We start from the raw sequence: 113,389 nt of genomic DNA, 5'->3' as shown, positions 1-113,389 counted from the left end.
GGCCGCGATAGACGACACGCGCCTTGATCTCGCCATTCGCCGCCGCAATTGGCACGGTCGCGACGAGATCGCGCGGAGTCACCAGATCGACCGAGCGTGCCCAGCCGCCCTGGACCTGCGCCTGCCCCAGGGTAACGCCCTTCTTGGCCAGCGGTTTGGACCGCCAGGCCTTGAAGCCCCAATCCATGAAGCGCACCGATTCCTCGACACGGCCATTGAAGCTGGTGAGGCCCGCGACGACCATCACGAGACGGCGGCCATTCTGCTGGGCCGAGCCGGTGAAGCCGTAGCCTGCCTCCTCGGTATGGCCGGTCTTTAGGCCATCCGCGCCATCCACACGCCCGAGAATCGGGTTGCGATTCGCCTGGCTGATCTCCGATCCGCCCATGGTCTGGCCCCAGGTGAAGGACTTGACCGTGTAGAATTGCTTGTAGAGGTCCGGCGTCTCTTCCAGCGTGTTGCGGGCCAGCGTCGCGAGATCGCGGGCGGTGGTGTAGGTGCGGCCTTCGTCGGGCCAACCGGTGGTGTTCGCAAAATGGCTGTTGGTCATGCCCAGCCGCTTGGCTTCGGCATTCATGAGATCGGTGAAGGCCTCTTCCGAGCCGGCAATGCCCTCGGCCAGCACCACGCAGGCATCATTGCCCGAGAGCGTGACGATGCCGTGCAGCAGGTTCTCGACCGAGACTTCCTCATTGACGGAGAGGAACATGGTCGAGCCCTGGCTGTGCCACTTGCGCCAGGTTTCCGGACGGACGGTGAACTTCTGGTCGAGCCGCAGCTTGCCCTGCTTGATGAGATTGAACGCCACATGCGCGGTCATCATCTTGGCCATGGAGGCCGGCGGCATCCGCCGGTCCGCATCCTTGTCGAACAGCACCCGGCCGGACGACAGATCGACCATATAGGCGACGGAGGCCTCGGAGGTGTAGCTTGGCGTGTTCGCCTGCGCGGCGGACAGGAAGAGCGGCAGAACGAGGGCAATCGGCAGAAGTGCGCGCATGAGAAAATCCGGTCGTTGACAGGTCATCGCGCGCCCTGCGGGCATCGCGGCTTCGCTCCGTCCTTAGCCATCCGCCATGGCTCTGCCTAGCCCCGGATCAGGGCCGGACCGCATCAGCCAGTAGGCCGACGGACAGCGCGTAGAAGTTCGAGCAGTTATAGTCGAGGATCACGCGGTAATTGCCGGTGAGCAGATAGGCCGTCTTGCCCGGGCCATCCGGCTCGATCAGCGTCGCCTGAATGCTGCCATCCGGCCAGGAGCCGCCCTCCGGCATGATTCCGAGCGCCTGCCACTCGCGCATTGAAAGCCAGCGACTGTGGCGACCGAACACGCGCGGGCAGCGAGTGGGATTGAGCGTGCTGGTGATCCGCCCGCGGTCGAACCCGGTCGGCAGCCGCACCGCGACGCCCCATGGCTCACCCTTGCGCCAGCCGGCACGCTGGAAATAATTGGCGATGGAGGCCAGCGCATCGGGCTCGCTCGACCAGATATTGGGCGTTCCGTCACCATCGGCATCCACCGCATCGCGCAGATAGACGCTGGGCAGGAACTGCGGATAGCCGAACGCGCCAGCATAGCTGCCGACCAGCCGCTCACGCGGAACGCCGCGCTGCATCATCGACATCACAGCCAGCAGTTCCGGCTCGAACAGCGCGCGCCGGCGCCCTTCATAAGCCAGCGTCGCCAGCGAGCGCAGCAGGTCGAAATCGCCGCTGATCGTGCCGTAATTCGTCTCATGGCCGTAAATCGCGACCATGATCTCCTCTGGCACGCCCGCATCGCGTTCGATCGCCACCAACAGCGCGCGATTGGCAGTGTAGACCGCGCGGCCGCGGGCAATCTTGCGCGCATCGATGTGGCGCTGGCGATAGGGCTCGAAATCGGGAATCGGGGCATTGTCGGCTGTCGGCAGATTACCGCGATCCAGCGCCGCGACACGCGGATTGAAGCTCAGCCCGGCAATTGCACGGTCGAATGTCGCATCGCTCACGCCTTGCGCCCGCGCCTTGCCCCGCAAGCTCTCCAGGTAGCTTGTAAATCCGGTCGCCGTCTGCGCATCGACCGGATCATTCGACGACGGCAGCGCCTGCGCACTGGCGGAGACTTGCGCCGCGAGGGAAAGACCAAGAGCGAGACCGCATAGCGGCAGGAGCCGACGGCGAAGCGAGTGCGTTGTCATCGGTGCATATTGGCAGAGTTGACGCACGGCGCGCAAGGCAAGCCTCCGCAATTGGACGCATCGCCCCTGCGACGAACCGCCCGCGCAACAATCCCTCGCTCGCGCGGGCTTCCTTTGCTGAACAGTTTCGATTAGGGCGCGGGACAACGGACAGGTGGCCGAGTGGTTTAAGGCAGCGGTCTTGAAAACCGCCGTGGGTGGAAGCTCACCGTGGGTTCGAATCCCACCCTGTCCGCCAAATCTTCTCACGCGGACTTTCTCTTCCGGTCGCTATTCTTTGGCGGCAGCGGATCGTGCGCCACCCCGCTTTCCCACATGTCCAAAAGTTCATGCAGGCGCCATGCTCCGGTTCGGTGCGCGGGGCCATAAGGGGCTTGCGATCCACGAAGGGTCGCTTGTTGAAGGAGATACCCTCATGAACCGTCGCCTGATCATTGCCGGCCTGGCATCCCTCGCAGCCATTGCCACGCCGGTTGTCGCGTCGGCCAAGACGGCACCGGCGAAGGAAAGCCCTCACAAGGTGTCCAAGCCCGCCAAGCCGGCCAAGAGCACGACGACTGCATCGCTCGCTGCCCCGGCCAAGAGCACGACCGACAAGAAGTGACCCCCGTCACCGGAGCCATGCCGTCCCTCCCCTTGCCCGCATGGCTCCGGTCGACTGCTTCATCGAGACAGGCATGATCCTGTCGGCAGCGGAAGCAGACCGAAGGCCGCTCAGCCTCCCAAGCCGATGAGAATTCCAACCGCGAACAGACCATGGCGGCGGGTGAAACGGACCTGACCGCCATGCATGCGCGCCACGGCCGCGACGAGCGATAATCCAAGCCCTGCGCCCGCCTGCCCGCGCGCGGCATCCAGCCGACCGAAGCGCCGCAAAGCCTCTGCTTCCCGATCCGGCGCGATCCCCCGGCCTTCATCGGCAAGACCGATGATCACGTCTGCGCCCTCGCGATCCAGATACAGCGTCATCGCACCCGCGCCGTATTTGAGCGCATTGTCGAGGAGGTTCGCGATCGCCTGCCCTAGCAGTTCGCGATGGACGCTGACCTCGATCGGCCGCTCGATTGCGATGGAAAGGCTGCGGCCTTGCTCCTCGACAAGTGGCGCGTACAAGTCTTCCAGATCGGCGAGCATCTCGCCCAGCAGCGTGGGCCGGAAGCGCTCGCGCCCGATGCCCGCTTCTGCGCGGCTGATCTCCAGCGCGGTGGTGAGCATGGCGAGCAACTGGTCCGCCTCGCGGCTGATGCCCTCGATGGCCGCGCGCATCGCGGCCGGATCGTCCGTCTCCAGCGCCCGGTCGATTCGTGCGCGCAGGCGGGTCAATGGCGAGCGCAGATCGTGCGCCATGCTATCGGTGACCGTGCGCAGTTCGCCGATCAGGCTGCCGATCCTGTCCAGCATCCCATTGATCGCCTCCCCCAACCGGTCGAAGCTGTCCCCGGAACCGTGCAGCGGCACGCGCTGCTCGATATCACCCGCGCTGACGCCCTCTGCCGTCGCGGCGATGTGTCCGATCCGCCGATCGATGATCTGCACCACGAACCAGGCGCCGGCGAGCGCGAGCGGCAAAGCGAGCGCCAGCGCGGTCAGCAGGGCCTCGTGGACGGTCTGGCGGATTTGATCGCTGGCCTCGGCGCGGCGGCCGACGAGCAAGCGGCGCCCATCGCCCAGCCGCGCGGCGGTGATGCCGAAGGGGGCAGGCTCTGCATCTCCCAGCCGATAAAGCTCGGCGCGCGTCCAGCCCGCCTCGGCCGTGACATTGGGCGGCCAGTCCGAGAGGTTTCCCGCCACTTTGCGCCCGTTGCGATCCACGAGCAGAATGAGGGCATCTTCATCTTCCGCCGTTCGCTCGGCGATCGCCCGGTTCAGCGCCTGCGCACCTTCGTCCCGGCCGATCATCAGCAGGCTGTCGCGATCCTCAACGGCGATGCTGCGGTCGGCCGCCGCGAGGTCGGCGCGCACGAACTGCGTGACCGAGGCCAGCAATGCCGCGCCGAAGACCAGCTCCAGCAGCAAGATCCAGCCCATGAAGCGGACATGCGACGAGCGCAGCCAGCGCAGGCCCGCCCCGGATGCGACACCCGGTCGACTCATTCGCCCAGCCGGTAGCCCGCACCGCGCACGGTGTGGATCAGGGGGACATCGCCCTCGCTATCGATCTTCCGCCGCAAGCGGCTGACATGCACGTCGATGACGTTGGTGCCAGGGTCGAAATGATAATCCCACACGCCTTCGAGCAGCATCGTGCGCGTGACGACCTGCCCTGCGTAGCGCATCAGATATTCGAGCAGCCGGAATTCGCGCGGCTGAAGCTCGATGCGTCGGCCGCCGCGCTGAACGGTGCGCTTGAGCAGGTCCATGTGGAGATCGCTGCAGGCAAGCGTGGTCTCCACCGATGTACCATGGCCGCGCTTGCGCATCAGCAGTTCCAGCCGCGCGAGCAGTTCGGCAAAGGCGAAGGGCTTGACCAGATAATCGTCGGCTCCGGCCGTCAGCCCCGTCACGCGGTCATCGACGGAGCCGAGCGCGGTAAGCAGGATCACCGGTGTTTCGATGCCGGCAGCACGCAGCGCACCCAGCACGGCCATGCCATCCATGCCCGGCAGCATCCGGTCGAGAATAATCGCGTCGTAGCCACCATCGGTCGCCATGAAGAGGCCGTCGCGCCCATCCGCGCTGTGATCGCCGACATGGCCATGTTCGGCCAGCCCCTTCAGGATGAACTCGGCTGTCGCGCGATCATCTTCAATCAGGAGTATTTTTCTGCCCATTCCACCGTCCCTGCCGCCATCATTTGCCGCATCGCCGAGCGCGGGCTTCATATCGCACGGCGCCATGCGCCAGCGATAGCGGAATGTCGCAATGGCGGGGATCGTCGATCATGTACCGTGCCACGCCGAGCCTTCGCACCGCATGCCCATCCACAGCGCGCAATTGATCGCCCACTGCGATCGGCCCGCCCCCTGCCTGCCCATCCCGCAGGCTGGTCACGACGATCCGGCCAGCCTTGTCCTCGCCCAGCGTGAACCCGGCATGCGCAGCGTGGCGTGGTGCGGCCGCGGACGGGGGCACGAGATGGGAGGACAGCAAGGGCGGCGCGCCCGCCAGCGGAACGAGAAAGAAATAGAGGAGGCGGTTCGAGAGGCCCATGACATCCCGCCTAGACCATCGGGAATGGCGGGCGGCTGACCGCCACATGACATGAAGTTCATGAAGCGGCCACCGCGTTGACCGGCTGTCGCTGCCAGAGGATAACCCTCGGACGATCATGGACATGAGAGCAGCATGACGAGGCGCGGAGGACGGATGCGGAAGACGACAATCACGCTCGCGGCCCTCACGGCTCTGGTGCTCATGGCGTTCGGCTGGCTGGGCTATCTGGGCAGCGACCCGTTTACGGTCTTGCGGCCCGCCGGCTACCAGCCCCGCGCCGGTGCGCCTGTGGCGGTCATCTTTTCCGGCGACATGGGCTTTCGGGTCGGCATGGGACCCAAGATCGCGCAGCGCGTTGAAGCAGCCGGCATCCCGGTAGTGGGCGTCAACAGCCTCACTTATTATCGCAAGACCCGCACCCCATCGGAGGCTGCTGCGCTCATCACCCAGGCGCTGGCGGAGGCTCGAGCCGTGAACCCGCAGGGGCGCGTGGTGCTGATCGGCCAGTCCTTCGGCGCGGATATGCTCCATGTCGGCCTCGCCAACTTGCCGGGGGCGCAACGCCGCGATATCGCTCTGGCCGCGCTCTTCGTGCCCGGCGCGACGGTCGAGTATCGTGCATCGCCAAGCGAGATGCTGAGCTTCTGGGAGACCGAGCATGACGCCCTGCCTACCGCGCGCACGCTCAGCTGGCTCCCCTTGCTCTGCGTCTACGGCAAGGAAGAACCGCACAGCCTCTGCCCGCGCCTGCACCTGCCTAATCTGCGCAGTCAGGGCCTGCCCGGTGGGCATCAGTTGAACTGGGATGTCGGGGCGGTCACCGGACTATTGTTCGACGCAATGACCTCGGCCGGGATCAATCCTCATGGCTAAGCTGCTCGCGATAGCCGTTGCCGCCATGATCGGCGCCTTCACGCCGGCCCATGCCGCGAACGCCATCGCCGGGCATTGGATCAATCCGCGCGGCACGGTGGTCGTCACCACGGGCGATTGCGATGGCGGCCTGTGCGGCTGGGTGAGCTGGGCGAACGCGACCGCCCTTGCCGATGCCGCAGACGCTGGGGTCTCCAGGCTGATCGGGACCAAACTCCTGCAGGATTATCATGCCAAGTCACCGGGGCATTGGGCGGGCCGCGTTTATGTGCCGGACCTTGGCCGCACCTTCTCGTCCACCATCGAGCAGCTCGACCGGGATCGGGTGAAGATTTCCGGTTGCCTGATCGGCGGCTGGCTGTGCAAAAGCCAGATCTGGGTCCGCCAGGTTCAGGCCGATTAGCGCCCGATGGCCTCCGGGGGCAGATGAAGACCATGACTCAGCGCCATCGCACGATCCTGACCATTGGCGTTGCCTTGCTGTTGGCCGTGCTCGGCTTCGTGGCGCTCAGCCACTTGCTGCGCGAGGTCCATCTGCGCGACGTGCGGGCGGCATTCCACGCCTTGCCTCCCCTCGCCTTTCTGGCTGCCGCGCTCCTCACCGCGTGCAGCTATGCCGCGCTGACGTTGTATGATGTGATGGCTCTGCGCACCATTGGGCGCCCGCTGCCTTACCGCACCGCCGCGATCGCCTCGTTCACCAGCTACACGCTGAGCCATAATCTCGGCCTCTCGCTGCTGACCGGCGGGTCGGCGCGATATCGGGTGTACAGCGCCGCTGGGCTCGGCGCCGGGGATATTGCCCGCGTGATCCTGATCGCCAGCCTCACCTTCTGGAGCGGTGTGTTCGTGCTCTCCGGTGCCATGCTCGCCTGGCGGCCCGAAGCGCTGGCTTTTGACGGGATGGTCATCCCGCCTGGCGTGCTGCGTGCGATCGGGTTCGCCTTGCTGCTGGCGACAGTTGCGGTCCTCTTCTGGTCCGGAAGACAGGGGCGGACGTTGCACGTCCGTCGCTGGTCGCTCCCGTTGCCGCCGGCGAAGCAGATCATCGCGCTCATTGGGATCAGCGCGCTCGATCTTGCAGCGGCCAGCGCGGCCTTGTTCGTGCTCATTCCTGGCATCGAGATCAGCGCCTGGCCGGCCTTCTTCATCGGCTATACCCTGGCAATCGTCGCCGTGCTCATCACCCATGTCCCGGGCGGGATTGGCGTGTTCGAGGCGATCATGCTGATTGCCTTGCCCAATGTGGACCGGCCGGAGCTGGTCGCCGCCCTGCTGGCCTATCGCCTCATCTATTATATCGCGCCGCTGATTGTGGCGGCCGTGCTGATCGTGGTGCAGGAGGGCGCGCGCTGGCATAAGCCCATCGGGCGAACGCTGCGTGGCGCTCAGGTCGTCGCCTCCGGCATGGCGCCGCTGATGATCTCCGCGCTGGTCTTTTTCGGCGGCACGGTGCTGCTGATCTCCGGATCGCTACCGACCATCCCCTGGCGCGCCAACACCGTATCCGACATCGTGCCGCTGCCGTTCGTGGAGCTTTCCCACATGGCCGGGAGCCTGATCGGCGCGGCTCTACTGGTGCTCTCCGCCGGGCTTTACCGTCGCCTTGACGGTGCTTTCTGGCTCACGCGCCTGCTGCTTCTCGCCGGCGCGGTCTTCTCGATCGTGAAGGGGCTGGATTATGAGGAAGCGGGCGTTATGCTGCTCATCGCGGCCGCGCTGCAATGGTCCAAGCCCGCTTTCTACCGGCGCACACGCCTGTTGGCGGAGGCCTTCTCGCCCGGCTGGCTGGCGACGATTGCGGTGGTGGTGGGCCTGTCGATTTGGATCGGGCTGTTCGCCTACCGCCATGTGGACTATCAGAATGATTTATGGTGGCGCTTTGCCGAGCGGGCCGATGCCGCGCGGTTCCTGCGCGCCAGCCTTGCTGTCGCGGTGCTGCTCGTGGGCGTCGGCCTGGCCCGCCTGTTCGAGCCGGCCCGAGCTGAACGCGCCGTAGAAGCTGGGGGCGATGAGCCGTCCCCCGCCGCTCTGGCACTGGCGGATCGGACCGACGCGAATCTCGCTTTCACTGGCGACAAGCGCTTCCTCCATTCGCAAAGCGGCCGCGCTTTTCTGACGTATCAGATCAAGGGCGCCAGTTGGATCGTGATGGGCGATCCTGTCGGCGCGGAGGACGAATGGTCGGACCTGCTCTGGGACCTGCGCGAAAAGGCGGACGCGGCGCAGGGGCGCCTGCTGCTCTACCAGATCAGCCCTGTGGCCCTGCCCATGGCCATCGAACTGGGCTTGCGCATCACCAAATATGGCGAGGAAGCCCATGTTGACCTCGCGACCTTCTCGCTCGATGGCCCCAGCGCCAAGTCGCTGCGCCATGCAGAGCGCCGGGCGACGCGCGAGGGCGCGACGTTCGAGGTGATCCCTGCGACCAACGTGCCCACCCATATGGGCGAACTCGAGCGCGTCTCCGATTTCTGGCTCAAGGCCAAGGGTCAGCGCGAGAAAGGCTTTAGTGTCGGTCGTTTCGATCCGGCCTATCTGGCAAGGTTCGATTGCGCCGTCGTGCGCAGTCAGGGGCAGATCGTCGCCTTCGCCAATATCTGGCCGACACAGACCCGCTCGGAACTCTCCATCGACCTCATGCGCCATGACGACGCCGCACCTTATGGCACCATGGACTTTCTGTTCATCCGCCTGATACAATGGGGGCAGCAGCAAGGCTATCGCTGGTTCAACATCGGCATGGCGCCGCTCTCCGGCCTGGAAGCGCGCCGCCTCGCGCCTTTGTGGTCAAAGCTCGGGGCTTTTCTCTACCAGCATGGCAATGCCTTTTACGGCTTTGAGGGGCTGCGCGCCTATAAGGAGAAATTCTCGCCCGAATGGGAGCCGCGCTACATCGCCGGGCCCCAGGGCATCTCGCTCGCCCGCGCGCTGATCGACCTGCAGAGCCTTATCGGCGGCAGCCCCCAGACCTGATCCATCGTCAGCGCTTCAGGGGCGCTTGCGAGCGAGGATGATCTGCGCCAGCAACGCCGCATTGCTATCGAAATGGTGCCCGCCCGGCACGACATATTGCTGGGCCAGCCCCTGCGGGATCTTGCCGCAGGCACTCTCGTCTTCATCCTGCCCGCGCACGCACTGGACCGCCAGGCCCCGCAACCGCGTAATCGCCGGAATGGTCGGCAGCCCGCCGTTATCGCCCACATCCAGCCAGCTGCTGAGGTGAAACTGGAAATCCGCCGTGCTGCTCAAGCCCAGCAGGGACACGCGCTCGATCTTGCTGCGGACAGCCGACGGCAGAGCATCGACCATGAACGGGAGGGCATCCGCGCCGAAGCTGTAACCGATGAGCAGAACCCGCGGACGCGCCCATCGCTCGCTAAACATGTCGATGAGCGCCGCGAGATCGCGCCCAGTCCCAGCGGGTGTGCGCGCGGTCCAGAAATATTCGAGGCTGTCCACGCCGACCACCGGTATCCCTGCCGCAGCGAGTTGGCTCGCCACCTCGCGGTCGATGCTCGCCCAGCCCCCATCGCCCGAGTAGATGATCGCCATCAGATCGCGGTTCATCGGCGTCGGCGCCGCCTGCACCAATGTGAGCGGCATGGTGAGGTGCGGGAGCGCACCGGCCGTGGGGCGCGGCTGGTCGCGCGGCAGCAGTGCCATCGTCGCATCGCCGATGGCTTGCGACCATGCCTGCGCGGCTGGGGGCAGCGTTCTCTGGTTGGCGCCCGGCACCGCGCGCACGAAGGATTGCGTCCGGCTAACTTGCGCCGCCGTGCCCATGACGAGCCAGGGCACGCCAATTTGCTTGTTCGGTTTCAGCGACCAGCGGCCGGTCTGCCCGACGCGCGCAAAGGACGCGCCGCCGGTCGCGCACCATGGGCTGGCACTGGTCACCTGCGGCGTGAAGCCGATCGAGATCACCCCACGGTAGGGCGCGTTGGGCCATTGCGACAGCGCGGCATAAGCAAGGGCGGCCCCCGCACCCTGGCCGATCAGCACGGGCTTGAGATAGGCCTCAATTCCCGCACGATGCTGGAGATCCTTGGAGAGATCGTTGATCGGCGCATTCAGGTTGAGGCAGCGTTGATGCCAACCCTGAACGGTCTTGAGCAACGTAGCGGCCGAAACCGTCGCGACCAGCAACCCGCGCTCGCTCAAGCCCCGCGCGATCGGGGCGGCCGTCGGCGAATCCGAAAGGAAAATCACGACACCCTGCGGCGCACCGGCCGGCCGGTCGACATGCACGGCGCCAAAGGGCGCAAGCCGATAGGATGCGCCCGGCGCGGCGGAGGGTGTGCGCCCCTGCGCAGTCGCGCTGACCGCACCCAGCAATCCCAACGCCAGAAAGCCGAGCAGTTTCTTGCGCATGTTTCTACCTCGCCTTCGATCCGACCGTCGGCGACCGCGTCGCCCGATGCCTCTAGCGGGCCGGAATACTACAGCGCCCGCTGCTCGGCGAGATGCAAGGTGGGCTCGTCGCAAAAGCGATCACTCACCCCTCTTGACGTGCCCCCTGCCCCGGCCGACTAGAGCGCGGCGAGGATGGAGCAGAGCATGACCGGCAGAGCAGTTCAGATGGCGGGATGGCAGACCGAGCATGTCATCGGATTTCGCCCGACCATGTCCGCCTTCCTGCTCAAATCCTTCAAGGGCTGGCTGACCTTGGCCGGATCGATCCTGCTGCTCGGGATTCCGTTTATTGCCGTGGGCGTGGTCGCGCTGCGCTATCGCATGACATGGTACGAGTTGAGCGGCGAGCGCCTGTTCATTCGGCAGGGCATCCTCGCCCGGACGGAAGAGGAGATCGAACTCTACCGCATCAAGGATGTGCGCGCGGATTTCTCGATCATCCAGCAATTGTTTGACGTCGGCAATCTGCAGATCATTTCCTCGGACCTGACCGGCGAAGGCGTCGATCGGCGCACCGTGCTGCGCATCAGCAACCTGGAAAATGCGCGCCATATCCGCACGGAGCTGCGCAACCGCGTAGAGCGCGCGCGCAGGATTAAGGGCGTGCGCGAAATCGACATGTAAGCGCACCGGGCGCGTAGCCGGACCGGCTAGATTGGCACGCAAAAAAGCCCGGCCGTTTCCAGCCGGGCTTCCTTGAAATCGAGCGTTCGACTCAGGCGAAGCTGACAGTCGTGCGACGACGACGCATCATCGTGCCGGCAATCGCAAACCCGCCGATCAGCATCATCCACGTGGCCGGCTCAGGCACGGGTGCGGCAACCGGCGAAACGCTGCCGGACAGGGCGAAGCGCGTGCCGCCATTCCACTTCACGACGGTCTCGTTCGAGAGCGCCAGCGACGTGCCATCAGCCGTCAGCGGGCTTTCGAAGACCAGCGCGATCGCCGAGATCGGCGAAACGAAGGTAGCGCCCAGACCGAGGGTGGACGACCAGGCGACGCTCGTCGCATCCGCAAGCGTGTAGGTGTCACCCGGGAAATTGCCGAAGAAGCCGTAATTGTTTGCCGTGGTGCTGATCGAGAAATCGAGCAGTGTCGACAGATCGTCGCTGGTGGTGAACGATCCCGTCAGCGCACCACCGCCGATGAAGTTCACGTCATCCAGCGTGAAGGTGATTGCTGCAGAGGCAGGCGCTGCCGCCAGCAGCATCGCACCGAGCGAAGCCGCCGCCAAAAGTGATTTACGCATGATAGTCTCCCACATGTGTCGCTGCGACTCTGCAGCTGACAGCGAGCGACATAGCAGACCTTTAAAATTGATTAACAACGATATTAACCATGGCTGTTCTAAAATGGGCCACTCTTTATCGCTTCGATGGCCCAGCGCGGTAAGGCTACGCCGGGCCCATCAGGCATTCCTGAGAAAGCCCCAGCCTCGTTTGACTTGAATTATCCCGCCACTTATGGACGGCGCCAAAGATCAATTGCTTGGCTGCACCTGCTGCGTCGCGGCCCTTAAAGAGCAGAAGGCTCTATGAGGGCATTCCACCTGGGAGAGATCAAGCGTGACGCGCGCGACCGCCGGACATGGGATCGGGACGAACAGCAAATGGGCCGACATCACAGGCCGCATCAGGAAAGGCAGGACCGCGTGAACGCTCTCGCAACGGACAATCGGCCAGTTGGCGGCGCCAAGCTGATCGACGGCAAGACCGTCGCCCTGAAGATGCGCGACGAGCAGCGCGCACGGGTCGAGGCGCTTCAGGCGCGCGGCGTGACGCCCGGTCTGGCGGTTGTGCTGGTTGGCGAGGACCCCGCATCCGCCATCTATGTCAGCCGCAAGGTGAAGGCCTGCGAGGCGGTCGGCATCAAGTCGATCAGCCATCGTCACCCGGCCACCATCACCAACGAGGAACTGCTGGTACTGATCGGCAAGCTGAATGCCGATCCCAATGTCCACGGCATTCTCGTCCAGCTGCCCCTGCCCAAGCATATCGACATGGAGAAGGTGCTGGAGACCATCGCGCCCGAGAAGGACGTGGATGGCTTCCACCTTTACAATGTCGGCGCGCTGGTGGTGGGGCGCCAGGTCTTCCCGCCCTGCACGCCTTATGGCGTGATGAACCTGCTCAAGCATGAGGGCATCCCCATCGAAGGGCGCAATGTCGTCGTGGTCGGCGCATCCAACATCGTCGGCAAGCCGATGGCGCTGATGCTCATGGCCAATGATGCGACGGTCGCGATCTGCCATGCCAAGACGCGGGATCTCGGCCAGTGGACCATCCTCGCCGATATTCTCGTCGTCGCTGCGGGCGTGCCGAACCTGATCGTGCCGCAGATGGTGAAGACCGGTGTGGTGGTGATCGACGTCGGCATCAATCGCCTGCCCGATGGCCGCGTGGTCGGCGATGTGGATTTCGAGGGCGTTTCCAAAAAGGCGAGCCACATCACGCCCGTGCCGGGCGGCGTCGGCCCGATGACCATCGCAATGCTGCTGGAGAACACCATCCAGTCAGCCGAGCGCATCGCGGCCAATAAGGAAGGCTGATCAGCATTTCAGCGCACTGGCGGATTGCCCGCCGGTGCGCTCCGCATTCATCAATTAGCCGACGCGCCGCGCTTCAATGGCCGCATAACGGTCATCGATCGGGGTGATGCCGGTCATGTCGAGCCCGGTCGCGCTCAACAAGGCGCGATATTCAGCCTCCGTTCGCTCCTTGCCGCCAACGCTCAGCATGATCAGATCGCCCCGGATCACGTCTTCGTCGCCCGGCCCGACACGCTCGGGCACGATCCGCTCGATGATCAGGATGCGCCCGTCCCCAATCGCATCCCGGCAGTTGGACAGGATTGTCCGACACCGCTCGTCGTTCCAATCATGCAGAATGAATTTGAGGAGAAGGAGGTCCGCGCCGGGCGGAATGGCATCGAAAAAGCTGCCGCCGAGATAGGCAATGCGATCTCGAACGGGCTGCCCGTCCTGCCAATTGAGCGCAGCGTCGCCGAGCGTGGCCAGATCAAAAATTTCGCCGCGCAGATGGGGATGGGCTTCGAGCAAGCCGACAAGCAGTGCGCCATAGCCGCCGCCGACGTCCCGCACCGTCTTCACGTCGGAAAAGTCATAAGCCCGCGCGAGAGCCCGCCCGACACGCAGGCTCCCTTCTGCCATGGCGCGGTTGAAGACATCCGCCCGCGCCGGATCAGCCTGCTGCTGGACGAAATGATCAGGGCCGGACGGCACGGAGGGCTCCCCGCTCTTCACGCTGACACCCAGATTGGCGAAGCTGTTCCACATCCGCTCATTCCAATGTCCGCTCATGCCATAAAGCGAATCCGGCGCGTCCTTGCGCAGGCAATCCCCGAGCGGCGTAGGCGAGAAGCGATCCGAGCCCTCATGCGTGACAAGGCCAAGCACCGCCAGTGCGCGCAACAGGCGCATGACCCCGTCCTCACTGGCACCCAGTGATTGAGCGATAGCCGCGCTATCGTGGCGTCCGGCAGCGAGTTCCTCGATGAGGCCCAGCCCAACCGCCTCGCCAATCACCTTGGTCTTCCAGGCCGCCGTGATCATGTCGATAAGCCGATGCCGCTCTTCACGGTCGATTGTGCCGTCCATCCTCTTCCTCCCTTATCGGATGCCATGATGGCAGAGCCGCCACCAGCGCTCAACCGCGCCCATCATCGACGATTGACTTGTGCGGACACGCAGCGTCAAGAGAAGCGCCATGGCTGAACCGACCCGCCCGCCTGAAGCGGCTCCCGTCCTGTTCTTCGATTCCGGCGTGGGGGGGCTGTCTATCCTGCGCCCCGCCATGGCCCTGCTGCCGACGATGCCCATCGTCTATGCCGCCGACAATGCCGGCTTTCCCTATGGCATCAAGAGCGAGGCGGAGATCGCGGCGCGCGTCCCGGCGCTGCTGGGCCGGCTGGTGGAGCGCTACCGCCCCCGCATGGCCGTGATCGCCTGCAACACCGCTTCGACCATCGCCCTCGCCTCGGTTCGCGCGGCGCTCGATATTCCCGTTGTCGGCACGGTGCCGGCGATCAAGCCGGCCGCTCTGGCCTCGAAAACTCGAGTCATCGGCGTGCTCGGTACCGATGCGACGGTGCGACAGCCCTATGTCGATCGGCTCGCCCGCGAGCATGGCGCGGACTGTACGGTCTTGCGGCATGGCAGCGCCGCTTTGGTCGCTTATGCCGAGGCGCGGCTGCGCGGTGCACCGGCCGACCCGGAAATTCCGGCCACCGCCCTCGCCGGTCTGCTCGAGCAGCCGGGCGGAGACCAAATGGACATGGTGGTCCTCGCCTGCACGCACTTCCCGCTGGTGGAAGCCGAACTGGCCGAGGCCGCGCCGCGCCCCATCACCTTCCTCCACGGCGGCGACGGAATCGCGCGGCGGATCGCCTGGCTGAACGGCGAGGTGCCCTGGCCGGCCGAGCCGGCGCCGGGCAAAGCCGTCTTCACCGGTCCCTCGTCGGACATCGAAGCACTCAGCCCCGCGCTACGCACCTACGGCATCACCAAAACCGAACTGCTTTGAGGCAAATCAAAGCGTAGCGGCGCTACATCATTAGAGGCCAATATCGACTTGCAAGCCATTATCAGTGGAATTGCGAGCCATAGACCGCTAGAGGCGCGGTATCGAGACGGGACAAGCTGCCGACCATGAATTATCAGCATGTTTTCACGCAGGCGATCGAGCGCCTGCATGGCGAGGGCCGCTACCGGGTCTTCATCGACATTCTGCGGAACAAGGGCGCCTTCCCCAATGCCCGCTGCTTTGCCGGGCATAACGGTCCGAAGCCGATCACCGTCTGGTGCTCCAACGATTATCTCGCCATGGGCCAGCACCCCAAGGTGATCGCGGCCATGGAAGAGGCGCTGCACGATGTCGGCGCCGGCTCGGGCGGCACGCGCAATATCGGCGGCAACACCCATTATCATGTCGATCTGGAAGCCGAGCTGGCGGACCTGCACGGCAAGGAGAGCGCTCTGCTCTTCACCTCCGGCTATGTCTCGAACGAGGCGACGCTCGCCACACTGGGCAAGCTGCTGCCCGGCTGCATCATATTTTCCGACGCGCTCAACCACGCCTCGATGATTGCGGGCATCCGCAATTCGGGCTGCGAGAAGCGCGTGTTCCGTCACAATGACGTAGCGCATCTGCGCGAACTGCTGGCCGAGGCCGATCCGGATGCGCCCAAGCTGATCGCCTTCGAGAGCGTCTATTCGATGGACGGCGACGTGGCGCCGATCCACGACATCTGCGACCTTGCCGATGAGTTCAACGCCCTCACCTACTGCGATGAAGTGCATGCCGTGGGCATGTATGGCCGGCGCGGGGGTGGCATCACTGAGCGGGACGAGGCGGCGCACCGGATCACGATCCTCGAAGGCACGCTGGGCAAAGCCTTTGGCGTGATGGGCGGCTATATCGCGGCCGACAAGGTGATCATCGATGTAATCCGCAGCTATGCGCCGGGTTTCATCTTCACCACCTCCCTCTCGCCCGTGCTCGTTGCCGGCGTACTGGCGGCCGTCCGGCATCTCAAGCAGAGCCAGGTCGAGCGGGACGCGCAACAGGCCGCAGCGGCGTTCCTCAAGGCCGAAATGGCCAATGCCAATCTGCCGGTCATGCCGTCGGTCACCCATATCGTGCCGCTGATGGTCGGCGATCCGGTAAAGGCCAAGCGGATCAGCGACATTCTGCTCGCCGAATATGGCGTATATGTGCAGCCCATCAACTTCCCCACCGTGCCGCGCGGTACGGAGCGGCTGCGGTTCACGCCCGGCCCGTCCCACAGCGAAGAGATGATGCGTGAGCTTGTGTCCGCACTGGTCGAGATTTGGGATCGGCTGGATTTGGAGTTCCGCAAGGCGGCCTGACCAGCGCCACGGGAAATCGGGCGAGCGGTTCCGATTTTCCACCCATTTTTTGCCAGCTGTGTTACACTTCTCGCGTTGAGGCGGGGAGTTTCGCTGTTTATCATCGAGTCGGCTGTGCATTTCAGCTGACGGTGCGCGGAATTCCGCTTTGCCCCTCGATAGGAGGGACATCCGATGAGAAAATTAACCGACGAATGCACGGACATGGCGAGAGCCATGCTGGATGCCGAATTATACGCAATCGCGCGGCGCGCGGCTGCGCGTGATTCGAATACGCCGCTGCAACAGGCGGTGAACACGGAAATTGCCCGTCGTAATCTGCCCTTTCGGGGTGAACTGCGTTACGGTTGAGCTGGCGGCGCTAGGTGGCGCCGCGCTTACTCGTGCGAACGAGATCGGCGAGCTTGTCGCTGGCAATGGCCGGCGAACGCAGAAAACCCTGATAGCAAGTGCAGCCGGCCCGCGCGAGAAGCGCGAGTTGCTGCTCGGTTTCCACACCCTCGGCGATCACGCCCAGCCCCAGCGAGCGCCCCATATCGATGATCGCCCGGACGATCACACGATCCCGCGCAGTGCCCTCGATATCGCGCGCGATGCTCCGGTCGATCTTGAGATAATCGAGCGGCAGCGCCTTGAGATAGGCAAGGCTGGAATAGCCGGTTCCGAAATCGTCGACCGCGACCTTGAGCCCCGCCTCTCGCAATTGCGTGAGCAGAAGCGAGGCGCCGGCGAGATGCTCGACCAGGCCGCTTTCGGTCAGTTCGACGGTCAGACGCTCGCGCGCGAAGCCCGATGCATCGACGGTCCGGAGGAAGTTCTGCAGGAAATCCGGCTCGGAGATATCGGCCGCGGTCACGTTGATCGCTAACCGCAGATCGCGCAGCTCATCGGGCCATGCCGCCGCCTCCGCCAATGCCCGCGCATGAATATGATCGGAGAGCGGCAGCATGAAATCGGATCGCTCGGCGATGGCAAACAGCGCGCCGGCGCCGATCTCGCCATAATGGGGGTGCTGCCAGCGGGCGAGCGCCTCGACGCCCACGATGCTGTCATCCTCCATGGCATATTGCGGCTGGAACAGGAGCTGGATCTGCTCGGAATCGAGGGCGTGGCGCAGGTCGTTCTGCAAGCGATCGTCATCCACGATGCGGCTGGCTTCATCCGCGACCCGGATGCGGATGCCGCCCTGCGCGCTGCCGCGCCGGGCGTCCGCGAGCGCATTGCTTGCGCGGCGCAGGATCGTCTCGGCCGCATCGCCGGATTGACCGGGCGCAAGGCCGCAGCGCGCCGTCAGGCGAATGAGATAGTCGCCCGCGTTGAAGGGCCGACTGATTTCCGCGACGATTTGCTGCGCAAGCAGCGTTGCCCTCTCGACGGATGGCAGCGCGGTTTCAGGCCCGCCCAGCACGGCGATGACAAACTCTGTGCCGGTGATCCGCGCCACCAGCGAGTCGCGCGGCGCCATGGCATCGACAAGGCGCTGAAGGCGGATCGCCACCCGAGAGAGCATCGCATCGCCGACCAACCGCCCATAAGCGCTGTTCACCCGGTCGAAATCGCCAAGCCCGATCAGCAGTACCGCCGGCAGCCGCCCTTGCGCCAAATGATGGTCGAGCCAGCGGATCGCGCCTTGGCGGCTGGCAAGGCCCGTCATCGGGTCTCGATCCCGCCGGTTGGCGCGATGATGCACATCGAGCTCCTCGACCTCGCCGCTAAAGCCCTGGGCGTCCGGATAGAGATGCTGGACCAGCCGTCGATCCGGCTGGGACGGGACGGCATGGGCAAAGGCGGAGGGCATGAGATCGTCAACGGCGCGGCGGATCGCGGCCACCGCCCCTGCCCGGTCCGCCCGATCGAGCGCGCGGACCAGATCGGCAATGCCCAGCCGGGCATGGTCGGCATCCGGCACCATGATCCGCAGCAGATCGCCCAGCGCCGGGCTGATCGCGAGCGTCCGCTCCGCTCCATTCCAGCGCCAGAACAGGCCATCGCTGCGTGCGACGGCATGGCGGTTGCCCGCCGCGGCAAGACTGCCGATCAAGCGCTCGGCCAGCTTGTCGGCGGTGCGCAGCGCGATGGTGAAGCGGGTCTCGTCGATCTCGCCATCAAGCAGATGGGTGGCGCCGGCGGCGATCAACCCGGGGACGTGCGGCGCGCCGACGTCTTCAACGAGCAGCAGCAAGGCGCCCCCGGAGGCTTCGACTGCGGCCGCCAGGGCTTTCACCATTTCGAGGGCATCATCCGGCGTCACACCCCGCAGATCGATGACTGCGATGCGCGCCAGGCTCCCGAGATAGCGGCTCTCGGCCCGGTCCAACCGCCGCGCCGCGATGGGCTTCCACCCGGCCTGCGCAGCACAGGCGGAAAGCGCGTCACGGTGCGCGGCCGAGAGAATGAAAAGCGGCAGCCCGCCCATGTCCCCGGACAGGCCGGAGGACTGGTCGCCCTCTCCATGGGGCCGGGGTGCGGCAGGCTCACTCACAATGGTCGCGATCCGTTCAAGCTCGTGGATTAGCGGACGGGATCGAGCGCAACCGACGCGCGATGGTTGCGCCTTCCCCCCGCATCGCCTAGCTAATGCGTATGGCGAACGCAATCGACAGCCTCCCTGACGCAGCTCCGGCCATGCGCGACAGTCATGGCCGCCGCATCGACTATCTGCGGATTTCGGTGACGGACCGCTGCGATCTGCGCTGCCGCTACTGCATGAGCGAGACGATGCAGTTCCTCCCCAGGCGGGAAATCCTGACGCTGGAGGAAATTGCGGTCATCGCCGAGCGCTTCATTGCCCGGGGCGTCCGCCGGATTCGCCTGTCCGGCGGCGAGCCGCTGGTGCGCCGCGATTTCGGCGATCTCGCCCGTGCCCTTGGCCGCCATGTGAAGGCCGGCCGGCTGGACGAACTGACGCTGACGACCAATGGCACGCAACTCGCGACCTATGCCGATATGCTGTTCGATGCTGGCATCCGGCGCATCAACGTCAGCCTCGATGCGCTCGATCCGGACATTTTCGCGCATGTGACGCGCGGCGGCGATATCGCCAAGGTGCTCGGCGGTCTTGAGGCCGCGCGGCAGGCGGGCCTCAAGGTCAAGCTCAACACTGTGGCGCTGCGGGATACCAACGAAGGCCAGATGCTGCCGCTGCTCGATTATTGCGCGCAGCAGGGCTTCGACCTCACCCTGATCGAGACGATGCCGCTCGGCGAAGTGGCAGAGGATCGCTCGGATCGCTTCCTGCCGCTGATCGAGGCAATCGCTCCGATTCGCGAGCGGCACGCTCTCATCCCGCTGGATGACCGCACCGGCGGGCCGGCGCGCTATTTTGCCCTCTCCGGCCTCAAGACCCGGCTGGGCCTCATCACGCCGCTCTCCCAGAATTTCTGCGCCGATTGCAACCGGATGCGCCTCACCTGCCAGGGACGCATCTACATGTGCCTGGGGCATGAAGATCATATCGATCTCAAGGCCGCATTCCGCGAACAGGGTGTCGCGGGGATCGACGCCCTGCTCGACCGGGCGCTGGCTGCCAAGCCGCTGGCACATGACTTCAGCGTCGCGGCTGGCGCGCAGCCCGCCACGCGCCGCCACATGAGCGTGACGGGCGGATAACGCCACCTCATGGCTGATCGCAAACTTGCCCTGCTCGCCTCGCCCACGGACGCTGCGCGGGAAGCCGCGCGGCGGCTGCAGGCGGTCATCCCGTTTGTCAGCCTCAACGAGGCCGATATCATCATCGCGTTGGGCGGCGACGGCTTCATGCTGCAGACGCTCCACGCGCTGCTGGAGAGCCATCGCCGGGTGCCCGTGTTCGGCATGAACCTGGGCACCGTCGGCTTCCTGATGAACGAATGGCGGCAGGACGGGCTGGACCAGCGCCTCGACAAGGCCAAGGCGTTCAAGGTGAACCCCTTGCGGATGCACGCCGTGACAGTGAGCGGCGAAACCTTCGCGATGCCCGCGATCAACGAAATCTCCCTGCTGCGCGAGACACGCCAGACCGCCTGGCTCGAAGTTTCCGTCAATGGGCGAGTCGTGATCCAGGAACTGGTCTGCGACGGCGCGCTGGTGGCCACGCCGGCCGGCTCCACGGCCTATAATCTATCGGCACACGGGCCCATTCTCCCGCTCGACTGCGGCCTCGTCGCGCTTACGCCGATCAGCCCCTTCCGTCCGCGCCGCTGGCGGGGCGCGATTCTGCCGGAACGCAGCAAGATTCGGCTGCGCGTGGTCGACCCCGTCAAGCGTCCGGTCTCCGCCGTGGCCGACCAGCGCGAAGTGCGCGATGTCTCGCAGGTCGAGATCGCCGTGGATTTCGCCATGCCGCTCACGCTTTTGTTCGATCCCGAGCACACGCTCGACGATCGGATCGCGGCTGAACAATTTATCTCATGAGTGCTCTTGCGTTTCTTTCAAACCCGCTGCTATAGGCGCGGCCTCGCCGGACGAAAGCCCGGCTGCTCCCCGATAGCTCAGCGGTAGAGCATTCGACTGTTAATCGAATGGCCGTAGGTTCGAATCCTACTCGGGGAGCCACTTTCCACACATTGCCGGACTGCTCGGCCGGACCTGCCGGCCCGTACTGCCGCAAAAAGGGTTAGCCGCGTTGACAGGCTCGCCTCTCCGCTCCCATGAGCGGTCGGCCATGAAACTTGCTTATCTTCTAAACATGTATCCGCTGATCAGCACGACGTTCATCCGTCGCGAGATAGGCGCGATCGAGGCGCTTGGTCAGCCGGTCGAGCGCTTTGCCCTGCGGCACTGGGATGGCGAGCTGGTCGACCCTGAGGATATCGCCGAGCAGGCGCGCACGCACTATATCATCACCGGCAGCAAGGCGGCGCTGCTGTGGGACGTGCTGCTCACCTGCCTGCTGCATCCGGTCAGAACGCTGCGGGTACTGCCGCTCTGGTGGCGGGTGTGGCGCAACGCCGGGCGGAACCTTGTCGCCCATGTCGCCTATCTGCTGGAGGCAATGGCTTTCACCCGCCGCGCCAGTGCGCAAGGGATCGATCACGTCCACACCCACTTCTCGACCAACGCGACCACGGTGGCGATACTGGCGCGGCGGCTAGGCGGGCCATCTTACAGCTTCACGGTCCATGGTCCCGATGAGTTGGTGCCCGGCGAGCCGGCCCGCCTCTCCATCCGCGAGAAGGCACGCGATGCGGCTTTCATCGTCGCCATCACCCGTTACTGCCACGATCGCATCGTGGCGGAGGCCCCAGAGGCGGCCCAGAAGGTCCGCATCGTCCATTGCGGCATCAACCTCGCTGACTTCCCCTATCAGCCTGCCCCGCCTGAGAGCAGCCGTGTGATCTGCATCGGCCGCCTGTGCGCCAACAAGGGCCAGATCCATATTCCGCCCGCCGTCGCTGCTGTGATCGGGGAGTTTCCGGATCTGGTTGTCGAGCTGATCGGCGGCGGGGACGACGAGCACGCGCTACGGGAGGCGATCCGGGCACATGGCGTCGAGGATCATGTCATCCTGCACGGCTGGGGCACCGGTGCCTATGTACGGGAGCAATTGCTGGCCGGTCGCGCCATGCTGCTGCCGAGCTATGCCGAGGGCCTGCCCATCGGGATCATGGAAGCCTTCGCCATCGGCCGACCGGTGCTGAGCACGACGATCGCGGGCATCCCCGAGTTGCTAGACGAGCGCTGTGGCTGGATTTTCGCGCCTGGCGATGAGGACGCCATTGCCGAGGCGTTACGCGGGATCATGCGCGCCACGCCCGAGCAGCGGGCTGCGCTGGGCGCCGAGGCACGGCGCCGCGTGGAAGAGCGGCACGACCTGTTCAAATCGGCCCAGACCTTGCTCGATTATTTCACGCCGGAAGCGGCCTCGGGCCGGCAGCACTAAACCAAATAAAAGGGCGCCGGACCCGATGGTCTGGCGCCCTTTTTTAGAAGGCCGACGGTTAGACGGCCGTCCGATTAGCCGACGATTTCTTCCGGCTTGAAGAAGTAGGCGATCTCGATCGCGGCATTCTCTTCGCTGTCCGACCCGTGAACGCTGTTGGCTTCGATCGACTCGGCCAGTTCCTTGCGGATGGTGCCGGGCTCGGCATTGGCGGGGTTGGTGGCGCCCATGATGTCGCGATTGCGCTTCACGGCGTCTTCGCCTTCCAGAACCTGCACGACGACCGGGCCCGAAATCATGAACTCGACCAGCTCACCGAAGAAGGGACGCTCCTTGTGGACCGCGTAGAAGCCCTCGGCCTGCTCGCGGCTCATGTGGATGCGCTTGGATGCCACGACGCGCAGGCCGGCTTCCTCCAGCATCTTGGTGACAGCACCGGTCAGGTTGCGACGGGTCGCGTCGGGCTTGATGATCGAGAAGGTGCGGGTCGCCGCCATGAGAAATGCTCCGGTAAAGAAAACGAAAGAGTTGAGGTCGCGCGCGCTCTACCCGCGAAGCGACGGCCGATCAAGAGCAGCAGGCGTCCACGGGTTACGATCAATTAAGCGCTTTGAGTTCACATTGTTACGGTTTGCCATGGTTGGGTGCGCAAAGGGGGAATGGGAACATGCAGGGCGCGGAGCCGAAGGAATCCATTTATCGGATCGACAGGCATGATGACGGGTCGCTGCGCTTTCACAGCATTGCGCCGGGGCAGCTGCGCCGCTTTCCGGACGCGGCGACGGTGACGACGCCCTGCCTGACCTTACCAGCAGAGGCGGCGGAGCCGGCACTGGCTCGAGCCGCTGCGCGTAAAAGCTCAACCTGCAACCGGGCTTCCCAATATCCTGCCATTTGCTGGCCGGACCTCGGACCGGGCGAGAGCCTGAATGCCTTTGGCATGTTCTGGAAACGCGAACTGGTGCCCTGGTCCGGACCGCCCCTCCTCCTCGGCCGGCGCACCAAGGGGGCGCCATTGTTCAACTTTGCCCGTCAGGTGGGCCTCTACCTCCTGCAGGATGGCGCGCGGACCGTCTATGTCGGGCGTGCCAGCAATGATCTCTATGCGCGACTCAAGACGCATACGACCGACCGGCTTGCCGGTCGGTGGAATCGCTTCTCCTGGTTCGGCCTGCGAGACGCCAGTCAGCATCTGCCTGTCGCGCAAAGCGCGTGCTGGAGCGAAGCCAATATGCTCAGGACCATGGAAGCGCTGTTGATCGAAACGCTCGAACCGCCGCTCAACCGACGCGGCGGAGACGGGCTGAGCGGCCGTGAATTTCTTCAGGCCAGCGCACCGACGTCCCTCAAGAGTCGTCATGCAGAAGCGCGCGCCGATACCAGCAAGAAGCCGCGTCACATGCGGTGAGCGAATCCGGCGCGCCGGCGGTACCTCAAGGCCCTTGGCGCCACCGCCCGCCATCCTGCTTCCAGAAGCGCGGCGTGATGCCCTCGGATCGACTCAGCGCCTTCCAGGCCAGCCGCGCACCGCCCACCGTCGCATCGTCGAAAAAGTAAAAGACCCGATCGAAGCTCAGCGCTTCATCCCGCCACAGGCCATCGGCCAGCGCGACATGGCGCGCGCCATTGGCTGCATCGCAACTCCGAGCGAGGAGGATCGGCTGGAGCTGCGGCATGGGTGCATCCGCATGATCGTTGGCCAGATAGCTCTCCGGCCCAGCACTCCACAGACCCTCGGAGATACGGTCGAGCTGGTCGCGCTCGGCGGAAACGACCAGCAGCCGCCCGCCGCCATCAAGCACCCTGCGCGCGATGGCGGGTACCGTCGCCTCGACGGGATCCCGGCTGAGCTGATAGAAATCCACCTGCATGTTGCGGCTCTAGCGCGATCCGGCCCGGCTGCGAAGGCGGGGCCGAAATATGCGCAAGACCTCAACCGGCCTGATAATGATCGCGGATCAACTGGTCGAGCAGGCGCACGCCATAGCCGGTGGCGCCCTTCTCCCATGTCGCGCCGGGCTTGTCGGCCCAGACCATGCCGGCAATGTCCAGATGCGCCCATTTGACGCCATCCTGCACATAGCGCTTGATGAACTGCGCCGCAGTGATCGAGCCGGCATAACGCGGCCCGATGTTCTTCATGTCGGCAATGGGGCTGTCGATCAGCTTGTCATAAGCGGGCGACAGCGGGAAGCGCCACAATTTGTCACCGCTCTCGTGACCGGCCGCGAGGAGCTGTTCGGCAAGGTCATCGTCATTGCTGAACAGGCCGCCATGCTCGCTGCCGAGCGAGATCAGCATCGCCCCGGTAAGGGTTGCAAGATCGATCACCGTCTCGGGCTTGTAGGTCTGCTGGGTCCACCAGATCGCATCGCACAGCACCAGACGCCCCTCGGCGTCCGTGTTCAGCACTTCCACGGTCTGACCGGACATGGTTTTGACGATATCGCCGGGACGCTGCGCGCCGCCGTCCGGCATATTCTCGACCAGCCCGCAAATGCCGACGACATGCGTCGGCGCTTTGCGGAGGGCCAGCGCCTTCATCGCGCCGGCAACGGCACCGGCGCCGCCCATATCCCACTTCATGTCTTCCATGCCCGCACCGGGCTTGAGCGAAATGCCGCCGGTATCGAAGGTGACGCCCTTGCCGACCAGCGCCAGCGGCTTGGCCTGCGCGCCATTGGTGCCGTCCCAGCGCATCGAAAGAATGCGCGGCTTGCGCACCGAGCCCTGTGCCACACCCAGCAAGGCACCCATGCCGAGATTGGCCATATCCGTCTCATCAAGCACGCTGATTTCAATGCCGAGATCGACCAGATGCCGACAGCGCTCTACGAAGCTCTCGGGATAGATGATATTGCCTGGCTCGGCGACTAGTTCGCGCGTGAATGCAACACCTTGTGCGACGGCTTTGGCATCCTCCACGAGGGCCGCCAGATCGCCGGACTCATGAACCAGCGTTACGGTTTCGAGCGTCGGCTTGGCCTTCTCCGCCAGCTTCGTGCGATAGGTGTCGATGCGCCATGCCCGCAATTCCACGCCCAGCGCGATCCGGGCGAGCGCGTCGGCGGTAAGCCCCGCGCCGTCGATCGCGACATGCTTGACGCCGGAGGTCTGCAGCCGTGCCGTCACCGCGCCGCCTGCCTTCTCCAGATCGGCCGGCGTGCCCTCGCCCGTCCCGACGAGCAGGACGCGGAGAGTCTTGCCCGCCTCGGCCACGAACAGTTCCACCACGGCGCCTGCCTCGCCGCTAAAGCGCGATGCCGCCGCCGCCTGCGCCGCCAGAGCCTGCGCCTCGATGCCCGGCGACACGGCGGCACCCTTTGCGACCGGGAAAACGAGGCAGTCCATGTCGGCAGGGCGACTGGCGGAAATGGCGATGTGCATGGATACAAGCTCCTGGAAAGGAATTATGTGGCCAGATGACCTGGTGTGAATATGGAAGCGGAATAGCGCCTTGCCAGGGGGTATGCCACGGCAAAGGGACCGTTAAGCGCGATTTCACGCTTGGGAAGGCAATTGCGGAGCGGGCGCTGCAGTGCAATAGGGCAGCGTTGCACACGGCGCGCGCAGACCGCGAGCCGCGCTGGGAGAATGACGATTGGTTGCCACGATGAGCCGTGACACGCGCGAGCGGACCATGATGCGCGTGCGCCTGTGCATCAGCGCGCCAGCTCTGATTCTGGCGATGGTCATGGCCGCGCCGGCCTACGCCCAGGCGCAGGCCGAGCCGCCGGCGCAGGGCGAACCGCCGCTCACCATCGACAATGTGGCGCCGCAGGATATTCCCGCTGGCGCTGAACCCGATTTTCAAGACCGCCCGGCGAAGGCAGAGGCCGAGGCCGTCCCCATGCCGGCAGCGCCGGTCTCCAAGAACGAGATCAATTTCCAGGCCGACCGGATCGATTACGACAGCAATGCCGATATCGTGCGCGCATCCGGCAATGTCCGCGTTGCGCGGCAGGATGCCAATCTGTCCGCCGATCAGGTGGAGTGGGATCGCAAGGCCGGCACCGTCATCGCGCGCGGCGACGTGCTGCTCGTCAATGAGCGTGGCGACCGCGCTTATGCCGACGAGATGGACGTCACCGAAAGCCTGCGGGACGGCGTCATCGAAAATCTGCTGATCGTCACCAACAGCGAGAATCGGCTGGCAGCGGTGAAGGCCCAGCGCACTGACAACATCTACGTGCTGGACAAGGCGGCGTTCACGCCCTGCAAGGTCGAGACGGTCAAGGGCTGCCCCAAGGAACCGACCTGGCAAATCCAGGCCGATCGCGTCATTCTGGACGAGGCTCGCCAGCGGGTGCGCTATGAGAATGCGCGCGTGAGCATGTTCGGCCTGCCCCTGCTTCCCCTGCCGGGCCTGCGCCACAGCATTGGCGATGAAGGCAGCAGCGGGTTGCTGGTGCCGGATATCGGCTATGATCGGCGCAACGGGGTGCAATATGTGCAGCCTTATTACTGGCGGCTTGCGCCAAATCGCGATCTGACGCTCACGCCCTATGTCTACAGCGCGGTGCTGCCGATGCTCGGGGCCAGCTATCGCGCACTCCTGCCCAAGGGCGCCTATCAGATCACCGGCTACGGCACGGTCAGCGCCGTTACGCCGGTCACGGGCGAAACCGATGTCACTAGCGATGAGCGTCTGCGCGGCTACATCGCTGCGAGCGGCAAATTTCAGTTCGATCCGCTCTGGTCGTTGACCGGATCGCTGCGTTACGCATCCGACCGCACCTTTCTCAATCGCTATGACCTGAGCCACGAGGACCGTCTGCGCTCCACGCTCAATCTGGAGCGGATCGGCACGCGCAGCTATCTCTCGATTGCCGGCTGGGCCTTCCAGTCATTGCGCTCGGGGGACCGGGCCGGCCAGGTTCCTATCGCCATTCCCGCCATCGACTACCGCCTGCGCACCACCGATCCGCTATTCGGCGGACGGGTGGAACTGCAGGCCAACAGCCTGTCGATCCTCCGCACAGACGGGCAGGATACCCAGCGCGCGTTCGTGGGCTTCACCTGGAAGCAGAGCCGGCTGACCGGCATGGGACAGGAAGTCTCGCTGACCGCCTATGCGCGGGGCGATGTCTACAACAGCGCGCAGAACGATCTTTCGCCAACGGTGGTCTATCGGGGTGAGGAAGGCTGGCAGACGCGAGGAATCGCCGCCTTGGCGCTGGATGTGCGCTGGCCGTTCATCGGGCAGGCTTTTGGCGGCACCCAGCGCCTGACACCACGCATCCAGCTGGTTGCCGCGCCGCGCCTCGCCAACCTGAATGTACCCAACGAGGATGCCCGCGCGATTGACCTGGAGGATTCCAACCTCTTCGCGCTCAATCGCTTCCCCGGCTATGACCGCTTCGAGGATTCGACCCGCATCACCTACGGGTTCGACTACCGCTTCGACGTGCCGAATTTCTCGTTCGATACCACCGTCGGCCAGAGCTACCGCATCGATGACCGCCCGTCCCTGCTGCCCAATGGCACCGGCCTGTCCGATCGGCTGTCGGACATCGTTGGTCGGTCGGAAATCCGCTACAAGGATTTCCTGTCCTTCACCCACCGCTTCCGGCTCGACAAGGATGGCTTCGCCGTCCGCCGTAACGAGATCGAGGCGACGGTCGGCACGCGCCGCACTTATGCCGAGGTCGGCTATCTCCGTCTGGACCGGAACATCACGTCCGGCGTCGAGGATCTGCGCGATGTCGAGGAAATCCGCCTCGCAGCGCGCGTAGCCTTTGCGCGCTTCTGGTCGGTCTTCGGCTCGACGAACATCGATCTGACCGGTCAGCGGGACGATCCGACGAGTACCCTGTCCGGCTTCGAGCCGGTGCGTCACCGCCTCGGCATCGCCTATGAGGATGACTGCCTGGAACTCGGCTTCACCTGGCGGCGCGATTACCAGACGGTCGGCGACGCCCGTCGCGGCAATTCGTTTCAACTGCGGCTGGTATTTAAGAATCTCGGCCTGTAAAGACTCCAGCTTCGCAAAGGGTGTGAAGGCCGGACGTCATCTGTCGCTCAGGCCCGGTTCAGCCGCCGCGCATTAATCCGCCGGGCAGGTTCGCGGCCTCTTGAGGCCGCCTGCTTCTGAATGGAGAGCAAGTTTGACTGACGTGAACAGCGTGAAAAGGATTTCCTCCCGTTTCACCGCCCGGATTCTTGCAGGCGCCGCAACGGGCCTTTTGGCGTGCTCAGCCATTGCTCAAGCGCCGGAAGGCCAGGCTGAGGACGCCGCCGGGGCGACCGCGTCCGCGCTCGATATTCCCGCCTCGGTGGTGCTCTTCGGCAAGCGCGACCCCAATGTCCGCACCGCAACGGCGCTGGTGAACGGCGAGGTCATTACGCAGACGGATGTGGAGCAGCGGCTCGCGCTGGTAGTTCTCGCCAATGGCGGCAATGTCAGCGCCGAGGAAAAGGACCGCCTGCGCCTGCAGGTGCTGCGCAACCTCATCGACGAGACGCTGCAGATTCAGGAGGCAGCGGCCAAGGACATTCGCGTCCCCGCCGCCGAGCTTGACGAGAACTTCGCGCGCGTCGCCGCGAACTTCCGCTACACGCCGGACAATTTCGCAAAGTATCTTGCCGCGCAGGGCTCGTCCGCACGCAGCATCCGGCGCCAGATCGAAGGCGAGGTCGCTTGGAGCCGCCTGCTGCGGCGTCAGGTCCAGCCTTTCGTGAACGTCTCCGAGGACGAGGTCCGCTCGACCTATGAGCGTCTCCAGGCCGCGAAGGGCAAGGAAGAGTTCCACATCGGCGAGATATATCTCTCCGCCAACCCGTCGAACAGCCAGCAGGTGGCCGAGAACGCCCAGAAGATCATGGCGCAGATTCGCCAGGGTGGCTCGTTCCAGGCCTATGCGCGGCAATATTCGGAAGCATCGACCGCTGCGGTCGGCGGTGATCTGGGCTGGGTGCGCGCCGCGCAACTGCCCGAGCCGCTGGCCGAAGCCGCGCAGCAGCTCCAGGTCGGCCAGATCGCCGGCCCGATCGCCATTCCGGGCGGATTTTCGCTCGTTTATCTGATCGACAAGCGCCAGGTGCTGATGGCCGACGCGCGCGACGCCGTTCTGAGCCTCAAGCAGGTCGCCATCGACTTCCCCGCCGGCACCTCGGCCGCCGAGGCCCAGCGCCGCGCCAACGCTTTCGGGGAAGCGCTCAAGAAGCTTCAGGGCTGTGGATCGGTCGAGGCGATGGCCAAGGGCGTCGGCGCGACGGTCATCGAAAACGATATTCAGGCGCGCAACCTGCCGCCGCAGCTCCAGTCCATCCTGCTCTCGATGCAGGTCGGCGAATCTACGCCGCCCTTCGGCTCGGCAACGGAAGGGGTCCGCGCGCTCGTTTTGTGCGGCCGGGACGATCCGCCAGACGCGAGCGCACCCTCGGTGGAGTCGATTATGGCGCAGATGGAGGAAGACCGCGTGAACAAGCGTGCACGCACATATCTGCGCGACCTCCGTCGCGATGCGGTGATCGACTATAACTGACGTCTTCCGCACGATGTATTCCGCGTCCGCGCTGCCGCGGCCGATCGCGATATCGTTGGGCGATCCCGCAGGGATCGGCCCGGAGGTTACCGCGAAAGCCTGGGAAGCCCGGGACGAGCACACTCTTCCGCCTTTCTTTGCGGTCGGTGACAGCGCCGCCATCGCTACGGTCTGGCAAGGCCCGGTGGCGATGATCGGCGACCCGATCGAAGCCGATGCGGTGTTCGGCAAGGCGCTGCCCTGCCTGCAGGTCGCCGACGCCGGTGAGATCATCCCCGGCCAGCCCTCGATCGATGGCGCGCGCTGCGCGTTTCAGGCGTTGGAAGCGGCCACGGGGCTGGTGCGGGCGGAAAGCGCCAGCGCCTTGGTGACCGCGCCTGTCTCCAAATCCCAGCTGTCCCAAGTCGGCTTCACGCACCCCGGCCAGACCGAGTTCGTGGCCGAGCGCTGCGGTGTTTCGCGCGGTAATGTGGTGATGATGCTCGCCGGACCGTCGCTGCGGGTCGTGCCGCTCACCATCCACATTCCCTATACGGAAGTCCCCGAGGCGCTCACCGCCGCGCTGATCCGCTCCCGCGCGCTGGCCACCGCGCGCGGTCTCAAGCGTCTGTTCGGCATCGAAAACCCGCGCCTCGCCATGGCCGGTCTTAATCCTCATGCCGGCGAAAACGGGATGCTCGGCACGGAAGAAACGACGCTGATTGCTCCGGTGCTCGAGCAATTGCGCGAAGACGGGCTCGACATTTCCGGGCCGCATTCGCCGGATGCCTTGTTCACGCCCCGCGCCCGTGCGCTCTACGACGCGGCCTTGTGCTGCTATCACGATCAGGCGCTGATCCCCATCAAGGCGCTGGACTTTGACGAGGGCGTCAACATCACGCTGGGCCTGCCGATCGTGCGCACATCGCCCGACCATGGCACGGCGTTCGATCTGGCCGGCAAGGATCAGGCGCATCCCGGCGCGATGATTGCTGCCATTCGCATGGCGCAACAGGCCGAGCTCAATCGCCGCGCCTGGGTCGATCCCTGCCAGCCCTCATGACCCCGCTTCCACCGCTGCGCGAGGTCATTGCCACGCATGGCCTGCGGGCCAGCAAGGCGCTGGGCCAGAACTTCCTGCTGGACGAGCAGTTGCTGGATCGCATCGCCGCGATTCCCGGCGATCTGGCCGGCGCACGCGTGTTCGAAGTCGGCCCCGGCCCCGGCGGGCTGACCCGTGCCCTGCTCCGCGCCGGTGCGCAGGTCACCGCCGTAGAGCGCGATGCCCGCTGCATTCCGGCGCTGGCCGAAGTCGCAGCGGCCTTTCCGGGCCAGTTGCGCATTATCGAGGATGATGCTTTGCGGGTCGACCCCGTGGAGGCCTGCGGCGGACCGGCGCATATCGTCGCGAATCTGCCCTATAATATCGGCACCGCCCTGCTCGTCGGCTGGCTGGAGAGCGGGGTGTGGCCGCCCTGGTGGCTTTCCGCCTCGCTCATGTTCCAGGCCGAGGTGGCCGAGCGGATCGTCGCGCAGCCAGGCAGCGATGCCTATGGCCGGCTCGCGGTACTGGCCCAGTGGCGCAGCCGTGCGCGCATCGCGATGAAAGTCCATCGGTCAGCCTTCACGCCGCCGCCCAAGGTCATGTCCGCTGTGGTCCATATCGTCCCGGCCGACGCGCCCGGCGGCGTCGAGGTCGCAACGCTCAGCCGGTTGACGGCCGCCGCCTTCGGTCAGCGGCGCAAGATGCTGCGGCAGAGCCTCAAGGGGCTGCCGGGCGCGCTCGATGCTTTGGCGGAAGCCGGGATCGACCCCAGCCGCCGCGCAGAGACGCTCAGCGTGGACGATTTCGTGATGCTCGCGCGCCTGATGGGGCGCTGAGCAGCTTTATATATTGCGGAATTTACTGCTGCTCGACCTTCGGCGCGTTGGTTACCGCCTCGGCCGTCGTGACCGGCGGCTTGGTCGTAGCGATCGCGGAGGCCAGCTGATCCGCACTGGCACATGGCGTCTTGCAGAGCAGGCGCAGCTTGGCCAGCGTCTCGCGGGCGCTTTCCACCGCGCCCTTGTCCAGCATTGCGAGCCCTTCGCCTTGCAGGGCCGCTTGATTGCCAGGTTCCAGATCCAGCGCGCGACCATAATAGCGGATCGCCTTGCCGGGGAGCTTCTGGGCGCGGGCGATCTTGGCCAGCGACATGAAGATACCGGGCTGGTCGGGCGCCAGAAGAAGCGCGGTTTCATAGGCATCGCGGGCCTTGCTGAGATCACCGGCCTCTGCGGCGGCCTTGCCCTTTGCCATCCACTCGGCTGCGCGCGGGCTGGGCGCGGGCGTCGCGCTCTGCTGGGAAAATCCACTGCTCGCCGACAGGGCAAGCGCACTCGCAAGTAAAATGGAGGCGGGGGTGAACCGCATGATTGTCTCCCAGATCGAGCCCTGCGCAACAGACGCCATGGTCGACGACGCTAGCATGGTTTTTCGAGCACCGCGAAGAAAAAGCCGTCGGTTCCGTCATGTGCGGGCGTGAGTAATGTGCCCTCGCCCCATGAACGACCCGGCGCCTGTTCCGACCCGGCAGAGTGTACCAGCTGCCATAGGGTATCGGTCCTGACGATTTGCTGAATTTGATCGCGCCCTTCCCGGTCGATCAGCGAGCAGACCGCATAGACCAAGCGCCCGCCCGGCTTCACCAGCGGTAGCGCGAGCCGCAGCAGCCGCGCCTGAAGCGCAACCACGCGGTCCAGCCGCGCCGGCGTTAGCCGCCAGCGCGCCTCGGGGTTGCGTCGCCAGGTGCCCGATCCACTGCAGGGCGCATCGATCAAGACGAGGTCGCACTGCCCGACGAGCGGCTTGAGCGCCGCTTCCTCCCGACCAGAATCGAGCAACAGCGGTTCGATCTGTCCGCCATAGCCGGCGCGCTCGGCACGCGGCGTCAACCGCGCGAGGCGGTCACGCACCGCATCGGCCGCGACCAGCCGCCCGGCAAGGGCGCCGTCTTTGACCATGTCCGCCGCCAGGGCGAGCGTCTTGCCCCCTGCCCCGGCGCACAGATCGAGCACGGTCAGGCCGGGCGTGGCGTGACAGGCCTGCGCGATCAGCTGACTCCCGGCATCCTGCACCTCGGCCATGCCATCATCGGGCACGTCCGTCCCGGCCGGCAGCGCATAGCCATATGTCGTTGCCTCGATCGGCCGGGCGTCAGGCCAACGCGCCAAAATATCCGCATCGCTTGCCCTCAGCGGGTTACGCCGAACGTGGAGAGGCGCACGATCGAGCAGTGTTTCCTGCTCGGCCTCATCGACCAGTTCCGCGAAAGTCTCGGCGGTCCAGCCCGGCAGACGCGAGCCATCCGGCCCCCGTTCCGCTTCGCCCAAGGGCGTCGGCGCATGGGCCGAGCCATCGAACAGCGCCGCCAGCGCCGCATCCGCGCGCGCCAGACCGACCATGGCCGCACGGCCGGAGGAGGGCGGATCGCCATAAGCCCGCACCGCGCGATAGACGACATCGCGCACCGCGCGGCGATCCTTCGACCCGGCATAGCGGCGCTCACGAAAATAGCGGGCGATCAACGTATCGGCGGCGGCGCCATCATCGCGCGCACTGGCGATGATGAGATCGAGCAGATCGATTGCGGCCTGGACCCGTGCGGCGGGAGTCATACCGCTGCCCCCAATGCAGGGCTGATATCTTTATCGTGTCGGATAATTCGGCGCTTCACGCGTGATCGTCACGTCATGCACATGGCTCTCGGAGAGACCGGCATTGGTGATCTGCACGAAGCGGGCGCGCTCCTGCAGTTCGCGGATGGTCTTGCTGCCGGTATAACCCATTGCCGCCTTCACACCGCCCACCAGCTGATGGATGACATCGCGCGCCGGCCCCTTATAGGGCACCTGGCCTTCGATCCCCTCCGGCACCAGCTTCATCTGATCCTTGATGTCCTGCTGGAAGTAGCGATCCGCGCTGCCGCGCGCCATCGCGCCGACGGAGCCCATGCCGCGATAGCTCTTATAGGCCCGGCCCTGATAGAGGAACGTCTCGCCCGGTGCTTCCTGCGTGCCGGCCAGCATCGACCCGATCATCACCGCAGCGCCGCCAGCCGCCAGCGCCTTGGCAACGTCGCCCGAGGTGCGAAGGCCGCCATCGGCGATCACCGGAATGCCGCTCTTGAGCGCTTCCTGCGCCGCATCCATGATCGCGGTGAGCTGCGGAACGCCGACACCGGCGACCACGCGCGTGGTGCAGATCGAACCGGGACCAATGCCGACCTTCACGCCGTCAGCGCCGGCGTCGATCAGCGCGCGCGTGGCCTCGGCGGTCGCGACATTGCCGGCCACCAGCTGGATCTCATTGGAGAGCTTGCGAATGCGCGCGACGCTCTCGGCCACCATCTTGGAGTGGCCATGGGCGGTATCGACGACGATCAGGTCGCATTCGGCGTCGATCAGCGCTTCGGTGCGCTCGATACCCTTGTCGCCGACCGTCGTTGCCGCGGCGACGCGCAGGCGGCCGGAAGCGTCCTTGGTGGCCTGCGGATAGGTGACGGCCTTCTCGATGTCCTTGACGGTGATGAGGCCCACGCAGCGGAAGGCATCATCGACCACCAGCAGCTTCTCGATCCGGCGCTGATGCAGCAGGCGGCGGGCCTCGTCCTGCGAAACGCCGGTGCGCACGGTCGCGAGATTCTCATGCGTCATCAGCTCGCGCACCGGCTGGGCCGGGTTTTCGGCAAAGCGCACGTCGCGGTTCGTCAGGATGCCGACCAGCTTGCCGGTCGACTCCACCACGGGAATGCCGCTGATCTTGTGACGCGCCATCAGCGCCTGCGCCTCGGACAAAGGCTGATCCGGCCCGATGGTGATCGGGTTGACGACCATACCGCTCTCGAACCGCTTGACCGCCCGCACCGCCGCGCACTGCTCCTCGATGGAGAGATTGCGGTGCAAGACGCCGATGCCGCCGAGCTGCGCCATCACAATGGCCATGTCTTCCTCAGTCACGGTATCCATGGCCGAGGAGAGAATGGGAATATTCAGCGAAATGTTGCGGCTGACCCGCGTGGACACATCGGCCTGACTCGGCAGCACATCGGACTCGCCCGGCTGAAGAAGCACGTCGTCGAAAGTGAGGCCGAGCCGAATGTCCATATATGTCGCCACCTGATCTGGAGAGACCCCTTGGGGGAATCAGTGGCGGCCCATGTAACCATTTCCCCCGTGCAGGGCTAGGGGGTCGTCAAAGAGAAGGGCGCGAAGGCTGGTTTGCATCTATCCGAGGGCAGGACGGACCACCCCGCGCTCCGCACGACCGCTGGCGATCATCTGCGTCAACGCGAGCAGAAGGGCTGGCAGGGCCAGCGTCCAGACCAGATCGGCCAGCGTATCATCAAGGCGCAGCGACCGATAATAAATGGCCTGCAGGCTCTCGTTCATGAACTCGGCCAGCGCCACCACAGCAAATGGCAACGCCGGATGGCGGCGCGTGAGCGGCCAGGCAGCGACCATAGCATACAGCAGCAAGCCGCCGATCAGATGTGCACGCTCATGCGAAAGGGCGAGAAAGTGCAGGCTCCCCTCCGTCAGGGCGACATAAGCGGCGGGAATATCCATGGCGCGATTCGTAAAGAAAGCAGGTTAGCGATCCGTTACGACGCGATCCAAAGCCTAGCTGCGCAGGTGTTCGGCCCGGTCGATGATGGCCTTGGCTTCCTCGACGTGCATCGCCTCGATCATGCGCCCATCATAGCGCTGGGCGCCACCGGTGAAGGCGTCGACCAATGCGCGGGCCTGTTCTACCGCCGGGCCGCTGGGGGAGAAGGCATCATTGGCGATATCGATATGGCTGGGGTGAATGATGGTCTTGCCATCGAACCCCATCTGCCGCCCCTCGTCGCACTCGGCGGCCAGACCGGCCGGATCTTCCAGGTTATTATAGACGCCATCGAACGCGGCGACACCGGCGGCGCGCGCTGCCAGCACGATCGACTGCAGCGAATAGGAAATCGCGCTACGCGGCGCATCAGGCGGCACAGCGAGGCCACGGCGCAGATCGTTGGTCCCGGCGACCAGCGCCGAGACGCCCGGCTCGCGCGCGATGGACAGGGCGTTGATGATCCCCGCCGGGCTCTCGATCATCGCGATGACCGGCCGTTGCGTCACGCGATTGACGTCGTGAACCTGCCGCGCCTCGATCACCTTGGGCACGATGACATAGGGCACGCCAGCACTGCGCGCCGCGACCATGTCAAGCCCATGCTCGGGCCGCCCCTCGGCATTGATGCGGATGGCGCAGGGGCGCCCGTCGAACCCGGCCTGCACAGCCTCCACGGCGCGCTGCCGGGCCGCGTCGCGGTCTTCGGCGATCACCGAATCCTCAAGGTCCAGAATGATGAAGTCGCAGTCGAGTTGGCGCGCTTTCTCAATCGCGCGCGGGCGCGACGCCGGTACGAACAGCAGCGTCCGTACGAGGCGCAACGGCAAATCAATTCTTTCGACCGGACGACGCTTCTGCATGCCTTTTCAATCCTCTTATCCTACCGATTCCGCTTTCCGGCACTGTTCTGAAGGGCCATAGTAGCGACCGCAAGCGCAGGAGGCTATCGACCATGGATCTGGTCACGTTCGCAATGTTCATCGCCATTCTGGTGATCTTCTATCTGTTTGCCAGCGTGAAGATCGTCCGGCAGGGCCATCGCTACACCATTGAGCGGTTCGGACGGTTCACGGAAGTCGCGTCTCCCGGTTTCAACATCTATCCCGCCTTCTTCTACCGGGTCGGCCGCAAGATCAACATGATGGAGCAGGTGATTGATGTTCCGTCTCAGGAAATCATTACCCGCGATAATGCCATGGTGGCCGTGGATGCGGTGGTGTTCTTCCAGGTGCTGGATGCCGCCAAGGCCGCTTATGAGGTGAGCCACCTCAATACGGCACTGCTCCAGCTCTCGACCACCAATCTGCGCACGGTGATGGGGTCGATGGATCTGGACGAGACCCTCTCCAAGCGGGATGAAATCAACGCCCGGCTGTTGAGCGTGGTCGATCACGCCACCAATGCCTGGGGCGTCAAGATCACCCGCGTCGAGATCAAGGACATCCGCCCGCCGCAGGACATCGTGAACGCGATGGCCCGGCAGATGAAGGCCGAGCGTGAGAAGCGCGCCAACATCCTCGATGCCGAAGGGTTCAAGAGCGCCGAGATCCTGCGGGCCGAAGGCGCCAAGCAGGCGCAGATCCTCGAAGCCGAGGGTCGGCGTGAGGCTGCGTTCCGCGACGCCGAGGCGCGCGAGCGCGAGGCGGAGGCCGAGGCGCGGGCGACGCAGGTCGTGAGCGAGGCCATTGCGGGCGGCAATGCCCAGGCGATCAACTATTTCGTGGCGCAGAAATATGTCGAGGCGGTGGAGAAGTTCGCGACCTCCAGCAACGCCAAGACCATCCTCTTCCCGGTGGAAGCCACCCAGCTCATCGGGACGCTGGGCGGGATCGGGCAGCTCGCCAAGGAAGCGCTGGGAGATCATGGTGCAACGCCGCCTGCACGGCCCGTGTCCGGCACCGGCGTGCCTCACACGCGGACGCCATGACGCCGATGCTGGACGGCATGCATCCTTCCATCCTCTGGGGTGTGTTCGCGGTGATCCTCGCCGGGGCGGAGATCATCGTGCCCGGCGTGTTTCTCATCTGGCTGGGCGTGGCTGCGGCCCTCACGGCCGGACTCAGTCTGGTCCTGCCGATCAATCCGGCGTTCCAACTGCTCGCCTTTGCCATCTTCACCGCGATTTCGGTGAGCGGCGGACGGCTCTGGTATCTCGCCCGCCCGGTCGCCTCGCAAGATCCGATGCTCAATGACCGGGCCGCGCGCCTTGTTGGCCGCGAATTGCTGGTGGTCGAACCGATCAATCACGGCGTCGGCCGGGTGAAGGTCGATGACGGAAGCTGGACGGCGACTGGGCCGGATGCAGATGCCGGCAGCTATGTGCGGGTGACGGGCACCAAGGGCGCGGCGCTGATTGTCGAACCCCTGCCCGTTCCCCTCGCCCCGCCCGACTTGGCCCGTGACGGCAAGGACATGCCGGAGCCGGAATGACCGCTTTCGCCTTTATCGGCGCGGCGCTGGCAGAGATCGCCGGTTGCTTCGCATTCTGGGCATGGCTGCGGCTCGACAAATCACCGCTCTGGCTGCTCCCCGGCCTCGCCTCGCTGGCGGTTTTTGCCTGGCTTCTCACGCTGGTGGAAGCCGATTATGCGGGGCGGACTTACGCCGCTTATGGGGGTGTTTACATCGCCAGCGCCCTCCTCTGGCTCTGGCTTGCAGAGGGCACCAGGCCGGATCGCTGGGATCTGCTGGGCGGCGCAGTCTGTTTGTGCGGCGCCGCGATCATCCTGTTGGGGCCACGCACGGCCTAGCGATCACCCCGCGTTCACGCGTTCGGTGACATCCCGCGCCAGCAGGCCGCGATGGCGGGGCAGCGCCTGAGGCATCTCATCACGGATGAAGGCCAGCACCTTCTCGCGAATCTCACAGCGAAGGTCGAAGGCCTCGCCCGCATCGCGCGCGCTGGCGAGGCCGCGCACCTCGATGGCGTCCGGGCGCACATCCGTCACCTGAAGCACCTTCACCCGCCCATCCCAGAGCGGCGATGCAGCCACGATCGCTTCATAGCGGGCCCGCAACTGATCGATATCGGCCGCTGGGTCGAGGTGGAAGAAAACCGAGCCAAGCAACTGACTTGTCGAGCGAGTCCAGTTCTGGAAACTGTCTTCGAGAAAGCGGGAGATGGGCACGACCAGCCGTCGCTCGTCCCACACCGCCACGACCACATAGGTCATGTAGATCGCCTCGATCTTGCCCCACTCGCCTTCGATGATGACAACGTCATCGATGCGGATTGGCTCGGTGAAGGCAAGCTGGATGCCCGCGATTACGTTTTTGAGCAAGGGCTGCGCAGCCGCGCCGACCGCCAAGGCCGCAAGGCCGGCCGAGGCCATCAGCGTCACACCCACCGCCCGCACCGAGGGGATGCTGAACAGCATGAGGCACAGGGTGATGAAGATCACCAGTACCACGGCGATCCTGCCGAGAATGCCCGTCCGCGTGCGCTTTCGCCGGGCGCGGAGATTGTCGGCTACGCTGATATCCGTTCGCTGTTCGACCACATCCTGCGTGCCCCGAATGAGGGCAACCGCCAGCCAGCCGATCAATCCCGGCACGATCATCGCCGCCGCCTGGCTCCAGATCAGGTGACCGCGCTCTCCCAACGTTAGCGACGGACGGAGGAACGCCAGCGCGAAGGCGACCAGCAGCCAGCGCGACGGCCATTGCGCTCGGCGGAGCAAGGCGAGGCCACCTTCCGAATGCGCATGGGTCAGTAGACGGCGCAGCACCCGCACGCTGATCCAGTGCAGAGCCAGAGCCGCCAGGACGGCGAGAACGCCCAGCATCAGCGATTCCAACAATGGCGGCAGGGTCCAATGGTCGGGAAACATGACCCTTTTACTGCTCAGGCGCGATCCGGTTCCCGCGGCAGGTAGGGAAGCAACGCCGCCAATGCTGGCGTATTCTGGTCTGGCGGCGTGTAGGACAGCCGCGCTTCGACCGAGAAGAGACGCTCGCGCGACCAGAAATTGAGCGGCCAGTCCCGTGCGCTCTGTGCTGAGGTCAGCAGGCTATTGACCTGATCCAGCAGGGCACCGCCTATATGCTCGGCCCGATAAAGCCGCACTCCCCCGAGGAACGCGCGCGTGATCGTTTCATGATAGCCGTGGCGATCATCGTTCGGCACGCCCACGCTGGCATTGTAACGGCGGATGATCGGCGCGATCTCCCGGTCCAGATCGATATCCGGTCGCTCGACCATCAGCCAGAGACAGGCAGCGAGGTGCGCCTCATGCGTCCACCGCTCGCGCGGCAAGGTGCAATCCAGCAGCCCTTCTCCAATTGCGTGGATGGCGGCGGCATCGCTGAACAAGCGATGATTGTTATCTGTCGTCACGACGGCGCCCTAAGCTTGCGCGGCATCATTTGCGACCGACAGGCCATTCCATATGCTCATGCGTACCCCCCGCAGATATGAGAACGGCGGCCACCCTAGCATGGGCAGCCGCCGCTCATAAGCCTCGAAAGGCGTCAGCCGGCGCGGGTTCAGGCCGCGACGGGCGACTTCAGCACGTCGCGGACGGACGCGTCCACGTCGGCCTCGAACTGCGCGAAGTTGGCGACAAACTTGCCGACCAGCTCGGCGGCCGTCTCGTCATAGCGCGCCTTGTCGCTCCACGCGGCGCGCGGATCGAGCATATTGGGGTCGATATCACCAACCGCCACCGGCACCTCGAACCCGAAATTGGGATCGATGCGGAATTCGGCGTTGTTCAGGCTGCCGTCGAGCGCTGCGTTGAGCAGCGCACGCGTCACCTTGATCGGCATACGGCTGATGCCCGGATCGGTTGCCTTGCCGCCGGTCCAGCCGGTGTTGACCAGCCAGCACTTCACGCCGCCCTTGGCGATCCGCTCCTTGAGCAGATTGCCGTAGACGCTCGGGCGACGCGGCATGAACGGCGCGCCGAAGCAGGTCGAGAAGGTCGCCTGCGGCTCGGTCACGCCGATTTCCGTACCCGCGACGCGCGCGGTATAGCCCGAGAGGAAGTGATACATCGCCTGATCGGGCGTGAGACGCGCGATCGGCGGCAGCACGCCATAGGCATCAGCGGTGAGGAAGATGATGTTCTTCGGCACTGGGCCGAGATTGTCGGCTGAGGCATTGGGGATGAAGTCGATCGGGTAGGAGCCGCGGCTGTTCTCGGCCAGCGTCGCATCATCCAGATCGATCTCGCGCGTTTCGGGATCGATCACGACATTTTCCAGCACCGTGCCGAAGCGCTTCGTAACCGCGTAGATTTCTGGCTCGGCTTCGGCCGAGAGGCGGATCATCTTGGCATAGCAGCCACCCTCGAAGTTGAAGACGGCGGTATCCGACCAGCCATGTTCATCGTCTCCGATCAGCGTGCGGCTGGCATCGGCGCTGAGCGTCGTCTTGCCGGTGCCGGACAGGCCGAAGAAGACCGCCGTGTCGCCATTCGGCCCGATATTGGCCGAGCAGTGCATAGGCATGATGCCCTTGGCCGGCAGCAGATAGTTGAGGATGGAGAAGACCGACTTCTTCATCTCACCGGCATAGGCCGTGCCGCCGATCAGGATCAGCTTCTCGGTGAAGTTGACCGCGATGATCGTCTCGCTGCGGCAACCATATTTGGCGGGGTCCGCGCGGAAGGTCGGCAGATCGATGATCGTATATTCGGGCTTGAAGCCGGCCAGCTCATCGCGCTCGGGGCGCACGAGCAGCGTGCGGATGAACAGATTGTGCCAGGCAAACTCGTTGATCACGCGCACGTTGACGCGGTGCTCGGGCTGCGACCCGCCGAACAGGTCGGCGACGTAAAGCTGCTTCTTGTCGCCCAGTGCCGCGAAGAAATCCGCCTTGAGCGTGGCGAACTGCGCCGGCGTCATCGGCACGTTCACATCGCCCCAGGCGACCGTGTCCTCGGTCGTACCATCGCGCACAATGAACTTGTCTTTCGCGCTGCGGCCGGTGTGCTTGCCGGTCTCGACGACCAGCGGCCCATCCTTGGCCAGCACGCCCTCGCCGTTGCGAACCGCTTCTTCCACCAACGGCGCGGTCAGAAGATTCCATTTGACGTCAGCCGACGTCGATATGCCTTGGTCGCCAAGACCAAAGGAAGAGATAACCTGCACACCTGTCTCCTAAGCAAAAACGCAGGGCGGGCTCCTACGGCCGTCCTCCGCGAGAAAACTTCAAATTCAGCCCCGTCCCCGGCGCATAAGGGTTTGATGGCCCAGCGTCAAACGCCACCCGTTGTGCAGTGCCGCGCATCTGTCGCTTTCGTCCGGTGGCGGGACAAAACAGCGGATTCCCTATCGTCCGCCCGGCCCAGGTTGCGCCCGGTCCCGCGTTCGTCTAGGCCGAATGACCAGCAATAGTCAGAGGATCGGCGCAAAGCTCGATGAGCGCTACCATCGCCCTGGTCGACGACGATCGGAACATCCTGTCCTCGCTCAGCATCGCCCTGATCGCGGAAGGGTTCATGACGCGACTCTATCCGGACGGTCAGGCCGCGCTCAAGGCGCTGATCGAGAACCCTCCGGATATCGTGGTGTGCGACATCAAGATGCCCAATCTGGATGGCATCGAGTTGCTCCGCCGGCTGCGGGAGAAGAGCGATCTGCCCTTCATCTTCCTGACCTCCAAGACCGACGAGCTGGACGAAGCCCTTGGCTTTGCGATGGGCGCGGACGATTATATCGCCAAGCCCTTCTCGCAGCGGCTGCTGATTGCGCGGGTGCGGGCGCTGCTCCGCCGCACGGCACTCAGCCAGCCGCGCGATGACAATGGCGGCGAAGGCGAGACCGAAACCATCGCACGCGGCCGGCTGAGCATGGACCCCGCCCGCCACCGGGTGCAATGGGATGGCCGGGACGTCGCGCTGACTGTCACTGAGTTCCTGATTCTCGAAGCGCTGGCCCAGCGGCCCGGCATTGTGAAAACCCGCAATCAACTGATGGATGCCGCCTATCAGGACGACATCTATGTGGACGACCGCACCATCGACAGCCACATCAAGCGCCTGCGCCGGAAATTCCGCGAAGTTGCCCCCGAGTTCAACGCAATCGATACGCTCTATGGCGCCGGATATCGCTTCAACGAGGAATGAGGATCGCCTGGCGAGCGGCGAATGGACGACGCGCATCTCGCTCACCCGGCGGATCCTCGCGGTCAACATCTTCGCGCTTGCCATCCTGGCTGGCGGTTTCTTCTATCTCGATAGCTATCGTGCGCGGCTGATCGATGGCCGGCTGGTGTCGATCAGCAGGGAAACCGCCCTGATCGCCGCTGCGATGGAGACAGCCCCGGCCAGCGATCGCGCCCGGTTGCTGCTGCGCACGGCGCAAACAACGGGCTTGCGGCTGCGCATCTATGATGCGGACGGGACCAAGCTGGCCGATAGCTTTCGGCTGACCCCACCCAGCTACACGCTGCGTGATCCGATGCGCGATCCGCTCCACATCAAGCTGGCGCGCGTGTTGGACCGCGTTGTCGAGACCATCGCCTTGGCCGACCGCCCAGCCTATGTGAAGGAGCCGGCACAGGATCGCCGCGACGCCTGGCCGGAAGCCCGCGAGGCCGCCCGCACTCGCGCGCCCGCTTCGGCCTATCGGTTCGCACCGGACCGCACCCCTTTCCTCAGTGTCGCCCGCCCGCTCGATGAAGCCGGGCGCGGCGATGTATTGCTTGCCACCGCCAACACGCGAGACATCACGGATATCGTCCGTGCCGAGCGCCTGCGCATTGCGCTCGTCTTTGCGGCGGCAATTCTCGTGTCCGTGCTGCTCTCGCTCTTTCTTGCCCGGACCATCGTGCTCCCGCTGCGACGACTGGCGCGGGCTGCGGTGCGCGTGCGCCTGGGGCGCGCGCGGGAAGTCATCGTGCCGCGTCTGCCGGATCGGCGCGACGAAATCGGGATGCTGGCCCGCGCCGTCTCCGACATGAGCCAGGCTTTGCGCCAGCGCATCGATGCGACCGATGCCTTCGCGGCAGATGTCAGTCACGAGCTCAAGAACCCCATCGCGTCGCTGCGCTCGGCCCTCGAGGGCCTGGCCCAGATCAAGGACCCGGCCCTGCAGGCCAAGTTGCTCGCCATCGCGCAGGACGACGTGCGCCGGCTCGACCGGCTGGTCAGCGACATTGCCGAGGCAACCCGCATCGACGCACAGCTCTCGCGCACACCGTTCGAGACCATCGATCTCGGGCGCATGATCGGCCGCATGGTCCGCAATCATGCACCGCGGGAGGATGGCCCCGCCGTTCGCCTGAGCTATGCAGGGCCGGGCCGTGGCGCCGTGTTCGTCTCCGGTGACCCGCAGAAACTGGTCCGCGTGGTGGATAATCTCATCGACAATGCCCGCTCCTTCTCACCCGATGGCGGGCGGATTCGCCTGACGCTGTCAGCCGAAGACAGCAAGGCTATCGTGGCAGTGGAAGACGAGGGACCCGGCGTGCCGGAGCGCGAGCGGGAAGCGATCTTCCGGCGGTTCCACAGCGTGCGTCCGGAGCGGGACGGCTTTGGCAATCACAGCGGCCTGGGTCTTGCCATCGCCCGCACCATTCTGGAGGGCCACCACGGCTCCATCCATGTCGAGGCGCGCCTCGATGGCAAGGCCGGTGCGCGATTTGTCGTGACCCTGCCGCTGGCCGAGCAGGATGTGCCCCCGCCAAACAGCGCTAAGGCGCGCAGCGGCACATGAGCAACGATCCCGCCCATTGCCAAACCATCCACGCTACCAGTGTCGCCATCGGAGGCAAGGGCGTGCTGCTGATCGGCGGAAGCGGGTCCGGCAAGTCGGACCTTGCCCTGCGCCTCATCGATCGCGGCGCGATGCTGATCAGCGACGATTACACCCGCGCCTCAAAGCGGGACGGCAAGCTGATCCTTGACGCGCCGGAAACCATTGCGGGCAAGCTGGAAATTCGCCACCTTGGCATTGTCGAAACGCCCCATGTCGGTGGCGTGATTGCGTGTCTTGCGATCAGACTGGATGAAGCGCCCGTGCGCATGCCTGACATCGGGTCCACATTCTCCCTTCTGGGTGTCGAACTCCCGCTGGTCGTGCTGGCCGGTCTGGAGCCTTCCGCCCCGATCAAGGCCGAATGGGCATTGCTTCGTCTCGATGGGCAGGCGAAGGGGTAGGCATGGACCAGCCCCCTGCCCTGTCACCTGCCCCCCATGCTCCCGGCGCCAAGCGCATCCTGGTGGTCACCGGCCTTTCGGGCGCCGGCAAATCGACCAGCCTGCGCACGCTCGAAGATGCCGGCTGGGAAACGGTCGACAATCTGCCGCTGGTGCTGCTCGACCGGCTGCTGGCTGCCCCGCTGCCGGCCGGTCATGAGCAACAGGCGGGCCGCCCGGTCGCCATCGGCATCGACAGCCGCACGCGCGGCTTTGCGGCGGATACGATCCTCTCTGCAATTGCCGCCCTGCGCGAGCGCACCGGCTATGAGGTCGAGATGCTGTTCCTCGATTGCTCAGGCACGGTGCTTGAGCAGCGTTATGCCGAGACGCGGCGGCGCCACCCTCTCGCCCTTGATCGCCCGGCGGCGGACGGCATTGCCCGCGAGCGCGAGCTGCTGGAACCGCTCCGCCGCGCGGCGGAGCATGTCGTCGATAGCTCGGACCTCACCAGCAACGGCCTGCAGCAGGCGATCCGCCAGCGCTTCGCTGGCAGTTTCGAATCGACCCTGACCTTGCTGTCCTTCGGCTTTGCGCGCGGCGTTCCCCGCAATGCCGACCTGATGTTCGACATGCGGTTCCTGCGCAATCCCTATTGGGACGAGACGCTGCGCCCGCTCACCGGCCTCGATCCCGATGTCCGCGATTATGTGATGGCCGACACGCTGTTCGAGGCGGCCGTCGGCCAGATCGAGAAGCTGCTGGTCACCATCCTTCCTCGCTACAGCGAGGAGGGGAAAGCCTATGTCACCATCGCCTTTGGCTGCACGGGCGGTCGCCACCGCTCGGTGTGCGTGACGGAAGAGATCGCAGAACGCTTGCGCCGGGCGGGCTTTTCGCCCACCATTGCGCACCGCAATCTGGATTCAGTCCAGTTGGACGCCTATGAGAACCGGCGCCAGGGCAAAAAAGAAATCGTACCAACGGAAATCGAAGGGCGGGGCGCACACTCACCATGATTGGACTCGTGCTCGTAACCCATGGCGGGCTCGCGACGGAATTTCGCGTCGCCATGGAACATGTCGTAGGGCCGCAACAGGCCATAGAAACCGTCTGCATCGGCCCCGATGACGATATGGAGGTGCGGCGCGCCGACATCGCCGCCGCCGTGCAGCGCGTCGATGATGGCTCAGGCGTGATCCTGCTGACCGACCTGTTCGGCGGCACCCCCTCCAACCTCGCCATTTCCCTGCTCGACGCCGGGCGCGTGGAAGTGATTGCCGGCGTCAATCTTCCCATGCTGATCCGTCTCGAAAGCGCCCGCCGCAATATGAGCGTCACGCAGGCGGTCGCCGCCGCGCGGGAAGCGGGCCGCAAATATATCAGCGTGGCCTCGGAGCTGCTCGGAGACGCCACTTGAGCGGCGAGACAGCCAGCGCAACAGTGCGCATCGCCAACCGGCGTGGCCTGCACGCGCGGGCAAGCGCCAAGTTCGTCACGCTCGCGAGCAGCCTGCCGGCGACCATCATGGTGCGCAAGGATGGGCAGGAAGTGGTCGGCACATCGATCATGGGCCTGATGATGCTGGGCGCGGCCATGGGCGATGATATCACCGTCTCCGTGAGCGGTGACGATGCCCCGGCGGCGCTGGCTGCCGTCATCGAGCTGGTCGAAAATCGCTTCGGCGAAGACTGATCCTGTGCGGCCCTGCTGACCATGCCCCGCGAAATCACCGGCTTCTCCAACCCGCTCGTCAAGCGCGTGCGCGGCTTGCGGGAAAAGAAGCTGCGCAAGCGCGAAGGCCTGTTTCTGGCCGAGGGCCTGCGTATCCTCACCGAAGCGCGCGAGCGCGGCATTCTGCCCGAGATGCTGTTCATGGCGAGCGATGCCCGCCCGCATCCGCTGGCCGACGAGCTAATCGCGGCGGTCGAGGCGCAAGGCGGCGATGTCATCCTCACCAGCGCGGATATTCTCGGCAAGATCTCCGGCAAGGACAATGCGCAGACGCTCGTCGGCGTCTATCCCGACCGGCTGACACCCCTCTCCGCGCTCGATCGCAGCGCGGCGCCGATCTGGTTCGTCGCGCAGGCCATGCGCGATCCCGGCAATCTGGGCACGCTGCTGCGCATCGGCGATGCGGTCGGCGCCGGCGGCGTGATCCTTGTGGATGACTGTGTCGATCCCTTCTCCGTCGAGACGGTGCGGGCCTCGATGGGCGCCCTCTTCACCCAATCCATCGCACAGGCAAGTTGGGCTGACTTCCTCAGCTGGCTCCGCGGGGGGCCGGGCCAGCTTGTCGGCACCAGCCTCAACACCGAGCACGATTATCAGGCGCCGCGTTACGAGGCCCCGACCTTTCTGGTGATCGGCAATGAGGCGCGAGGCCTGCCCGCCGATTATGAGGCCGCCTGCGACCTGCTGGTCAAAATACCGATGAAGGGCCGTGCGGACAGCCTCAATGCTTCCGTCGCCGGGGCCGTGATGGCCTATGAAGTGCTGAACCAGCAGCGCCGGCGCTGATCCCTCTCCTGTCACCCCCATCCGCGCCATCTAGCGCTGCTGCCCGGAATTGAGCTAGGGCATCGCCGTCATATGTGAGGGGGCCCAACTTTGAACGACGCAGCAACCGCCGGAACGCCGGCGCCCAGCGGCCTGTCCGCTATGGTGAAGCACCGCCGCGTGCTCGTCGCGAGTCTGGCCGGCACCACGGTCGAGTTCTACGATTTCTATATCTATGCGACAGCGGCGAGCCTCGTCTTCGGTCCGCTCTTCTTCCCCGCCACGTCGCCGACAGCGCAGCTGATGGCGGCTTATGCCAGCTTCGCCCTCGCCTTTCTGGCGCGCCCGCTCGGCGCCGCCGTGTTCGGCCATTATGGCGACCGGATCGGCCGCAAATCGACGCTCGTCGCCTCGCTCATGCTCATGGGCGGCTCGACCTTCTTGATCGCCTTCCTGCCGACTTATGCGATGATCGGCTGGGTCGCGCCGCTGCTGCTCTGCATCCTACGCTTTGGCCAGGGCTTCGGTCTTGGCGGCGAATGGGGCGGTGCTGCGCTGCTGGCGGTGGAGAATGCCCCGCCGGGCTGGCGCGCGCGCTTCGGCATGATGCCGCAGCTTGGCGCACCGCTGGGCTTTGTCGCCGCGAATGGCCTGTTCCTGCTACTCGGCCTTTGGCTGAGCGATGCGCAATTCATGGCGTGGGGCTGGCGCCTCCCCTTCCTCGCTAGCGCGCTGCTGGTCATCATCGGCCTGTGGGTGCGCTTGAAGATGGGCGAGACGCCGGAATTCAAGGCGGCGCTGGAGGCCGAGCCACCGGCAGCCATTCCCTTAGCGGAACTGCTCACCCGCCATGTGCGCGCAACCATGGCCGGCACGCTCGCCGTCGTCTGCTGCTTCGCGCTGTTCTACATCTCCACGGCCTTCGCGCTGGGCTATGCCACGGTGAACATCGGCATGGCGCGCAGCGAGGTGCTGACCATACAGCTTGCGGCCATCCTGATGCTCGCGCTGGGGATCATCGTCGCCGGCTGGTGGTCGGACATGCGCTCGGCGAGCCGTGTGCTGATCGCCGGCTGCGCCGCGACGGTACCGCTCGGCATCGTCTTCGGCGCCGGGTTCGACGCCGCCAATCCGCTGGCGCTCTTCCTCATCCTCGCCATGTCGCTGCTGCTGATGGGCTTTACCTACGGCCCGCTCGGCGAATGGTTGACCGCTCTCTTCCCGCCGCGCGTGCGCTATTCCGGCTCGTCCTTCGCCTTCAACGTGGGCGGAATCATCGGCGGGGCTATGGCACCCATTGCCGCGCAATATCTGGTGAGCACGCATGGCGTGGGCGCCGTTGGCCTCTACCTCTCTGGCGCGGCGGTGATCAGCCTCATTGGGCTGGTGTGGCTGGCGCCCAGGGACTCGCAGCCCGACTGACGGCCGCCGGGCGGACGTGACCGGGCTTTCGCCCGGCCATCAGATCTTTGTCAGGATCGTTGTCAGGCGAGCGCGCCGTGACAATGCTTGTACTTCTCGCCGGAACCACAGGGGCACGGCGCGTTGCGGCTGATTTCCTCACCCGCATAGGGATTGCCCTCACCCACCGCCGCAGCCGTTGCGGCGCGCGGAATGGTGGTGGTGATGAACCCGCGCGTGCCGGCATCGATGTCCGCGCTGTTATCCTCACCCGTGAACGGGTCGATATGGCTGGTGAGGAAGTCCGGCAGCTCGGGCAGCGGCGGCGGCACAGGATCCTGCATCTGGAACTGCACATGGCTCACCGTGCGGCTGACATCCTCGCGGATGTTCTCCAGCATCCGCTCGAACAGGGCGAACGCCTCCTGCTTATACTCGTTGATCGGCGTCTTCTGCGCATAAGCGCGCAGGTGGACGACCTGCCGGAGGGCATCAAGCGTCGCCAGATGTTCTTTCCAGTGATGGTCGAGATTCTGCAGCAGGATGCTCTTCTCGATCTGCGCCCAGGTGTCGGGCTTGAGATCATTGACCTTCTCCGCCAGCGCGGCATCGGACAGCGCGATGAGGCGCTCGACGAACAGCTCCGGATCGACCACGTCCTCGGTCAGCCAGCCATCGATGTCCGGCGTCAGACTCATCACCGCCTCAAGGCGCTCCTTGAGCTGCGGAATGTTCCACTGCTCGGGGTAGGTGCCCGGAGGACAGGCGGCGCCGACGATGTCGTTGATCGTCTCATGGCGCATCTCGGTGACGACGTCGCCGACCGTCTCGGCATCCATGATCTCGCTGCGCTGCTCGTAAATGACCTTGCGCTGGTCGTTCATCACGTCGTCATACTCAACGACCTGCTTGCGGATTTCGTAGTTGCGCTGCTCGACCTTCTTCTGCGCGGTCTCGATCGCCTTGCTCATCCACTTGGACGGCGGAAGCGCCTCGCCATCCTCCAGACTTGAGCGCATCATGCGCGCGAACAGGGTATCCGGGCCAAAGATGCGCAGCAGATCATCATCGAGGCTGAGGTAGAAGCGGGACAGACCCGGATCGCCCTGACGACCCGAGCGGCCACGCAGCTGGTTGTCGATACGGCGGCTCTCATGCCGCTCCGTGCCGAGCACGAACAGGCCGCCGGCGGCGAGCACCTGCTGGCGTTCGGCCTCGATTTCCGCTTCGATCCGCGCAATTGCGGCATCGCGCTCCGGGCCTTCCGGCATGTCCTTGAGCTCGTCCTCAACCCGGAATTCCAGGTTGCCGCCCAGCTTGATGTCGGTGCCGCGCCCGGCCATGTTCGTTGCGATGGTCACCGCGCCGAGCCGCCCGGCCTGTGCCACGATGCCGGCTTCCTGCTCGTGGAAGCGCGCGTTCAACACCGAATGCTTCACGCCTTCTTCCTTGAGGAAGCTGGAGAGCAGTTCGGACTTCTCGATGGAGACGGTACCCACCAGCACTGGCTGACCCTTGGCGGCATGTTCGCCAATCGTCCGGGCGATGCCTTTGAACTTGTCCTCAAGGCTCTTGTAGAACAGGTCCTGATCGTCCTGACGCTGCACTGGCAGGTTGGTCGGGATGGTCACCACGTTCATCTTGTAGATGTCGTAGAATTCCGCCGCCTCGGTCGCCGCCGTACCAGTCATGCCCGAGAGCTTGGGATACATGCGGAAATAATTCTGGAAGGTGATCGAAGCCAGCGTCTGGTTCTCCGGCTCGATGTTCACGCCTTCCTTGGCTTCCACGGCCTGGTGCAGACCGTCAGACCAGCGGCGCCCGTCCATCATGCGGCCGGTGAACTCATCGATGATGACGACCTTGCCGTCTTTCACGATATAATCGATGTCGCGCCGGAACATGAAGTTGGCGCGCAGAGCCTGGTTCACATGATGGACGACCTGCGTGTTCTCGAAATCGTAGAGATTGGCGCCCTGGAGCAGCCCGGCATCCTCCAGCATCCGCTCCACCTTCTCGGTGCCGTCCTCGGTCAGCACGATCGAGCGCTGCTTCTCGTCCTTTTCGTAATCCTCGTCCGCAAGGTTCTTCACCAGCGCGTTGACGGACATGTACATCTCGGACTTATCGTCCGTCGGGCCGGAAATGATCAGCGGCGTGCGCGCCTCGTCGATCAGGATCGAGTCCACCTCGTCGACGATCGCGTAATTGAACGGGCGCTGGACCATCTGGTCACGCTCATACTTCATGTTGTCGCGCAGATAATCGAAGCCGAGTTCGTTGTTGGTGGCGTAGGTAATGTCCGCCTCATAAGCCGCGCGACGCTCCGGCTCGGAGAGGTTGGGCACGATCACGCCCGTGGTCAGTCCCAGGAAGTTGTAGAGCTGGCTCATCCATTCGCAGTCGCGCCGGGCGAGATAGTCGTTGACGGTGACGACGTGGACGCCCTTGCCGGGCAGCGCGTTGAGATAGGTCGCGAGCGTCGCGACCAGCGTCTTGCCTTCACCGGTGCGCATCTCGGCGATCTCGCCGCGGTGGAGCACGATGCCGCCGACCATCTGAACGTCATAATGGCGCTGGCCGAGCGCGCGCTTCGCGCCCTCACGCACCGTCGCGAACGCCTCGGGTAAGATCTGGTCGAGCGTCGCGCCGTCGGCGAGCTGGCTGCGGAACTTGGCCGTCTGCGCCTTCAGCTCATCATCGCTCATGGCGACCATCGTCGGCTCGAATGCGGCAATCTGATTGACCGTCTTGCTGAGAGACTTGACGTAACGCTCATTTGAAGAGCCGAAGAAGAATTTGGCAACGCCGCCGAGCATATCGGAAATTCCTGTCTGAAAACGGAAAGGTCGGGCGCCGGTTCACACACCGGCAAGCGAACGCGCCGGGAGCCAGCGCGCGAACAGCAGAATGGCAGACCGGCAACATGGCGGCCTGCGGCGGGCTTAGATCAGCCAGCTCTGCTTCAGGGAAAGATGGGTGCGGCCATTACGGGCAGGCAGCACCAGCGCCGGAGCCTGATCGGCCCGCATAAGGACGGCCTCGGCCCCCGTGTCAGCGCTGGACAAGACCCGTGCGACCGCAATCGCCTGCTCACTGGAGGGAGCCTGCTGCGATTCTGCACTCAGTTCCACCTGCGCAGGCGCCACGCGGCTCTCGCCGACCATCAGGCCGGAGAGCGACGCAAGAAGCGCAGACAGAAGGATCATCAATTGCAAGTCGCAGGCATCCCGGCCGGTAAGACGCACCCACATAGGGTGCGGCAAGCGGTTCGTCTACGCCCTTCACCATGAACGATCCGGAAACGGGCCGTCCATGGCTGGTGCAGAATCAGACGAGTCGGCTCTGCTTGAGCGCCGCGGCAATGAAGCTGGCGAACAGCGGGTGCGGATCGAACGGCTTGGACTTGAGCTCCGGGTGGAACTGCACGCCGATGAACCATGGGTGATCCGGCCGCTCGACGATCTCCGGCAGCGTGCCGTCCGGCGACATGCCCGAGAAGATGAGGCCGCCCTGTTCGAGCGGTTGACGATAGGCCGCGTTCACCTCGTAACGGTGACGATGGCGCTCGCTGATATCCTCGGCACCGTAGATGCTGGAAACGACGCTGTTGCCGCTCAGCTTGGCCGGATAGGCGCCCAGACGCATGGTGCCGCCAAGGTCGGTATCGACATGCCGGGTTTGCAACCCCTCGGCGCTCATCCATTCGGTAATGAGGCCCACGACCGGCTCGCTCGTCTCACCGAACTCGGTGGTCGAGGCGCGCTCGATCCCGGCGGTGTTGCGGGCACCCTCGATACAGGCCATCTGCATCCCGAGGCAGATGCCGAAGAAGGGCACGCCCCGTTCCCGCGCGAACCGCACGGAGGCAATCTTGCCTTCAGAACCGCGAACGCCGAAGCCGCCCGGCACAAGAATGCCATGCATCGGCTCGAGCTGGGCCGCGATGTCGCTGTCTTCGGCCTCGAACAGCTCGGCATCGAGCCACTGGACCTTCACCTTCACGCGGTTGGCCAGCCCGCCATGCACGAGCGCCTCGTGCAGCGACTTGTAGGCATCCGGCAGACCGACATATTTGCCGACGACGCCGATGGTCACTTCACCTTCAGGGTGCACCTGCCGGTCCATGATGTCGAACCAGCGCGTGAGGTCCGGCTCGCGCGCGTCTTCGATGCCGAAGGCGCTCAGCACGGCGCGGTCCAGCCCTTCGCGGTGATACTGCACCGGCACGGCATAGATGCTGCTGGCATCGAGCGCGGGAATCACGGCTTCCGTGCGCACATTGCAGAACAAGGCGATTTTCGCCCGCTCGCTGTCCGGCAGCGGATGCTCAGTGCGGCAGAGCAGAATGTCGGGCTGAATGCCGAGCGAAGTCAACTCGCGCACGCTATGCTGGGTCGGCTTGGTCTTCAACTCGCCGGCCGCCGCAATATAGGGCACCAGCGTCACATGCACGAGCACGGTCTGGCCGTGGCCCAGCTCATTGCGGAGCTGGCGGATGGCCTCCATGAACGGCAGGCTCTCGATGTCGCCCACCGTGCCGCCGATCTCGCACAGCACGAAATCGACATCGTCCGTCTCGGCCAGAGCGAAGCGCTTGATCTCGTCCGTCACGTGCGGGATCACCTGCACGGTGGCGCCCAGATAATCGCCGCGCCGCTCGCGCTGGATGATCGTCTGGTAGATGCGCCCTTGCGTCACATTGTCGGCCTGCCGGCTCGCAACGCCCGTGAAGCGCTCATAATGGCCAAGATCGAGATCGGTCTCCGCCCCGTCGTCCGTCACATAGACTTCGCCATGTTGATAGGGCGACATCGTGCCGGGATCGACATTGAGGTAAGGATCGAACTTACGGGTGCGGACCTTGTAGCCACGCGCTTGAAGGAGCGCCGCAAGCGACGCAGCCATAAGGCCTTTTCCAAGCGAGGAGACCACGCCGCCGGTGATGAATATGAACCGCGCCATGGGAGAGGAGGCTTACGCTGAACTCGAACGGAAGGGCAAGCGAACGAATCCGCTACCGGTGAAAAAAACTGGTGGATCGTTACTGCGCGAGCGGGGCGCCGGCCGCACCATTGGCAGGCGCCGAGGCCGGACCGGCCGGTGCCGCCGCGCTGTTGGCCGCGCCGGAAATGCCATCGCCATCCGCAATCGGCGCGGACATGTCGCTGGTGCCGGACTGGCCGACCAGCGAGGTATCGATCGTCGCGGCCCGGTGCTGCGTGGCGGCAATCACAGCCAGCACGATGCTCATGCCCACGAACAAAGTCGCGAGAATCTTGGTCGCCCGGCTGAGGAAATCCGCCGCGCCACGCGCCGACATCAGGCCGGACGGGCTTCCACCGCCACCCATCCCAAGCCCGCCACCCTCGGACCGCTGCATCAGAATGACAGTGACGAGCGCGAAGGCGATGATCGCCTGGACGACAAGGAGAAAGGTGAACAGCATGAGCGGTTAGGACATCCCGACGGGTTTTGAAGCAGCGCCCTTAGCGCGCATTGCGCCGGGCATCAACCTTTGCTCTTGCTGTCACCGGTCGATGGGCGAACTACCACAAGGCGGGCTTGGCGATCATTAGCCAGAAGGTCGCGATGAGCCCAAGGAAAGCAGGCCAGCCAAGAGCAAACCACAAGCTCATGGCTCGTGCGTACTCCAATCCCAACGGAACGCCGTTCTCACATGCCTCATGGGCCAGTCGCTGCGCCTTGATTTGCAGCCAGACAACCGGCACCCAGCAGCCAAAAGCAACCGCATACAAAACAAACGCCACGAGCAACCATGGTTCGGTGAGAGACCAACCGGCAAGATGGGCGAGCCAGATACCGGTCACCGGTTGGACGATGCCGCTCGTACCCGTAAATATCCAGTCCGCGCGCACCACCATCCGTCCGACGCTGGCAATCGTCGCGGGATCCCGCGTGAGGTGCGCATTCCAAAGATACCAGGCTGTCCCGGCTCCGAAGCCGAACAGAATAGTGCTGCTCAGGACATGCACCCACTTCAGGATCAGATAGATTTCCATCAATGCCGATCCGCGATCGCTCCGTGCATCAACACGGCAAGGAGAATAGGCGCATTCTTAAGAAGCGGCCCGAGAGGATCAATCCAGAGTTCTGGAAGCGCATAACCGATCACCGCAGTATAGCCGATGATAAGCAGGCATTGGCCGAGAGTGGACCATCGGCCGAAACGATCCACAAGCAGCCATCCCGCCATCGCTATGTCCAGTAGGCTCCCAGCGATGCGCAATGGTTCTGCCCAAAGCAAAGGCAATCCGAGTCCACTCGTCACCTCCTCCGTACGGACCTGACCATGAGCGAAACCCAGCCACGCCGACACCAGCCACATGAGCACAAGAACGATCTTGAGTGCCGGCGCCAGAAAATAGAGCCGGGCGTGCCAGCGATCCTGCACCTGCGCAGGACACGCCTGAAGCGCCACATCGAGACTGCGGGGCCGAAAGCCGATGGCCCGCTCGAAAGCGGCACCGTCACCAGCGTTTCCCGCGACCATCTGGTCAAGGCTGGACGAGGACACCGGGCCAGAGCCGAAAAAGTCCCCGGCTTTTCCAAGAACGCGCATGAGGGGCATCGGCACACGCAAGATGGCAGCATCGCCAAAACCCAGCCAGCGGCGATAGCGCACAAGAAGATCGCGCAGTTCCATCGTGTCGGGTCCAACCGGCTCCAGCACCTGTCCCGCGAAAGACTCGTCCTCGCAAACGATGCGGATGGCACGGGCCAAATCTTTCGCGTGGACAGGCGTGAACGGGAAGCGCCCATCACCGGCCACGGGAATCGCCCAAGGCAGTCCCGCCAATCCACGCATCAGGGACGTGCCGCCATAGCTGCCATCCCCGTAAACCAATGACGGCCGCAGAATGGTCCAGTCGACACCCGACTCCCGCAAGGCAACCTCGCCCGCCAACTTGGTGCGGGCATAAGCGGTCTGCACGTCCGGCCGCGCGCTGATCGCCGATAAGAGCAGCACCCGCTGTACGCGGGCGAGTCGAGCGGCTTCGTATAAGGCCGAAGGCATCGTGACATGCACCGAGGTCATCTCTCCTCCGCGCAAAACACCTGCGCAATTGATGATGACATCCACGCCAGCGAGAACCGGCGACCAGTCGGCCACCTGCAACGCGCGGGAAAGGTCTACCCGTATGAAAGATACGGCAGGAAAGCGCGCTTCGAGGCCGTCCAGCGACCGCGCTGTCGCGACGACGTCATGCCCTGATGCGAGAAGTGCCGCCATGACCTCCCGGCCAATGAAGCCGCCCGCGCCCAGCACCAGAACTCGCATGCACACCCCGCCCCCATATTCCCATCAGTTCATAGACGAGAATCAGTCTCAGCCATGGAAATAATCATAGACCGTCTGTGCGACCGCCGATGAAACGCCGGGTGCACGCTGGAGGTCGTCAAGGCTGGCGTTGCGCACGGCGCGGGCGGTACCGAAATGCATGAGCAGCGCTTTTTTACGCGCGGGACCGATGCCGGGCACTTCGTCCAGCGAGCTGACAGTGATCGCCTTGGCCCGCTTCTGCCGGTGTGCGCCGATCGCAAAGCGATGGGCCTCGTCGCGCAGGCGCTGCAGGTAGAACAGCACCGGGTGATTGACCGGGAGCTGGAAATCCCGCCCGTCCAGCAGATGGAAGACCTCCCGCCCCTCGCGGCCATGATGCGGCCCCTTGGCGACGCCGACCATCGGCACATCCTCGATGCCCATCTCTTCCAGCGCCTTGCGGGCTGCGTTGAGCTGGCCCCGGCCGCCATCGATCAGCACCAGGTCCGGCCATTCCCCGGATTCGCGATCGGGATCTTCCTCGGCCGCGCGGCCGAAGCGGCGGCCGAGCACTTCGCGCATCATGCCATAATCGTCGCCCGCGACGGTTTCAGGGCGCTTGATGTTGAACTTGCGATAGCCGCTCTTGCGGAATCCCTCCGGCCCCGCAACCACCATCGCCCCCAGCGCACTGGTGCCCTGAATGTGGCTGTTATCGTAGATCTCGATGCGATTGGGCGGAGCTTCCAGACCCAGTAGTTCGGCCATGTCGGCGAGAATCTTGCCTTGCGCACTGCTTTCGGCCTGACGGCGCTCCAGCGCTTCCTCGGCATTGCGCTGGGCCTGCTTGATGAGCTTCACACGGCTGCCACGCTGTGGCACCTCGATGCGCACCTTGCGCTCCAGCTTCTGGCTCAGCGCCTCGGCGAGCAGCAGCGTCTCGGAGGGCTCGCGATCACAGAGCACCAGCGGCGCGGGCGGCACATCCTCATAAAATTGCGCCATGAACTGCATCAGCACTTCGTCCTCGCCCACCTCGGCGGTGTGGACCGGGAAGAAGCTGCGATGCCCCCAATTCTGCCCGCCGCGAATGAAGAAGGCCTGGATGCACATGCCGCCATTGCGGCTGGCGAGCGCGAAGATATCGGCATCGCCCAACCCCTCGGCGTGGATCGCCTGACTGCCCTGGATGAAGGTCAGCGCCTTGAGCCGGTCCCGGTAGACCGCCGCCATCTCGTAATCGAGCGACTCCGCCGCCGCATTCATCGCCTCACCGAGCCGCGCCTGCACCGCCGTGGACTTGCCGCCGAGAAAGTCCTGCGCGTCCTGGGTCAGGGCCGCATAATCCGCCTCGTTGATCCGCCCGACGCAGGGCGCGGAGCAGCGGCGAATTTGATACAGCAGGCAGGGCCGCGAGCGATTGGCGAAGAAGCTGTCCGTGCAACTGCGCAGCAGGAACAGCTTCTGCAGCGCGTTGAGCGTCTTGCGCACCTGCCCTGCCCCGGCGAACGGCCCGTAATATTGCCCCTTGTAGCGCCGCGCCCCGCGGTGAAGCTGCACGCGCGGAAAGGCGTGATCCTCGCGCAGCAGGATGAATGGGAAGCTTTTGTCATCGCGCAGCAGCACATTATACGGCGGCCGAAAGCGCTTGATGAGCTGCGCCTCCAGCAGCAGCGCCTCGGCCTCGCTCTGGGTGGTGACGATCGTCATCGAGCGGGTCTGCGAGACCATGCGCTGCAGCCGGCGCGGCAGGCGATCGACCTGAGTGTAGTTGGACACCCGATTCTTGAGCGCCCGCGCCTTGCCGACATACAGCACGTCGCCGCGCGCATCCTGCATCCGATACACGCCCGGTCGCGTGCCCAAGGTCTTGAGCGTTTCGCGAATCGCCGCGACGCCAGCGTCCACGTCCGGCAATTCACTGCCACGGATTGTGGAGGTCGCCTTTTCTTCGTTGAAGCGATTGGGGGACGATGGCCGCTCGGTCATCCGCGCCATTTAGGGGCGAGAGGCGGACAGGACAACGGCCTCCTGCCTCAACCGGCCGAACCACGACCCTTCAAAAGCAGAAAGGCCGGACCGATCGCTCGGCCCGGCCTTTCTAAAGCCATCAATCTGCGGGCCGCTCAGTGCGCGAGCTTGCCGATCACTTCGTCGACGAGGCCCTTGTCGGCCGCGGCACTGTGGGTCTCGCGGATCAGCACGCCGGCTGCTGCCGTCGCCGCTGCAGCCGCCTTGGCGCGCACATCAGCAATGGCCGCGCGCTCAGCTGCGGCGATCTTGTCTTCCGCCATCTTCTGGCGACGGACGACCAGCGCTTCAGCTTCCGCCTGGGCTGCGGTGATGAGATCGGCCGCTTCCTGCTCGGCGGCAGCGCGCATCGCGTCGGCTTCCTTGGCGACGGAGGCGATCCGGCCTTCATACTCGGCCTTAAGCGCTTCGGCTTCCTTGCGGAGCCGCGCGGCTTCGTCGAGCTGATTGCGGATCGTCGCGATCTTGGCGTCCAGCGACCGGGCGATGAGCGCTGGCACCTTCTTCCAGATCAACACCGCGATGAAGACCAACATCGAGAGGCTGACCCAGCCCGTAGCGTCCATCCACAGCGCGGTGGGGTCCTGGATGTGCTCCTCAGGCCCGCCGACCGCTTCTGTCGCGGCATGAACGTCGCCGCTCAGGGCCTGGACCTTGTCGGCATTCTCGAGATTGAACTGGACGGCCTGCGATCCATTGTCGCTCGCCGATGCCGCATTGGCGGCCTGTGCCATGTGGGAATTGGCCATATCAGAGTACCGCCTTCACTGCCTTGAGCGCCGCATCCGGCGACACCTGCGTGCCGGCGACCTTCTGCACGATGTCCGCTGCGGCGTCCGCTGCAACGGTTTCGATCTGCGCCAGCGCCTTCACGCGGCCAGCCTCGATCTCGCCCTCCGCTGCGGCCAGCTTTTCGCTGAGCGCCGCGTCGGTCTTGGCCAGCGCAGCCTCGCGATTGCGAGCAGCTTCGGCCTTTGCCTGGGCCAGACGGCCCTGCGCAGCGGCACGCGCTTCATTTTCCTTCGCCCGCCAGTCGGCTTCGAGCGCATCGGCCTTGGCCGAATTCGCACGGGCCGCTTCGAGATCGTCGGCGATCTTCTTGTCGCGCGCGTCCACCGTGGACTGGATCTTCGGCACCATGCCGCGACCGATCACGAAAAACACGAACCCGAATGTCAGCAGAACCCAGAAGATCTGCGACGAGTAGGTTGCGGCGAGCTGGGCTATCTGAGGCATATCACCTGTCCGTTTGCGCGGTCCGGCGGCAGCCCGTCATTGGGCAGCCGCCGGCTCCACATCATCGTCTGTCGTCTTGCGGGCGATCAGGCGACGAAGATCAGGATCATCGCGACGACGAACGCCAGCAGGCCGAGAAGCTCTGCGGCGGCGAAGCCGATGAACAGACGGCCCTGCTGGCCGTCGGCAGCGCCCGGATTGCGCAGCGCGCTCTCAAGGAACGAGCCGAAGACGTTACCCACGCCGAGCGCGGCCACGCCGGCACCGATAGCAGCCAGACCGGCACCGATCAGCTTTGCGGCTTCTGCGTCCATGTTACTTAACTCCTTTTCTGAAACTCGATTTGGTCGTTGGTTGAAACTCAGTGCAGATGCTCGGCGTCGTGGATGTAAAGCGACGTGAGCAGTGCGAAAACATAGGCCTGGATGCCAGCGACCAGGATCTCCAGCGCGGAGATGCCGACCATCAGGGCAAAGCTTGGGATGCCGACGCCAAGGCCGGGCGCCACGCCAGCAGCCGAAGCGTTGATCACGAAGCCGGCAAGCACCTTGAGCAGAATGTGACCGGCGATCATCGCGACGAACAGTCGCAGGCCCAGCGAGAAGGGACGCACCATGAACGAGACGAACTCGATGATGGGGATCAGCCAGATCAGCCACAGCGGCGTGCCATGAGGCACGAACAGCGAGAAGAACTTGAGGCCATGCTTCCAGAAGCCGACGATCAGCACGATCGAGAAGCTCAGGATCGCCAGAACGCCGGTGACCGTGAAGTGGCTCGTGAAGGTGAAGGGATGCAGGCCGAAAATGCCGATGGGCAGCAGGCCAAGCAGGTTGGCGAAGAGGATGAACATGAACAGCGAGAAGATATAGGGCACATATTTGCGCCCCCCCTTGCCGATATTGTCATCGGTCAGCTTCGCGATGAAGCCGGTCATCGACTCTACAGCCGCCTGCCAGCGCCCCGGCACCAGATCGCGCTTCATGCCGAGCAGCATGAAGCCCCACAGAACGACGACCGTGATCACCATCCACAGCGCGCTGTTGGTGAACGCAATGTTGTAACCACCGAGGCTCCACTGTTCGGTACCGAACAGCGGCTCGATGGCGAACTGGTGCATAGGATCGATCTTGCCGGGTTCTGCCACGTCTGATTCCCAAAAAGCCGTCTGCGATTATGACGAAAGCGCCCTTACTTCTCAGGACGCTTCATCGAAATCTTCCAAATATTCCTGAAGGCTACGATGATCCCCAGAAAGAGGAAAACCAGCAGGAGCCAGGGCGATGTGCCGATGAACCGGTCCAGGACCCATCCAATCAGCGCCCCGCCGACAAGACCGCCGATCAGCTCCGCAAGAACCCGGTTGCCGAGGCGATAATTCTTATCGCCGCCAACTTCCCGGTCCGCTCCGGTCCTGACCTTTTCGACTGCCTCGGCACGTCCCAACCGCTCGCTGAGCGACTTGATGCGTTCATCTTCGGCAATCGGGTCTCGCCCAGGTTCGGTCTCTGTCATCGTGCCAACTCCCGTTCACGCCAAGAGACGTAAAAACCAGCGCTGCATGACGTGCCTGAGCCGCCCCCGTCAAGGCGCGGCCCGTGTAGAAAGCGTTGGCGTGCAAGTCAACACTGGTGACCGCGCCGGAGGGATCAGGCGGATTTTCGAGGAAAATTAGGCCCTCAGTGGCGCGAATCGCTCAACGTGTGGCGGTGGCGCAATAATCCGGCAGCGCAATGGGTCCGGCCCCTTTGGTCTGCCATGGACCACTGCCGATCCGGTAGATCTGCCCTTCCGAAACGCGCCCGGCCAGCGTCTGACAACCGGTCACGGCCGCCATGTCCTGTACGGTCACGCCACGCTTGGCCGCCAGATCGGTGTAAGCCGCGCGGCGCTTGATGTTGAGCGCATCCACGGCGGCGCGCACATCGCTGCTCACCGAGCCGTTGACGCCCAGATAGCCATCCGACTGCTCGCCGACCGTGCCGGCCGACTTGGCGGCACTCACCACCGCGTCCTGCGCGATAGCCGGAGCCGCTCCGACGACGCCGAGACCGAAAACTGCCGCAAGCGCTGCGGCGCGAATGCTGTGCATATATGTCATTTCGGGAAAAGCTCCGGATTGTTCTCGATGAGGTCCTTGGCGTCCTGCTGAAGGCGCACCACCACTTCCTGCTGAATCTTCACGTTGAGATTGATCTCGATCGGCTTTTCGGGCGCGCGCACCTGAATGCAGCCGCCTGCCGCTCCGGCAAGCGCCAGCCCCAAGCCAAGTCGCGTTGCGCGCGATATCCATCGTCGGTGCCTCATTTCCTGTCCCCTTCTATCCTCTTGTCGCTGTCCACCGGCTGAACGGCCACCCCGGAGGCCCGCGTGGACGCTACGCCGCCGACGGGTACAAACTGGTCGCCCAGACTGCCATTGATGAGCTTGGTCGGATCGGCAAGTCCGGTCGCGGTGTTGAGCAGCCCTCGGAAGGGCGCCTCGATCCGCACATTGAACAGGAAGGGCAGGCCAAGGAACGGTCGCGCCAGGAAGCTGCGGCGCGTTTCTTCCGTGCCCTGATTGACCCCGTTGATGCTGACCTGCGTGACGAACTCGCCATCGATGGCGCCATCCAGCCGGATTGCGAGGCAGCGATAGCCCAAATTCTTGAGCGCATCGAAGGCCAGCCGCGCCATCGCGTTGAGCTGCGCGTTGGACACCTCACCCACGTAAGAAAGGCGCCCGGCCCGGCGTTCTGGATCGCAAGGGATCGTCAGGCCTTGCGTGCTGGTGAGGTAGCGCGGCTCGTCGCCCTCTTGCCGCGCAACCAGCAGGCCGCCAACGATCCGCCCGCCATCCTTGTCGAACACCATCGGCAGCAGACCATCGAATGTGCCCGTCGCGGAGATGTTCTCCAGCTCCAGCGTGTTGATAAAGGCGCCCGCATCCAGCCCGACGACGCGGAAGGTGAGATTGCGCGGCTGGCGCGAATCCAGCGCGAGGGGCGCTGGCATCAGCTCCAGCATACCGCCAGAGAACGGCCAGCGCCCGCCCTCGATCTCCGCCACCTCGCTGGAGAGCAATTGATAGCGAATGGTGCCGTCGCGCACCTCGATGCCCGGGTTGACGCTTTCCACCGTCACCACCTGGCCGGATTCGGTGCGCAGGCCAAGCAGGTCCGTGAAGCGGATCGTCGTCGACAGGCCGGCGACCGGGCCGAAGGCGGCCGCGAAAGCCATGTTCTCGGTCGAGAATGTCCCGTCGCTGGTCACCTTGTCGCCCGTCCAGCGGATCTGGCCGGCGCCGTTCACCATTCCGACGACATTGGCCACCACGCCCAGCGAGAGCGGCGTGAGATCGTCCGGCTGAAGCGCATTGCCGAAGCGCAAGTCTTTCACCGTCAGATCGGCGCGGCCTGCGCCACGGCTGAGGTCGTGCCGGATTACCACATTGGCGACCTTGGCCTTTCGTTCCGGATGCACGAGCACACCGGTCGCCTCGATGCGATTGTCGGCTAGGGTCAGGTGCACCTGCTCGCCGGCCAGCGGATTGAAGCGCCGATCGGCTTGCGTATCCGCGACGCGCAGATTGCCATCGACCGCCAGACGTCCGTCGGCGAACTGCCATTGCCCTTCCATGGCGGTGAGATCGAGCGGCACAGAGCCGATCCGCCCACGCCCCGCCGAAATCGTCCCGGCGAGGCCACCCGCCGACCCACGTCCGCCCGTCAGGCGATCGGCAGCGAGCCGGACCGGGGCTTCGGCCGCGCCAATGCGCACGTTCGGCTGCTGGATTTCGAAGCGGCCGGTGGTGAGGCCGTAACGCGCTGCGCCGGCATCAAATGCGAAGGGATTGTCGCCCAGCCGGCCGCGCAATGCCACATCGCGGATCGCGGCCGCGCCCTCCCCCAGCCCGCAAACCTGTAACGCCGCAGGATCGAGCACGAGGCCGGACATGCTGAGCGACGCCCAGCGCAATGGCACGCAAGTCCTTGATAGACTAACCGCCCCGCCTGCCCCGATGCGAGCATCCAGCGGCATCTGCAGGCCCTTGACCGCGCCGCCCGGCAAGGGACCGTCCAGCGTCACCTGCGTCTGGAGGCTGCCGCGCCCCGCGCCATCCACGGCAAAGCGCAGCGGGGTGAGCGCGAGCCGCGCCCCGCCGGCATCATAAGGCCTCAATGTGGCGGTGCCGCGCACACCGCCTTGCTCCTGCGTGGCGAACTCGATGCGCCCCTCCGGCAGATCGCCACCGGCGATATCCAGCCGTCCCGATGCGCGCAGGCCGCCGGGCCAGTCGATGCGCACCGCGCTGCCTTCCCAATTCTCGATCCGCGCGCCGCTGGCGGACCGCAGCGCGAACCGGTCGAGCCGTGCATTGCCGTGAGACCCGAGCATATTGACCTGGCCCGCCAGTTCGATGTGATTGCGCCGGCCTATTGCCTCGACTGCGCGCGCCAACTTGTTCGCGATCGGTTCCAGCGGACTGCCATCGGCCGCCGAAACGAGGCGCGCAAGATTGATCCCGCGAGCCGGCCGGGCATTCTCGATGGTCCCGGTGCCTTGCCACGCCAGAGCGCGATTGCGGGAATCGAGCTGCACCGCGAAATTGCCGCCCAGCTTCGCCGCGTCACTTTCAAGGCCGTCGACAAGCGCGCTGACGGCGGCAAGCGAAGCGCTCCCCCGCAGGGTATCGCCTTCGCCTTTAAAGGTAATGAGCCCGGACAGTTCCTTGAACTCGCGCTTGCCCCGCCCGTCCCCTTGCTCGGCCAATGGCGCTGCGAGGCTCACTGCACCGCCCAAGGGTTCCAACGCCAAATTTGTGCGGATGTTGAGATCGAGCGTGGGGGCCGTCAGCCTGAGCTTCGCCGCCTCGCATCCCACGCCGCTGACATGGGCAGGGCCCTTGAGGTGAATTTCGCCATTCTCGGTCGCTACGTCCACCGGTGCCCGTAGCGCCCGCAGCCTGCAATCGCCAAAGGCTAGCGCCGGGCTCGCGAGATTAAGCTGACCATTGAACCCCGACGATAACGGCCCGCTGCCATCCAGCCCCAGCTCGACCGTGCCGTTGTCGGTAACGATCCGCGCCTGTGCATCCTCGATCACCGCCGTCCAGTCGGGCAGCTTGGGATCGCCTGTGCCACCTTCCAGCAGGCGACTGACCTGACCCAAGTCCAGCGCCCCATCTACGATCCGCCCGCGCAGCCGAACGCCGCTGGCCTCGAGCCGATCGATATAAGGCCCGGTCAGGCCCCAGGCGAGTTCGAGCTCGATGAAGCGGACCGTGAGATCGGGCGATTTCGGGTCGCCAATGACGAGATTGTCCAGCCGCTGGTGCTGCGGCCCGATCCGCGTGATCTCATATCGGCCCTGTACGCCCCGCTTGGCCAGTTCCCGCGCGATGAAGCTGTCGGCAATCGGCTCGCGCGCCAGCCAGAGGCCGCCCGCGACCAGCAGCAGCGCCGTCGCGCTCCCGCCGGCAATCCAGCGCACACGTTGACGGCGCCGGTGCAGCCGCTCTGCTGCACCCGCCTCTAGTCCGTCATCCTCTTCGACCCACTCGGTCAGACGTTTATCCCCGTCATTCCCGCTTGCCGCTCTGCCGGCTCGCGCTTAGCTACAATGTTCATGGGCGAAGGGCGATCCCGGGGCAAGAGCGAGACGAGTCATGATGGCGTTGGCCACCGCGCCCGCCTGCGGCAGCGACTCGCGTCCGGACCAGATGGGCTGCTCGACCATGAACTGATCGAATATCTGCTCGCGCTCGCCCTGCCGCGCCGGGATACCAAGCCGCTGGCAAAGGCCCTGATCGCCCGCTTCGGCTCGTTGGGCGCCGTGCTCAGCGCCGATTGGGCCACGCTGATGCAGGTCGACGGCATGGGCGAGACCACGACCGCCGCGCTCAAGGCGACACAGGCCGCCGCCCTGCGGATGCTCCGCAACGAGGTGGCGGAGCGGCCGGTGCTGGCATCATGGCAGGCCCTGCTCGATTATTTGCGCGCCGACATGGCCCATCTCTCGATCGAGCGCGTGCGCGTGCTTCATCTCAACGCCCGCAACATCCTGCTGCGTGACGATCATATGGGGGACGGCTCGGTGGATGAAGCTGCCATCTACGCCCGGCAAGTTGCCCGTCGCGCACTGGAATTCGGCTCGGCCGGCGTCATTCTTGTCCACAATCATCCCAGCGGTTTGCCCGAGCCGAGCCGGCAGGACATCCTCATGACTCGCGACGTCATCGCCGCGCTCAAGCCCCTCGGCGTGACCGTCCACGATCATGTCATTATCGCAACCGAAGGCCACCGTTCGATGCGGGCCATGGGGCTGATCTGAGGTTGCGGCACGCGGACGAGGCTCTGATCAATCGGCCGACGCGCACCCATCTGCGGACGATTCGCTTTATGTCGCCGCGACCACCCACCACGGACAGCATTGGTTTTTATCGCTATATCTCAGTACCTTGAGTCATAGCCACCGCCCTCACCCGCGCGATTTGCCCGTTTCGTCACAGCCTGCTAGGGGCAGCCCGTCTCCAATCTGTCTCATCAGGAACCCGCCTCATGGTGCCTCGTTACGCCCGCCCGCAAATGACCGCGATCTGGGAGCCGGAAGCGCGCTTCCGCATCTGGTTCGAGATCGAGGCTCATGCGACCGAAGCGCTGGCCGAACTGGGCGTGGTGCCCAAGAGCGCCGCCAAGGCGCTGTGGGACTGGTGGGCAACCAATCCCTCTATCGACGTGCCCGCCATCGATGCCATCGAGGCCGTGACCAAGCATGACGTGATCGCCTTCCTGACCTGGGTGGCCGAGCAGGTCGGCGATGAAGCCCGCTTCATGCACCAAGGCATGACCAGCTCGGACGTGCTGGACACCTGCCTCAACGTGCAACTTGCCCGTGCGGCCGATCTGCTAATCGCCGATCTCGATGCGTTGCTGGAGGCGATCAAGCGCCGCGCGTTCGAGCACAAGCTGACGCCGACCATCGGCCGCAGCCACGGCATCCACGCCGAGCCGGTCACCTTCGGTCTCAAGATGGCGGAAGCTTATGCCGAGTTCTCGCGATGCAAGGCGCGCCTGATCGCGGCCCGTGAAGACGTCGCCACCTGCGCGATTTCGGGCGCCGTGGGCACCTTCGCCAATATCGATCCCAAGGTGGAAGAGCATGTCGCGGCCAAGCTCGGCCTCACGGTTGAGCCGGTCAGCACGCAGGTGATCCCGCGTGATCGCCATGCGATGTTCTTCTCGACGCTGGCGGTGATCGCCGGCTCCATCGAGCGGCTCTCGGTCGAAGTGCGCCACCTCCAGCGCACCGAAGTGCTGGAAGCCGAGGAATATTTCTCGCCCGGACAGAAGGGCTCGTCGGCGATGCCGCACAAGCGCAACCCGGTGCTCACCGAGAATCTGACCGGCCTGGCCCGCATGGTGCGCGCTTATGCCCTGCCCGCGCTCGAGAATGTCGCGCTGTGGCATGAGCGGGACATCTCGCACTCTTCGGTCGAACGCTTCATCGGCCCCGACGCCACGATCACGCTCGACTTCGCCCTAGGCCGGCTCACGGGCGTGATCGACAAGCTGCTCGTCTACCCCGAGCGGATGATGAAGAACATGAACCGCATGGGCGGCCTCATCCACTCGCAGCGCGTGCTGCTCGCCCTCACCCAGGCAGGTGTGAGCCGCGAGGACAGCTATGCGATGGTCCAGCGCAACGCCATGCAGGTATGGCAGTCGGATGGTACGCAATCGCTGCTCGATTTACTCAAGGCCGACCCGGCCGTTTCCGCGCACCTCTCCGGTCCGCAGCTCGAGGCACTGTTCGACCTCGACTATCATCTGAAACATGTCGACACGATCTTCACGCGGGTGTTCGGAACCGCTGGCTGACACGCCCGTTCCGGAAGCTCCCATGTCCGCAGAGAGGCGTTGAAACGCGCCCCTAGGCAAGCCGGCACGGCGCGCTTATGGTCAGGCTCTACGGACCAAGCAGAGGAAGACAAGCCATGCAGTTCCTCCGGACAGCCTTCTGGGTCGTACTGGCGATCATCATCGTCATTTTCAGCTTCGCCAACTGGACCCCCGTGATGATTAATCTGTGGGGCGGTCTCCAGCTTGAAACCAAGCTGCCTGTTCTCGTGATCGTCGCGTTTCTCGCCGGTTCGCTGCCGTTCTGGGCGCTGCATAAGGCGACCAAATATCGGATGCGCCGGCGGCTCGACAGCGCCGAGCGCGCCCTCGCGGCTTCCGCACCGGCGGCGACGGCACCGGTGGTTCATACCCAGGACCACCCCACGCCAACCGCCACGCCCGATCACATCACCCCAGCGGGATTCGATCCCGCACAGCCCGTTCGCACGATCGATGTGCGGGTGGACGACGATCTCAAACCGGCAGGCAGAACCGACACTCCATGACCAGCATCATCTATATCGCCATCGACACGCCCTCCCTGCCCCATGCGCAGGAGCTGGTTCAGAAGGTCCGCAACCATGTCGGCGGCATCAAGCTGGGGCTGGAATTTTTCTGCGCCAACGGTCACCATGGCGTGCATGAGATGCGCAAGTTCGGTTTGCCGATCTTTCTCGACCTGAAGCTTCACGACATTCCGAACACGGTCGCCAAGGCGGTTCAGGCCCTGCACGCGCTCGAACCGTCGATCCTCACCGTCCATGCCTCTGGCGGACGGGCGATGCTGGAAGACGCCAAGGCTGCGGCCGGGGTTCACACCAAGGTCGTCGCCGTGACGACGCTCACGAGCCTTGACCAGACCGATCTGGAGGAAACCGGCGTTCACGGCGGGACGCAGGAACAGGTCGAGCGGCTGACGCTGCTTGCCAAGGAGGCTGGTCTCGACGGCATCGTCTGCTCCGGCAATGAGGTCGCCCGCGCGCGCAAGCTCTGGCCTGCCGGCTTCTTTGTCGTACCCGGAGTGCGCCCGAGCGGCGCCAGCAAGGGCGACCAGAAGCGCGCGGTCACGCCGCGTGAAGCAGTGGATGCCGGCGCCTCGCTGCTGGTCATTGGCCGTCCGATCACTCAGGCGCCCGAGCCTGATATGGCGGCGCGCGAAATCGAGGCGACGCTTTAGGCGACTGAGTGCGTACCACCCCTCCTCTGAAAAGCAGGGGCTAAGTCTCGCTTCAAACTTCCCGACCCCACTGCAGGAGTGCCTGAGCAACACGGCGCTCATCGCCCCCGACTCCGGCGTAGATTCGGGCCTTTGCCCGAGCCGCGTCCCACCGCAAATACGCAAAACCTCGTATCAACAGCAGCGAGCCGCAGGCCGATCACTGGCTTCGCGACGAGGTGCTGCACAGGTTGGTGCGAGTCGGGTCAAGGCCCGGTTCGCCCACCATGGCTCCCCTCACGCAAAGGGGTGACATGGGATATAACCACATATGACAGACACTAACGCGCTGCGCATGAGCAAGCGTGATCTGCTGGCGCTCATTGGAACCACGGCGGGCGCATCGGCGATGTACATGGCGATGTCGAGCCTCGGCCAGGCTCAGGCCTCGACGTTCAAGGGACCGATCAAGCTGGAGGGCGGCGCCAAGGGCGCAAGCGTGCTCATTCTGGGCGCCGGCGTCGCGGGGATGACCGCCGCGCTGGAGCTGAGCCGCGCCGGCTACAAGGTTCAGGTGCTGGAGTATAACGACCGCGTGGGCGGGCGCTCCTGGACGCTCAAGGGCGGCGACACCTACACTGAACTCGGCGGCGCGACACAGAAGTGCGACTTCGCGCCCGGCAACTACATCAATCCCGGCCCGTGGCGCATTCCATGGCACCACCATGGCATCATGCATTATTGCCGCGAACTGGGCGTGGCCCTCGAGCCGTTCATGCAGGTCAACTATAACGCCTATGTCCACTCGACCAAGGCGTTCGGCGGCGCCCCGCAGCGCTACCGGCATGTGCAGGCGGACTTCTACGGCCATGTCAGCGAATTGCTCGCCAAGGCCGTCAACAAGAATGCCCTGGCGGATACGCTCAGCAAGGAGGATGGCGACATCCTGCTGGAATCCCTGCGAAGCTGGGGCGCGCTCGACAAGGACATGCGCTATGTGAAGGGCCGCGAGTCCAGCAACCGCCGTGGCTGGGAGAAGCAGCCAGGCGGCGGCCTGACTGCCGAGCCGATCCCCTCCGAGCCGATGACCGCCGAAACGGTGCTCCGTTCACGCCTGTGGCGCTCGATCGGCGGCAACCTCACCTGGGATCACGAGTTTGCGATCTTCCAGCCGGTCGGCGGCATGGAAATGGTCGCCAAGGGCTTTGAGCGGGCGGTCGGCCATCTGGTTCGCCTCAACAGCAAGGTCACGGCGATCAAGCAGGGCGCGAAAGGCGTCACGGTCGATTATGTCGACACCAAGTCCGGTGCCGCCGCGCAGGCCAAGGCTGACTGGTGCATCTGCACCATCCCGCTGCCCATCCTCGCGCAGATCGACATGAATGTCGGCCCCAAGCTGGCAGGGGCAATCCGCGCGGTGCCCTACTCGACCAGCGTCAAGGTCGGGCTGGAGTTCAAGCGGCGCTTCTGGGAGCAGGACGACCAGATCTACGGCGGCATCACCACCACGGATCTGCCGATCTCGCAGATCAGCTACCCCAGCAGCAATTATGGCACCAGCGGCCCGGGCGTGCTTCTGGGCGCTTATACCGGCGGCTCGACCGGCTTCGAACTGACCGCCCTGCCGCCGGAAGAGCGGGTCAAGCGCGCGCTCGAATGGGGCGCGCAGATCCACCCGCAATATAAGGCCGAGTTCATGAACGGCGTAGCCGTCGGCTGGCACCGGGTTCCCTGGGTGCTCGGCTGCTTCGGGCAGTGGACGGAGGAAGCGCGCGCCGAGCACTACCGGAATATGTGCGAATTCGACGGGCGGATCGTCCTGGCGGGCGAGCATACCTCCTATATCGGCGGATGGCAGGAAGGCGGTATCACCTCCGCAATCGATGCGATCACGCGGCTCCATCAACGTGTCACCGCGAGCTAATATCATGAAGATCAGCACATTGGCCTTTGGCCTCGCCGCCGGCATTCTCACCGGCTCGGTCTCCGTCGCACTCGCGCAGGATGCTGCCCAGCCACGTCAGGGCGATCCCGCCGCTCTGGTCGCCCAGCAAGGCGATGCCGACGGGGCATTCGTGATGCCGGGGCGGTTCAGCGAACCCGACGGCGAAAAAATGTACCGGCGGGTTTGTGCCGCCTGCCACATGCCGGACGCAGCCGGCGCGACAGGCGCGGGCAAATATCCCGCGCTCGCCAACAACCCCAATCTCGCCGCCAGTGGCTATCCCATGCTGGTGACGCTCAAGGGCCTGAACGGCATGCCGCCGGTCGGCGAGATGATGACGGACCAGCAGGTCGCCAATGTGGTGAACTATGTCCGCACGCATTTCGGCAATCATTATGAGGACGCGATCACCGCCGAGGACGTCAAGGCGATGCGCTGAGCCGGTGCAGGCCCCGCCCTTAACGGCGGGGCTTGCGCGTCGGCGCATGGAAGTCCGCCGGCTTGCCGGCAACCCAGCGCAGAAAGGCGGCGAGCGCGGGATCGCCGCGCAACGCCGCCTGATCGCGTCCGATCCGCGCCAGCTGGCCATTGCTGAAATGCGCGTGGATCGCGCGATGGCAGATCGGATGCAGCGGCACCGTCTCCTGGCCACCCTTGGCCTTGGGGACGGGATGATGCCACTCGACGCGTGCGCCCAATGGCCGCTCGCAAAGCCAGCATGAATCAGAAGCGCGCTCCAACGCGTAGCTCAGCGCGCCAGCTTTTCCGCTCGCACCCGCCACGCGTCGGCGAGGACGCGGGTCTCAGCCAATTGTGCGACGCCCGCCGGATCGGCCTTATGTCCGCCTGCGATCAGCAGGTTGAACACCCGCGCAATCGGCCAGTCTTCCAAGGGGCGCTCCAGCAGGATCATCGCATCGCCTGCCTTGGCCTCACCCTGCTCGATCACGCGCAGATAGAGACCGCAATGGCCGCTCGCGATGGCCTGACCCAGCACGTCTTTGCGGCCGAAGCGCGCGTTGAGCTTGGCGCAGGGCTGGCGGCCGTGGCTGATCTCCAGCACAGCGCTGCCCAGCGCGAACCGGTCTCCCAGGCACAGATTGGCCTCGGTGGCCCCGCGCGTCGCGAGATTTTCGCCGAACGCCCCCGGCGCGTCGAGCAGCGGATGATCGTCCAGCGCGCCGCGCCACCAGGCATAATGCTCGTGCGGCACGAGATGGACGGCCTTGTCATGACCGCCGTGATGAAGGGGGTCAGCGACACTATCGCCCTCCAGCCCCAGCCAGCCGATCCGGACCGGCCCGCGAACGGGTTGTTTGCCCATGGCACTCATCACGCCGGGCGCCAGCAAGGCGGGCGACCCGACCAGCAGCGCGTCGACGGAAAGGGAAAGGGAAGGCTCGTCCATGTCCTGTCATGGCACGACCCTTGTGAGTCGCGCCAGTGCAACAACGGACGGACAAGTTCCCGCCGATGGTGCAGCAGCACTTTGACCGCACGGCTCGCCTCGCTATAGGGCCCCGATGCTCCCCAGCGACCTCCGCATTGCCCTCTTCAGCGGCAACTATAATTACGTCCGCGATGGTGCCAATCAGGCCCTTAACAATCTGATGGCCTCTGCGCTCGCGAGCGGCGCCAGCGTGCGCGTCTATTCCCCCACCATCGATCCACCGGCGTTCGAACCGGCTGGCGAGCTGGTGTCGGTGCCGAGCTGGTCCATGCCGGGCGGCCGGGGCGAATATCGGCTCGCCAAGGGGCTTTCAGCGCAGACTCGGGCGGACCTTGCGGCTTATGCCCCCAATATTGTCCATGTCTCCGCGCCGGACATTCTAGGGCATCGCGCATCGAGCTGGGCGCGGCGAGAGGGCATTCCCTGCGTCGCCTCCCTGCACACGCGCTTTGAAACCTATCCGCGCTATTATGGCCTTGGCTTCATCGAGCCGCTGCTGGTCCGCTTGCAAACGCGCTTCTACAATCGCGTCGATCAGGTGATGGTGCCGAGCGGCAGCATGGCGACGCTGCTGCGCGAATGGGGCGTAACGACGCCAATCGGCATCTGGTCGCGCGGCATCGATCATGCCCGGTTCAACCCGCAGCGGCGGGACAATGGCTGGCGGCGCTCGCTCGGCATCGCCGATGACGAGATCGCCATCGGGTTCCTGGGGCGGCTTGTTCTGGAAAAGGGCCTGGGCGTCTTTGCCGATGTGATCGCGGCGCTCAAGGCGCGCGGCGTGCGCCACCGGGTGCTGGTGATCGGCGAAGGCCCGGCACGTCAGTGGTTTGCCGAGCGGGTGCCGGAGGCGGTGTTTGCGGGTTTTCAGGGCGGCGATGACCTCGGTCGGGCGGTCGCCTGCATGGATATCTTCTTCATGCCCTCGGTCACCGAGACTTTTGGCAATGTGACGACCGAAGCCATGGCGGCGGGCGTGCCGGTAGTCGCTGCCCGCGCCACAGGCGCGATTGATCTGGTCGCGGATGGCGTGACCGGCTTCCTCGTTCCGCCGCGCGACGTGCAGGCTTATGCCGACGCCATCCAACGTCTCATCCAAGACCCCGCCTTGCGCGCAGCGGCGGGGCAAGCCGGGCATCTGCGGGTGCAGGATTACAAATGGGATCAGGTGAACGCCGCAATGATCGAAACATATTGCGGCTTGGCGAAACGCCGGGCCGGCTGAGCACAGGGCGAAGAAGACTGAGTGTGACGGCCTGCAACCGTTCATCTATCGGCGCGTTATGTGTCCGATGAGACAAAGGCCGCCCCTGCCCCGAATTGCGCCATTCCTTTCGCCGCGGCTCGCAAGATCACGCGTTGTATATTGCCGGCACGCGCTGTAAATTCACGGCAATGTCTTTCGATACTGATCCCGGCGTGGCGGAAATCCCGACAACAGCCGCGGCTCAGCCAGTGGCCTTCCATCAAGTCCTGAAGAAAGAGACGCGTGCCGACCACGACGAAGTCGACAGCCTGTTCAGCCAGTTCGATCTGACGAGCCGCGCGAGTTACGGCCGTTTTCTGTCTGCCCATGCTGCAGCGCTGGTGCCGCTCGAGCGCTGGCTGCGTTCAGCCTCGCCCAATATCGACACATCCGCGCGCGTGCGGGCCCTGACGGCCGACCTCGACGCCTTGGGCCAGGCCGTTCCCGAGGCCGAGCCGCTGACATGGGCCCCGAGCACGGCGGCTCATTGGGGTGCTGCCTATGTGACGGAAGGCTCGCGCCTGGGTGGCGCGATGCTCGCCCGCCGCGTGCCCGACGATCTTCCGCGTGATTATCTGAGCGCCGTGCACCCCCAAGGCGCGTGGCGTGCCTTCATCGCCGCTCTGGAAGATCAGGCCCTGACTCACGGCCCCGTCTGGCAGCGCGAAACCCGCGCGGCAGCGACGCGGACCTTCGCCCTTTACCGAAATTGCGCCATCGCGATGGGAGCCAGACTTGGCCAATGATCCTGCCGGCTTTCGGGTCGACCTCACCAATTGCGACCGCGAACCGATCCATATTCTCGGAACGATCCAGCCGTTCGGTTTCCTGCTGGCGGTCAGTGCCGACTGGATGATCGGGCGCGTCTCGGACAATATCGCCGCGTTCACGGGCAAATCGGCGGATGCGCTGCTCGGTTCCAAGCTCACTGATCTCATCGCGCCCGCTGCCCAGCACGACATCCGCAACCGGATCTCGATGCTGCGCGGCAATGATTCCGTGGAGCGCCTGTTCTCGCAGCCGCTGTTCGACGATGGCAAGCTCTACGATGTCGCCGTACATTTCTCGGGCAACAGCATCGTCATCGAATGCGAGCCCGCGCTCGAAGATCCGGGTGAAGCGGCGACGCTGGTCCGCACGCTCATGTCCCGCCTCGCCCAGGCCGATACGCTCACCTCTTTCATTCGCGAGAGCGCCCGGCAGGTGAAGGCGATCACGGGTTTCGATCGGGTGATGGTCTATCGCTTCGATGCCGAAGGCTCGGGCGAGGTCGTTGCCGAGGCGCTGAGCGCCGGCGTCGACAGCTTCCTCGGCCTACATTACCCCGCATCGGATATTCCGGCACAAGCGCGCCAGCTTTATGTGCGCAACCCCTTCCGCATCATCGCTGACGTGAATGCAGAGCCCGTGCCGATCGTGCCGCAGACCGATCCCAGCGGCGTGGTCCTCGACCAGTCGCTCTGCCTGCTCCGCGCGGTTTCGCCAATCCATGTCGAATATCTGCGCAACATGGGCGTCAGCGCGTCGCTGTCGATCTCGATCATCGTGGAAGGCAAGCTCTGGGGGCTCTTCGCTTGCCACCATTATCAGCCGCGCCTGCCCGGCCTCGCCATGCGTACGGCCGCCGAACTGTTCGGCCAGATCTTCTCGCTGATGCTCGAGAGCCGGGAACGCAGCGAGAATGCCGGCTATGAGTCGCGCGCACGCGGCGCCACCGATCGCTTGATGGCCTCCATCGCGCAGGATGGGAACCTGCTGCGAGACGCGGACTGGCTCGGCGAGGTCGTGTTCGATACCATTCCTGCCGACGGCGTCGGGGCTTATGTCGATGGCTCCGTCTCGCTCAGCGGGCTGACGCCCTCGCGCGAGCAGTTCATAACCCTCGTCTCCATCCTCAATCAGCTCTCGCACGGCGAGGTCTTTGCGACGGACTGCATTTCATCCGTCCTGCCCGAGGCGGCCGCTTATGCGGATGTCGCCGCCGGCCTGATCGCCATCCCGCTCTCCCGAAAGCCGCGGGACTATGTGGTGTTCTTCCGCAGCGAGCAGATGCGCTCGGTGCGCTGGGGCGGCAACCCGGAAAAGCCGGTCGAGCTCGGCCCCAATGGCGACCGACTCACCCCGCGCAAAAGCTTCGAAAGCTGGTCGCAACTGGTGAAGGGCCGCAGCCTGCCATTCACGACGGTCGAACGCCGCGTTGCCGAAGCGCTGCGGGTCGGCATGCTGGAAGTGCTCATCCGCCTGTCCGAGAGCGCAGGCGAGGAGCGGCAGCGCGCGCAGGAGCGGCAGGAGCTGCTGATCGCCGAACTCAATCACCGCGTGCGCAACATCCTCTCGCTCATTCGCGGCCTCGTGTCGCAGACCCGCGACGGGGCGGCCAGCGTCGAGGATTTCACGCGCAATCTGGACGATCGCCTGCAGGCGCTCGCCCGTGCGCACGATCAAGTGACGCGCGATCGCTGGGGTCCGGCACGGTTGCGGGATCTTATCGACATCGAGGCCAATGCCTTCCTGCGCGACAAGCGCACCAATGTGGAAACCAAAGGCGCCAACATCCTGTTGCAGCCGGTCGCCTTCACCGTGCTCTCGCTGGTCTTCCACGAGCTCATGACCAATGCCGCCAAATATGGCGCGCTCTCCGACAGCGGCACAGTGCTGATCAGCTGGCAGCAGGACGAGGATGGCAGCCTGTTGATCGACTGGTCTGAACTCGGCGGGCCGGCGGTCACCCCGCCCTCGCGCCGCGGCTTTGGATCGACGGTGATCGAAAAGACCGTCCCCCACGATCTCGGGGGCGATGCCAAGATTCACTACCGACTGAGCGGTGTGAAAGCGCATTTTTGCATTCCCTCCCGCTTCGTGGCCGGCGTCGCGCCGGAGGACCGGATCGATGCAACGGACGGCGCGTCTGCCGATCTGCGCGAGCCGGCGAAGCTGCCGCTCGCCGGGCAGCGCGTGCTGCTGGTGGAAGACAGCCTCATCATCGCGCTCGACGGGCAGGATGCGTTGATGGAACTCGGCGCCGAAAAGGTCGAGGTCGCCTCCAGCGTCACGGCCGCGCTGCGCGCCTGCGCAACCGTGCCACTCGATGTGGCGATGCTCGACTATAATTTGGGCGCGGAGACGAGCGAGCCGGTCGCCAGGGCACTGGCCGAACGCGGCATCCCGTTCGTCTTTGCGACGGGCTATGGCAGCGGTCTCGATTCCTCGCGCTTCCACGCCGTGCCGATCGTCACCAAGCCTTATGGCACGGCGCAGATCGCAGCCGCTCTTGCAGAACTGAAGACCGAACCGGCGGACTGATCGCGCCGGTTCAAACCCTCACGACCAGGGAAAGCTGAGCGGCGCCTCGCGGAACGCGAAGCGGTCGAGATGGCGGGCGACCGTGCTTTTGAGGCCCTCGAGATGCTCCGGGCTGCTGGCGTCGATGGTCACGTCGAGCGTGTCGGATTGCGCGATCATCGTCACCAGAGCGTCAGCCGGCCAATCGGCGCCGCGCGCATCGCGCGGAAACACGATCGTGCCGCGCTCAGGTGTGAACTCCACCTTGAGGTTGTGCGACCAGTGCTTGCACAGTTGCTGGAGATAGCGGCTGCCGCTCTGCGTAGGCACCTTGGCTGTTGCGCTGTTCATGAGATTGTCTTTCTGTTGGTGGCTCCACCGTCCGGCGGTGGAGCGATTGGAATTTTTGCTGTGCAGTCTTACAACCGCTCGATCTTCCGCGCTGCCTCATCGAGGATCGCCGCAATTTCGTGCGGCAGATCGTCTGTGGTCTCGCCTTCGCGCAGCCGGCCCATCAGAGCCGTCTTGAGATTGCCCATGGCGCGGCGGACCGGGCCACTGTTGGATCGATGCTGCTCGGCGCCAAGGCTGGCGAGCCGGTCCATCAGGCCGCCGATTTCTTCGGCCTTCTCGGCAAGATGAGCCTCGCCTGCGGGGGTAATCGCGTACAGCTTGCGCGCCCCTTCGCTCTCGCTGTCGGCGATGAGGTCCATCTCCGCCAGCAGGGTGAGCGTGGGATAAACGACGCCGGGGCTGGGCGCATAAGCTCTGCCGGTCAGTTCCTCGATCGCACGGATGAGGTCATAGCCGTGGCGCGGCCCCTCGCCGATCAATTTGAGCAACACGAGTCGCAACTCGCCGCCATCGAACAGGCGTCCGCGTCCGCGACGGCCACCGCGCGGACCGCCATGACCGCCCTGCCCGTCCCACTCTGCGCCGCCCCAGCCGCCGCCAAAACGACCGCCCCGGCCCATCATGGCCTTGAGCGCGTGACGGTGCCCATTCGGGCCGCACCGTCCATGTGTGCGTGTGTGAAACATCAAAGATTCAATCCTTCCAAAATTTAGATTGATCTAAGATATATCTTAGACTGATTTCCACAAGGTCCTTTTGCAATTTTTTTGAGCGTGCCCGCGAATGGCCCGCAATGCGATGCAAGCTGCCCCGTGCAACCGGTGACGGGCCGACCTATATGAGTCCGCATGTCTGATCTCTTCGGCGGCCTTGCCGCCGCCTCCAGCCCTGCCGAGCCTCGCGCGGATGCGCCGCTGGCCGATCGTCTGCGCCCGCGCACGCTCGATGACGTGGTCGGGCAAGACCACCTCACCGGTGCTGATGGCGCCATCGGGCGCATGGTGGAGGCGGGACGGCTCTCCTCAATGATCCTGTGGGGACCGCCAGGCACCGGCAAGACCACGCTGGCGCGCCTGCTGGCCGAAGCGGTGGACATGCGCTTTGCGCCGATCTCCGCGGTCTTTTCCGGCGTGGCGGACCTCAAAGCTGCCTTTGCGGCCGCGCGCGATGCCGCCCGCGCCGGGCAACGCACGCTTCTGTTCGTGGATGAAATCCATCGCTTCAATCGCGCACAGCAGGATGGCTTTCTGCCTTATGTCGAGGATGGCACCGTCACGCTGGTCGGCGCCACCACAGAAAATCCGAGCTTCGCTCTCAACGCGGCGCTGCTCAGCCGCGCGCAGGTGCTCATCCTGCGCCGGCTGGACGAAGCCGCGCTCGATACGTTGATCTCGCGCGCGGAAGCGTTGACTGGTGCACCGCTGCCGCTCACCGACGATGCCCGCGCCGCGCTCGTGGCTTCGGCTGACGGTGATGGCCGCTTCCTGCTCAATCAGGTGGAGACGCTGCAGGGTATCGGCCTCACCGAGCCGCTGGACCCGGCGGGTCTCGCCGCCCTGCTCCACCGCCGGATGCCGGTCTATGACAAGGATCGCGACGGGCATTACAATCTGATTTCCGCGCTCCACAAGGCGCTGCGCGGCTCCGATCCGCAGGCCGCGCTCTATTATCTCGCGCGGATGCTGGTTGCCGGAGAGGAACCGCTTTACGTCCTGCGCCGGCTGGTGCGCTTCGCCAGCGAAGATGTCGGCCTGGCCGACCCACAGGCGCTCACCCAATGCCTCGCCGCCAAGGATGCATACGAGTTCCTCGGCTCGCCCGAGGGCGAACTGGCGATCGTGCAAGCCTGCCTGTATCTCGCGACCGCGCCCAAATCCAACGCCGCCTACAAGGCGCAAAAAGCGGCCTTTGCCAGCGCCAAACAAACCGGATCGCTGATGCCGCCCGCGAACATCCTCAATGCGCCGACCAAGCTCATGAAGGAGATCGGCTATGGCAAGGGCTATAGCTACGATCATGATGTGGAAGGCGGCTTCTCAGGCGACAATTACTGGCCCGAGGAGATGGCGCCGCAGACCTTTTACGCGCCCACCGAGCGCGGGTTCGAGAAGCGGATCGCCGAGCGCATCGCCTGGTGGGATGAGCGTCGGCGCGACTTGCGCGGTGACTGATCCCACCCGCCACCCGTGAGCCGCTTCCGCCATTTCGCCGCAATCGACTGGTCGGGCGCACAGGGGCCGCGACAGCCGGGCATTGCCGTCGCCATCTGCGACGCGGATAGCGGCGCTGGCCCGGCGCTGGTCCGCCCCGGCCACATCTGGTCACGCCCCGACGTGCTCGACTGGATGCGCCGCGACATGCCGCGCGAGACGTTGGTCGGCCTTGATCTCGGCCCGTCCCTGCCCTTCGCCGATAAGGGCGCCTTCTTCCCAGGCTGGGACCGTTCCCCGCCCGACGCCCGCCAGCTCTGGGCATTGGTCGAAGACATCTGCGCCGATGAGCCGCATCTGGGGGCCGGCGCCTTTGTCGATCACCCAGAGGCCGCGCGGCATTTCCGGCGCCATGGGGGCCGGGAGGGCGATCTGTTCGGTGGCGGACGCGGGCGTTTGCGCCAGACCGAGTTGGCCCAGCAGGCACAGGGCCTCAATCCCTGCAGCAACCTCAATCTCGTCGGCGCCGCGCAGGTCGGCAAATCCAGCCTGACCGGGATGCGGGTGCTGCACCGTATCCAGGCGGACATGCCGGTCTGGCCGTTCGATGCCGACCCCGGCTCAGGCAGTCTGATCGTGGAAATTTATACGAGCCTTGCCGCGCTCGCCGCCGGCAAGCGCAAGGGCCAGACCAAGGTTCGCGAGGCCGAATTGGATGCCTGCCTTGCGCGGCTCGCCAGCGGGCCGCATGTGCGGTTCACCGGCCGATACAGCGACCATGCCACCGATGCGCTGCTCAGCGCGGCCTGGCTGCGGCTGGTGCATCGCGAGCCGGCCCTGTGGGCACCACAGGCGCTGACGCCGGAACTGGCGCGGACGGAAGGCTGGACCTTCGGCGTGCTTTGACGCGCAGACGACCGCGCGGCCGGCCGAGCTAAACTATCACCCCTGCAAAGATCGCTTGATTGCCGGTGCCGCACCTCCCGGCTTAAACCCCTTTTGTCCGGAATGACGGGCGGCGCTGCCGCCTCCAGCCCGGAACGCGGCTTTTGATGTTTGTCAGCTTGCTCCGCGTCACCAACCGCTAAAGCGCACGAATCCCACGCGACAACGCCGGCTTCGTGCTCCGTACTGGAGAAACGATATGGCTATCCGTTCCATTCCCCGCCGTAACCGTAATCATGCCCAGCGAGCCGGCCGCGCGCTGACGCCCCTTCCGCATCCAAGCTGGCGACTGGCGCCTGCGGCCCCGCACGACTCGCCGCCCCTCGCCAGTGCCAGTGACTTCTGGTCGCGCGTCGGCCTCTGACACTCATTTCGAGAGGCCAATGACGATGACGATGAAGCGCGCGCTTGTGATTCGGCACGTCCCCCATGAGGGCATGGCGGGATATCGGGAGCCGGTGGAAGCGGCCGGCTATGCGATCCACCGGATCGATGTGACCGACCCCGCCTTCGCCACGCTCGACCTGCGAGAACCCGATCTGCTCATCATGATGGGCGGGCCGATGGGGGTGTATGAGCAGGATCGCTATCCGTGGATCGCCTGCCAGCTGCGCCGCCTGGCGCTGCGGCTGGCGGCCGACCGCCCCACGCTCGGCGTGTGCTTCGGCGCGCAGATGATCGCGGCGGCGCTCGGCGCGAAGGTTTATCCCGGCCCGGTCAAGGAGGTCGGCTTTCATTCGGTCAAGGTCAACGATGCCGGCCGCACCGGCCCGCTCTCTCATCTTGTCGACGTGCCGGTTCTGCACTGGCACGGCGACACGTTCACCCTGCCGGAAGGCACCCAACTGCTTGCGTCCAGCGACCGCTACACGCATCAGGCCTTCCGGCGGGGACAACATCTGCTTGCCTTGCAATTCCATGCCGAGATGGTCGAGGATGCGCGCTTCTACCAGTGGATGGAGGAATGGCCGGAGGCTGCGGCGGAATCCGGCAGCTGCAACGACAGCCTGCGCGCCGCCCATGATCGGCTCGGACCTCGGGCCGTCTCCGCCGGGCGCGCCATGCTCGGCGACTGGCTGGCGGGACTGAAAGCGGCCGCGTGATTGCGCCCGCATGGTCGTCACATCACCAGTCTGACCAGCGCGCGGGCCATGCGTGCACACCGCCTTTTGCAAGCCTCTCGCAACAACGCGATCCAGCGGTTTGCGCTTGCCAGCCGCGCAAAAAATAGGCAGTAACACAAACGAATTTCAGCAACGAAAGAAGACTTGGGAGACCCGCGCGCATGAGAGACGCCAAAGCCGATCGGCTGGACGAGATCATCGCGAGCCATAGCCGCCGCGAAGGGCCTCTTCTCCCCATCCTCCATGACGTGCAGGCCGAGTTCGGCTGCGTGGACGAGGCGTCCAAGCGCCAGATCGCCCTCGCGCTCAACCTGAGCCGCGCCGAAGTGCATGGCGTGGTGAGCTTTTATCATGATTTTACCGCCGAGCCCAAGGCGGCGCCGGTGCTCAAGCTGTGCCGTGCGGAATCCTGCAAGGCACGCGGCGTCGAAGCTCTGGTCGATGGCGCGGTTGCCGCGGCCAGCGAGCGCGTGAAGATTGAAACCATTTATTGCCTCGGCCTGTGCAGCGTCGGCCCCAATGCGATGATCGGCAATGCCGTTCACGCCCGGCTGGACGCGCCCAAGCTCGAGAAGCTGATCCGGGAGATTGCCTGACATGGTCATGGTGCGCATTTCCGACGACGCGCTGGCCATCGCCTGCGGTGCCGACGCGGTTGCCGATGCCTTTGCAAGGGCGGGCGCGACCGTCGAGCGGGTTTCGAGCTGGGGAATGCAGTGGCTTGAGCCGCTGGTGGAGATCGACGGTAAGGGCTTCGGCCCGGCAACGGCCGATGATGTTGCGGCGATTCTGGACGGCTCGTCGCCGCTCGGCATCGGCGTGATTGCCGAGCATCCGTTCATTGCCAAGCAGCAGCGGCTGACCTTCGCCCGCGCCGGCAAGACGCGCCCGACCGAGCTTGCGGACTATGAAGCGACCGGCGGCTGGAAAGGCCTCGCCCGCGCCCGCGAGATCGGCGCCGAGGCGACGGTCGAGGAAGTCGTGGCCTCGGGCCTGCGCGGTCGCGGTGGCGCCGGCTTCCCCACCGGCATCAAGTGGCGCACCGTCGCGGCTGCGGTGGCGGACCAGAAATATATCGTCTGCAATGCCGACGAAGGCGACAGCGCGACTTTTGCCGACCGTATGCTGATGGAGGGCGACCCCTATTGCCTGATCGAGGGCATGGCGATTGCCGGCCTCGCGACCGGCGCGACCAAGGGTTATATCTACGTCCGCTCGGAATATCCCCACGCCATCGCCAAGCTGGAAGAAGCGATCCGCCGCAGCGCGCATCTCGTTGCGCCGTTCGTGCTGGAAGTCCGCGTCGGTGCCGGCGCCTATGTGTGCGGTGAGGAAACCTCGCTGCTCAACAGCCTGGAAGGCAAGCGCGGCGAAGTGCGGGCCAAGCCGCCGATCCCGGCGCTGGTCGGCCTGTTCGGCAAGCCCACCATCGTCAACAATGTGCTCAGCCTCGCGGCTGTGCCTTACATTCTGGCCAAGGGCGCCAAGGCCTATGCCGATTATGGCATGGGTCGCTCGCGGGGCACGATGCCGATCCAGCTTGCCGGCAACATCAAGCATGGCGGCCTGTATGAAACGGCGTTCGGCATCACGCTTGGCCAGCTCGTCAACGAGATTGGCGGCGGCACGGACGACGGCTCGCCGGTCAAGGCCGCACAGGTTGGCGGTCCGCTCGGTGCCTATCTGCACCCGGACCAGTTCGACATTCCGTTCGACTATGAGGCTTATGCCGCCGTCGATGCGCTGATCGGCCATGGTGGTATCACCGTGTTCGGCGAGGGCGCGGACATGGCCGGCATGGCGCGCTTCGCCATGGAATTCTGCGCGGCGGAAAGCTGCGGCAAGTGCACGCCCTGCCGCATCGGCTCGGTACGCGGCAAGGAACTGATTGACCGGATCATGGCGCGCGTGCCGCGCCAGCGCGATACGCTCGAGGGTCTTCCGCAGATGCACAACGCCCCCACCGCGCCGCGCAGCCTGGAGGACGAGATCGTCCTGCTGGAAGATCTGTGCGAGACGATGAAGTTCGGTTCGCTCTGCGCTCTAGGCGGCTTTACGCCCTATCCGGTGATGAGCGCGCTCAAGCACTGGCCCGAGGATTTCGGCGCCCGTCAGAGCCTCCCCGAGGCGGCTGAATGAGCTGCTGCGTCGGCCTGCTTCCCCTCGATCGCGCGGCCGTTCTCGGCGCAGTGATCGCTGGCGGCAAGTCGACGCGCTTCGGCAGTGACAAGGCCGTGGCAACCTTTCACGGTCGCGCCCTGATCGATCACGCCATCGACGCCGTGGCCGTGCATGGCGCGCAGACCATCGTGGTCGGTCGCGAGCATGACGGCGCGGCCAGTATCGCCGACCAGCCCGCCGCGCACATGGGGCCGCTGGCCGGACTCGCTGCGGCCTTGCTCGAAGCACAGGCGCGCGGGCTCCCCGCCGTGCTGAGCGTGCCGTGCGATGCCATCGATCTGCCGCAAGACCTCTTGCAGCGCCTGTCGCCATACCCAGCTTATGTCGAGAGCCTGCCGGTGATCGGCCTGTGGCCCGCCTCGGCGGCCGGCGACGCGCTCGACATCCTCAAGAGCGAGGGCGTGCATTCGATGAAGGCCTTCGCGAACCGTATTTCCGCGCGCGCCGTGCAATTGCCGCGCGAACCTGTTAATATCAACACTGCTGCTGACCTGGAGAGAGTTGAACGTCATGGGCTATGAACCTCAGGCCGATTTCGGCACGCCCGCTTCCACATCGGAGAAGATGGTCACGCTGACCATCGACGGTCGCTCCGTCACCGTTCCGGAAGGCACGAGCGTGATGCGCGCGGCTGCCGAATGCGGCGGCGACATTCCCAAACTCTGCGCCACAGACAGCGTGAAGAGCTTCGGCTCCTGCCGCCTCTGCCTGGTCGAGGTCGACGGGATGCGCGGCACCCCCGCTTCCTGCACCACGCCGGCGATGGACGGCATGACCGTTCACACCCAGACCCCGCGCCTGCAGAAGCTGCGCAAGGGCGTGATGGAGCTCTACATCTCCGATCACCCGCTGGACTGCCTGACCTGCTCGGACAATGGCGACTGCGAACTGCAGGACAATGCCGCCGCCGTCGGCCTCCGCGATGTGCGTTATGGCTACACGGGCGACAATCATCTGGGTCTCCAGAAGGACACGTCCAACCCCTATTTCGATTTCGACCCCAGCAAGTGCATCGTCTGCTCGCGCTGCGTGCGCGCCTGTGACGAAGTGCAGGGCACCTTCGCGCTCACGATCGATGGCCGCGGCTTCGGCTCCATGGTGTCTGCGGGTGTCGCGTCCGACGATTTCCTCTCCTCCGAATGCGTGTCATGCGGCGCCTGTGTGCAGGCCTGCCCCACCGCCACGCTTCAGGAAAAGGCGATGGTCGAGATCGGCAAGCCCGAGCGGGCCGTCGTCACCACCTGCGCCTATTGCGGCGTCGGCTGCACCTTCCGCGCGGAAATGCGCGGCGAGCAGCTGGTGCGCATGGTGCCGTGGAAGGACGGCAAGGCCAATCGCGGCCATAGCTGCGTCAAGGGCCGCTTCGCCTGGGGCTATGCCAACCATCAGGACCGCATCACCCAACCGATGATCCGCAAGAGCGTGGATGATCCCTGGCAGGTGGTGAGCTGGGACGAGGCGATTTCCTACGCCGCATCCGAACTCAAGCGCATCAAGGCCGCCCACGGTGCGCGCGCATTGGGCGGCATCACGTCGTCACGCTGCACCAATGAGGAAACCTTCCTGGTGCAGAAGCTGATCCGCGCAGGTTTTGGCTCCAACAATACCGACACCTGCGCCCGCGTCTGTCACTCGCCGACCGGCTATGGCCTGAAGACGACCTTCGGCACCTCCGCCGGCACGCAGGATTTCGACAGCGTGATGGACAGCGACGTCATCCTGATCATCGGCGCCAACCCGACGGACGGCCACCCGGTGTTCGCGAGCCGGATGAAGCGCCGGCTGCGTCAGGGCGCCAAGCTGATCGTCATCGATCCGCGCCGGACGGACATGGTCAAGTCGCCACACATCGCCGCGCAGCACCATCTTGCGCTGCAGCCCGGCACCAACGTCGCCGTGCTCACTGCCATGGCGCATGTGATCGTCACCGAAGGTCTCGCTGACGAGGCGTTCATCCGCGAGCGTTGCGACTGGGACGAGTATCAGGACTGGGCCGCCTTCGTTTCGCAGGAGCGCAACAGCCCTGAGACGTTGGAGCCCGTCACCCGCGTGCCCGCCGAGGAATTGCGCGGCGCGGCCCGCCTGTTCGCGACTGGCGGTAATGGCGCCATCTATTATGGCCTTGGCGTCACCGAGCATAGCCAGGGCAGCTCGACGGTGATGGCCATCGCCAACCTTGCGATGGTAACCGGCAATATCGGGCGCCGCGGCGTAGGCGTGAACCCGCTGCGTGGTCAGAACAACGTGCAGGGCGCTTGCGACATGGGCAGCTTCCCGCACGAATTGCCCGGCTATCGCCACATCAGCGACGATGAAACGCGCGAGCTGTTCGAGGCGGACTGGGGCGTGACCCTGGATGCCGAGCCGGGCCTGCGCATCCCCAATATGCTGGACGCCGCGATCGACGGCACGTTCCGCGCGATCTATATCCAAGGCGAGGACATCCTTCAGTCCGACCCCAATACCGCGCATGTCGCGGCGGGCCTCAAGGCGATGGAGTGCGTCATCGTGCAGGACCTGTTCCTGAACGAAACGGCGAACTACGCGCATATCTTCCTGCCCGGTTCGACCTTCCTTGAAAAGAACGGCACCTTCACCAATGCAGAGCGGCGCATCCAGCCGGTCCGCAAGGTCATGGAGCCCGCCAATGGCTATGCCGACTGGGAGATCACGCAGCTTCTCGCCAATGCCATGGATCTTGGCTGGAACTACGAGCACCCCAGCGAAATCCTCGCCGAAATCGCCCGTTTGACGCCGTCATTCGCAGGCGTATCTTGGGCGCGTCTGGAGCGCGAGGGATCGCTGCAGTGGCCGGTTAAGGACGAGACGCATGAAGGTTCGCCGATCATGCACGTCGAAGGCTTTGTGCGCGGCAAGGGCAAGTTCGTCGTCACGGATTATGTGCCGACCGACGAGAAGACCGGCCCGCGCTTCCCGCTGTTGCTCACCACCGGCCGCATCCTCAGCCAGTATAATGTCGGCGCGCAGACACGGCGCACCGGCAACACGGCCTGGCACCCTGAGGATCTACTGGAAATCCATCCGACCGATGCCGAGAATCGCGGCCTCAAGGATGGCGACTGGGTAAAGCTCTCCAGCCGCACCGGCGAGACGACGCTGCGGGCGACGATCACTGAGCGGGTGGCACCGGGCGTGGTCTACACCACCTTCCACCACCCCGCCACGCAGGCCAATGTCGTGACCACCGAATATTCGGACTGGGCCACCAACTGCCCCGAATACAAGGTGACAGCTGTCCAGATCACGCCCTCCAACGGCCCGACCGATTGGCAGGAGGATTATAACAGCTGGTCCGAGCGCTCGCGGCGGATCGTGGCCAGCCTGACGGCTGAAGCGGCGGAGTAAGCATCATGGAAGCCAGCCGCCTCATCTACATGGCGAACCAGATCGCGCGGAATTTCGAAGCGTTGGGCCACGATCAGGCGGCCCTCGCCACCGCCGACCATATCAAGATGTATTGGGATCCGCGGATGCTCGCGGGCATCAAGGCCGTCGACCCCGCCGACATGTCGCCGCTCGCCGCGCGCGCCATCGCCATGGTGGATGGGCCGGTGCCGCACATGACGCGGGCCACCGAATTCGCGAGCGCGGATGAGAACGATCCTGGCTACAACGACGCCGGCTGACCTCGTCGCCCTTCGACCGGATGGCTCAAGCCGTCCGGTTGCGCGCCCCTTTGCGCCGGAAGTGCCGGTCGCGCTGGAATATAACGGCCTTTCCTATGCTGTGATGATGGCCAGTCCGTTTGATCTGGACGACTTCATCACCGGCTTCGCACTGACTGAAGGTCTGGCTGCGCAACCGGGCGATGTCACTGGCATCGATATCGTCGAGACCGATCTCGGTTGGATCGCGCGTGCGACCATCACCTCACTGGCGCTAGAAAAGCTCGAAGAGCGCGTGCGCACGCGCGTGGCCGAGTCGAGCTGTGGCTTGTGCGGCATCGATAATCTGGAAGCCGTTTCGCGTGCCCTCCCCCCGGTCGCCGCGCATGAGGCGCTCTCACCGGCGGCGATCTTCGCCGCTCTGCAGGGCCTGCGTGCGCATCAGCCCGGCAATCGCGCCACAGGCGGGATGCACGCCGCTGCCTTTGTCGCGCCGGATGGCGCCATCCTGATGGCCCGCGAGGATGTCGGCCGGCACAATGCACTGGACAAGCTCGTCGGCGCCATGGCCCGCGCAGGGCAGACGATGGACACCGGCTTTGTGCTTTCCACGGCGCGCTGCAGCTATGAGATCGTGGAGAAAACGGTCCGCGCCGGCGCCCACACCCTTGTGACCATCTCGGTCCCAACCAGCATGGCGGCAGCGCGGGCCGAGACTGCGGGCCTCTCGCTCTATGCGCTGGCCCGGCCGGACGAAGTGCTCCGCGTCACGGCGGGCTGACCGCCTCGACCCCCTGCCCTCGTCACATCAGTCAGTATCTGACGATCCACCGCCCCGCATAGAGGGGGCGGCGGACCCAGATCTCAGGCCTTGGCCTCGGCTTGAGCAATCGCATCGCCATCGCGCATCGGCAGCAACAGCAGCATGAAGATGGCGCATACCGAGCCAAGGCTCATGATGAGCGATACGGTGAGCAACTCGCCCTTGCCAAGCACGTCGAAGAGCAGCCCGGCGACGATGGGCGAGCCAGCCGCGCCGGCGCGCCCCACGCCGAGGACGAAGCCCGTACCCGTGGCGCGAGCATAAGCCGGGAAGCCCCGCGCGAAGGCGGCATAGAAGCCCACAATGGCCGCGTTGAGGAAGAACATCGACAGGAATGCCGCCACGCGCCATTCACCCAGCTCGCCATGCCCCATGCCGAACCATGCCACCGCAACCACGCCGGCAATCATCATGGCAATCGTCGGCCCCTTGATGTCCCATTTCTTGAGCAGGAAGCCGAACAGACCGCCGCCAATCGCACCGCCGATATTTGCCCATGTGAGCGTGCTGGCGGCATCCGCCTGCGAGAAGCCGGAATCCGCGACGATCTGCACTGCGAACTTGAGGATGTAGTAGAAGGTGAGCGTGTGGAACATGTAGCCGAAGGCCAACAGCCAGGTGACCTTGCGCAGGCCCGGCTTGGACAGGATGTCGGTGACCTTGGGCTGCGGTCCTTCCGTACGCAGCGGCGGCAGTGCCTCGATGGTCCGCTTACGCAGCGCGCGGAGCGAGCGGTTGACCTTCTCGATCACGTTCGCGGGCCGGCGCGCGGCGTAGAATGCAGGCGTCTCCGGCACGAGGAAGAAGACCAGCGGGATCATGATGGCGGTCACCACCGCGCCGAACATGAACACCGCGCGCCAATCATATTCCACCAGCAGCCAGCTTTGCGCGGCAAAGCCGCCCACCACGCCGCCAATCGGGTAGCCGATGACGTAAAGCGCCATGGCGAGGCTGCGCGAGGACTTGCTGGTCGATTCCGCCGTCACGGCGTTGGTCGCCGCCAGCATCCCGCCGATACCGAGGCCGGTGACGAAGCGCCACACTGTCAGGAGCGTCACACCGGTCGCGGCATGGGCCAGATACATGCCGATCGCCATGACGACGAGGCAGATCAGCATCGTGTCCTTGCGGCCGATGCGGTCTGCGACACCACCGAGGATGACCGAGCCGAAGCCCATGCCGACCAGCTCGGCCGAGAGGACGATGCCCAGCGCCGAGCGCGGAATGCCCCATTCCGCCGAAATGCCCGGCGCCGCAAAGGCGCTCGACAGCACGTCGAAACCGTCCAGCGCGTTCAGCAGGATCATCAAGACCACGACAATCCACTGCCGAACGGACATCGGCGACTCATTAATGATCTCAACAGGATCAGACGATGACATGGTTGGGCTTTCCTCTCCAGGCAGTGGACCGCATCGGCGACCTCACAGGCCGAATCTACTCGTGAATACGGCGCAATAACTCGATGAGCAACGTGGCTTCTTTCTTGGTGAAACGGGACTTGAGCCACTGCTCATGCTCGTCGATGCAGCGCCGCGCGTCGCTAAGGGCCGCCTGCCCGTCCGCAGTCAGCGTCAGCGTCTGCCGGCGCCGGTCCAGCGTGGACGCGCCGCGCACCAGCAGGCCGCGCGCTTCCAACCGGTTGATGATCGCCATCGTCGTCGCCCGGTCCATTTGCAGGCGGCGGCCGATATCGGCCTGCGCGATGTGCGGATGGTCGCTGATCAGCCAGAGGACGGAGACCATCTTCTGCGTCAGGCCAAGCTCGGAAAAAGTCTCGGTGAAATGGCGGTAGGCCGCGCCATGGGCAAGGCGGATGTGGAACCCGATAATGTCGTCGATCGCGCCGATATCATCGTCGATCTGCGCGGGCGCAGGCGATGGCGTCGCACTTCCACCACCCTTGGCGGCCACAAGAGGACGTTGACGTGCGCGTGCTTCCAAAATCTTTACCCCCGAGAACCGGAACGGTTCGGCCATTGATTAAGCAATGGGAATTGCCCAATTGGTATGCATAGCATACAAACCTGCGCAAGAGGAGCAAGCTATGGCGCAATTCCCCAATACCCCCGCTTTCACAGGTTTCAACAGCCCGTCTCGCATCGAATGCGACATTCCGAATCTCGTGCATGAGGGCACGATTCCCCCCGAGCTGAATGGCGCCTTCTTCCGCGTGCAGCCGGACCCGCAATTCCCGCCCCGCCTGGGCGATGACATCAGCTTCAACGGCGATGGCATGATCACGCGCTTCCACATTCATGATGGCCAGTGCGACATCAAGCAGCGCTGGGCCAAGACGGCCAAGTGGAAGCTGGAGAACGAGGCCGGCAAGGCGCTCTTCGGTGCCTATCGCAATCCGCTGACGGACGATGAGTCCGTCAAGGGCGAGTATCGCTCGACCGCGAACACCAACGCCTTCGTGTTCGCCGGTAAGCTCTGGGCCATGAAGGAGGACAGCCCGTCCCTCGTCATGGAGCCGGACACGATGGAAACCATCGGCTTCGAGAAGTTCGGCGGTAAGATGACCGGCCAGACCTTCACCGCGCACCCCAAGATCGACCCGCACACGGGCAACATGGTTGCCATCGGTTATGCGGCGAGCGGCCTGTGCTCCGACGATGTGTGTCTGTATGAGGTCAGCGCTGAGGGCGAACTGGTCCGCGAACTGTGGTTCAAGGCACCCTATTACTGCATGATGCACGATTTCGGCGTGACCAAGGATTATCTGGTCCTGCACATCGTGCCCTCGATCGGCAGCTGGGAGCGCCTGGAGAAGGGCCTGCCGCACTTCGGCTTCGACACCACCCTGCCCGTCTACCTCGGCATCATCCCGCGCCGTGACGATGTGAAGCAGGAAGACATCCGCTGGTTCAAGCGCGACAATTGCTTCGCGTCGCATGTGATGAACGCCTATCAGGACGGCACCAAGGTCCATATCGACGTGCCGGAAGCGGCGAACAACATGTTCCCCTTCTTCCCGGACGTGCATGGCGCGCCCTTCAACCCGCAGCAGGCGGCGAGCTACCTCACCCGCTGGACGGTCGACATGGCGTCCAACAGCGACGAGTTCGATAGCGTCACCCGCCTCACGGAGACGTCGGGCGAATTCCCCCGGATCGACGACCGCGTCACCGGCCTGCCCTATCGCTATGGCTGGATGCTGGAGATGGACATGAAGCGTCCCGTCGAGCTCAAGGGCGGCAGCGCCGGCGGCTTCCTGATGAACTGCCTGTTCCTGATCGACCACCAGACCGGCAAGGAGCAGCACTGGTGGTGCGGCCCCACCTCCTCGTTGCAGGAGCCGGCCTTCGTGCCCCGCTCCAAAGACGCGCCCGAAGGCGATGGCTGGATCGTGCAGGTCTGCAATCGCCTGGCCGACCACAAGAGCGACCTGCTGATCTTCGAAGCGCTGGACATCGAGAAGGGACCGGTCGCCACGATCCACATCCCCTTCGCGCTGCGCTTTGGCCTGCACGGCAACTGGGCCAGCGCGGACCAGATCGGCTTGGAACGCGAAGCCGCCTGACACTAGCGATCATCCAGCCACAGCCCCGGCCCGCGCTCATGCGTGCGCGCCGGGGCTGCCGCCTCACACTTCAAGTCTCAAGGAAGCACGTTCATGATTCAGCCCGGCCTGGAATTCGTCTATGAAGCCGGCGGCGATCTCGGCGCGCCGGTGCCGCTCGGCAACACCGTCGATGGCACCCGCCGCATCATCCCCATCTTCGAGGGCGGCCGGGTCGAAGGCCCGCTCATCAAGGGCAAGCTGCTCGGCAATGCCGCCGACTTCCAGCTCACCCGGCCGGACGGCGTCACCGTCGCCGACGCCCTTTACGCGCTGCAGACCGATGACGGCGTCGTCATCCAGATCCGCAATCGTGGCCTGCGCCATGGCCCGCCCGATGTGATGGCGCGACTGGCGGCAGGCGATGAGGTCGATCCGGCGGATTATTATTTCCGCACCGTGCCGGAATTCATCGCGCCGGAAGGCAAATATGACTGGATGAACCGCAGCATCTTCGTCTGCTCGGGCGCGCGCTACAAGGCGGGCATCAAATTGTGGGTCTGGCGCGTCACCTGATCCCCAAGCGCCCCGCCCGCCACCGGTTGCGTAGCGGGGGTGCCGATCCCATCTTGCATCGATGACCAAACTCAGCTTCCTCGACCTCGTCAACGTTGTCGAAGGCGAAAGCGCCGGCGATGCGATCAAGCGCGTCGGCCCGCTCGCCGCCCATGCCGAAGCACTCGGCTATCATCGCTACTGGATCGCCGAACATCACGGCATGGCCGGCGTGGCGGCAGCGGCCACCTCGCTCATCATCGCCGAGGCCGGGCGAGCGACCAAGACCATCCGCGTCGGCTCGGGCGGCATCATGCTGCCCAATCACTCGCCCTATATCATCGCCGAGCAGTTCGGCACGCTGGATGCGCTCTTCCCCGGCCGTGTCGATCTTGGCCTGGGTCGCGCGCCCGGCGCCGATGGCCGGCTGGCCCGCGCCATCCGCCATGACACCCGGCAAGAGGCCGAGGAGTTTCCCCGCAGCGTGGTGGAATTGCGCGCTCACTTTACCGGCGAGCCTGACCTCGGCCTGCTGGCCGTGCCCGGGCGCGGCGCTCAGATCGATATGTGGATTCTGGGCTCCAGCCTGTTCGGCGCGCAACTCGCGGCGGCACTCGGGATGCCCTACGCCTTCGCCTCGCATTTCGCGCCCGATCTGCTGGATGAAGCGCTGACCATCTATCGCCGCGATTTCCGCCCGTCCGCCTCTCTGCGCGAACCCTATGCGGCGGCAGCGATGAGCGTCGTCGTTGCCGACACGGTGGCGGAGGCGGAATATGTCGCCAGCTCGATGATGCAGAACTTTGTCGCGCTGCGCACCGGTCGCCCCGGCAAGTTGCCGCCGCCGGTGGAGAATTATGTCGCGAGCCTCGATCCGTCGCTCAGCGCAATGCTGGGGCATGTCATGCAATGCAGCGCGTTCGGCACGGTCGATGATGTCGCGCGTAGCCTGCGCCAGTTCGTCAAGCGGACGCAGGTGGATGAGGTGATCGTCCACAGCCCCGCCTTCGATCCGCAGGCCCGCACCAAGTCGCTCACGCTGATCGCGCAAGCCTTCCATGAAAAGACCGAAGCCGCCTGACGCGCAGGCGGCTTCGTTTTCCGTTCAGCATTGATGCCGCACGCCGGCCGGTTCAGGCCGGTGCCAGTTCCTTCGCGTCTTCCAGGATCATTTCCGATCCCTTCTCGCCGATCATGATCGTCGCGGCATTGGTGTTGCCGGAGACGATCTTGGGCATGATCGAGGCATCGACCACGCGCAGGCCCTGAACGCCATGGACGCGCAGGCGCGCATCGACCACCGCCTTGGGGTCGCTGCCCATGCGCGCCGTGCCGACCGCATGATACAGCGTGCCGCCGGCGACCTGCGCATAGAAGAACATCTGATCGTCCGTCTCGCCGAACGGATCGGGGCCGGCCAGATATTTGGCGATTGCCGGCTGCTGCCAGATTTCGCGGATGATCTTGAGCTGCGTGACGGCCATCTGCTGGTCGATCGGGTCCTGCAGATAATTGGGCGTGATCTTGGGGGCCTGCGTGCCATCGGGCGAGCGAGCGTGGATGTGCCCGCGCGATTCCGGACGAAGCTGGCAGGGGTTGGAGGCCATGCCCGGCTCCTTCTCCAGCGCGAGCTGCTGCTTGGCGTTCAGCACTTCCAGATCCATGGACGCCGCCATGGTGTGAATCTGGATGTCCGGCGTCTCCAGCCCTTCGCGCGACCGCAGGAAGGTGCAACCATGCGCCACCGCGTAGGAAAGCAGGCCCTTACGGGTCATGCCATATTTGAGCATCTGGCCGATCAGCGGCAGGCCGCTGGCCATGGAATTGACGGACGGCGTGCCCGGCTTCAGCCGCGCCTGGCAGCCGATCATATAGTGGTCCTGCAGGTTCTCGCCGACGCCGGGCAGCTCGTGCACCAGCTTCACGCCCAGCTCCCGGACGACCCCGCCCTGCCCGATGCCGGAGATTTCCAGCAGCTTGGGGCTCTCGACCGCGCCGGCGGCGAGGATCACTTCCTTGCGCACCTTCACGCGGCGCAGGCGACCATGCTGGACGAACTCAACCCCCACCGCGCGCTTGCCCTCGAAGAGGATGCGGGTCGTCATGGCGCGCAGTTCGACCGTGAGATTGACCCGATCCATGACCGGATGGAGGAAGCCCACCGCCGTCGAGCAACGCTTGCCGTTGCGCGCGGTCATCTGGAACCAGCTCGTCCCTTCCTGATCGCCGTCGTTCAGATCATCCTTATAGGCATAGCCAGCCTCGACACAGGCATCGATGACGGCCTTGCTGATCGGGTGATGCTCGGGGAAGTCGGAGACAGCCAGCTCACCGCCCTGCGCATGGCCTTCCATGGCGCCACGGGTCTGGTCCTCGCTCTTCTTGAAATAGGGCAGCACGTCGTCCCATGCCCAGCCCTCATTGCCCATCTGACGCCAGCCATCATAGTCGGCCGACTGGCCGCGCACATAGAGCATGCCGTTAAGCGACGACGAGCCGCCGAGCACCTTGCCCTTGGGCCATTTGTGGGGGCGACCGCCCGAGCCCTCATCGACCTCGGTCTCGTACAACCAGTTGACCTTGGGATCGTTCAGCGTCTTGCCAAAACCGATCGGGATATGGATCATCATGTTGGAGCGGAACTGGCTCAATTCCCGCGTCGGGCGATCATCGCCGCCAGCCTCGAGCAGGACGACTTCCGTGCCCCGATCCGCCGAGAGCCGGTTGGCGAGAACGCATCCCGCGCTGCCCGCTCCGACGATCACGTAATCGACAGTTCTCTCGTCCGTCATGCTCTTGTCATCCTCTCATTGCACCGCGCACGTCCCCCGCGCGGCTCGACTCAGTTCTTATGACACAAAGCGCCATTTCGAACAAAGTCAACAATGAGAGGATGCTGAGCAGGTCAAAGCATCAGACAGGTTCCCCTGCATCCCGGGCGCGGACCAGAATGAGGCTCTCGTCCTTGCGGATGCGGGTGAGGAGAATGACCAGCAGGACGATGATGGGAATCGCCATCCAGTTGACGCTGAGGATCGCGGTGCGCAGATCACCCGTGGCATCCGAGATCATCCCGACCAGATAGGGCCCCATGCCGAGGCCGAAAATGGTGGAGATGATGAGATAGGTGCTTGCGGTGATGCCGCGCATGCGGGGCAGCACAAGTCCATAGATCAGCGAGTAGAGCGGCGGCATCCAGCAGGTCAGGATGACGCTGTAGAGCACGAAGCGGCTGTAGAAGCCGAACGCATCCGGCGCATGATAGGTCCAGACCCCGATGAGTGGCGAGACGCCGAGCGCGAACAGCGTGAGATACACGCGCCCGGTCGCCGGCATGGACTTGTCGAACCAGTCAGCCAGGGGCCCCGAAATCATCGGGCCGATCACGCCGATCACCAGCGAGAGCAGGCCGAAGGTGACGCCCGTCTCAGCGGGCGAAGTACCATAGGTCTGCATGATGAAGGCGGGCGTGAAGCCCATGATGCCGTAATTGATCACCGTCTGCAGCGCGCCGACCGCAATCGCGATCATCAGCGCGGGCGAGCGCACCGTCACCTGATAGGTCGGCGGATCGGCAAGCGCCAGCCGCTGCAACAGGTTGAAGATCACGATGATGCCAAAGCCCATCACACCCCATTGCAGGATGTGAGGATTGAGCGGCACGCCACCGAAACTGAGCGCCGGGCGCGGCGAGAAGGCCGAAGCCAGATGCACGAACAGCGTCATCAGGCCGACCATGAGCACCATGACGCCGATATTGGCGGTCCAGTGGCGGGCACTGGCCTTGCTGGCGGCAAGGCTCAGCAAATTGGTGCCGGGCGTCACCGCACCGAGCAGCGCGAGGCTCGAGCGGAACGGCGCCGGATCGGGCCGGGACGCGATGCCATCCATCGCGCCGCGCTGAGGCTCCTTGAGGTGCCACAGCAGCAGAGCGAGGACGAGGCCCGGAATGGACGCAACCAGAAAGGCGAACTGCCAGCCTGCCAGCCGCAGCGGCGCTTGCCCCGCCGGGTAAAGCGTTTCCCACCATTGCGCCGCGACACCGCCGACGACATTGGACATGCCAAGGCCCACCGCGATGGACGCCGCGATGGTGCCCATCACCAGGCCACGCCGGTGCTTGGGGAAATAATCGAACAGCAAGGATGTGCCGGCGGGGGATGTTGCCCCCTCGCCGATACCCACGCCCAGCCGGGAAATCGCCAGCATCGCAAAGCCGCTCGCAAAGGCCGCGAGGCCGCTCGAGAAGGACCAGAAGGCGATGGCGATGGCCAGGATGCGCGTGCGAATCCAGCCATCCGACAGGCGACCGAGCGGCAGGGAAAACAGCGCGTAGAACAGCGCGAACACCGTTCCGTACAGCAGCCCCAGCTCGGCATCGCCAATCTGCAGGTCCGCCTTGATGCGCGGCGCGAGAATGGCGAGGATGTTGCGATCCAGCAGCGACATGGCGTTGGTGAGAGCCACCAACGCCAGCGCATACCAGGCGGTGCCGGTCACCCGGCCCGACACCGGCGGGGTCGTCACAGGTTGAAGACCCGCTCGGCGTTGGTCTGCATCAGCTTCTTCTTGGCTTCTGCAGAAATGTCGAGATTGTCGTGCGTGCGCACTTCGTCAGCGACATATTCATAGGGATAATCCATCGCGTACATCACCCGGTCCTCGCCGAGCTGATCGATGCACAGCTTGATCGCCAGCGGACAGGCCATGCCGCTCGTCGTCACGCAGACATTGTTGCGCATGTAGTGGAACAGGTCGTGGTTGAGCGGCTTGAGGCGCTCGTAGCGCTTCGAGCGGACGCCAGCCTGATGCATGTAGTTCATGCGGAACAGCCAGTAGGGGATCGCCTCGCCGCCATGGCCGACGCACACGGTCAGGTTGGGATAGCGGTCAAACACACCCGTCGTCAGGATACGCAGCAGATGGTAGCCGGTCTCGACACCGAAGCCGAAGATCGCGCCATCGAGGCCAGCCTCGACCATGCCGGCGATCATCGCATCCGGCGGCGACTGCGGGTGGATGTAAAGCGGCAGATTATTGTCGGCGCAGGCCTTCAGGATGGGGTCGAACTGCTCTTCATCGAGATAGTGACCCTTGGTGTGGCTGTTGACCATCACGCCCTTGAAGCCCAGCTCGTTCTTGCCGCGTGCGATTTCCTCGACGGACCACTGCACGTCCTGCGGGACGATGGAGACCATGCCGACATAGCGCGACGGGTGGCGTTCGCAGGCGGCCTTCAGAACGTCGTTGGCATTGCGGACCAGCGTCTTGGCTTCATCGGTCTCGAATGCCTGTCCACCGGGCGATGTCAGGGAGAGAATGGCGACGTCGATTCCGGTCTCGTCCATCGCCTGAATGCGCAGATCGTCCAGATCGAGTAGTCGATCGCGAATGAACTGGGTCCGCTCGGAAGGCGACGTGCCGTAGAAACCCCAGAGCGACGTGGTAGCCTTGTCGGCCCGGCCCTCTTTGACCAGCTTCAGAAAGGCGTCGAGCTGTTCTGCCGTCGCAAAAGCCTCTTCGGTCGCGATGCGAAGATAGCCGCGATCGCCGCCGGTGTTGAGCGCGTGGGTCATGTTACTCTCCTGAGAAATGGGGAAAGAAAGCCCCGGCGCCTGCACGGGCACCGGGGCTTGTATTCTGGATCAGCCTTCGTGGACGACCTTGGTCACGAGGCAGGCGTGGAGGCCCTCGGGGCCATCCTCATGGCCGTGGCCCGACCACTTGACGCCGCCGAACGGCGAGTCCGCACCGCCGATGGCAACGCTGTTCACGCCGAGCATGCCGGTCTCGACTTCCCGCGCCACGCGGCGCTGCAGCTTGACGTCGTCCGTCCAGCTGTAAGCGGCGAGACCATAAGGCAGCCGATTGGCCTCCGCGATCATGTCGTCGACCTTGCCGAACGGATTGATGAGCGCGACCGGGCCGAACGGCTCCTCGTTCATGATCTCGGCATCGAGCGGAATTTCGCTGAGCACGGACGGGGCATAGAAGAAGCCCTGATTGCCGATGCGCTCGCCACCCGCATTGAGCTTTGCGCCGCTGCTGACCGCGCCACCGATAAGGCGCTCCATGGCATCCGGGCGACGCTCATTGGCCATCGGCCCCATCTGGATGCCATCCTCAAGGCCATTGCCGACCTTGAGCGCCTTGGCGCGGCTCGCGAACCCGTCACGGAACCGCTCGTAGACATTTTCCTGCACGATGAACCGGGTCGGCGAGACGCAGACCTGGCCGGCGTTGCGATATTTGTGGCCGACCATGACATCCAGCACGCGATCCACGTCGACATCATCGAACACCAGCACCGGGCCGTGACCGCCCAGTTCCATCGTGGTGCGCTTCAGGTCTTCGGCAGCCAGCTTGGCGAGGTGCTTGCCGATCACGGTCGAGCCGGTGAAGCTGAGCTTGCGGATGATCGGCGAAGCGAGCAGGTGGCGCGACACCTCATCGGGCACGCCGAACACGGCCTGCGCGACGTCCTTGGGCAGGCCAGCATCGAGCAGGCACTGCAGCACGCCGAGCGCGGACGCCGGGGTCTCTTCGGCAGACTTCATGATCACCGAGCAGCCCGCCGCAATCGGCGCGCCCAGCTTACGACCAGGATTGCCGAGCGGGAAGTTCCAGGGCGAGAAGGCCGCAACCGGGCCGACCGGCTCATAAGTCACCGTCGAGCGCATGCCGGCCGGGCGAACCAGCGCGCGGCCATAGAGGCGCGAAACCTCACCCGCGTAGAAATTGAACAGGCCGGCGACCATCATCACTTCGATGCGGGATTCAGGCAGGGTCTTGCCCTGCTCCATCGTGGCGATGCGAGCCAGCGTCTCCTGCCGCTCCATGAGCAGACGCGCTGCGCCGGAGAGCACGGCAGCGCGCTCCTGCGCCGTCGAGTTGCGCCAGCGATTGAACCCGCGCTGCGCGGTTTCCAGCGCGCGGTCGAGATCCGCGGTGGTGGCCAGCGGCAGCTCGCCAAGGGTCTCGCCTGTCGCAGGATTGACGATGGTCTGCGTTCGGCGATCACCGCCGGTCACGGCCTCGCCATCGATGATCATGTGCAGGGCAGGATAATTGGTCATAGCCATCCTCTCGGGACTCTCAGCGAAACAGAGTGACGCCGGACCAAAGCCCGGCGTCGCGCAATATCCCCTGTGAGAACTCAATGATGAGTCGTCAACTCCCCGCAGGCATTGCTTTGCTCACAGCCGCAGCTTCTGCTGCTTCCAGGCGCTCGATTTCCTCGCGATAGGGCTTGCACGCGCGCCACATGCTGATCGTGGCGAGTGGCAGCAGCACGAGCGCGGTGATGAAGATCGCCTGCCAGAGCCGCGCCTCATCCCGCACGACATATTGCGCCACGACGCCGATCACGAGGCTGCCCATCGCGCCGAAGAAGGTAAACATGAACAGGTACAGCGCGGTCACCTGCCCGCGCATGGCCTGCGGCGCGACCCGCTGCACGGCGGCATTCTGGGCCGGCGCGCCCGCGAGGCCGAAGAGCGTCGCCACGGCCATTGCGCCCATGGCGAGGTGCCCCGTCGGCATCAGCGGCGCGGCCAGCGTGCAGATGGTGACCGCGGTGAAACAGATCGCCGCCGTGCGAACGTTCGCGTCCTTATACTTGCGGCCGAACCACGAGACCATCAGGCCACCGAGCACGAGGCCGGCGAGCTGCGCGACCAGCAGCATGGGCGCGAGCACCGCGCCGATCTGCGCCTCGTCCATGCCATAGGTGCGCACGAGGAAGGGCACGCGCCAGAAACCGATGCCCTGGCTTTCCGTGGCGCTGAGCGCCAGCGCGATGAACAGAGGATAATAGACCATGCCTTTCGCCTGAATGCCGCGAATGGCATCGAAGCCCATGAACGTGGCGATCTTGCGGCCGAAGCTGGCCTTTTGCGGCACTGCGATCGGGTCGGCGACCGCGGCACGGCGCGCAGGCTCCTTCACCAGCAGGAACAGCAGCGCCGCCGGGAAGGACAGCAGGCCGAGGCCGATCAAGATCCACTGCCAGTTGAAGATGCGCAGGCCCCACAAGTAACTGGTATCCCAATGCGATACCGCGCCGATCATCATCCCGCCGAACAGCACGCCAAGCGTGGTGCCGCCGATGAAACCGAACTGCAGCAGCGCGAAGGCAATCGGGATTTTCTTCGGCCGGAACATGTCCACGATGAGAGAATAGGAGCCGGGGCCATGGGCCGATCCGCCCGCGCCCAGCAGCATCCGCGCCGCGATGAACTGGCCGAAGCCCTGCGCCAGACCGCTCAGCATGGTGACACCGCCCGTCACCGCCGCGCTGATCGCGAGGATCATCTTGCGCGGATAGATATCCACGAGCCGGGCCAGCGGAATGCCGACGAACACGTAGAAGATGATGCTCGCCGGGCCGCCCAATATGCCAAGTTGCGTATCGGACAGGCCGAAATCGACCTTGATCCGCTCCGCCAGCATTCCGAACACGGTGGCATCGAAAAAGCTCAGGAAGGTGGCGATGATGATGACAGTCAGCGCGAAATAGGCACGCGGGCTAGAGGGCCATTGCTGCGACGCGGCCCCAGCATCGTCGCCCGGCACGGAGTGTGCCGCCTGAGGTGCCATTGCCATGTCGTGAATTCCTCTCTGCTCGCCCTGGCGCCGCACCGGTTCCATTTCCTGCGGCTCGTTATCCTGCCAGTTTCAACCGCTGAGATTGATTCTGTCCAGCTTTAATTGCGCATGCGAGGCTCCTCGTCTAACCTCTTGCGAGCCTGCGCCATGGCGCAGGCAGAGGAGAGGACATCATTATGCCGAACGAAACCGGACGCCCGACAGCGGCGCAGGAGGATTATGCCGCCGATCGCGCCGCGATCATGCAGCTCGAAGCCGAGTATCTCATGGCGCTCGATTGGGGCGATGCCGAAAGCTACGCCGCCCTGTTCGCGCCCGAAGGCGTGCTGGAATGGGCAGGCGGCACCGCCGTCGGGCCGGAGGAAATCTACAAGGAAATCGGCGTCTACAAGCAAGCCATCAAGCAATATTATGGCGACGATGGCTCAGGCCAGCCTGTCACCCTGCGCCACTTCATCACCAATCAGGCCATCTATGTGCATGGCGATACGGCCAAGGGCGTGATCTACTGGTTCGAGGTAGCCAATAACGGCACCGGGCACACCCCGCATATCGGCAGCTACGGCCATTATGAGGACAGGATGCGCAAGGTGGATGGCGCCTGGAAGTTCGTCAGCCGCAAGATCTTCAACGAGCAATTGCCGGGCCGTCGCGCCGGCGCCGAAAATCCGGGACGCGCCGCGCGCCTTCCCTGAGTTAAGACAGAGAATGGAGGGACAAAGGCTTGTGCTCCTGCGAAGGCAGGAGCCCAGGGCAGCCAAGACCTCTCGCGCCATCAAAGGTCGCGGGGCGCCCATATAAGCGCCCCACTCTATCTCAATTCCGATAGCAGACCTTGCGGGCAGCCTTCACGACCCGCGCCGCATCGATCAGCGCCGCCTTTTCGAGATTGGCCGCATAAGGCAGGGGCACATCCTCATTGGTCACGCGCAGCACCGGCGCATCGAGATCGTCGAAGCCCTGCTCCATGCAGACCGCCGCAATCTCGCTGGCGATGGAGCAGACCGGCCAGCCCTCTTCGACCACCACGAGGCGGTTGGTCTTCTTGAGGCTTTCCAGCACCGTCGCGGTATCGAGCGGGCGTAGCGTGCGCAGGTCGATCACCTCGGCATCGATGCCATCGGCGGCAAGCGTTTCCGCCGCCTCCAGCGCGACGCCAACCCCGATGGAATAGCTCACCAGCGTCACATCCTTACCGGGGCGGACAATGCGTGCCTTGCCGATCGGCAGGACATGATCCTCAAGCTGCGGCACCTCGAAGCTGCGCCCGTAGACCAGCTCGTTCTCGAGGAACACCACCGGGTCTTCACTGCGGATCGCCGCCTTGAGCAGGCCCTTGGCATCCGAGCTGTCATAAGGCGCGATCACGATCAGGCCCGGCACGGCGGCATACCAGGGACCGTAATTCTGGCTGTGTTGCGCGCCAACCCGGCTCGCCGCCCCATTGGGGCCACGGAACACGATCGGGCAGCGCATCTGCCCCCCGGACATGTAGTTGGTCTTGGCGGCCGAGTTGATGATCTGGTCCATCGCCTGCATGGCGAAGTTGAAGGTCATGAACTCGACGATCGGCTTGAGGCCGCCCATGGCAGCGCCCGCGCCGATGCCGGCAAAGCCATGTTCGGTGATCGGCGTGTCGATCACGCGCTTGGGGCCGAACTCGTCGAGCAGGCCCTGGGTGACCTTGTAAGCGCCCTGATATTCGGCGACTTCCTCGCCCATCAGGAACACGCGCGGATCGCGCCGCATTTCCTCGGCCATGGCATCGCGCAGCGCTTCGCGGACAGTCGTCTTGACCATCTGCGTGCCTTCGGGGATCGCCGGGTCCGTCACCGCGCTCGCCTTGCTACCCGAGAGATTGGCGGTGCCGCTCTCGGCCTTCTTGGGCGCCTCAGCCTCGTCCGCAGCCTTGGGCGCGGCCTGCGCTTCGGCCTTGGGAGCTTGCGCAGCCGGTGCGGGCGCTTCTTCGCCTTCGCCGGAGAGCATCGCGATCACGGTGCCGACCTTCACATTGTCGGTGCCCTCGGCGATCAGGATCTTCTCGATGGTGCCTTCATCGACAGCCTCGAACTCCATCGTCGCCTTGTCGGTCTCGATCTCGGCCATGATGTCGCCGGCCTTGACCTCATCGCCTTCCTTGACGAGCCACTTGGCCAGCGTCCCCTCTTCCATCGTCGGCGAGAGGGCCGGCATCTTGATCTCGAGACCCATCAATACTGCTCCACCAGCACATCGGTATAAAGTTCGGCCATTTCAGGCTCGGGCGAGGTTTCCGCGAAGTCCGCCGCCTCGCTCACATCCTTGCGGATCTTCGTATCGATGGCCTTCAAATCCTCTTCCTTCACGCCGGCATCGGCGAGAATCTTCTTGAGGCCCTCGATCGGGTCGGACGTGTCGCGCATGTGCTGCACTTCGTCGCGCGAGCGATATTTCGCCGGATCGGACATCGAGTGACCGCGATAGCGATAGGTCTTCATTTCCAGCAGGATCGGCCCCTTGCCGGAGCGGACATATTCCAGCGCCGCCTCGGTCGCGCCGCGCACGGCCAGCACGTCCATGCCATCGACCTGGATGCCCGGAATGCGGAAGCTCTCGCCGCGACGATAGAGCTGATCCTCGGCCGAGGAGCGCGCCACGGAGGTGCCCATGGCATATTGGTTGTTCTCGATCACATAGATGATCGGGAGCTTCCACAGCTCGGCCATGTTGAAGCTCTCATAGACCTGGCCCTGATTGGCCGCGCCGTCGCCGAAGTACGCGACGCACACGCCGCCATCCTCGTTATATTTGTGACCGAACGCCAGACCGGTGCCGAGGCTGACCTGCGCGCCGACGATGCCATGGCCGCCGAAGAACTTATGCTCGACGCTGAACATGTGCATCGAGCCGCCCTTGCCGCGCGAAATGCCGGCCTCCCGGCCCGTCAGCTCGGCCATGATGATCTTGGGATCGATGCCATAAGCGAGCATGTGGCCATGATCGCGATAACCGGTGATCACGCTGTCCTTGCCGGGCGTCAACGCCGACTGGATGCCGACCGCAACCGCTTCCTGACCGATATAGAGGTGGCAGAAGCCGCCGATCAGGCCGAGACCGTAAAGCTGCCCGGCCCGTTCCTCGAAGCGGCGGATGAGCAGCATCTGACGGTAGAATTCGAGCAGCTCTTCCTGGCTCGCGTCATAGGGATTGGGCTCACCGGGGCGCTCCCGGTTATGGTCCGCAGACGGCGCCGTGGCAGTGGATGCAGGGGCATTTTGCGCGCGTCTGGAAGCTGGCTTCGCCAATGTTTCAGGTCCTTCTCGCGTGGCTGTTACAGCCAGCTATAGGCACGGCACCGGCAGGAGCGCAATGTCCAGATAGGTTAAATGGGTGGCGAAATCTGGTTAGTCGACCGCGCTCATGTTCATTTCATCGGAACGACGACTTCATCGGGGTGCGTGACGCCGAGTTGCTTGCGGACCAGCTCGTCGACCATATCCGGATCAGCATGGCGCGGATCGAGCAGCTTCACTCGATTCTCCAGTGCGGCCTTCTGCTTGTGCAGCGCCGACAACTCGGCCTGCCTCTGCTTGAGCTGCCGGCTGTAATCGGACCATGCGAGAATGCCATTCGGGCCAATGATGGCATAGCCGATGAAGAGCAGGAGCAGGAAAATGGCAATAGCCGGCGTAAACGCCGAACCAAGAAGAAACCTCAATTTTGCCAGATGCGCCATGGGCCCTTGGAATCACGCCGACCGTCGCAATGCAAGCCCAAAATGAACGAATGCGACAAATTGCATTAACTTTGTAGACAAGCCGTCGGCCCGGGGGATGCGCAACGGATCGATCGCCTCCACCCGGACCGTTAAAAACGCCTCAGCGGAAAATCGACGTTCCCGCATAATAAGCGCGGTCGCCCAGCTCTTCCTCGATGCGGATGAGCTGGTTGTACTTGGCGAGCCGGTCGGAGCGCGCCAGCGAGCCGGTCTTGATCTGGCCGCAGTTCGTGGCGACCGCCAGGTCGGCAATGGTCGCGTCCTCAGTCTCACCCGAGCGGTGCGACATCACATTGGTGTAGCGCGCCCGGTGTGCCATATCGACGGCGGCGAGCGTTTCGGTCAGCGAGCCGATCTGGTTGACCTTGACGAGCATGGAGTTGGCCAGCCCCTTCTCGATGCCCATGGCGAGGCGCTTGGGGTTGGTGACGAAAAGATCATCGCCCACCAGCTGGCACTTGTCGCCGATCTTGTCGGTCAGGATCTTCCAGCCCTCGAAATCGTCCTCGCTCATGCCGTCCTCGATCGACTTGATCGGGTAGCGCGCGACGAGGTCCGCGAGATAGTCGGCCATTTCAGCCGGGGAGAGCGTCTTGCCCTCGCCGGAGATCACATAGCTGCCATTCTTGAAAAACTCGGTCGCTGCGCAATCGAGCGCCAGCACGACATTCTCACCCGGCTTGTAACCGGCCTTCTCGATGCTCTGCATGATGAAGTCGAGTGCTTCGACCGTTGAAGCGATGTTGGGCGCAAACCCACCCTCGTCGCCCACGCCGGTCGCAAGACCCTTGTCGTGCAGGCCCTTCTTGAGCGTGTGGAAGATTTCCGAGCCCATCTGCACGGCGTGGGCGATGCTCTCCGCCCCCACCGGCATGATCATGAACTCCTGGAAGTCGATCGGATTGTCGGCATGTTCGCCGCCATTGATGATGTTCATCATCGGCACCGGCAGCACATGGGCGGACACCCCACCGACATAGCGATACAGCGGCAACCCGCGCGCATCGGCAGCCGCTTTGGCCGTCGCGAGGCTCACGCCGAGAATGGCGTTGGCGCCGAGCCGCGCCTTGTTCTCCGTGCCGTCCAGCTCGATCATTGCGGCGTCGACATCGCCCTGATCCTCGGCATCCATGCCGGTGATCGCTTCGGCAATCTCGCCATTGACCGCATCGACGGCCTGGAGAACGCCCTTGCCGAGATAGACGGACTTGTCGCCATCGCGCTTCTCGACCGCTTCATAAGCGCCGGTGGATGCGCCCGAGGGAACGGCGGCGCGGCCGAAGCTGCCGTCTTCCAGCAACACGTCGACTTCCACCGTCGGGTTGCCGCGGCTGTCCAGGATCTGGCGGGCGTGAATGTCGAGAATTGCGGTCATGGCTGTGCCTTCCCCTTCCGTCTGGCAAATTATCGGCGCGGATTAGCGAGCGCACTCCCTCATGGCAATGGCGGGCGGCTCGGCTTATCTTGCTGTTTCTGTGCAATGGCGGGAACATTTGCCGCCGCAGGTCTGTTAAAGAGGGCGAGCCTTGCTATAACAGGCAAGCCTGTTCTGTATCAAAAGAGGAACCCGCCATGGCCGAGACCAATAGCACTGGAACGACCCGCAAGAGCACGTCGAAGGCGACGTCGGCGCGCAAAGCTGCATCGGATGCCACGAGCGCGAAGTCGGCTGCGCTGTCCACGGCAGCAGAGGCGCGGGGCGCGGAGACCGGATCGAGCACCGACTGGCGCGAGCAGGCCGGCGAATTTGCCGAGCAGGCTAAGGCCACCGCACGCGGTGCCGCCACGACGGCCAAGAACACGACGGGCGATGCCCTTCATGGCCTCTCGAAGCTGATCGCCGAGACCGCCGAGACCGTCGATTCCAAGCTCGGCCCGCAATATGGCGATTATGCCCGCAAGGCTGCGGAAACCGTCGCCGGCGCGGCGGACTCGCTGGACGCCAAGGATATCGACCAACTGACCGAGGAAGCACGCAACTTCGTGCGCAAAAGCCCTGCGGTGGCGATCGGTGCGGCGGCTGTGGTTGGCTTTGTGCTCATGCGCATGATGCGGGGCTCGTCGAGTGACAGCTGAGGCTGGAAGGACCGGCCGGCATTGATCGATGAGTGATCCCGACACCATGCACACTGCGGCGGGCACCCCGCCGAACCCTGAAGACGCGCTTGAAAAGGAGACCATTGGCGAGAGCTTTTCGCGACTGATTGCATCGGGCCGCGAACTCGCCGAGGCGGAACTGACGTGGGCGAAGCTCAAAGCGGCATTGATTGCCGCTGCGGCCCGACGCGCGGCGCTGTTCGGCGTCCTCGCCTTTTTGTTCGTCAGCCTGGCGCTTGTTACGCTGGTCGCGGCAGCCGTGATCGCGCTCGCGCCTTCTGTCGGTTGGCTTGGCGCGGCTCTGATCGTAGCGGGAGGCCTCCTGCTGCTCGCTTTACTTTGCGGCCTGATGGTCAAGCGGGCCCTCTCCCCCCTCAGCAAGGCAGACCGGCCATGAGCAGCGCGCCCTCCCCCCTCGAACTGGCCGAGGCCCGCCAGCGCGCGGATGGCGCAAGAGAGCGCTTCCGCTGTGCACTGGACGGGGTTCGCGAGCGGTTGAGCCCGGCGCACTTGAAGGACGACGCCGTGGAGGCGGTTCAGCAGAAAGTTTCGCAGGCCAAACAGGCCGCGCGCGGAACGCTGCGTCGCCATCCCGTCCTGACGACGCTGGGCGCGACCGGTGCGGTCGGCCTTCTCTTCTGGCGCCCTGTGCGATTCATCTTGCTCTACGTGATGCGTGGTGCTTGGCTCGTCTGGTTGAATCGCGCTCTGTGGAGCCAGAAAGAGGACAGTTGATCAGACGATGACCGCCCCGAAGACGAAGAAAGGCCGCTCAACGGCTTCTACGCTTGATCAGGTGAAGGACAAGGTCGGGAGCACGCTTGCCACGGTGCGCGAGCGGGGCGAGGACGTGGTCGCTGACACGCGCGAAAAGGCCTATCGCGCGGCCAATGAAACCAACCGGATGTTTCAGGAGCATCCCATCGCGGCAGTGGCGGCGGCGGCCGCAGCCGGGGCCGTCATCGCCATTTTCCTGCCCAAGCTCGCCATCGGATCAGCTGCGGGCAAGGCCGGACGGGCGGCGCAGCAGGCGGTGCGAAACTCCGGGGCTCGCCAAGCGGCGCAGACCATGTTCGCCAATCTTGCAAAGACGGAAAAGGCCGCGCTTCAAACGGCGGCGGTCGAAGCCGCCCGCCTGATCGGCAAGCGCATCAAGAAGCCGCGTTCGGACAAGAAATCGGACGCCTAGGATCGCAAGGCCAGTATCGCCATTCTTGGCAGAACCGGCCGAGGCTGCTAGCAAATCGACAACGCCCAGGCGCCTCTTGCCGGGCATAAATCCGGAGCACTTTCTTGAGCCTCATGCACCTCGTAATGGGCGGTCGCGTCAAAGACCCGCAGAAACTCGAATTCGAAGATCTGAACGCCATCGACATCGTCGGCATCTTCCCGAACTATGCCAGTGCCGAAGCGGCGTGGCGCGGCGCGGCGCAGCGGACCGTGGATGACGCGGAAATGCGCTATGTGATCGTCCATCTCCATCGCCTGCTCGATCCGAGCGCGGATGATGCCGAGGATCACGCTCACTGACGGACTGGTTCGGGCGACGGTGCTAGATTAACGTTCGCACGCGCCCGTCAGGACGCCCGGAACCGCCGGGCCAGCAACGGGCGCGCGAGCAGCAGACCGGCGATGAAACCGCCGATATGGGCGCCCACGGCGATCCCGCCGAAGAAACTGTCGAACCCGCCGGCTAGGGCTATCAGCAATTGCAGGATGGTCCACGCCGCGCCAAGCCAGACCATGCGCACGATATAGGCCGGCACAGGCCCAATCGCCTTCACACCGCGCTGGCTGTAGATGAACGCATAGGTTCCGAGCACGGCGGAAATCGCGCCGCTTGCGCCGATCATCGGCACCCAGCCCTCCCCTTGCGCATAAAAGAAGCTCGAAAGCCACTGCCCGAGCGCTGCGGCATAGGCGCCAACGACGTAGATCACCACGAGCCGGCCTGGACCGAGCAGATTTTCAACGAAGCGGCCGCAGAAGATCAGCATCAGCACATTGAAGGCCAGATGCATCCATCCTCCATGCAGCAGCGTGGCGGTGAGCGGCGTGATCCACAGCGGCAGCCACGGCACGTTGAAGGTCAGCGCTTCGGACGACGAGAGCAACGTGACGCGCTCTGAAATGAACCCGGCAATCAGCGCCGCGCGCCCCATCTCCCCGGTGAGATACAACGGCAGGAAGACGATGACGATGATCGCCGCGAGAATGTTGGTCGCCGGACCTTTGGGAAGCTGCATCGCGATGTCAGCCGGCTGCGGCGCGAACCGACAGCGTGAACGCTGCCCGTGCGGCAACCAGAAAAGACATAATCATGGCGCGGCTGCGGATCAGATGAATTCGATCTTGTTGACCAGATAGAACTTGTCGCCGGACGGTACCGTCACCTCGACATCCTCGCCGACCTGACGGCCGATGAGGGCGCGACCAAGGGGGCTGTTGTAGCTGATCATGCCCAGCTTCGCGTCCGCCTCGGCCTGACCGACGATCTGGTAGCGCACCGGCTTGTCATCCTCGTCCAGCAAGGTGACCGTGGCGCCGAAGATGATCTTGTCGCCCGACAGCGTGGTGGGATCGATAACCTGCGCGCGCGAGAGCTTGTCTTCCAGATCGGCAATGGTCGCCTCGACCTGGCCCTGACGCTCTTTTGCGGCATGATATTCGGCGTTTTCCGAAAGATCGCCATGGGCGCGTGCCTCCTCGATCGCATCCACGATCTTGGGACGCTCGGCCTTGAGCGCGCGGAGCTGGTCGGTCAGCTTGTCATAACCGACTTGCAGCATCGGCATCTTCTCAACGGTCGCCATCTCGACTCCCTATTTCCAGCGCAACAATGCGCGAACTCCCTAGTCCGCCGGGGATCCGGTCGGCCCGCAACTGATTTCTTGTGTTCTGGAAGATCAGTCGTGCGACGCCTGATAATAGGATTGCAGCGACTTCACTTCAAGAGGACGCGCACGCAAAGCCTCAATTGCGTCCACGGCAGCCAGACTTGCCGCCGCGGTCGTGAAGCTCGGCACCTTGCCGCGCAACGCGCTCGTGCGGATCGCCTTGCTGTCCTTGAGCGACTGCCAGCCTTCCGTGGTGTTGAAGATGAGGTCCACCTCGCCATCCGCAATGCGATCGACAATATGCGGACGGCCCTGCGCGACCTTGTTCACCTTCTCCACCGGCAGGCCGTTCTCTGCGAGGAAATCGGCTGTTCCGCCGGTTGCGACGATCTTGAAGCCAAGATCGGCAATCTTGCGGGCCCCGGGGAGGATCACGCTCTTGTCGCTATCCTTGACGGAGATGAACACCGTGCCCTGCTTGGGCAGCACCGTGCCCGCGCCGATCTGCGCCTTGGCGAAAGCAGTCGCGAAATCTCTGTCGATGCCCATGACCTCGCCCGTCGACTTCATCTCCGGGGAGAGGATTGGATCGACACCGGGGAAGCGATTGAACGGGAACACGGCTTCCTTCACCGCGATGTGGCGGATCGCATTGCGGTCGATCTTCGGCAGGCTCGCGAGCTTCTCGCCCGCCATCACCCGCGCGGCGATCTTGGCGATGGGCGTGCCGATGGCCTTGGCCACGAACGGCACTGTGCGCGAGGCGCGCGGATTGACCTCGATGAGGTAGACCAGCCCATCCTTGACCGCGAACTGAATGTTCATGAGGCCCCGCACGGAGAGCGCGCGGGCCAGCACATCGGCCTGCCGCTCGATCTCGGCGATGAGATAATCCGGCAGGCTGTAGGGCGGCAGCGAGCAGGCGCTGTCACCGGAATGCACGCCGGCTTCCTCAATATGCTGGAGCACGCCGGCGACGACGACATCCTCACCATCGCACAGCGCATCGACATCCACCTCGACAGCGTCGCGCAGATACTGGTCGATCAGCACCGGCGAGTCGCCCGAGACCTGCACCGCCGTGGCGATATATTCCTCAAGCTGCGCCTGGCCGTCGACGATCTCCATCGCACGGCCACCCAGCACATAGCTGGGCCGCATCAGCACCGGGTAGCCGATTCGATTGGCCACCGCGATGGCCTCTTCCCGGCTGCGAGCAATGCCGTTGGCCGGCTGGAGCAGGCCCAATTTCTCGATCAGCGCCGCGAACCGCTCGCGATCTTCCGCAAGGTCGATGGCGTCCGGCGAGGTGCCGAGGATAGGAATGCCGGCCTCTTCCAGCGCCTGCGCCAGCTTGAGCGGGGTTTGCCCGCCGAACTGTACGATCACGCCAACCAGCTCGCCCTTCGACTTCTCGACATGCAGGATCTCCAGCACGTCTTCCGCCGTGAGCGGCTCGAAATACAGGCGGTCGGACGTGTCATAATCGGTGCTCACCGTCTCCGGGTTGCAGTTGATCATGATCGTCTCATAGCCCGCATCTTCCAGCGCGAAGCAGGCGTGGCAGCAGCAATAATCGAACTCGATGCCCTGGCCGATGCGGTTGGGTCCGCCGCCCAGGATCACGACCTTGCGCCGGTCGCTGGGTTGGCTCTCGTCCTCCGGCTCGCCGAAGCTCGGCGCCTCGTAAGTCGAGTACATATAAGGCGTCTTAGCTTCGAACTCGGCCGCGCAGGTGTCGATCCGCTTGAAAACCGGACGCACGCCGAGCTTGTGGCGCAGCGCGCGCACTTCCTTCTCGGTGACGCCGCCAGTCATCGCCACCACGGCATCGCGGACGAGGCCCGAGCCGCGCTTGATCGCGTTGTCCATGCCACCCGGGATGTTGGCCGACTGCAGCGCCAGCCAGGCAAGACGCTTGTCCGAGAAGCCCATGGACTTGAGCTTGCGCATGGCCTCTGCATCGCGCGGCAGGCCATTGGCCAGCACACCCTTCTCGGCCTCGACGATCTCGGCAAGGCGCTGCAGGAACCAGGGGTCGAACTTGGCGACGGCATGGATTTCATCCACGCTCAGCCCCTCACGCAGCGCCTGTGCTGCGATAAGCAGCCGGTCCGGGGTCGGCTGACCCAGCGCTGCAACGATCTGCTCCTTGGGCGCCCCGACCAGATGATCGACCTGATTGAAACCGGCGAGGCCCGTCTCGAGTCCGCGCAGAGCCTTCTGCATGGATTCGTGAATATTGCGGCCAATTGCCATCACTTCGCCGACGGACTTCATGGCGGTTCCGAGCAGCGGCTCGGCGCCCTTGAACTTCTCGAAGGCAAAGCGCGGGATCTTCGTCACGACATAATCGATGGTCGGCTCGAAGCTCGCTGGCGTAACACCGGTGATATCATTGGTGATCTCGTCCAGCGTGTAGCCGACCGCCAGCTTGGCCGCGACCTTGGCGATCGGGAAGCCAGTGGCCTTGGATGCCAGCGCCGAGGAGCGCGACACTCGCGGGTTCATCTCGATGACGATCAGCCGCCCATCCTTGGGATTGACTGCAAACTGTACGTTGGAACCACCTGTTTCCACGCCGATTTCGCGCAGCACCGCAATGCTCGCGTTGCGCATGATCTGATATTCCTTGTCGGTCAGCGTCAGCGCCGGCGCGACAGTGATGGAGTCACCCGTGTGGACGCCCATCGGATCGACATTCTCGATCGAGCAGATGATGATGCAGTTGTCCGCGCGGTCGCGGACGACTTCCATCTCATATTCCTTCCAGCCGAGCAGCGATTCCTCGATCAGCACTTCGGTGGTCGGCGACGCATCGAGACCGGTGGTCACGATGCGCAGGAACTCTTCCTTGTTGTAGGCGACGCCGCCGCCGGTGCCGCCCATGGTGAAGCTGGGGCGGATGATCGCCGGTAGGCCAGTGAACTCCAACGCGGCCATGGCTTCGTCCATGGTGTGCGCGATGCGCGACCGGGCGCTTTCTAGTCCGATCTTGTCCATCGCGTCGCGGAACTTGAGCCGGTCTTCGGCCTTGTCGATCGCCTCGGCATCGGCGCCGATCATCTGCACGCCGTATTTCTCCAGCGTGCCATCGTTGAACAGCGCCAGCGCCGTGTTCAGCGCAGTCTGCCCGCCCATCGTCGGCAGGATCGCGTCAGGGCGCTCCTTCTCGATGATCTTGGCGACGATCTCCGGCGTGATCGGCTCGATATAGGTCGCATCGGCCATTTCCGGATCGGTCATGATCGTCGCGGGGTTGGAGTTGACCAGAATGATCCGGTAGCCCTCTTCCTTCAGCGCCTTACAGGCCTGCGTGCCCGAATAATCGAACTCGCACGCCTGGCCGATGATGATCGGACCAGCGCCGACGATGAGGATCGAGGAGATGTCAGTTCTTTTTGGCATTATTTGTTCCGAGCCTCGTTCCCGGTGGAACCGATTTGAAGATCCTTGCGCGATCGCACCTTGTCGAGCGCGCATTGAAGGGCATTGGTCTCGCTGACCGATGGCAGGGCCTCGCGTCGCAGCATGTCAAAGCTCACCCGATCCGTGCCGTGAGCCACCAGCCGGACGACCTGGTCGGCGCGGCAGGTGGCAACCATATAATCGAGCTGACGCTGCAACTGGCCCTGATCGCCTGCCGCGCCCGCCGCAAGGAGCGCGAGTGCAATCACGCCAGCCCCTCCACGAACCGCTGGAACAGATAGAAGCTGTCCTGCGGCCCCGGCGAGGCCTCGGGGTGATATTGCACGGCGAAGGCCGGCTTGTCCGTGAAGGCGATGCCGCAGTTGGAGCCATCGAACAGGCTCACATGGGTCTCGACGACATTGGCCGGCAGCGTGGCGGTATCAACCGCAAAGCCGTGGTTCATCGAGGTGATTTCCACCACGCCGTCTTCCAACCGCTTGACCGGGTGATTGGCGCCGCGATGGCCCTGATGCATCTTGGTCGTCCTAGCACCGGCGGCCAGCGCGAGCAGCTGATGACCAAGGCAGATGCCGAAGATCGGCACATTCTCGTCGAGCAGCTTGCGGATCACCGGCACGGCATAGTCCGCTGTCGCCGCCGGATCGCCGGGACCATTGGAGAGGAACACACCGGCGGGGTTGAGCGCCTTGATCTGATCGTAGGAGGCCGTGGCGGGAAGCACCGTGACCTTCGCACCGGCCTTAACGAGGTTGCGGAAGATATTGTCTTTCGCGCCGAAATCCATGGCGACGACATGGGGCCGCTCGCCCGCTTCCATCGCCTCATAGCCAAAGCCGAGGCGCCAGGCGCCGCCGGTCCACTCCCGCTCTGCGCCGGTCACCTCGATAGCGAGGTCCATGCCTTCCAGCCCGGGCCAGGCCTTCGCCTTCTCATGCAGCGCCGCGAGATCGAACTGGCCTTGCGGATTATGGGCGATCACCGCATTGGGCGCGCCCTTCTCGCGGATCAGGCGGGTCAGGGCACGCGTATCAACACCGGCGAGACCGATCCGGCCGTTGGCCTTCAGCCAGGCATCGAAGGGCTGGACATTGCGGAAGTTAGACGGCGCCGTCACATCCTCACGCACGATGCACCCCAGCGCCCAGGGCTGCTGGCATTCGACGTCGTCGGCATTGGTGCCAACATTGCCGATATGCGGGAAGGTGAAGGTGATGATCTGCCCGGCAAAGCTCGGGTCAGTCATGATCTCCTGATAGCCGGTCATCGCTGTGTGGAAGCACAGCTCGCCGACCGCGTCTCCCTCGGCACCGAAGCCGCGCGCGAAGACGACGGTGCCATCGGCTAGAACCAATACCCCCGTCGCTCCTTTGGGCACGGTCGGGTATTTGGCGTTCGCCATGGCTGTCTGATCC

At 64.7% G+C, this 113,389-nt stretch carries 111 protein-coding genes and 2 tRNA genes (1 of these 113 only partly in view); 58 read left to right on the top strand and 55 right to left on the bottom strand.

The features are described 5' to 3' along the window. On the bottom strand, positions 1-1,000 hold the 5' portion of the coding sequence (locus tag M2339_RS05005) for a D-alanyl-D-alanine carboxypeptidase family protein (protein WP_181559776.1). It extends 161 nt beyond the left edge of the window; the window shows 1,000 of its 1,161 coding nt (coding positions 1-1,000); it begins with the start codon at positions 998-1,000; its stop codon lies beyond the left edge, outside the window. A gap of 97 nt (positions 1,001-1,097) precedes the next feature. Continuing rightward, positions 1,098-2,180: a lytic transglycosylase domain-containing protein gene (locus M2339_RS05000; protein ID WP_264587293.1), complete on the bottom strand. Its 1,083-nt coding sequence runs from the start codon at positions 2,178-2,180 to the stop codon at positions 1,098-1,100. A gap of 148 nt (positions 2,181-2,328) precedes the next feature. Here M2339_RS05000 and M2339_RS04995 point away from each other — a divergent pair. Both M2339_RS04995 and M2339_RS04990 read left to right on the top strand, forming a co-directional pair. After that, a tRNA-Ser gene (locus M2339_RS04995) sits at positions 2,329-2,418 on the top strand. 177 nt (positions 2,419-2,595) lie between these two features. After that, positions 2,596-2,784 carry a hypothetical protein gene (locus tag M2339_RS04990; protein ID WP_264587294.1) on the top strand — a complete coding sequence of 63 codons (189 nt, stop codon included), beginning with the start codon at positions 2,596-2,598 and terminating at the stop codon, positions 2,782-2,784. Between the two features lie 110 nt (positions 2,785-2,894). Here M2339_RS04990 and M2339_RS04985 read toward each other — a convergent pair whose 3' ends face one another. The 3 genes from M2339_RS04985 to M2339_RS04975 are packed head-to-tail and all read right to left on the bottom strand — an operon-like array spanning position 2,895 to position 5,330. After that, positions 2,895-4,274 carry a sensor histidine kinase gene (locus M2339_RS04985; protein ID WP_264587295.1) on the bottom strand — a complete coding sequence of 460 codons (1,380 nt, stop codon included), beginning with the start codon at positions 4,272-4,274 and terminating at the stop codon, positions 2,895-2,897. Continuing rightward, positions 4,271-4,951 (bottom strand): winged helix-turn-helix domain-containing protein, encoded by a 681-nt coding sequence (locus tag M2339_RS04980; protein ID WP_264588357.1) that lies wholly within the window; start codon positions 4,949-4,951, stop codon positions 4,271-4,273. The genes M2339_RS04985 and M2339_RS04980 overlap by 4 nt, the downstream gene beginning before the upstream one ends. A gap of 19 nt (positions 4,952-4,970) precedes the next feature. After that, positions 4,971-5,330 (bottom strand): PDZ domain-containing protein, encoded by a 360-nt coding sequence (locus tag M2339_RS04975; RefSeq protein WP_264587296.1) that lies wholly within the window; start codon positions 5,328-5,330, stop codon positions 4,971-4,973. Between the two features lie 156 nt (positions 5,331-5,486). Here M2339_RS04975 and M2339_RS04970 point away from each other — a divergent pair, with 156 nt between their 5' ends. From M2339_RS04970 to mprF, 3 genes are read left to right on the top strand one after another with little or no spacing between them, the layout of a single operon-like run. Then, a complete protein-coding gene (locus M2339_RS04970) occupies positions 5,487-6,206 on the top strand; it encodes a virulence factor (RefSeq protein ID WP_264587297.1) in 720 nt (239 codons plus the stop codon). After that, entirely contained in the window at positions 6,199-6,609 is a 411-nt protein-coding gene (locus tag M2339_RS04965; RefSeq protein ID WP_264587298.1) for a DUF2147 domain-containing protein, read from the top strand. The genes M2339_RS04970 and M2339_RS04965 overlap by 8 nt, the downstream gene beginning before the upstream one ends. 23 nt (positions 6,610-6,632) lie before the next feature. Continuing rightward, positions 6,633-9,182: a bifunctional lysylphosphatidylglycerol flippase/synthetase MprF gene (gene mprF, locus M2339_RS04960; RefSeq protein ID WP_264587299.1), complete on the top strand. Its 2,550-nt coding sequence runs from the start codon at positions 6,633-6,635 to the stop codon at positions 9,180-9,182. Between the two features lie 15 nt (positions 9,183-9,197). Here mprF and M2339_RS04955 read toward each other — a convergent pair whose 3' ends face one another. Then, positions 9,198-10,580 (bottom strand): AcvB/VirJ family lysyl-phosphatidylglycerol hydrolase, encoded by a 1,383-nt coding sequence (locus M2339_RS04955; RefSeq protein WP_264587300.1) that lies wholly within the window; start codon positions 10,578-10,580, stop codon positions 9,198-9,200. A 186-nt stretch (positions 10,581-10,766) separates the two neighbouring features. Here M2339_RS04955 and M2339_RS04950 point away from each other — a divergent pair, with 186 nt between their 5' ends. Further along, entirely contained in the window at positions 10,767-11,246 is a 480-nt protein-coding gene (locus tag M2339_RS04950; RefSeq protein ID WP_264585133.1) for a PH domain-containing protein, read from the top strand. Between the two features lie 91 nt (positions 11,247-11,337). Here M2339_RS04950 and M2339_RS04945 read toward each other — a convergent pair whose 3' ends face one another. Then, entirely contained in the window at positions 11,338-11,871 is a 534-nt protein-coding gene (locus M2339_RS04945) for a PEPxxWA-CTERM sorting domain-containing protein (protein ID WP_181559787.1), read from the bottom strand. Positions 11,872-12,273: 402 nt separating this feature from the next. Between M2339_RS04945 and folD the strand changes: the two genes are divergently transcribed. Next, complete coding sequence (folD, locus tag M2339_RS04940; RefSeq protein ID WP_264578979.1) at positions 12,274-13,170, top strand: bifunctional methylenetetrahydrofolate dehydrogenase/methenyltetrahydrofolate cyclohydrolase FolD; 897 nt, start codon at positions 12,274-12,276, stop codon at positions 13,168-13,170. A gap of 54 nt (positions 13,171-13,224) precedes the next feature. Here the strand turns inward: folD and M2339_RS04935 are convergent, their stop codons facing one another. Continuing rightward, positions 13,225-14,238, bottom strand: a complete 1,014-nt coding sequence (locus tag M2339_RS04935; RefSeq protein ID WP_264606180.1) for an acetylserotonin O-methyltransferase — start codon at positions 14,236-14,238, stop codon at positions 13,225-13,227. Between the two features lie 109 nt (positions 14,239-14,347). Between M2339_RS04935 and murI the strand changes: the two genes are divergently transcribed. From murI to M2339_RS04920, 3 genes are all read left to right on the top strand, one after another. Beyond that, positions 14,348-15,163 (top strand): glutamate racemase, encoded by an 816-nt coding sequence (gene murI / locus M2339_RS04930; RefSeq protein WP_264587302.1) that lies wholly within the window; start codon positions 14,348-14,350, stop codon positions 15,161-15,163. A gap of 125 nt (positions 15,164-15,288) precedes the next feature. Continuing rightward, positions 15,289-16,509, top strand: a complete 1,221-nt coding sequence (gene hemA / locus M2339_RS04925; RefSeq protein WP_181559791.1) for a 5-aminolevulinate synthase — start codon at positions 15,289-15,291, stop codon at positions 16,507-16,509. A gap of 174 nt (positions 16,510-16,683) precedes the next feature. Further along, entirely contained in the window at positions 16,684-16,860 is a 177-nt protein-coding gene (locus M2339_RS04920; RefSeq protein WP_264570407.1) for a hypothetical protein, read from the top strand. Positions 16,861-16,870: 10 nt separating this feature from the next. On the opposite strand, the gene M2339_RS04915 is transcribed toward M2339_RS04920, so the two are convergent. Next, entirely contained in the window at positions 16,871-18,991 is a 2,121-nt protein-coding gene (locus M2339_RS04915) for a putative bifunctional diguanylate cyclase/phosphodiesterase (protein ID WP_264606179.1), read from the bottom strand. Positions 18,992-19,134: 143 nt separating this feature from the next. On the opposite strand from M2339_RS04915, the gene moaA reads away from it, so the two are divergent. From moaA to M2339_RS04895, 4 genes are all read left to right on the top strand, one after another. Further along, positions 19,135-20,118: a GTP 3',8-cyclase MoaA gene (gene moaA / locus M2339_RS04910; RefSeq protein WP_264585138.1), complete on the top strand. Its 984-nt coding sequence runs from the start codon at positions 19,135-19,137 to the stop codon at positions 20,116-20,118. A gap of 9 nt (positions 20,119-20,127) precedes the next feature. Next, positions 20,128-20,901 (top strand): NAD kinase, encoded by a 774-nt coding sequence (locus M2339_RS04905; protein WP_264606178.1) that lies wholly within the window; start codon positions 20,128-20,130, stop codon positions 20,899-20,901. Between the two features lie 66 nt (positions 20,902-20,967). Then, a tRNA-Asn gene (locus M2339_RS04900) sits at positions 20,968-21,042 on the top strand. A 109-nt stretch (positions 21,043-21,151) separates the two neighbouring features. Then, positions 21,152-22,369: a glycosyltransferase family 4 protein gene (locus tag M2339_RS04895; protein WP_264587305.1), complete on the top strand. Its 1,218-nt coding sequence runs from the start codon at positions 21,152-21,154 to the stop codon at positions 22,367-22,369. 74 nt (positions 22,370-22,443) lie between these two features. Here the strand turns inward: M2339_RS04895 and ndk are convergent, their stop codons facing one another. Further along, positions 22,444-22,866: a nucleoside-diphosphate kinase gene (gene ndk, locus M2339_RS04890; protein ID WP_181559849.1), complete on the bottom strand. Its 423-nt coding sequence runs from the start codon at positions 22,864-22,866 to the stop codon at positions 22,444-22,446. A 170-nt stretch (positions 22,867-23,036) separates the two neighbouring features. On the opposite strand from ndk, the gene M2339_RS04885 reads away from it, so the two are divergent. Continuing rightward, the gene (locus M2339_RS04885) at positions 23,037-23,777 is read left to right on the top strand and encodes a hypothetical protein (RefSeq protein WP_264587306.1); all 741 of its coding nucleotides are present in this window, start codon (positions 23,037-23,039) and stop codon (positions 23,775-23,777) included. Positions 23,778-23,802: 25 nt separating this feature from the next. Here M2339_RS04885 and M2339_RS04880 read toward each other — a convergent pair whose 3' ends face one another. Together M2339_RS04880 and M2339_RS04875 are read right to left on the bottom strand one after the other, a co-directional pair. After that, entirely contained in the window at positions 23,803-24,240 is a 438-nt protein-coding gene (locus M2339_RS04880) for a DNA polymerase III subunit chi (protein ID WP_264587307.1), read from the bottom strand. Between the two features lie 61 nt (positions 24,241-24,301). Next, complete coding sequence (locus tag M2339_RS04875; protein ID WP_264587308.1) at positions 24,302-25,756, bottom strand: leucyl aminopeptidase; 1,455 nt, start codon at positions 25,754-25,756, stop codon at positions 24,302-24,304. Positions 25,757-25,982: 226 nt separating this feature from the next. Between M2339_RS04875 and M2339_RS04870 the strand changes: the two genes are divergently transcribed. From M2339_RS04870 to rsmA, 4 genes are all read left to right on the top strand, one after another. Continuing rightward, on the top strand, positions 25,983-28,343 hold the full coding sequence (locus tag M2339_RS04870; RefSeq protein WP_264587309.1) for an LPS-assembly protein LptD: 2,361 nt from the start codon (positions 25,983-25,985) through the stop codon (positions 28,341-28,343). A 142-nt stretch (positions 28,344-28,485) separates the two neighbouring features. Next, entirely contained in the window at positions 28,486-29,856 is a 1,371-nt protein-coding gene (locus M2339_RS04865) for a peptidylprolyl isomerase (protein WP_413714889.1), read from the top strand. Between the two features lie 13 nt (positions 29,857-29,869). Continuing rightward, positions 29,870-30,898, top strand: a complete 1,029-nt coding sequence (gene pdxA / locus M2339_RS04860) for a 4-hydroxythreonine-4-phosphate dehydrogenase PdxA (protein WP_264587310.1) — start codon at positions 29,870-29,872, stop codon at positions 30,896-30,898. After that, a complete protein-coding gene (gene rsmA / locus M2339_RS04855; protein WP_264587311.1) occupies positions 30,895-31,716 on the top strand; it encodes a 16S rRNA (adenine(1518)-N(6)/adenine(1519)-N(6))-dimethyltransferase RsmA in 822 nt (273 codons plus the stop codon). The genes pdxA and rsmA overlap by 4 nt, the downstream gene beginning before the upstream one ends. 22 nt (positions 31,717-31,738) lie before the next feature. Here the strand turns inward: rsmA and M2339_RS04850 are convergent, their stop codons facing one another. The 5 genes from M2339_RS04850 to M2339_RS04830 form a co-directional block, all read right to left on the bottom strand. Next, complete coding sequence (locus tag M2339_RS04850; protein WP_264606177.1) at positions 31,739-32,248, bottom strand: tetratricopeptide repeat protein; 510 nt, start codon at positions 32,246-32,248, stop codon at positions 31,739-31,741. 50 nt (positions 32,249-32,298) lie between these two features. Continuing rightward, positions 32,299-33,492 carry an RsmB/NOP family class I SAM-dependent RNA methyltransferase gene (locus M2339_RS04845; RefSeq protein WP_264606176.1) on the bottom strand — a complete coding sequence of 398 codons (1,194 nt, stop codon included), beginning with the start codon at positions 33,490-33,492 and terminating at the stop codon, positions 32,299-32,301. 30 nt (positions 33,493-33,522) lie between these two features. After that, the gene (gene guaB, locus M2339_RS04840; protein WP_181559858.1) at positions 33,523-34,980 is read right to left on the bottom strand and encodes an IMP dehydrogenase; all 1,458 of its coding nucleotides are present in this window, start codon (positions 34,978-34,980) and stop codon (positions 33,523-33,525) included. Between the two features lie 120 nt (positions 34,981-35,100). Further along, positions 35,101-35,442, bottom strand: coding sequence for a hypothetical protein (locus M2339_RS04835; protein WP_264606175.1), 342 nt, complete (start codon positions 35,440-35,442; stop codon positions 35,101-35,103). A 54-nt stretch (positions 35,443-35,496) separates the two neighbouring features. Beyond that, on the bottom strand, positions 35,497-36,345 hold the full coding sequence (locus tag M2339_RS04830; protein ID WP_413714717.1) for an HpcH/HpaI aldolase/citrate lyase family protein: 849 nt from the start codon (positions 36,343-36,345) through the stop codon (positions 35,497-35,499). Between the two features lie 92 nt (positions 36,346-36,437). Between M2339_RS04830 and M2339_RS04825 the strand changes: the two genes are divergently transcribed. From M2339_RS04825 to M2339_RS04815, 3 genes are read left to right on the top strand one after another with little or no spacing between them, the layout of a single operon-like run. Next, positions 36,438-37,412, top strand: a complete 975-nt coding sequence (locus tag M2339_RS04825; RefSeq protein ID WP_181559860.1) for an SPFH domain-containing protein — start codon at positions 36,438-36,440, stop codon at positions 37,410-37,412. Continuing rightward, the gene (locus M2339_RS04820; RefSeq protein ID WP_319801105.1) at positions 37,409-37,915 is read left to right on the top strand and encodes an NfeD family protein; all 507 of its coding nucleotides are present in this window, start codon (positions 37,409-37,411) and stop codon (positions 37,913-37,915) included. Before M2339_RS04825 ends, M2339_RS04820 begins: the two co-directional genes overlap by 4 nt. Then, positions 37,912-38,235: a YnfA family protein gene (locus M2339_RS04815; protein ID WP_264606174.1), complete on the top strand. Its 324-nt coding sequence runs from the start codon at positions 37,912-37,914 to the stop codon at positions 38,233-38,235. The genes M2339_RS04820 and M2339_RS04815 overlap by 4 nt, the downstream gene beginning before the upstream one ends. A gap of 3 nt (positions 38,236-38,238) precedes the next feature. On the opposite strand, the gene M2339_RS04810 is transcribed toward M2339_RS04815, so the two are convergent. The 3 genes from M2339_RS04810 to M2339_RS04800 all read right to left on the bottom strand — a co-directional run bounded on the left by M2339_RS04810 (position 38,239) and on the right by M2339_RS04800 (position 41,578). Beyond that, on the bottom strand, positions 38,239-39,270 hold the full coding sequence (locus M2339_RS04810; RefSeq protein ID WP_264606173.1) for a mechanosensitive ion channel family protein: 1,032 nt from the start codon (positions 39,268-39,270) through the stop codon (positions 38,239-38,241). Positions 39,271-39,329: 59 nt separating this feature from the next. Then, positions 39,330-39,821, bottom strand: coding sequence for a hypothetical protein (locus M2339_RS04805; protein WP_264587315.1), 492 nt, complete (start codon positions 39,819-39,821; stop codon positions 39,330-39,332). Between the two features lie 149 nt (positions 39,822-39,970). Beyond that, positions 39,971-41,578, bottom strand: a complete 1,608-nt coding sequence (locus tag M2339_RS04800; protein WP_264587316.1) for a phosphoenolpyruvate carboxykinase — start codon at positions 41,576-41,578, stop codon at positions 39,971-39,973. 269 nt (positions 41,579-41,847) lie between these two features. On the opposite strand from M2339_RS04800, the gene M2339_RS04795 reads away from it, so the two are divergent. The 8 genes from M2339_RS04795 (at position 41,848) to M2339_RS04760 (ending at position 48,489) form a co-directional block, all read left to right on the top strand. Continuing rightward, on the top strand, positions 41,848-42,555 hold the full coding sequence (locus M2339_RS04795; protein ID WP_264573007.1) for a response regulator transcription factor: 708 nt from the start codon (positions 41,848-41,850) through the stop codon (positions 42,553-42,555). Beyond that, positions 42,524-44,146: a sensor histidine kinase gene (locus M2339_RS04790; protein ID WP_264587317.1), complete on the top strand. Its 1,623-nt coding sequence runs from the start codon at positions 42,524-42,526 to the stop codon at positions 44,144-44,146. The genes M2339_RS04795 and M2339_RS04790 overlap by 32 nt, the downstream gene beginning before the upstream one ends. Beyond that, a complete protein-coding gene (locus M2339_RS04785; RefSeq protein ID WP_264587318.1) occupies positions 44,143-44,589 on the top strand; it encodes an HPr kinase/phosphorylase in 447 nt (148 codons plus the stop codon). Before M2339_RS04790 ends, M2339_RS04785 begins: the two co-directional genes overlap by 4 nt. A 2-nt stretch (positions 44,590-44,591) precedes the next feature. Then, entirely contained in the window at positions 44,592-45,587 is a 996-nt protein-coding gene (rapZ, locus tag M2339_RS04780) for an RNase adapter RapZ (protein ID WP_264587319.1), read from the top strand. Continuing rightward, positions 45,584-45,988: a PTS sugar transporter subunit IIA gene (locus M2339_RS04775; RefSeq protein ID WP_181559869.1), complete on the top strand. Its 405-nt coding sequence runs from the start codon at positions 45,584-45,586 to the stop codon at positions 45,986-45,988. Before rapZ ends, M2339_RS04775 begins: the two co-directional genes overlap by 4 nt. Next, positions 45,985-46,263: an HPr family phosphocarrier protein gene (locus tag M2339_RS04770; RefSeq protein ID WP_181559870.1), complete on the top strand. Its 279-nt coding sequence runs from the start codon at positions 45,985-45,987 to the stop codon at positions 46,261-46,263. Before M2339_RS04775 ends, M2339_RS04770 begins: the two co-directional genes overlap by 4 nt. Positions 46,264-46,284: 21 nt before the next feature. Then, a complete protein-coding gene (locus M2339_RS04765; protein ID WP_264587320.1) occupies positions 46,285-47,088 on the top strand; it encodes a TrmH family RNA methyltransferase in 804 nt (267 codons plus the stop codon). Positions 47,089-47,229: 141 nt separating this feature from the next. Beyond that, on the top strand, positions 47,230-48,489 hold the full coding sequence (locus M2339_RS04760; RefSeq protein WP_264588359.1) for an MFS transporter: 1,260 nt from the start codon (positions 47,230-47,232) through the stop codon (positions 48,487-48,489). Positions 48,490-48,551: 62 nt separating this feature from the next. On the opposite strand, the gene secA is transcribed toward M2339_RS04760, so the two are convergent. The 15 genes from secA to M2339_RS04685 form a co-directional block, all read right to left on the bottom strand. Continuing rightward, complete coding sequence (gene secA / locus M2339_RS04755) at positions 48,552-51,287, bottom strand: preprotein translocase subunit SecA (protein ID WP_264606172.1); 2,736 nt, start codon at positions 51,285-51,287, stop codon at positions 48,552-48,554. 126 nt (positions 51,288-51,413) lie between these two features. After that, the gene (locus tag M2339_RS04750) at positions 51,414-51,677 is read right to left on the bottom strand and encodes a hypothetical protein (RefSeq protein ID WP_264587322.1); all 264 of its coding nucleotides are present in this window, start codon (positions 51,675-51,677) and stop codon (positions 51,414-51,416) included. A 121-nt stretch (positions 51,678-51,798) separates the two neighbouring features. After that, entirely contained in the window at positions 51,799-53,433 is a 1,635-nt protein-coding gene (locus M2339_RS04745; RefSeq protein ID WP_264587323.1) for a CTP synthase, read from the bottom strand. A gap of 79 nt (positions 53,434-53,512) precedes the next feature. Next, positions 53,513-53,914, bottom strand: a complete 402-nt coding sequence (gene secG / locus M2339_RS04740) for a preprotein translocase subunit SecG (RefSeq protein WP_181561429.1) — start codon at positions 53,912-53,914, stop codon at positions 53,513-53,515. Positions 53,915-54,017: 103 nt separating this feature from the next. Then, positions 54,018-54,491: a DUF2269 family protein gene (locus tag M2339_RS04735; protein WP_264587324.1), complete on the bottom strand. Its 474-nt coding sequence runs from the start codon at positions 54,489-54,491 to the stop codon at positions 54,018-54,020. Then, positions 54,491-55,771, bottom strand: coding sequence for an SDR family oxidoreductase (locus M2339_RS04730; protein WP_264587325.1), 1,281 nt, complete (start codon positions 55,769-55,771; stop codon positions 54,491-54,493). Before M2339_RS04730 ends, M2339_RS04735 begins: the two co-directional genes overlap by 1 nt. A gap of 48 nt (positions 55,772-55,819) precedes the next feature. Continuing rightward, entirely contained in the window at positions 55,820-57,742 is a 1,923-nt protein-coding gene (gene uvrC, locus M2339_RS04725; protein ID WP_264587326.1) for an excinuclease ABC subunit UvrC, read from the bottom strand. Positions 57,743-57,879: 137 nt separating this feature from the next. Then, positions 57,880-58,533, bottom strand: coding sequence for a F0F1 ATP synthase subunit B (locus tag M2339_RS04720; RefSeq protein WP_413714716.1), 654 nt, complete (start codon positions 58,531-58,533; stop codon positions 57,880-57,882). A 1-nt stretch (position 58,534) separates the two neighbouring features. After that, positions 58,535-59,020 carry an ATPase gene (locus tag M2339_RS04715; RefSeq protein WP_181559876.1) on the bottom strand — a complete coding sequence of 162 codons (486 nt, stop codon included), beginning with the start codon at positions 59,018-59,020 and terminating at the stop codon, positions 58,535-58,537. 86 nt (positions 59,021-59,106) lie between these two features. After that, the gene (locus M2339_RS04710; RefSeq protein WP_014076610.1) at positions 59,107-59,334 is read right to left on the bottom strand and encodes a F0F1 ATP synthase subunit C; all 228 of its coding nucleotides are present in this window, start codon (positions 59,332-59,334) and stop codon (positions 59,107-59,109) included. 47 nt (positions 59,335-59,381) lie between these two features. Continuing rightward, positions 59,382-60,167: a F0F1 ATP synthase subunit A gene (locus M2339_RS04705; protein ID WP_181559877.1), complete on the bottom strand. Its 786-nt coding sequence runs from the start codon at positions 60,165-60,167 to the stop codon at positions 59,382-59,384. 44 nt (positions 60,168-60,211) lie between these two features. Further along, positions 60,212-60,535, bottom strand: a complete 324-nt coding sequence (locus M2339_RS04700) for an AtpZ/AtpI family protein (protein ID WP_264587327.1) — start codon at positions 60,533-60,535, stop codon at positions 60,212-60,214. Between the two features lie 181 nt (positions 60,536-60,716). Beyond that, entirely contained in the window at positions 60,717-61,112 is a 396-nt protein-coding gene (locus M2339_RS04695; protein ID WP_413714715.1) for a YdbL family protein, read from the bottom strand. 5 nt (positions 61,113-61,117) lie between these two features. Continuing rightward, on the bottom strand, positions 61,118-61,327 hold the full coding sequence (locus tag M2339_RS04690; protein ID WP_264570578.1) for a YnbE family lipoprotein: 210 nt from the start codon (positions 61,325-61,327) through the stop codon (positions 61,118-61,120). Next, positions 61,324-64,494 (bottom strand): YdbH domain-containing protein, encoded by a 3,171-nt coding sequence (locus M2339_RS04685; RefSeq protein WP_264606171.1) that lies wholly within the window; start codon positions 64,492-64,494, stop codon positions 61,324-61,326. Before M2339_RS04685 ends, M2339_RS04690 begins: the two co-directional genes overlap by 4 nt. Before the next feature lie 135 nt (positions 64,495-64,629). On the opposite strand from M2339_RS04685, the gene radC reads away from it, so the two are divergent. The 6 genes from radC (at position 64,630) to M2339_RS04655 (ending at position 70,442) form a co-directional block, all read left to right on the top strand. After that, positions 64,630-65,334 carry a RadC family protein gene (gene radC, locus M2339_RS04680; protein WP_264579061.1) on the top strand — a complete coding sequence of 235 codons (705 nt, stop codon included), beginning with the start codon at positions 64,630-64,632 and terminating at the stop codon, positions 65,332-65,334. 227 nt (positions 65,335-65,561) lie between these two features. Next, positions 65,562-66,881, top strand: a complete 1,320-nt coding sequence (gene purB / locus M2339_RS04675) for an adenylosuccinate lyase (RefSeq protein ID WP_264587330.1) — start codon at positions 65,562-65,564, stop codon at positions 66,879-66,881. Between the two features lie 116 nt (positions 66,882-66,997). Then, positions 66,998-67,408, top strand: a complete 411-nt coding sequence (locus M2339_RS04670) for a hypothetical protein (RefSeq protein ID WP_264587331.1) — start codon at positions 66,998-67,000, stop codon at positions 67,406-67,408. Next, entirely contained in the window at positions 67,405-68,079 is a 675-nt protein-coding gene (gene pyrF, locus M2339_RS04665; RefSeq protein WP_181559885.1) for an orotidine-5'-phosphate decarboxylase, read from the top strand. Before M2339_RS04670 ends, pyrF begins: the two co-directional genes overlap by 4 nt. A 310-nt stretch (positions 68,080-68,389) precedes the next feature. Further along, positions 68,390-69,982, top strand: coding sequence for an NAD(P)/FAD-dependent oxidoreductase (locus tag M2339_RS04660; RefSeq protein WP_264587332.1), 1,593 nt, complete (start codon positions 68,390-68,392; stop codon positions 69,980-69,982). A gap of 4 nt (positions 69,983-69,986) precedes the next feature. Then, positions 69,987-70,442 carry a c-type cytochrome gene (locus M2339_RS04655; protein WP_181559886.1) on the top strand — a complete coding sequence of 152 codons (456 nt, stop codon included), beginning with the start codon at positions 69,987-69,989 and terminating at the stop codon, positions 70,440-70,442. A 19-nt stretch (positions 70,443-70,461) separates the two neighbouring features. On the opposite strand, the gene M2339_RS04650 is transcribed toward M2339_RS04655, so the two are convergent. Next, on the bottom strand, positions 70,462-70,743 hold the full coding sequence (locus M2339_RS04650) for an HNH endonuclease (RefSeq protein ID WP_264587333.1): 282 nt from the start codon (positions 70,741-70,743) through the stop codon (positions 70,462-70,464). 8 nt (positions 70,744-70,751) lie between these two features. Beyond that, positions 70,752-71,411 (bottom strand): MOSC domain-containing protein, encoded by a 660-nt coding sequence (locus M2339_RS04645; RefSeq protein WP_264606170.1) that lies wholly within the window; start codon positions 71,409-71,411, stop codon positions 70,752-70,754. 115 nt (positions 71,412-71,526) lie between these two features. Here M2339_RS04645 and M2339_RS04640 point away from each other — a divergent pair, with 115 nt between their 5' ends. From M2339_RS04640 to M2339_RS04630, 3 genes are all read left to right on the top strand, one after another. Next, positions 71,527-72,678, top strand: a complete 1,152-nt coding sequence (locus M2339_RS04640) for a glycosyltransferase family 4 protein (RefSeq protein WP_264587335.1) — start codon at positions 71,527-71,529, stop codon at positions 72,676-72,678. 95 nt (positions 72,679-72,773) lie between these two features. Beyond that, a complete protein-coding gene (locus M2339_RS04635) occupies positions 72,774-73,445 on the top strand; it encodes a biliverdin-producing heme oxygenase (RefSeq protein ID WP_264606169.1) in 672 nt (223 codons plus the stop codon). Beyond that, the gene (locus M2339_RS04630) at positions 73,435-76,002 is read left to right on the top strand and encodes an HWE histidine kinase domain-containing protein (RefSeq protein WP_264606168.1); all 2,568 of its coding nucleotides are present in this window, start codon (positions 73,435-73,437) and stop codon (positions 76,000-76,002) included. The genes M2339_RS04635 and M2339_RS04630 overlap by 11 nt, the downstream gene beginning before the upstream one ends. Before the next feature lie 18 nt (positions 76,003-76,020). On the opposite strand, the gene M2339_RS04625 is transcribed toward M2339_RS04630, so the two are convergent. Together M2339_RS04625 and M2339_RS04620 are read right to left on the bottom strand one after the other, a co-directional pair. Next, a complete protein-coding gene (locus M2339_RS04625; protein ID WP_264587338.1) occupies positions 76,021-76,332 on the bottom strand; it encodes a DUF2218 domain-containing protein in 312 nt (103 codons plus the stop codon). A gap of 68 nt (positions 76,333-76,400) precedes the next feature. After that, complete coding sequence (locus M2339_RS04620) at positions 76,401-77,021, bottom strand: PadR family transcriptional regulator (protein ID WP_413714714.1); 621 nt, start codon at positions 77,019-77,021, stop codon at positions 76,401-76,403. A 162-nt stretch (positions 77,022-77,183) separates the two neighbouring features. Here M2339_RS04620 and M2339_RS04615 point away from each other — a divergent pair, with 162 nt between their 5' ends. From M2339_RS04615 to fdhD, 10 genes are all read left to right on the top strand, one after another. Beyond that, positions 77,184-78,506 (top strand): replication-associated recombination protein A, encoded by a 1,323-nt coding sequence (locus tag M2339_RS04615; protein WP_264587339.1) that lies wholly within the window; start codon positions 77,184-77,186, stop codon positions 78,504-78,506. 15 nt (positions 78,507-78,521) lie between these two features. Continuing rightward, a complete protein-coding gene (locus M2339_RS04610) occupies positions 78,522-79,391 on the top strand; it encodes a hypothetical protein (RefSeq protein WP_264587340.1) in 870 nt (289 codons plus the stop codon). A 238-nt stretch (positions 79,392-79,629) separates the two neighbouring features. Beyond that, positions 79,630-79,794: a hypothetical protein gene (locus M2339_RS04605; RefSeq protein WP_264587341.1), complete on the top strand. Its 165-nt coding sequence runs from the start codon at positions 79,630-79,632 to the stop codon at positions 79,792-79,794. Positions 79,795-79,825: 31 nt separating this feature from the next. Then, complete coding sequence (locus M2339_RS04600) at positions 79,826-80,533, top strand: glutamine amidotransferase (RefSeq protein ID WP_264588362.1); 708 nt, start codon at positions 79,826-79,828, stop codon at positions 80,531-80,533. Positions 80,534-80,715: 182 nt separating this feature from the next. Next, positions 80,716-81,150: an NAD(P)H-dependent oxidoreductase subunit E gene (locus M2339_RS04595; RefSeq protein WP_264587342.1), complete on the top strand. Its 435-nt coding sequence runs from the start codon at positions 80,716-80,718 to the stop codon at positions 81,148-81,150. A 1-nt stretch (position 81,151) separates the two neighbouring features. Then, a complete protein-coding gene (locus tag M2339_RS04590; protein ID WP_264587343.1) occupies positions 81,152-82,693 on the top strand; it encodes an NADH-ubiquinone oxidoreductase-F iron-sulfur binding region domain-containing protein in 1,542 nt (513 codons plus the stop codon). Positions 82,694-82,743: 50 nt separating this feature from the next. Next, on the top strand, positions 82,744-83,256 hold the full coding sequence (locus tag M2339_RS04585; RefSeq protein WP_264606167.1) for a molybdenum cofactor guanylyltransferase: 513 nt from the start codon (positions 82,744-82,746) through the stop codon (positions 83,254-83,256). Continuing rightward, complete coding sequence (gene fdhF, locus M2339_RS04580; RefSeq protein ID WP_264587345.1) at positions 83,246-86,101, top strand: formate dehydrogenase subunit alpha; 2,856 nt, start codon at positions 83,246-83,248, stop codon at positions 86,099-86,101. Before M2339_RS04585 ends, fdhF begins: the two co-directional genes overlap by 11 nt. Positions 86,102-86,106: 5 nt before the next feature. Continuing rightward, positions 86,107-86,382: a formate dehydrogenase subunit delta gene (locus tag M2339_RS04575; protein WP_264573033.1), complete on the top strand. Its 276-nt coding sequence runs from the start codon at positions 86,107-86,109 to the stop codon at positions 86,380-86,382. Continuing rightward, complete coding sequence (gene fdhD / locus M2339_RS04570; RefSeq protein ID WP_264587346.1) at positions 86,348-87,142, top strand: formate dehydrogenase accessory sulfurtransferase FdhD; 795 nt, start codon at positions 86,348-86,350, stop codon at positions 87,140-87,142. The genes M2339_RS04575 and fdhD overlap by 35 nt, the downstream gene beginning before the upstream one ends. Positions 87,143-87,225: 83 nt before the next feature. On the opposite strand, the gene M2339_RS04565 is transcribed toward fdhD, so the two are convergent. Next, on the bottom strand, positions 87,226-88,527 hold the full coding sequence (locus M2339_RS04565; protein WP_264585222.1) for an MFS transporter: 1,302 nt from the start codon (positions 88,525-88,527) through the stop codon (positions 87,226-87,228). A gap of 97 nt (positions 88,528-88,624) precedes the next feature. After that, positions 88,625-89,167, bottom strand: a complete 543-nt coding sequence (locus tag M2339_RS04560) for a MarR family winged helix-turn-helix transcriptional regulator (RefSeq protein ID WP_264570599.1) — start codon at positions 89,165-89,167, stop codon at positions 88,625-88,627. 67 nt (positions 89,168-89,234) lie between these two features. On the opposite strand from M2339_RS04560, the gene M2339_RS04555 reads away from it, so the two are divergent. The 3 genes from M2339_RS04555 (at position 89,235) to M2339_RS04545 (ending at position 92,328) form a co-directional block, all read left to right on the top strand. Further along, positions 89,235-90,713, top strand: a complete 1,479-nt coding sequence (locus tag M2339_RS04555) for a carotenoid oxygenase family protein (RefSeq protein ID WP_264587347.1) — start codon at positions 89,235-89,237, stop codon at positions 90,711-90,713. Between the two features lie 93 nt (positions 90,714-90,806). Continuing rightward, positions 90,807-91,268: a DUF3237 domain-containing protein gene (locus M2339_RS04550; RefSeq protein WP_181559904.1), complete on the top strand. Its 462-nt coding sequence runs from the start codon at positions 90,807-90,809 to the stop codon at positions 91,266-91,268. Positions 91,269-91,329: 61 nt separating this feature from the next. After that, positions 91,330-92,328, top strand: coding sequence for an LLM class flavin-dependent oxidoreductase (locus M2339_RS04545; protein WP_264587348.1), 999 nt, complete (start codon positions 91,330-91,332; stop codon positions 92,326-92,328). A gap of 52 nt (positions 92,329-92,380) precedes the next feature. Here the strand turns inward: M2339_RS04545 and M2339_RS04540 are convergent, their stop codons facing one another. The 5 genes from M2339_RS04540 to M2339_RS04520 form a co-directional block, all read right to left on the bottom strand. Further along, positions 92,381-94,039, bottom strand: a complete 1,659-nt coding sequence (locus tag M2339_RS04540) for a GMC family oxidoreductase (protein WP_264587349.1) — start codon at positions 94,037-94,039, stop codon at positions 92,381-92,383. A gap of 121 nt (positions 94,040-94,160) precedes the next feature. Next, entirely contained in the window at positions 94,161-95,774 is a 1,614-nt protein-coding gene (locus M2339_RS04535; protein WP_264587350.1) for an MFS transporter, read from the bottom strand. Continuing rightward, the gene (locus M2339_RS04530) at positions 95,771-96,823 is read right to left on the bottom strand and encodes an amidohydrolase family protein (RefSeq protein WP_264570604.1); all 1,053 of its coding nucleotides are present in this window, start codon (positions 96,821-96,823) and stop codon (positions 95,771-95,773) included. The genes M2339_RS04535 and M2339_RS04530 overlap by 4 nt, the downstream gene beginning before the upstream one ends. Positions 96,824-96,892: 69 nt before the next feature. Next, positions 96,893-98,323: an NAD-dependent succinate-semialdehyde dehydrogenase gene (locus M2339_RS04525; protein ID WP_181559908.1), complete on the bottom strand. Its 1,431-nt coding sequence runs from the start codon at positions 98,321-98,323 to the stop codon at positions 96,893-96,895. A gap of 94 nt (positions 98,324-98,417) precedes the next feature. After that, positions 98,418-99,851: an MFS transporter gene (locus M2339_RS04520; RefSeq protein ID WP_264587351.1), complete on the bottom strand. Its 1,434-nt coding sequence runs from the start codon at positions 99,849-99,851 to the stop codon at positions 98,418-98,420. A gap of 179 nt (positions 99,852-100,030) precedes the next feature. Here M2339_RS04520 and M2339_RS04515 point away from each other — a divergent pair, with 179 nt between their 5' ends. Next, on the top strand, positions 100,031-100,549 hold the full coding sequence (locus tag M2339_RS04515) for a nuclear transport factor 2 family protein (RefSeq protein WP_264587352.1): 519 nt from the start codon (positions 100,031-100,033) through the stop codon (positions 100,547-100,549). A 121-nt stretch (positions 100,550-100,670) separates the two neighbouring features. Here the strand turns inward: M2339_RS04515 and M2339_RS04510 are convergent, their stop codons facing one another. The 4 genes from M2339_RS04510 to eno all read right to left on the bottom strand — a co-directional run bounded on the left by M2339_RS04510 (position 100,671) and on the right by eno (position 104,986). Continuing rightward, positions 100,671-102,065 carry a pyruvate dehydrogenase complex E1 component subunit beta gene (locus tag M2339_RS04510; RefSeq protein WP_264587353.1) on the bottom strand — a complete coding sequence of 465 codons (1,395 nt, stop codon included), beginning with the start codon at positions 102,063-102,065 and terminating at the stop codon, positions 100,671-100,673. Beyond that, positions 102,065-103,138 (bottom strand): pyruvate dehydrogenase (acetyl-transferring) E1 component subunit alpha, encoded by a 1,074-nt coding sequence (gene pdhA, locus M2339_RS04505; RefSeq protein ID WP_264570609.1) that lies wholly within the window; start codon positions 103,136-103,138, stop codon positions 102,065-102,067. Before pdhA ends, M2339_RS04510 begins: the two co-directional genes overlap by 1 nt. 119 nt (positions 103,139-103,257) lie before the next feature. Then, positions 103,258-103,569 carry an FtsB family cell division protein gene (locus M2339_RS04500; protein ID WP_181559912.1) on the bottom strand — a complete coding sequence of 104 codons (312 nt, stop codon included), beginning with the start codon at positions 103,567-103,569 and terminating at the stop codon, positions 103,258-103,260. A 142-nt stretch (positions 103,570-103,711) separates the two neighbouring features. Then, positions 103,712-104,986, bottom strand: coding sequence for a phosphopyruvate hydratase (gene eno / locus M2339_RS04495; RefSeq protein WP_264587354.1), 1,275 nt, complete (start codon positions 104,984-104,986; stop codon positions 103,712-103,714). 197 nt (positions 104,987-105,183) lie between these two features. Between eno and M2339_RS04490 the strand changes: the two genes are divergently transcribed. From M2339_RS04490 to M2339_RS04470, 5 genes are all read left to right on the top strand, one after another. Further along, on the top strand, positions 105,184-105,687 hold the full coding sequence (locus M2339_RS04490) for a hypothetical protein (RefSeq protein ID WP_181559914.1): 504 nt from the start codon (positions 105,184-105,186) through the stop codon (positions 105,685-105,687). A 28-nt stretch (positions 105,688-105,715) separates the two neighbouring features. Further along, a complete protein-coding gene (locus M2339_RS04485) occupies positions 105,716-106,105 on the top strand; it encodes a phage holin family protein (RefSeq protein ID WP_264587355.1) in 390 nt (129 codons plus the stop codon). Then, the gene (locus tag M2339_RS04480; RefSeq protein ID WP_264587356.1) at positions 106,102-106,443 is read left to right on the top strand and encodes a hypothetical protein; all 342 of its coding nucleotides are present in this window, start codon (positions 106,102-106,104) and stop codon (positions 106,441-106,443) included. The genes M2339_RS04485 and M2339_RS04480 overlap by 4 nt, the downstream gene beginning before the upstream one ends. Positions 106,444-106,450: 7 nt before the next feature. Further along, positions 106,451-106,897, top strand: coding sequence for a hypothetical protein (locus M2339_RS04475; RefSeq protein WP_264587357.1), 447 nt, complete (start codon positions 106,451-106,453; stop codon positions 106,895-106,897). 104 nt (positions 106,898-107,001) lie between these two features. Next, positions 107,002-107,238, top strand: a complete 237-nt coding sequence (locus M2339_RS04470) for a DUF4170 domain-containing protein (protein WP_181559918.1) — start codon at positions 107,002-107,004, stop codon at positions 107,236-107,238. Between the two features lie 47 nt (positions 107,239-107,285). On the opposite strand, the gene M2339_RS04465 is transcribed toward M2339_RS04470, so the two are convergent. The 5 genes from M2339_RS04465 to carA all read right to left on the bottom strand — a co-directional run bounded on the left by M2339_RS04465 (position 107,286) and on the right by carA (position 113,376). Further along, positions 107,286-107,954 (bottom strand): rhomboid family intramembrane serine protease, encoded by a 669-nt coding sequence (locus M2339_RS04465; protein WP_264579088.1) that lies wholly within the window; start codon positions 107,952-107,954, stop codon positions 107,286-107,288. 90 nt (positions 107,955-108,044) lie between these two features. Beyond that, positions 108,045-108,521: a transcription elongation factor GreA gene (greA, locus tag M2339_RS04460; protein WP_181559920.1), complete on the bottom strand. Its 477-nt coding sequence runs from the start codon at positions 108,519-108,521 to the stop codon at positions 108,045-108,047. A gap of 93 nt (positions 108,522-108,614) precedes the next feature. Then, positions 108,615-111,953 carry a carbamoyl-phosphate synthase large subunit gene (carB, locus tag M2339_RS04455; RefSeq protein ID WP_264606166.1) on the bottom strand — a complete coding sequence of 1,113 codons (3,339 nt, stop codon included), beginning with the start codon at positions 111,951-111,953 and terminating at the stop codon, positions 108,615-108,617. Next, complete coding sequence (locus M2339_RS04450) at positions 111,953-112,222, bottom strand: hypothetical protein (protein WP_264575628.1); 270 nt, start codon at positions 112,220-112,222, stop codon at positions 111,953-111,955. The genes carB and M2339_RS04450 overlap by 1 nt, the downstream gene beginning before the upstream one ends. Next, on the bottom strand, positions 112,219-113,376 hold the full coding sequence (carA, locus tag M2339_RS04445) for a glutamine-hydrolyzing carbamoyl-phosphate synthase small subunit (protein ID WP_264587359.1): 1,158 nt from the start codon (positions 113,374-113,376) through the stop codon (positions 112,219-112,221). The genes M2339_RS04450 and carA overlap by 4 nt, the downstream gene beginning before the upstream one ends. Positions 113,377-113,389 lie beyond the last annotated feature (13 nt).

Origin of the sequence: Sphingobium sp. B2D3C (genome assembly GCF_025961835.1) — a bacterium.
Taxonomy (GTDB): domain Bacteria; phylum Pseudomonadota; class Alphaproteobacteria; order Sphingomonadales; family Sphingomonadaceae; genus Sphingobium.
This window is presented reverse-complemented; position numbering and strand designations above follow the sequence as displayed.

Bases quoted from the DNA above. Each gene is read 5' to 3' on its own strand.
- M2339_RS05000 (WP_264587293.1), bottom strand. From the start codon at position 2,180: ATGACAACGCACTCGCTTCGCCGTCGGCTCCTGCCGCTATGCGGTCTC.
- M2339_RS04990 (WP_264587294.1), top strand. From the start codon at position 2,596: ATGAACCGTCGCCTGATCATTGCCGGCCTGGCATCCCTCGCAGCCATT.
- M2339_RS04985 (WP_264587295.1), bottom strand. From the start codon at position 4,274: ATGAGTCGACCGGGTGTCGCATCCGGGGCGGGCCTGCGCTGGCTGCGC.
- M2339_RS04980 (WP_264588357.1), bottom strand. From the start codon at position 4,951: ATGGGCAGAAAAATACTCCTGATTGAAGATGATCGCGCGACAGCCGAG.
- M2339_RS04975 (WP_264587296.1), bottom strand. From the start codon at position 5,330: ATGGGCCTCTCGAACCGCCTCCTCTATTTCTTTCTCGTTCCGCTGGCG.
- M2339_RS04970 (WP_264587297.1), top strand. From the start codon at position 5,487: ATGCGGAAGACGACAATCACGCTCGCGGCCCTCACGGCTCTGGTGCTC.
- M2339_RS04965 (WP_264587298.1), top strand. From the start codon at position 6,199: ATGGCTAAGCTGCTCGCGATAGCCGTTGCCGCCATGATCGGCGCCTTC.
- mprF (WP_264587299.1), top strand. From the start codon at position 6,633: ATGAAGACCATGACTCAGCGCCATCGCACGATCCTGACCATTGGCGTT.
- M2339_RS04955 (WP_264587300.1), bottom strand. From the start codon at position 10,580: ATGCGCAAGAAACTGCTCGGCTTTCTGGCGTTGGGATTGCTGGGTGCG.
- M2339_RS04950 (WP_264585133.1), top strand. From the start codon at position 10,767: ATGACCGGCAGAGCAGTTCAGATGGCGGGATGGCAGACCGAGCATGTC.
- M2339_RS04945 (WP_181559787.1), bottom strand. From the start codon at position 11,871: ATGCGTAAATCACTTTTGGCGGCGGCTTCGCTCGGTGCGATGCTGCTG.
- M2339_RS04935 (WP_264606180.1), bottom strand. From the start codon at position 14,238: ATGGACGGCACAATCGACCGTGAAGAGCGGCATCGGCTTATCGACATG.
- murI (WP_264587302.1), top strand. From the start codon at position 14,348: ATGGCTGAACCGACCCGCCCGCCTGAAGCGGCTCCCGTCCTGTTCTTC.
- hemA (WP_181559791.1), top strand. From the start codon at position 15,289: ATGAATTATCAGCATGTTTTCACGCAGGCGATCGAGCGCCTGCATGGC.
- M2339_RS04920 (WP_264570407.1), top strand. From the start codon at position 16,684: ATGAGAAAATTAACCGACGAATGCACGGACATGGCGAGAGCCATGCTG.
- moaA (WP_264585138.1), top strand. From the start codon at position 19,135: ATGCGCGACAGTCATGGCCGCCGCATCGACTATCTGCGGATTTCGGTG.
- M2339_RS04905 (WP_264606178.1), top strand. From the start codon at position 20,128: ATGGCTGATCGCAAACTTGCCCTGCTCGCCTCGCCCACGGACGCTGCG.
- M2339_RS04895 (WP_264587305.1), top strand. From the start codon at position 21,152: ATGAAACTTGCTTATCTTCTAAACATGTATCCGCTGATCAGCACGACG.
- ndk (WP_181559849.1), bottom strand. From the start codon at position 22,866: ATGGCGGCGACCCGCACCTTCTCGATCATCAAGCCCGACGCGACCCGT.
- M2339_RS04885 (WP_264587306.1), top strand. From the start codon at position 23,037: ATGCAGGGCGCGGAGCCGAAGGAATCCATTTATCGGATCGACAGGCAT.
- M2339_RS04880 (WP_264587307.1), bottom strand. From the start codon at position 24,240: ATGCAGGTGGATTTCTATCAGCTCAGCCGGGATCCCGTCGAGGCGACG.
- M2339_RS04875 (WP_264587308.1), bottom strand. From the start codon at position 25,756: ATGCACATCGCCATTTCCGCCAGTCGCCCTGCCGACATGGACTGCCTC.
- M2339_RS04870 (WP_264587309.1), top strand. From the start codon at position 25,983: ATGAGCCGTGACACGCGCGAGCGGACCATGATGCGCGTGCGCCTGTGC.
- pdxA (WP_264587310.1), top strand. From the start codon at position 29,870: ATGTATTCCGCGTCCGCGCTGCCGCGGCCGATCGCGATATCGTTGGGC.
- rsmA (WP_264587311.1), top strand. From the start codon at position 30,895: ATGACCCCGCTTCCACCGCTGCGCGAGGTCATTGCCACGCATGGCCTG.
- M2339_RS04850 (WP_264606177.1), bottom strand. From the start codon at position 32,248: ATGCGGTTCACCCCCGCCTCCATTTTACTTGCGAGTGCGCTTGCCCTG.
- M2339_RS04845 (WP_264606176.1), bottom strand. From the start codon at position 33,492: ATGACTCCCGCCGCACGGGTCCAGGCCGCAATCGATCTGCTCGATCTC.
- guaB (WP_181559858.1), bottom strand. From the start codon at position 34,980: ATGGACATTCGGCTCGGCCTCACTTTCGACGACGTGCTTCTTCAGCCG.
- M2339_RS04835 (WP_264606175.1), bottom strand. From the start codon at position 35,442: ATGGATATTCCCGCCGCTTATGTCGCCCTGACGGAGGGGAGCCTGCAC.
- M2339_RS04830 (WP_413714717.1), bottom strand. From the start codon at position 36,345: ATGCAGAAGCGTCGTCCGGTCGAAAGAATTGATTTGCCGTTGCGCCTC.
- M2339_RS04825 (WP_181559860.1), top strand. From the start codon at position 36,438: ATGGATCTGGTCACGTTCGCAATGTTCATCGCCATTCTGGTGATCTTC.
- M2339_RS04820 (WP_319801105.1), top strand. From the start codon at position 37,409: ATGACGCCGATGCTGGACGGCATGCATCCTTCCATCCTCTGGGGTGTG.
- M2339_RS04815 (WP_264606174.1), top strand. From the start codon at position 37,912: ATGACCGCTTTCGCCTTTATCGGCGCGGCGCTGGCAGAGATCGCCGGT.
- M2339_RS04810 (WP_264606173.1), bottom strand. From the start codon at position 39,270: ATGCTGGGCGTTCTCGCCGTCCTGGCGGCTCTGGCTCTGCACTGGATC.
- M2339_RS04795 (WP_264573007.1), top strand. From the start codon at position 41,848: ATGAGCGCTACCATCGCCCTGGTCGACGACGATCGGAACATCCTGTCC.
- M2339_RS04790 (WP_264587317.1), top strand. From the start codon at position 42,524: ATGGCGCCGGATATCGCTTCAACGAGGAATGAGGATCGCCTGGCGAGC.
- M2339_RS04785 (WP_264587318.1), top strand. From the start codon at position 44,143: ATGAGCAACGATCCCGCCCATTGCCAAACCATCCACGCTACCAGTGTC.
- rapZ (WP_264587319.1), top strand. From the start codon at position 44,592: ATGGACCAGCCCCCTGCCCTGTCACCTGCCCCCCATGCTCCCGGCGCC.
- M2339_RS04775 (WP_181559869.1), top strand. From the start codon at position 45,584: ATGATTGGACTCGTGCTCGTAACCCATGGCGGGCTCGCGACGGAATTT.
- M2339_RS04765 (WP_264587320.1), top strand. From the start codon at position 46,285: ATGCCCCGCGAAATCACCGGCTTCTCCAACCCGCTCGTCAAGCGCGTG.
- M2339_RS04760 (WP_264588359.1), top strand. From the start codon at position 47,230: ATGGTGAAGCACCGCCGCGTGCTCGTCGCGAGTCTGGCCGGCACCACG.
- secA (WP_264606172.1), bottom strand. From the start codon at position 51,287: ATGCTCGGCGGCGTTGCCAAATTCTTCTTCGGCTCTTCAAATGAGCGT.
- M2339_RS04750 (WP_264587322.1), bottom strand. From the start codon at position 51,677: ATGATCCTTCTGTCTGCGCTTCTTGCGTCGCTCTCCGGCCTGATGGTC.
- M2339_RS04745 (WP_264587323.1), bottom strand. From the start codon at position 53,433: ATGGCGCGGTTCATATTCATCACCGGCGGCGTGGTCTCCTCGCTTGGA.
- M2339_RS04735 (WP_264587324.1), bottom strand. From the start codon at position 54,491: ATGGAAATCTATCTGATCCTGAAGTGGGTGCATGTCCTGAGCAGCACT.
- M2339_RS04730 (WP_264587325.1), bottom strand. From the start codon at position 55,771: ATGCGAGTTCTGGTGCTGGGCGCGGGCGGCTTCATTGGCCGGGAGGTC.
- uvrC (WP_264587326.1), bottom strand. From the start codon at position 57,742: ATGACCGAGCGGCCATCGTCCCCCAATCGCTTCAACGAAGAAAAGGCG.
- M2339_RS04720 (WP_413714716.1), bottom strand. From the start codon at position 58,533: ATGGCCAATTCCCACATGGCACAGGCCGCCAATGCGGCATCGGCGAGC.
- M2339_RS04715 (WP_181559876.1), bottom strand. From the start codon at position 59,020: ATGCCTCAGATAGCCCAGCTCGCCGCAACCTACTCGTCGCAGATCTTC.
- M2339_RS04710 (WP_014076610.1), bottom strand. From the start codon at position 59,334: ATGGACGCAGAAGCCGCAAAGCTGATCGGTGCCGGTCTGGCTGCTATC.
- M2339_RS04700 (WP_264587327.1), bottom strand. From the start codon at position 60,535: ATGACAGAGACCGAACCTGGGCGAGACCCGATTGCCGAAGATGAACGC.
- M2339_RS04695 (WP_413714715.1), bottom strand. From the start codon at position 61,112: ATGCACAGCATTCGCGCCGCAGCGCTTGCGGCAGTTTTCGGTCTCGGC.
- M2339_RS04690 (WP_264570578.1), bottom strand. From the start codon at position 61,327: ATGAGGCACCGACGATGGATATCGCGCGCAACGCGACTTGGCTTGGGG.
- radC (WP_264579061.1), top strand. From the start codon at position 64,630: ATGGGCGAAGGGCGATCCCGGGGCAAGAGCGAGACGAGTCATGATGGC.
- purB (WP_264587330.1), top strand. From the start codon at position 65,562: ATGGTGCCTCGTTACGCCCGCCCGCAAATGACCGCGATCTGGGAGCCG.
- M2339_RS04670 (WP_264587331.1), top strand. From the start codon at position 66,998: ATGCAGTTCCTCCGGACAGCCTTCTGGGTCGTACTGGCGATCATCATC.
- pyrF (WP_181559885.1), top strand. From the start codon at position 67,405: ATGACCAGCATCATCTATATCGCCATCGACACGCCCTCCCTGCCCCAT.
- M2339_RS04660 (WP_264587332.1), top strand. From the start codon at position 68,390: ATGACAGACACTAACGCGCTGCGCATGAGCAAGCGTGATCTGCTGGCG.
- M2339_RS04655 (WP_181559886.1), top strand. From the start codon at position 69,987: ATGAAGATCAGCACATTGGCCTTTGGCCTCGCCGCCGGCATTCTCACC.
- M2339_RS04645 (WP_264606170.1), bottom strand. From the start codon at position 71,411: ATGGACGAGCCTTCCCTTTCCCTTTCCGTCGACGCGCTGCTGGTCGGG.
- M2339_RS04640 (WP_264587335.1), top strand. From the start codon at position 71,527: ATGCTCCCCAGCGACCTCCGCATTGCCCTCTTCAGCGGCAACTATAAT.
- M2339_RS04625 (WP_264587338.1), bottom strand. From the start codon at position 76,332: ATGAACAGCGCAACAGCCAAGGTGCCTACGCAGAGCGGCAGCCGCTAT.
- M2339_RS04620 (WP_413714714.1), bottom strand. From the start codon at position 77,021: ATGTTTCACACACGCACACATGGACGGTGCGGCCCGAATGGGCACCGT.
- M2339_RS04615 (WP_264587339.1), top strand. From the start codon at position 77,184: ATGTCTGATCTCTTCGGCGGCCTTGCCGCCGCCTCCAGCCCTGCCGAG.
- M2339_RS04605 (WP_264587341.1), top strand. From the start codon at position 79,630: ATGGCTATCCGTTCCATTCCCCGCCGTAACCGTAATCATGCCCAGCGA.
- M2339_RS04600 (WP_264588362.1), top strand. From the start codon at position 79,826: ATGAAGCGCGCGCTTGTGATTCGGCACGTCCCCCATGAGGGCATGGCG.
- M2339_RS04595 (WP_264587342.1), top strand. From the start codon at position 80,716: ATGAGAGACGCCAAAGCCGATCGGCTGGACGAGATCATCGCGAGCCAT.
- M2339_RS04590 (WP_264587343.1), top strand. From the start codon at position 81,152: ATGGTCATGGTGCGCATTTCCGACGACGCGCTGGCCATCGCCTGCGGT.
- fdhF (WP_264587345.1), top strand. From the start codon at position 83,246: ATGGGCTATGAACCTCAGGCCGATTTCGGCACGCCCGCTTCCACATCG.
- M2339_RS04575 (WP_264573033.1), top strand. From the start codon at position 86,107: ATGGAAGCCAGCCGCCTCATCTACATGGCGAACCAGATCGCGCGGAAT.
- fdhD (WP_264587346.1), top strand. From the start codon at position 86,348: ATGAGAACGATCCTGGCTACAACGACGCCGGCTGACCTCGTCGCCCTT.
- M2339_RS04565 (WP_264585222.1), bottom strand. From the start codon at position 88,527: ATGTCCGTTCGGCAGTGGATTGTCGTGGTCTTGATGATCCTGCTGAAC.
- M2339_RS04560 (WP_264570599.1), bottom strand. From the start codon at position 89,167: ATGGCCGAACCGTTCCGGTTCTCGGGGGTAAAGATTTTGGAAGCACGC.
- M2339_RS04555 (WP_264587347.1), top strand. From the start codon at position 89,235: ATGGCGCAATTCCCCAATACCCCCGCTTTCACAGGTTTCAACAGCCCG.
- M2339_RS04550 (WP_181559904.1), top strand. From the start codon at position 90,807: ATGATTCAGCCCGGCCTGGAATTCGTCTATGAAGCCGGCGGCGATCTC.
- M2339_RS04545 (WP_264587348.1), top strand. From the start codon at position 91,330: ATGACCAAACTCAGCTTCCTCGACCTCGTCAACGTTGTCGAAGGCGAA.
- M2339_RS04540 (WP_264587349.1), bottom strand. From the start codon at position 94,039: ATGACGGACGAGAGAACTGTCGATTACGTGATCGTCGGAGCGGGCAGC.
- M2339_RS04530 (WP_264570604.1), bottom strand. From the start codon at position 96,823: ATGACCCACGCGCTCAACACCGGCGGCGATCGCGGCTATCTTCGCATC.
- M2339_RS04525 (WP_181559908.1), bottom strand. From the start codon at position 98,323: ATGACCAATTATCCTGCCCTGCACATGATCATCGATGGCGAGGCCGTG.
- M2339_RS04520 (WP_264587351.1), bottom strand. From the start codon at position 99,851: ATGGCAATGGCACCTCAGGCGGCACACTCCGTGCCGGGCGACGATGCT.
- M2339_RS04515 (WP_264587352.1), top strand. From the start codon at position 100,031: ATGCCGAACGAAACCGGACGCCCGACAGCGGCGCAGGAGGATTATGCC.
- M2339_RS04510 (WP_264587353.1), bottom strand. From the start codon at position 102,065: ATGGGTCTCGAGATCAAGATGCCGGCCCTCTCGCCGACGATGGAAGAG.
- M2339_RS04500 (WP_181559912.1), bottom strand. From the start codon at position 103,569: ATGGCGCATCTGGCAAAATTGAGGTTTCTTCTTGGTTCGGCGTTTACG.
- eno (WP_264587354.1), bottom strand. From the start codon at position 104,986: ATGACCGCAATTCTCGACATTCACGCCCGCCAGATCCTGGACAGCCGC.
- M2339_RS04490 (WP_181559914.1), top strand. From the start codon at position 105,184: ATGGCCGAGACCAATAGCACTGGAACGACCCGCAAGAGCACGTCGAAG.
- M2339_RS04485 (WP_264587355.1), top strand. From the start codon at position 105,716: ATGAGTGATCCCGACACCATGCACACTGCGGCGGGCACCCCGCCGAAC.
- M2339_RS04480 (WP_264587356.1), top strand. From the start codon at position 106,102: ATGAGCAGCGCGCCCTCCCCCCTCGAACTGGCCGAGGCCCGCCAGCGC.
- M2339_RS04475 (WP_264587357.1), top strand. From the start codon at position 106,451: ATGACCGCCCCGAAGACGAAGAAAGGCCGCTCAACGGCTTCTACGCTT.
- M2339_RS04465 (WP_264579088.1), bottom strand. From the start codon at position 107,954: ATGCAGCTTCCCAAAGGTCCGGCGACCAACATTCTCGCGGCGATCATC.
- greA (WP_181559920.1), bottom strand. From the start codon at position 108,521: ATGGCGACCGTTGAGAAGATGCCGATGCTGCAAGTCGGTTATGACAAG.
- carB (WP_264606166.1), bottom strand. From the start codon at position 111,953: ATGCCAAAAAGAACTGACATCTCCTCGATCCTCATCGTCGGCGCTGGT.
- carA (WP_264587359.1), bottom strand. From the start codon at position 113,376: ATGGCGAACGCCAAATACCCGACCGTGCCCAAAGGAGCGACGGGGGTA.